Raw genomic sequence first — 115,343 nt, 5'->3', positions numbered from 1 at the left:
AGTTGGTGACGGTCACCGCCTGCGCGGCGGCGGTGTCGCCGACGACGGTGCCCGCGAAGGACAGGCCGCCCGGGTTGGCGTTGAGCACCGGGCCGGGCGCGGTGCCGGTGCCGGACAGGCTGACGGTGTTGGTGATGCCGCCGGCGTTGACGGTCAGGGTGCCGGTGCGCGAACCGGTCGCGGTCGGGCTGAACTTGACGCTGACCGTGCACGATCCGTTGGCGGCGATGGAGCTGCCGCAGGTGTTGGTCTGCGCGAAGTCACCGGTGGCGGCGATCGAGGAGACCGAGGCCGCCGTGCCGGTCGGGTTGGCGACGGTCACCGTCTGCGCCGCGCTGGTGGCGCCGGTGGCGACCGAACCGAAGGACAGCGCGCTGGGGTTGGCGGTCACACCGGAGGGCGGGTACGGCGGGAACACCGGGGTGGGCCACGGGCCGCAGACCGGGGTGCCGTCGATGCCGGAGTTGCCGCCGCCGTCGGTGACGGCGAAGTTGCCGCCCTCGCAGCTGTAGACCGGTGAGGGCGCGCCCACGCCGGTGGCGGTGACGTTGGTGAACTTCGCGGCGCCGCCGGTCTGCTCCTGGAGCGCGAAGGTGCCGGTGCCGGCGATGGTCACGTTGCTCAGGTTGACCCCGCTGACCGTGCCCTCGACCCACTGCACGGCCTCGTACGGGCTCTGCTCGATCAGGGCGTTGGAGACGTTGACCGGCCCGGTGATGGCGCCCTGGCTGCCGTCGAACCACAGCGCGCCCACCCCGAACTGCCAGTTCGGGTCGAGGCTGCCGTCGCGGATCATGGTGTTGTTGCTGATGGTGGTGGTGCCGACCGGCGTGGAGGTGAAGCGCTGCCCGACGTGGATGCCGCCGCCCTGGGCGAGGCCGGTGTCCTGGACCAGGTTGCCGGTGACGGTGTTGTCGTGGCCGCCGTAGATCGCGATGCCGTTGGCGAGGATCTGGTCCTGCACGGTGTTGTCGGAGATGGTGTCGTTGGCGTCGGCGCCGAGGGCGGAGTCCGCCCAGGTGGCGATGCCGTCGTCACCGGTGTTGCGGATGTCGCTGTTGGTGACGGTGGAGTTGGTCACGCCGCCGTGGAAGTTGATGCCGTCCGCGGTGGTGTCGCGGATGCGCATCCCGCTGAAGGTCAGCTTGTCCATCGGGCCGTCCATCCAGGCCCCGACCTTCATGTGGTCGATCCACAGGTTCGACACCGACGAGTTGCTCATCGCGCCGCCGATCCCGTTCACCTGCGCGCTGTCGTCGCGTTCCTGCACGTTGCCGAAGATCGCGAAGTTCTGCAGGTGGACGTTGCTGCTCGGCGAGGGCGCGGAGTTGCCGTAGAAGCCCGGCGCGGTACCGGTGACGGTGGAGTACCACATGCCCGCGCCCGCGACGGTGACGTTGTTGACCGCGATGTGCCCGGGGATGTTGTACGTGCCCGGCGGTATCCACACGGTGCCGCCCGAACCGGCCGCGCTGATCGCGGCGTTGAAGGCGGCGGTGGAGTCCGCCGCACCGCTGGAGTCGGCACCCTTGCTGGTCACCGAGACCGAGCCCGCCGGCTGCGGGAGCGCCGCGCCGACCTGCTCGAAGTCGGCGAAGTCGAGCGTGTAGGAGGAGGCGGTGTCACCCGAGTCCACCTGGAACTTGAAGGTGGTGCCGGCCGGGTAGGTGGTGCTGAAGAGCCGGTGCGCCTCGTCGTAGAAGTGGTGCGGGTTGCTGCCCGGCGAGTTGGTGAAGGGGTAGCTGCCGTAGTACCAGGAGTACGCGTTGGTGAGCGTGAAGTCGGGCTGCTTCGTGCCGTTGATGTACATCGACAGCGGAGCCGTGTACACCGAGCCGCCGGACGCGTCGGGGATGCTGTAGCGGAAGTCGATCGAGTTCGTCGCCACCGGCGTGGTGAAGGTGACGTACTTCCCGGAGCCGCTGAGGGTCACCGCCTTGCGGTACGACGCCTCGTCGGCGAGCTCGCCGGCCGCGTAACTCGGGCCGATCACGGTCCCGTTGGTGGCGGAGCTCTCCGCCTGCACCTCGACGTAGGGAAGGCTCGCACCGTTGCCGCCGGTGGCGGCCGCCGTCGCCGCGGACGCGGGCTGGAGGGTGAGGCCGAGCACACCGCCCGCGGCGAGCACCGCGGTGGTGCCTCCGACCGCGACCGCGCGTCTGAGACTTCGGAGGGATCTGAACACGTCTTGCTCCTTTCGACACGAACAGCCGGACCGGCACCGCGGCGCGCAGGACACGGCCGGGCGCGGGCCAAGGAGTAACGAACTGCGAGGGGAAGGGTGGTGGGGGAACGGGGGGACGCCGGTGCATCACCGGGACCCGGTGGCGACGCAGGGGGACCGTAACCCCTGCGACACATCACTGCAATATCTGAATCCGTTTTCGTTGAATCCTGACTTTTACTTGCAAGAGTGAGTGTGATCATTTGAGTGATCGCGCGCGGACGGCGGGGCGGGCGGGCATCCGAAGTCGCCCCGCCGGCAACCGGCCTGACGCGGCGTCGGCGCCACTGAGGCCCGCGGCATTTCCCCCGGCTTGCGCGCCGGTCACGTTCATGTGAAAACGGGCCGCCCCGGCCCCCTCGCGCCATTGACAGGCGGCTTTCTTGTGATTGTCATGGACACACATCGAGGCCGTCCCCCGGGCACCCCTCCCGCGCGGTCCCGGACGAGGAGGTCAGCCCGCACCGTGGCATACGAAGCCGCCGGCGCAGCCCCGGCCTACCCGCCGCACCCCTCCCCTCCCGTCACCGCCCGGACCGGACACCGGCCGCCGACCCCTCCGACCGGACGCGAGGCGCTGCTGGAGGAGGTCTGGCAACGCCTCTGGCAGGACGGCGGGTTGCTGGTGCACGGCCCGCGCGGTATCGGCAAGTCCGTGCTGCTCGGCGCGCTCACCGCGCGGGCCGTCGACGGCGGCGCGACCGTCCTGCGCTGCTCCCCCGCCGCCGACGACACCCCGCTGCCGTACGTGGGGGTGATCGACCTGTTCGCGCGGGTGCCCCAGGACGTGCTGGAGTCCCTGCCGTCCGGGCCGCGCACCGCCCTGCGGACGGCGCTCCTGCGCGGGCACGGACCGGTCGGGCCGTACGGCGGGCTCGCGGTGCGGGTGGCCGTGCTGGAGGCGCTGCGGCTGCTCGCCCGACGGGCGCCCGTCGTCCTGCTGGTGGACGGCGTCCAGTGGCTGGACGAGCCGAGCGCGCAGGTGCTGGCGTTCGCCGCGCGCCGGCTGGAGGGAGCCGACGTGCGGATCGCCGCGAGCGAGCGGGTGGCCGAGGGCGGCCGGCCCGCCCGTACGCACTGCTGCCCGCCGGGCACCGCCGAGGTGGCGGTGCCCCCGCTGGGCGACGACGACATGGCGCTGCTGCTGCTCGCGTCCGGGGTGACCCTGCCGCCGTCCGCGCTGCGCGCGGTGCTGCACGCCGCGGCCGGAAACCCGCTGTACGCCCTGGCGTTGGGACGCGAGGCGCTGCGCACCGGCCCGCCCTCGCTGTCCGACGGCTTCCTGCCCGTCCCCGGGGATCTGCGGGCGCTCGTCCTCGACCGGGTCCGCACGCTGCCCGAGCCCGTCCAGGACGTGCTGCTGATGGCCGCGGCCGCCACCCGCCCGACGCTCACCCTGCTGCGGTCGGCCGCCGGCACCGGACCCACCGCGACCGCGCTGGACGCGGCGGAGCGGCTCGGCGTGGTGGCCTGCGACGCGTCGGGCGCGGTGCGTTTCGGCCACCCGCTGCTGCCTGTCGCCCTGTGCGCGGACGCCTCCGGCCCGGCCCGCCGCCGCGCGCACGCGCTGCTGGCCGCCGCGGCCGGCGAACCCGTGGCAGCGGCACGGCACCTGGCGCTGGCCCACCCCCAGGAGGACGAGTCCGTCGCGCTCGCGGTCATGACGGCCGCGCACACGGCGCGCGAGCGCGGCGACGCGGCCACCGCCGCGGAACTCGCCGTACTCGCCGCGCTCCGCACCCCGGAGCGCACCGAGCCGCGCGACCAACGCCTGCTGTACGCGGCCGGGTTCGCCTGCGACGCGGGCCACCGCGAGGAGTCCGAGCGCATCGCGCAGCGCGTCCTGGACGGCTCCGCCTCCGCCTCCGGCCGGGTCGGTGCCCGGCTGGTGCTGCTGCGCAACGCCGGGCAGGCGCTGCGCGACAAGGCCGGCCTGATCACGGACGGCCTGCGCGAAGCGGCCGGCGACCGCGCGCTGGAGGCGAAGTTGTACGACTGGGCCGCCCTGCGCGGCCTGCTGTGCGGGGAGTTGCCGCAGGCCGCCGAGCACGCCCTGCTCGCCGCCGCCCGCGCCGCCGACGTCGGGGACACCGGCACCGAGGTCGACGCGCTGTCCACGCTCGCGCGGGTGCGCGCGCTGGCCGGTGAACCCGCCGCCGCCGAGGCCGCGTTGGACCGGGCGCTGACCCGGGCCGACCACGGGCCGCAGAGCTGGGGCATCCAGCGGATGCGGGCGATCCTCACGCTGGACTCCGACCGGGTCGGGCACGCCCGCGCCCAGGTGACCGCGCTGCTGGACGCCACCGGCGGCGCGGCCGACGTCGAGCAGGACGTGGCCTCGCTGGTGGCCCTCACCCGCGTCCAGGTGCGGGCGGGCGAGTGCCGGGAGGCGCTGCGCACCGCGGCCCACTGCACCCGCGTAGTGGCCGACGCCGGGCTGCGGTCCGCGCCGGCGCTCTACGCGGCGGCGCTGGCCGAGACGTTCGGCGGCAGCGCGGACGACGCCTGCCGGCTCGCCGTGGACGCGGTGGCCGCCTCGGAGGCCGACGGCGACCGGCTCTTCCTGCTGCGGGCGCTGGCGGTGCTCGGGCAGGCCGCGCTCTTCGCGGGCGACCGGCGGCGCGCCGCCCGGTCCGTCGAGTCGCTGCGCCGCGCCCTGGAGGTCGGCGACGCGATGGGCGCGGCCGATCCGCCGCTGCTGTGCTGGCACGCCGACCTCGCCGAGGCGCTGGTGACCGCGGGCGAGACGGACGCGGCGGCCGCAGTGCTGGTGCGCGCCCGCGCGCGCATGACCGGCCCGGTGCCCGGCAGCGTCCTGGCCGCGCTGGAACGGTCCGAGGGGCTGCGGGAGGCGGCGGCCGGGCGCGCGAAGGAGGGCGCGGTGCTGCTGCGTTCGTCGGTCCAGCGGCTGCGGGGGCTCGAACTTCCGGTGGAGCTGGTCCGCACGCTGACCGCGCTGGGCGCGGTGGAGCGCCGGGCCCGGCACCGTACCGCCGCGCGGACCGCCCTCACCGAGGCGCTGGACCTCGCGGAGCGGACCGGCGCCACGCCGCTGGCCGAGCGGGCCGCGGACGAACTCGCCCGGGTCGACGCGGTGGTGCGGGGTGCGACCAGCCCGGCGAGCCTGACGCCGGCCGAGGCGAGGGTGGCGGAACTCGTCCGGGGCGGCGCCACCAACCGGGAGGTGGCCGCGGAACTGTTCATCAGCGTCAAGACGGTCGAAGGGACGCTGTCGCGGCTGTACCGCAAGTTCGGTGTCCGGTCCCGGACCGAACTCGCGCACGTGATGGGCTCCGCGGCGCCCTGAGCCCGACTCTCGGGCGGGGCGCCCGCGCCGTCCGTCCTGAGCTCAGCCAAGGCGCCCGGCGCCGTACTGAGCCCGTCGTCGGCGGGGCCCACCCGCTCGTGCGCCCCCGGGTAGACCACGACCGGACACCGTGCCCGCACACCTGCTCCACCGAAGCGCCACACCCACCACGGGAAACACATCGTTCACAGTCGTCGCAAGGGTTCCCACGCTTATGTGCCGCCCCAGCCGTCCCTAGCGTGGACATCGTCCCGATCCGGGAACCATCCCCTCATGGAGGACCTTCGTGACGCTCCGTCTGAAACTGCTGGTCGCCGCCGCGACCCCGGCGCTGCTGGCCGCCGCCATCCCCGCCGCATCAGCCGCTTCCCCCCATTCAGACTCGGCCCGCACCTCCCTGTCCGGCGACGTGCTGCCGGGCCTCGCCTCTCACGCGGTCCGCACCGGCGATGTCGCGGCCGGACAGCGCATATCCGTCGCCGTGAGCCTCACCCCCCGGAACGAGAGCGGGCTCGACACCTTCATCGCCAAGGTCAGCGACCCCCACTCGACCAGCTACGGGCACTACCTGACGAAGGCCCAGTTCGCGGCGCAGTACGGCCGCAGCAGCGCCGACGTGAAGAAGGTCACCGACTACCTGCGCGGCCAGGGGCTCAAGGTCGGCGCCGCGCACTCCGGCAACCTGCTGGTCGACGCGAGCGGCACCGCGCCGCAGTTGGAGAAGGCGTTCGGCACCACGCTGGCGAACTGGAAGGACAGCGCCACCGGGCGCTCCTTCTACGCCAACACCGCCGCGCCGTCGGTGCCCGCGTCCATCGCGTCGATCGTCGGCAGCGTCTCCGGCCTCAACAACCAGGCGCTGCTGCGCCACCAGGCCCCCTCGTCGGTCACCCCGCACAACGGCCCCGGCGGCGGCTACACCCCGGCGCAGATCAAGGGCGGCTACAACGTCTCCGGCTCCACCGGCAGCGGCCAGAAGGTCGCCCTGCTGGAGTTCGACGGCTTCCAGCAGTCGAACATCACCGCGTACGACAGCCACTACGGCCTCAGCTCGACCGCGCCCACCGTCAGCAAGGTGGACGGCGGTTCGGGCTCGCTGGGCGACGGGCAGGTCGAGGTCGAGCTGGACATCGAGGTGCTCAACGCGGTCGCCCCCGCGGCGAAGATCACCGTCTTCGAGGGCCCCAACTCCGACGCGGGCGAGGTCGACACCTACCAGGCGATCGTGGACAGCGGCACCCCCGTCACGTCCATCAGCTGGGGAGCGGCCGAGAGCCAGCGCACCGCCGCCAACATCAACGCCGTCGACGCCGTCTTCAAGCAGGGCGCTGCCGAGGGCCTGGGCTTCTTCGCCGCCTCCGGTGACAGCGGCTCCGACGACGCGGGCAACGGCGGCAAGTCCGTCGACTACCCGGCCTCCGACCCGTACGTCACGGGCGTCGGCGGCACCACGCTGACCGTCACCTCGGCCAACGCCTGGAGCAAGGAGACCGCCTGGTCCGGCGGCGGCGGTGGCGCGTCCACGAAGTTCGCCGTCCCGAGCTGGCAGAGCTCCGTCGCCAAGAGCCAGGGCAACGGCAAGCGCCAGGTGCCGGATGTCTCGGCGCTGGCCAACCCGAGCCCGGGTGTGTCCATCTACTCGCAGGGCAGCTGGGGCCAGGTCGGCGGCACCAGCGCGGCGGCACCCGAGTGGGCGGCCTTCGCCGCCCTGTACAACCAGCAGGCCGCGGCGGCGGGCAAGGCCAACCTCGGCTTCGCCAACCCCGCGCTCTACACGGCGGCCGGCACCGGCTTCCACGACATCACCAGTGGCAGCAACGGCGCGTACTCCGCGGCCGCGGGCTGGGACTTCACCACGGGCTGGGGTTCGTACAACGCGGCGACCCTCTCCTCCACGCTGCTCAACCAGTAGGCAGGCAAGGCGGCGGCCGTCCGGCCGCAGTGAGCCCGCGGCCCGGGCGGGGGAATGCTCCCCGCCCGGGCCGCGGGCCCTTCACGCGCACGGGAGCGAGGTGGCTTCCGTGGGTGCCTTCGTTGCCGCCCGCAACGGCGTTACGAGCGCGGACCGTTGGGTCCCACGGTCTGCCCTTCCGGTGCGCGCGGGCGGCGAACGTGGGCGGGGCCCGCCGGCCGATCGGCGCCCGCATGCCCGGCATCATGCACAACGCCCCTTGCGCAGTGATCCGGTGCCCGCGCATAGTGAAGCCGTGATTCCTGCCGCGACGCCCGCCCGGCTCGCTCCGTCCGGCTCGCTCCCCCCGCGCGGCACAGGTGCGGCGGCAGCGGGGCGCGACTTCCCACACCGATCCGGAGACACCATGATCCCCACCGTCAACCCCCAGGTGCAGAAGACCGTGGAGGAACACCTCGCTCAGGTCAGGGGGGTACGCGGCGCCCTGGTGGTCGCGGCGGACGGGCTGCCGCTGTGCGGGTATGAACTCGACGACGAGCGGATCGAGCACTGGGCGGCGCTGGGCGCCACCCTCATGGGCGTGGCACGCCGGGCGGCCGAACGGGCCGAGGGCCGCGGCATCCGCACGCTGGTGGTGGACATGAACGACGGCCGGATCGTGCTCGCCGAGGCCGGCGGGGAGAGCGTCCTGCTGGTCATCGCCGCCCAGGACGCCGAGCTCGACCCCTCCGGCCCCGAACTGTCGGCACTCACCGACCAGTTGACCGCGATCCTCGGCTCGGGCCCGACCACCACCGATTAATCGGTTCCCGCGCCCAGCCCTGGCTGGGCCCCTCCGGGTGGCCGCTGCGGCGGGTTCGGCAGGGTGCCGGGCGGGCCTTCACCGGGACGGGGAGGTCGGGGCGGTGCGGTCGGGAGGCGCTGTCGAGGGGTCGGGCGGCGGGGCCTGGGCGGGGATACGGTCGGTCGGGCCGGGCAGACCCGCGAGGCGGGCGTACTGCCGGGGGCGGGCCGTGCGCAGCCAGAGGGCGTAGCCGGTGCCGGCCGTGGCCGCGGCGGCGAGCAGCCAGGGCAGGGACGTCACCAGCGGGGCCGATGTGCCGGTCAGGACAGGGAAGTTGGCCAGCACGAGCACGGTGGCGGCCACCAGCCCCGCGGCGCCCAGCGCAGGGGCGAGTGCGGTGCGCCACCAGTGGCGCGGGCGGCCGCGGTAGAAGCCGAGCACCGCGACGGACGCGAGGGCCTGCAGCGCGATGATGCCGAGCGTGCCGAGGCCGAGCAGGCTGGTGGACATGTTCAGGAACGGGTCGAGCCCGGCGGCGGCGAACACCGCGGCCACCAGCGTGCCGACGGCCGTCTGCACCACGCTGGCGCGGTGCGGGGCCCGGTGCCGCGGGTGGAGCGCGTCCATCCGGCCCGGCAGCAACCGGTCCCGGCCGAGCACGAGCAGGTAGCGGTTGGCGGCGTTGTGCAGGGCCAGCCAGCTCGCGAACAGGCTGGTGCACAGCAGGAGTTGCATCGCCGTCGAGGCCACGGCACCCAAGTAGCGGTCGCCCAGGCCGAAGTAGAGGTCGCCCAGGTGCGCGGCGGCGGTCGCCCTTACCCGGTCGGCGCCGACCGCCCCCACCGTGATCCAGCTGGTGAACGCGTAGAACGACGCGACCAGCAGGACCGCCACGAGGGTCGCCCGGGGGACGCTCCGCCCCGGGTCACGGGCCTCCTCGCCGTACAGCGCGGCCGACTCGAAGCCGATGAACGACGCGAACGCGAACATCACCGACACCCCGGCGCCCGGGGCGAGGGCCTGGTGCGGGGCGAACGACGCGGCGGGCAGGGCGCTCGCGCCGCGCTCGACCAGGACCGCCACGTCCAGTGCGAGCAGCACCGCGACCTCGCCGACCATGAACACCGCGAGCGCGCGGGCGCTCAACTCGACGTGCCGGTAGCCGAGTACGCCGACCGCCGCGAGGCCGAGCGCCGCCCACACCTCCCACGCCAGCCGCAGCCCGTGCGCGGCGGCCACGTCCCGGGCGAAGTAGGCGAACGCGCCCACCAGCGAGACGGCCACCGCGTTGTACGCCACGACTGCGACCATCCCGGCGCCGACCGCTACCGGCCGCCCCAGGCCGCGCGCGATGTACCCGTAGAAGCCGCCGCCCTGGCGGACCTCGCGGCTGATCGCGGCGTATCCGCAGGTGAAGCAGAGCAGGGTGAGCCCGGCGCAGAGGTAGAGCGCCGGGACGCCGGGGCCCGCCCCCAGCGCGAAGGACAGCGGCACCGTGAACACCATCGCCGCGAGCGGGGCCGCCGCGGCGACGACGATGAAGACGATCTTCGGCGTGGTCAGCGTCCGGCTGAACCGCCCTTGTTCGGAGGGAGGTTGACCCGGAGGACCGGCCACAGGAACGTCGGTGGGGACAGCGGCGGCATCGCCCGGCGGGAACGAGTGTGACATACCCGGATCTTCCCGGCCTCCTCCGCTCCCCCGCGGCCACTTCGCCCCGGCGTCCCACGACGGAGTGATCTTCGGGCGGCGCCGTACGCACCCCGCGTGACGTCGTACGCCCCCGCGGGCACGCACCGTACGCTCCCGCGGACGTCCTCGGACCTCTCAGGCGACCCAGTGCGGGCGGCGCTCGGCCGCGGTGGGCGGGAGACCGTCGGCGAGGGCCGCAGCCATCCGCTGCACCGCCTCGCGCAGCGCTTCGGGCGGCGCGGTGTACGGGATGCGCAGGCGCTGCTCGAAGACGCCAGGGTCGGTGGCGAAGTGGGCGCCTCCCTCGATCCGCACGCCGTAGTCGAGGACCCGCTCGGCCAGGGCCGAGGCGATCGGCTCGCCGAGGTCGACCCACAACGACAGCCCGCCGGGAGGCAGTTGCCAGGTCCAGCGCGGAAGGTGGGCGGCCAGCGCCACGGTGAGTGCGGCGCGCTGCCCGCGCAGCGCCGCGAGCCGGTCCGGCAGCAGGTCGTCCGCCCCGGCCAGCAGGTCCAGGGCGAGGAGCTGGTCGAGCACCGAGCCGCCCATGTCGGTGGCGACGCGCTGCGCGGCGAGTTCGGTGACCAGCCGGGACGGGGCGCGCAGCCAGCCGATGCGCAGACCGCCCCAGTGCGTCTTGCTCATCGAGCCCACCGTGATGACCTGGCCGGTCCCGCCGGGCGGCGCGTGCGCGGCGAACGGCGCGGGAGCCGCTACGTCCAGGGCGAGTTCGGCCAGCGCCTCGTCGATGATCAGCCAGGTGCCGGAGCGCTGCGCGGCGCGCAGGGTACGGGCCCGCTCGCCGTCGGGCATGAGGCAGCCGGTCGGGTTGTGGAAGTCGGGGATGAGGTAGGCGAGTTGGGGCATCGCCTGGCGCAGCGTGGACTCGACGGTCCCCTCGTCCCAGCCGGTGTCGGGCACCGGGACGGGAACGGTGCGCAGCCGGGCGCGGCGCATGGCCTCCAGCGCGTTCGGGTACGACGGGTTCTCCACCGCGATCCGGTCTCCGGGGGCGGACAGCAGGCCGAGCACCAGGGACAACGCGTGCTGGGCGCCCGAGGTCACCAGGATCTGGTCCGGCACGGTCGCCAGGCCCCGCCGGGTGAAGCGGTCGGCGACGGCCGCGCGCAGCTCCGGCAGTCCGTAGGGGTGGTAGCCGGGGGTGTGGACGTGCTCGGCCAGCCGCGGAGCGACCCGGGCGAGGGCGTCCGCGATCGCCCGCTCGGGCAGGCCCGGGGCGGCCCGGGCGAGGTCGATCGCGGTGTCGGGCAGCCCGAGCGCGCGGGTGACCCCGCTGGGGGTGCGGCCCTCGGGCAGCGCGGTCCAGGTCCCGGCGCCCTGGCGGCTGGTGGCGTGTCCGCTCGCGCGCAGCAGGTCGTACACGGCGGTGACGGTGGCGCGGCTGGTGCCGAGGGCCGCGGCCAGCTCGCGCTCGGCGGGGAGCCGGACATGCAGGGCGATCCGGCCGTCGAGGATCAGCGCGGCGATGGCGCGGGCGAGATGGCGGTAGGCGGGCCGGGCGCCGGCCAGGTCGGGCAGCATCGCGGCGAGTTGCCTGCTGCCCAGGGTGCGGCCGCCGCGGGGCGGGCCACCTCCGGGCGGGCCGCCGGGGCCGTCCGCGAAGGGGGCGGGCCGAGCGCTCGCCATACCATTCTCCTCCGATTGGCCGTGTCCTCCGGGCCAATCACTGTACAGACTCGCCGCCAGTGGCCCCGGCCGTGCACCGCGGCGCCCGGACACCGGAGTTACCCCGACCATCTGGAGGCGGCATGCAGAACCCCGACGGCACCCGGGCGGTGGCCACCCCGCCCGCGCCCACGCCCACGCGAGCATCCGAACCCGCGCGCAGAGCCGAGCCCGAGTCCGGGCCGAAGGACCGACCCCGGCCCGTACCCGAAGCGCCCCCGCCCGCCGCCCCGGCCCTGCGCCCCCTGCGCATCGCCCTCATGGACGCCGGGATCGGCCTGCTCGCCGCGGCGGCCGCGGTGCGCCGGCTGCGTCCGGACGCGGAACTCGTCCTCGCCTCGGACCCGGACGGCATGCCATGGGGACCGCGCGGCACGGACTACCTCACCGACCGGGTGATGGCCGTCGCCGAGGCCGCCGCCGCGCAGCGGCCCGACGCGCTGGTGGTGGCCTGCAACACCGCGACCGTGCACGCCCTGCCCATCCTGCGGGCAAGGTTCGAACCACTGCTGCCGGTGATCGGCACGGTCCCGGCGATCAAACCGGCCGCGGCGGGCGGCAGGCCGGTCGCGGTGTGGGCCACCCCCGCGACCACCGGCAGCCCCTACCAGCGCACGCTGATCGAGACGTACGCGGCGGGGGTGCGTGTCACCGAGGTGGCCTGCCCGGGGCTGTCCGACGCCGTGGAGCGCGCCGACCCGGCCGCCATCCGGGACGCGATCGACGCGGCAGCCGAGCACACCCCCACCGATGTAAGGGCCGTCGTCCTGGGCTGCACCCATTACGAACTCATCGCGGAACGGGTCCGCACCGCTCTCGGGCGGCCGGGCCGCGCACCGGTCGTCCTGCACACGACGGCCGCCGCCGTTGCCGCCCAGACGCTGCGCAGGATCGGGGCCCGCCCGTACCCGAAGGCACCCCGCCCCTCCCCCGGCGGTCTGCACGTCCTCCACAGCGGGCGCCACGCCGCGCTTCCGGCCGCCGCGCTCGCGTACGCCGAAGGCCGGTTGCTGCTCGCGGCCCCGGAACCCGCCCAGGGGTGCGCCCATGCGCGGTGACACCCCTGCGACCACCGCGGACAGCCCGCGCCTCCCCCTCGCGCCACCCGGCGAACCTGCACCCGCACCCACTCCCGGACCGGCGCCGCGCGCCCGCACCCCCCTCCCGCTCCTCGGCTATGTCCCCCTGCGCGCGCACCCGTACCGCCGCGTCCCCCAACTCCTCCTCGGCCTGGCAATGTACGGCTTCAGCCTGTCCGCCCTGGTCAGGGCCGCGCTCGGCGTCAACCCCTGGAGCGTGCTCTACGAGGGCGTCCAGCGGCACACCCCGTTGAGCTTCGGCACCGTCGGCGCGATCGTCGGCGTCCTCGTCCTGCTGCTGTGGATCCCCCTCCGACAGCGCCCGACCTTCGGCACGTTCGCGAACATCGCCGTGCTGGCCTGCTCCTCCGACCTCGGCCTCGCCCTGCTGCCCCCGCACCCGGGCCTGCCCGCCCGGGTCGGCCTGCTGGCCGGGGGCGTCGTCCTCAACGGGCTGTCCGTCGCGGTCTACGTGGGGGCGCGCCTCGGGCCGGGCCCACGGGACGGGCTGATGACGGGTACGGCCGCCGCGACCGGGTGGTCGATCCGCCGGGTCCGCACCCTGATGGAGGTCACCGTGCTCGTCGCGGGCGCGCTGCTCGGCGGCGGCGTCGGCCCCGGCACGGTGCTCTACGCGGTCGCGGTCGGCCCGATCACGCAGTTCCTGCTGCCGCGCTTCGCCCACCGCACGGCAGCGGAGCGGCTGCGCGAGGGGCGGTGACGGGGGCCGTGCCGGTCAGGTGCGGGTGGTGGCCTCGGCGCCCGCCGAGGTGCTGGGCTCGTCCGAGGTAGTGGATTCCGCCGGGGTGCTGGGCTCGGCCGGGGTGCTGGGCTCGGTCGACGTGCCCGGCTTCTCCGGGGACCCCGGCTCGGCGGGAGGCGCGGCGGCCGCGGCGGGAGCAGCGACTGCCGGAGCGGCCGCCTTCTTACGGCGCTCCTTGAACTCCTGGCGCAGCAGGATGTACCAGCCGACCGGGACCATGAGGGCGAAGAGCCACCACTGGATCGCGTACGGGAGGTGCACGCCCTGGCCGACGACCGCCATGTCGCTGGTGGACTGGCTGTCGCTGCCGGGCGCGGCGACCTGCTCGGCCGACTCGCCCTTCGCGAGGGCCGGGCTGGTCCTGACGAGTTCGAGGTAGCCGCTGAGCACCGGCTCGGAGAGCTTCTTCGCCTGCTGCGTGCTGTTGATCAGCATGAACTGGCGCGGCGGCAGGCCGCCCACATCGCGGATCCCGCTGATCCTGGTGGTCTCGTCCAGCTGGAGCCGGCCGGTGAGGGTGACCGTCCCGGTGGGCGTCCTCGGCACCGCGGGGAACGCGGCGGCGTCGTCGGCGGGAGCGATCCAGCCGCGGTTGACCAGGACCGCGTCCCCGTCGGTGGTGATCAGCGGGGTGACCAGGAAGAAGCCGAGGGTGCCGTCGGCGTTCGTCCGGCGCCGGACCACGAACTGGTGCGCGGGGTCGTAGTGCCCGGTGGCGGTCACCGGCCGGTACCGCTCGCCGCCGGGCAGGGTCGCGCCCGGGTGGGTCAGGGTGCCCATGGGGACCGGCTTCGCGTGCATCGCGAGCGAGATCCGGTGGTTGCTGTGCTTCGTCTGCTGGTAGCGGTGGTACTGCCACAACCCCAGCCGGCCCATGACCAGTATCAGCGCCACGAACAGCAGGGTCAGCAGGATCCAGCGGCGGGTGAGCAGGACGCGAAGCACGCAACGACGGTACCTCCCGCCCCGCCGCCCCCCGCACACGGGGTACTCCCCACGCGGGGCCCGGGGCCTGCGGCGGCTGGACCGCGCGCGGGCCGGGGCCACTGCCGGGCCCCGGCCCGGGCCGCCCCGGGACCGGCGGGCGGATCACCGGGGCCCGTCCGCCGCGCCCGCCGGCCGGTCCGCCCCGCTCAGGGCGTGCCGAAGGTGAGGGTGAGCTGGGGGCGGCTGGTGGTCGTCGGGGCGTTCCTGGACCAGAACCACGCCGAGTCGGTGCCGGTGGAGGTGAGGGCGAGGTCGTAGCTGCCGCCGAGGCGGGCGCTGAGCGGGGCCGGGGTGAGGGTCGAGGTGTAGTCGGTCTGGAGCGCCGACGGCGCGGTGATGACGCCGAGGGCGGTCGTGCCGAGGGTGGGGCGGTTCGCCCAGGTGACACCCGTCTCGGTCCAACTACCGGTCACCGGCATCACGTTGAGGGTGTCGGTCGATCCGGCCAGCGTGTCGGAGCTGGTGCGGACGGCCAGTTGGGCGCTCTTGAGCACCATGCCGCTGGGTGCGGCGGGCAGGTCGAAGCGCAGGTACGACGCGTAGGCGGAGCTGCCGCGTACCGCGATCTGCTGGTCGGAGCCGTAGTTCGCCGACGTGGCGGCGGCGTTGACGTAGGAGTCGGCCGTGGACTGGAGCGTGACCGTCGAGGAGGTCGGCGTGCCCGGGGTGGTGACGCTCACCGCCGCCGACCTGGCGCTGGTGTTCCCGGCCGGGTCGCCCGCGGTGACCTGGTAGGAGTACGTGGTGCCGGGCTGGGTGGAGAGGTCCTTGAAGGTCAGCGTCGGGCGCAGCCAGAACTTGGAGTCGCCGCCGATGGTGCCGATCTCCGCGCCGTCGCGGTAGATCCGGTAGGTGAGCGCCGAGTCGTCCAGGTCCAGGCTCGCCTGGAAGTTCACCTGCACGCCGCCGGTGATGCGCGCCGCGGTGACGTTCAGCGGCACGGACGGCGGCCGGGTGTCGGGGGTGCTCGGGAAGCGCACCAGGCCCTGCTGCGGGCGGTTGCCGTTGCTCGCGACGCGGGTGAACTCCCCGCCCACCCACATGTAGTCGACGCCGCCGCTGGACGCGACGGTGAGGGCCCGCGGGCCGATCTGCTCGGTGCCCGCGGGACCGTCGTCGGTGTCCGGGAACCAGCTGAGCAGCGGCTTCGGGTTGTCGACGGACTCGGCGAGCAAGTGCTGTCGGTCGTCGGTGAGTTGTGGGAACTGCCCCATGCTGGAGCAGTCGTGCGCGTGCGAGGCGCTGTAGAGGACGCCGTGGTAGACCGTCACGGACTGGGTGGCCCCCAGGCAGGTGTCGCGCCAACGCTGGGCCAGGTTGCTGAAGTTGACGGCGATCCGGCCGTCGAACACGCCGCCGCCGGTGCCCTCGTTGCCGGTGTAGAAGCCGTCCGCGTCCTCGGCGAGGCTCTGCACCGTCGAGGTGGCGGGGATGAAGCCGGGGTACGTCTTCACGTTGGCGCCGGTGGTGGCGTTGACAACGGCCAGCGCGTGCGAACTCGCACCGTTGACGGTGTCGAAGTCGCCGCCGAGCACCACCTCGGTGCCGTCCGGGCTGACCACCATCGCCTTGCCGGCCTTGTCGGCGTTGGCGGTGAACGGCTTGAGGGCGCCGGTGGTCGACACCGCCGCGAAGTGCTGCCGCGTCTGCCCGGCGACCGTGCTGAAGTTGCCCGCGAAGTAGACCGTGTCCGCGGTCACCGTGATGCCGCGCACCTGCGAGGACACCGACACCTTGAAGGTGGGTTCGACCGTGCAGGTGGCGATGTCGATCGCCACCAGGTTGCTGACCGGTGTGCCGTTCACCGAGCCGAAGGTGCCGCCCGCGTAGAGCGTCGACTGGTCGGGCGAGACGGCCAGCGCGCGGACCGTCGCGGTGCCGGACCCGACGGTGAAGGACAGCTTGCAGGAGGTGGGCGCACCCGAAGCGGCGTCGAACGCCTGGAAGTTGAGGGCCGACTGCTCGCTGGTGCCGGCGGCGGCGCCGGGCGGCCGCACGGTCGAGAAGGTGCCGCCGGCGTAGACGACGCCGTGTGCCTGGGCGAGCGCCCACACCACGCCGTTGGTCTGCCAGGTCGGCAGGTCGTCCGCCGTCATGGCGACCGGCGCCGTGAGGGCGTGCGACGGTTGCGCCGCGGTGAACCCGATCATCGACAGGGCGGCGAGTGACAGCGCCGCCGACAGTACCCCAGCTCTACGCATGAGCCCCCCTGGCTCGGACCGACCGGTGCGGCCGAAACGGCCTCAACGCAGGCAAGGCTAGCGTTTCCGGCGCTATCGGGTCGGTGTTCCCGCGCAGTCCGGCGCGATCGCGTCATCTCCCGTGCCACACGCTGCACTTGGCCGTGCCCGCGTCGCCCGTCTCACCGTGCTTCGCCCGCCCCGGCCTCCGCGCATCGGCCCTTCGGCACCCGTCGGCGCCTCACCGGCGGCCCGCCTCGACGAGGGCGGCGAGGTGCGCGAGCGACATCCGGGTGCCGGTCTCGTTGTCGGCCGGAGGCACGCTGTCGGGGACGCCCTCGTGGACGATCAGCACGTCGGTGCCGGGCGCCGCGGCCTCGTCCGCAGCGGCGTCGGTCAGCGTCGTCGTCACCGTCATCAGGCCGCCGAAGCGAGGGTCCTGCGTCTCGAACTCGATCTCCTCCACCACCTCCTCGCCGGGCACGAGCCGTACGAAGCGGCCGTGGTACGTGTCGGTGCGCGCCTCGGACTTGCCGACCCCCGTCGGCGCGTCGTAGGTCAGCGAGATCCGGAACGCGCCGCCCTCGCGGGGCTCGAAGACGTGCACCTGCGTGCTCATGCCCTCCGGGGCGCGCCACTTGGCGATCGCGTCGGCGTCGACCAGCGCCGCGTAGACCGCCGCACGCGGCGCGTTCACATGCCCGGTCACCCGCGTGGTGTACATGCCCTCACCCTACGATCGTCCGCGCCCGCTCGGCCGTATCCGCCCTACCCGCGCGGCGGGCGACGGTGATGATCTCCCGGCTCGACGCGGTGATCGGCCCGCGCTCCCAGTCGCCGTACTGCCCCTCGATCGTGAAACCCGCCGCCGCCAGCAACGCGTTGAGCGCCGGGACGTCCAGGAACCGTACGGTCTCGGTCAGCACCCGCAGCACCCGCCCGTCCGGCGCGGCCACGGTGCCGTGGAAGGCCACCACGTCCCCGTCGACGGAGTCGACCTCGTGCCAGTAACGCAGGTCGCGCCCGTTCCCGTCGCTGAACGCGACCTCGTCGGCGGGGTTGGTACGCGTCCACGTCTCCCAGGCGCGCGCCTGGGGATGCCGCGTCTCGAAGGCGAACCGGCCGCCGGGGCGCAGGGCCGCGTGGATCGCGGCGAGCGACCCGCGCACGTCCTCGTCGGTGACCAGGTCCTGGAAGGCGTGGCCGGTCATCGTGACCAGGTCGTGGCCGGCCCCGCGCTCGGCGTCGGCCGCGATGCCCTCCACCCACGTGACGTCCGCCCGGGCCCGGGCCCGTCGCAGCGCCGCCCGATCGGGATCCAGGCCGGTCAACCGGCCCCGGTGACCGCGTTCCCGGGCGACCCGCAGCATGGCGCCGGTGCCGCACCCGACGTCCAGGACCGACTCGGCGGCCATGATCAGCGGCAGGTAGAAGCCCTCCTCGCGCGGGCGCCCGGGCCCCCAGGGGTTGAGGATGTCGTACATGGCGGCGGCATCGTCGTCCGAGAACATCGGGCCAGCGTCGGTGAAAGGCTCCGCCCGGGCAACCGAATATGGCGGCGGCCACGCAGGGCCTCGATGCAGGAACTTCCTGGCGGACGGTGGCGGAACGCCTGGTCGCGGAGTCCGGGCGTTAGGGTGGGCCGGCAGGCTGACGAAGCTTCGATCCTTTCGCCCGGGGCTGCTGAAGACGGGATTCCCGTGCGGGCCCGTCACGGCCGGGCGTCGCCGGCGAGGAGACGGTGACCATGTCCATCACCGGGGAACTCGTCACCGAGACCTTCGCGTACGACGGCGGCCGGCGCGTCACGGCATACGTCCCGCCGGGTGCGCCCGAGGCAGTGGTGTTCGCGGGTGACGGCCAGCTGGTCCCGCAGTGGGCCGCGGTTCTGGAGGCGGCGGCCGACGTGCCGCCCACGATGGTCGTCGGGACGCATCGGGCGGCCGACGAGACGCTCCGGCTCCACGAGTACTCACCGGACTTCGACCCGGAACGGTTCGCGGCGCACGAGGAGTTCTTCGTCCACGATGTCCCCCGATGGGCGCGCTCGCGCTTCGGGCTCGCGCTCCCCGCCGAGCGCACCGCGGTGTTCGGTGTGTCCGCCGGTGGGGAACTGGCGCTCGCTGTCGCCCTCCGGCACCCGGACCTCTACGGTGCGGTCTTCTGCGCATCGCCGGGCGCCGGCTTCCGCCCCTCCGCTCCGCTGCCGACGACGCTCCCGCGCGCGTATCTCGTCGCGGGCACCTCGGAGCCGTTCTTCCGCGAGAACGCGACGCGCTGGGCGGTCGCACTGCACGACGCGGGCGGGGACGTCGTGATGACCGAGCGGTCCGGCTCGCACGGCGGTGCGTTCTGGAGCGAGGAGCTCCCGCTGATGGTGCGCTGGGCGTTCGGGCGTTGAGCCGGCGTGCCGGGCATCGGGAACCGTCGGCAGAGGGGGGTGCGTCCCTCGATGGGCAAGATCGTCGGTGGACGCGGGGAGTTGGGGATGACCGGTACGGCCACTCGTTACCTCTATCTGGTGCGGCACGGCGAAGCGGCGTCGGAGGAGGGCGGGTTGACGGAGGGCGGCCGTCGGCAGGCCGTGCTGCTCGGCCAACGCCTCCGGGGCGTTCCTCTCGCGAGCGTCCACCACGGACCGTTGCCAAGGGCAGCGGAGACCGCACGTCTGATCGGCGAGCAGCTGGAGGACGTTCCCCTGCACGTGTCGGACGTCGCCGGTGACTACGTTCCCTATATGCCGGTGAGGGACGAACTCCCCTCGGAGGCAGCGGACTTCTACCTCCGCTTTCTCGCCGACGCCTCGGAGGAGGAGCGGGAGCAGGGGCCGGCGCTGGCCCGCCGGGCATTGGACAGGTTCGGCGGGCCGGTGGACGGTGACACTGACCGGCACGAGCTGATCGTCACCCACAACTTCCTCGTCGCCTGGTTCGTCCGGGACGCCATGCACGCACCGATGTGGCGCTGGCTCGGCCTCAACCACGCCAACGCCGCGCTCACAGTGATCCGTTACGCGCCCGGCCGCCCGGCCACCGTTCTCGTCTCCAACGACATGCGGCATCTGCCCGCCGACCTGCGCTGGACGGGCTTCCCCCCAGAGGTCCACATCTGAACGGTGCCGGCCCGTTCACCTCGGCCCCGCCCTCCTGACTACCGTGTCGACCATGGCAACGGACGACTGGCTGACCGACACCCGAACCTCCTACGACACCGTCGCAGCCGGCTACGCCGACAAGGTGCGCGAGGCCATCGCGGGGGACCGCTACCTCTCCGGCGCGCTGGCGCTGTTCGCCGACGCCGTACGGGCCGCGGGAGGCGGGCCGGTCGCGGACGTCGGGTGCGGTCCGGGCCACGTCACGGCGCACCTGCACGCTCTCGGCGTCGACGCCTTCGGTATCGACCTCTCTCCGGGGATGATCGAGGTGGCGCGGCGCGATCATCCCGGACTGCGGTTCGCGGTGAGCTCGATGACGGAACTGGACCTGCCCGCCGCGTCGGTGGCCGGCCTGCTCGCCTGGCACTCGTTGATCCATCTCCCGGACGACGAGGTGCGGTCCGTGATCGAGCGGTTCCATCGGGCGGTGCGCCCGGGTGGACCGCTCCAGGTCATGTTCCACGTCGGCGACGGCGTCCGGCTGAAGACCGAAGGGTACGGCGGCCACCCGATGAAGGTGCGGGTCCACCGTCGCCGGCCGGAGCAGGTCGCCGGCTGGCTGGAGGCGGCGGGCTTCACGGTCGAGGCCCAGATGCTGCTGGAACCGGGAGAGGCGGCCTCGCAGGCGGTCCTGTTCGCACGGCGCGACTGATGGTGGACAACTGGCGTGTGAGGTAGGCGGGTTCGCCCGCCGTCTGACCGAGCCCCGCACGAACGCGCAGCTCAGTTCGTGCCGTTGGGTCCGACCGCGGCGCCGCGCCAGACCGCGAGGTCGCCTCCGGGCAGGGAGACGAAGCGCCATCCTCGTGGTCCCGCGATCTGCCATGCCTCGAACGACGGGTCGCTCGGGCACCTCAGGCGGGTGCCGTTGTCGAAGACCGCGCGCAGGCTGCCCGACTTGAAGGCGACCAGGGACAACACCGTTGCCCCGAACAGGGAAAGGGCGGCCGCCACGTCCTGGGACTCCGGCGCGAGCACCACCCCGGGATCAGCGCGGACCGACCCGGATGAGAGCCGGGTCGACCCTTCGAGCACGATTTCCCAGCCTGCGTCGAGGACCAGCGTCAGCCGGAAGTCGACTCTGATCCTGACGACGCCCAGCCCGCGCAGATCCAGCACCCACCGGTCCTCGTACTCGCGCGGATCGCCTCCGGTGCTCATCACCGCACCATGGTGCACGCTGACATCGTTCAGAGCCCGGGCCGAGGCAACTCGTCACGCGTGCCTGCGGCGTTGCCGTGATGGAGCACGGTCAACTCCCGCTGCGAAATGTGCCCTTGGCGGCCGGGTGTTCGGGCGCGCCGTCGCGCGTGAACACCCACACGGCGAGGCCGAGGACGCTGAATGCCGCACCCAAGGCGCACACCGCGCCCCAGCCGGCTACCGCGTAGAGGGAGGTCGCGGCGAGGGCGCCGGTGGCGCTGCCGATCGAGTAGAAGACCATGTATCCGCCGATCAGCCGGCTGCCCGCTTCCGGGTGCAGCGCGTAGATCAGGGTCTGGTTGGTGACGTGGACCGCCTGCACGGCGAGGTCGAGCAGGATCACCCCGGCCGCCAGGGCCCAGAGCGAGCTGCGGGTGAAGGCCAAGGGCAGCCACGAGGCGGCGAGGAGTGCCAGGGCGATTCCGGTGGTCCGCCGGGAGAGCCCCCGGTCGTTCAGGCGGCCCGCGGCGTTCGCGGCGAGGGCGCCGGCGACACCGATCAGCCCGAACGCCCCGATCTCGCTGTGGGACAGGAAGTACGGGGCCCCGCTCAGCGGTAGGGCCACGCTGCTCCACAGGGTGCTGAACGCGGCGAAGATCAGCAGACCGAGCAACGCCCGGATCCGCAGTAGCCGTTCACAGGTGAACAGGGCGATCGTGGAGCGCAGCAGCTGTCCGTAACGCAGGGCCGTCGGCGGAGCGTCACCGCGGCGCGGCAGCACGCGGTACAGGACCAGCGCGAGCAGCGCGGTGAGGGTCGCCGAGGCGAGGTAGACGGAGCGCCAGCCGGCGAGGTCGGCGAGGAGGCCGGATGCGGTGCGGGCGAGCAGGATTCCGACGACCACGCCGCTGGTGACCACACCGACGACCCGTCCGCGCCCGGCGGGAGGGGCGAGTGATGCCGCGAAGGCCACCAGCGTCTGCGTGACGACCGCCAGCATCCCCGTCGCGGCCATGCCCACGAGCAGGACCGCCGCGGTGCGGGCGGTGGCCACCACGGCCAGCGCCACCACCAGGAACAGCAGGTGAGCGACGATGAGCCGCCTGCGGTCGGCCACGTCGCCCAGCGGCACGAGGAAGAGGAGTCCGAGCCCGTATCCGACCTGCGTGAGGGTGACCACGCTGCCGACGAGCGCCGGGCCGATGGCGAGGTCGTGGCCGATGGTCACCAGGAGGGGCTGGGAGAAGTAGACGTTCGCCACCGCCGCCCCGCAGGCGACGGCGAAGAGGATGACGAGGCCACGGGACAGGCCGGGCGCGGCGGCCTCCCCGCGTCGGGCCCCGGTCGGCCCGGCCTCGGGGGGTACGGCCTCGGGGGGTACGGCCTCCGTGGGTACAGCTCCGGTCGGCCGTCTCACGGCCCTCCGCGTCACGCCCCCTCCCGTCACGCGCTCACCGTCTCCGTTCATCAGCATCCCTCCCGCAACCCGGTTGCATCTTGCTACCAGAGGCGACCGTAGCTCGTTCTGGTAGCATGTTGCAACCAGTGGGAGAGCGAGGCACGCCATGGTGAGCAGGACGCGGTTCGACGGCAGCGAATGTCCCGTCGCCCGGTCGGTCGACGCGATCGGGGACTGGTGGTCCCTGCTGATCGTGCGGGACGCCTTCGACGGGAGCCGCCGCTTCGGGGAGTTCCAGCGCAGCCTCGGCGTGGCGAAGAACATCCTCGCCGCGCGCCTGCGCGCCCTGATCGACGGGGGCGTCCTCGAATCCGTTCCCGCCTCGGACGGCAGCGCCTACCGCGAATACGCACTGACTCCGAAGGGCAAGGCGCTCTTCCCCGTCATCGTGGCGCTGCGGCAGTGGGGAGAGCAGAACTCCTTCGCCCCGGGCGAACCGCACTCGGAGCTGGTCGACCGCCAGCAGGGTCGGCACCTTCGCCCGCTGGAGGTGCTGGCGTCGGACGGGCGCCGGGTGGGCCCCGAGGACACGACCGTACGCAAGGTCTCCGCTCAGTGAGGAGAAGAGATCTCCACTCGGTGAGCAGAAACGCTGCGGCGAGACGGAGTTCGGGGCGCGGCGGGCCGGTCAGTCGCGGATGTGCACGCGGATCAGGAGGTCGCCCCGGTCGCCGCCGCTGAGGTGCCTGACGCCGAGCTTCCGCAGGCGGTAGAACTGTCCGTCGGGGACACCCGGCGGGATGACGAGATGCCTCGGACCGTCCAGCAGGGTCTCGAAGGGGAAGGTGCCTCCGTTCGACGCCTCCCACGGGCTCAGGAACAGCCGGCCGTAGAGGTCGTGGCCGATGCGCTGGAAGTCGTCGTGCGGGATCTCCTCGATCTCGACGTACAGGTCTCCCGCCGGTGCGTTGGGGCGACCGATCGCCCCCTTCCCCCTGAACCGGACGCGCGTGCCCTTCTCGACACCGGCGGGCACTTTGATGGTGAGGGTGCGCCGGCCGCGGGCGCGGCCCTGGTCGCCCTTGTAGCAGTGGGAGCAGGACAGGATCTCCCATCTCCCCCACCCGGAGCCCTTGCACTCCGGGCAGAGGATCCACGTGTCCACGTGGACGTCCTTCACCGTGCCCTGCGCCATCTCGACCAGATTCAGGGGCAGTTGGATCAGCTCGTCCCGCCCGAGGTAACCCGCGAGGAATTCCCCTGCCGCCGACGCCCCCGGGTTCGTCTCCTGCGGGGCGTAGTACGGGGGCAGTACGTCCGAGGGGAGCAGCGGGTCCGACGCAGGCGGTGGGTCCGACGGAAGCGGTGGAGCCTCCGCAGGGGGCACGGTCTGCCGCGCCCGCCGAGTCCTTCCCGCCCCCGCCGGTCCCGCCGCCCGGGCGATCATGACCTGGTACTCCAGGTCCGCCCACATCCGCGGTGACTGCTTCACCCCCGCGCGTTGCAGGGTCTCATACACGTAGTCGTACAGCTCGGTCACCGTGATGCGGCCGTCGCCGTCGCTGTCCGCCGCACCCGTGGACAGGCCCTCGATGATCGCCCCGGTGAAACGGGAGGGTACCGGTTCGCCGGTCTTCAACTGCCCGCCCTCCCACGCGTACTCGGTGCGGCTGGTCGCGGTCAGCACCGCCCTGCCGTGGCCGCCGAGATCGTCTTGTACGTGCACCCGGTCGTCGCCCTTCATGCCCGGCAGGAACGCCCCGCTGTAGCAGCAGTCCAGCAGCAGCACGATGCTGGCCCGGCAGCGGTCCATCCGTTCGCGCAGGAAGGACGCCGGGACGGCCGTGGACGCCAGCAGGTCCCTGTCGGTGTCGCGTGCCGCGAAGTAGAGGGAGCCGTCCTCGTCGTCCTTGATGCCGTGGCACGAGATGTGCAGCAGGAGCAGGTCGTTGCGACTGCGGTTCTGGAAGAACCCCTCGATCGCGCGCAACACCCGGTGCGCGGAGGCGTTGCTGACCCGCTGGGTGCGGAAGCCGCCGATGTTCCGGTCGGCGAGGACGGCGGCGAGCCGGGCGCTGTCCTGACCCGGGGAACGCAGCGCCTTGAAGGACCTGTTGTCGTAGCGGCCCGTCGCGATCAGCAGCGCCTCCCGACGCCCCGACCCCGGCGTGGAGTCCGTCATGCGCGCTGGTCCCGCGCCGGCGGTTCCTCGGAAGTGGCCGACGAGACGTCGGACGGCGCCCGGCCACCCTCCAGGAAGGCGGTCAGCAGCCGCTCCTGCTGCTCCGGGGTGGCCGCTCCGAGTTCGAGCGTACGGCCGTCCCACTCCACCGTGACCGTCCGGACCGGACGGCTTGTCATCCACGCCTCCACCAGCCGCAGCACGGGGCGGATCACCGCCGGCGCGAGCGTGACGGCGAGCACTCCGACACTCAAGAGCTCCCCCGGCTTCGCCCCGTCCGGCACGGGCCCATCGGAACGCGCCAACCGCACGTCGTCGACGTCGAGTTCGAGGAGGCGTCGCCTCAACTGCGCCGTGAGGGTTTCGAGTTCGTCGGTATCCACATCGGCCGCGCCTGCCACCACAAGTCGCACAGTCCCGCCCACGGCCATCCCGCCCCCGTCGCCACGCCCGCCGTTGACCACCCACTCTATCGGCGGGGCTCCGACAGCTGGAGGAACTTGCGCCCGCGCGCCCGGGCGAGGGCCGCACTCCTCGCTGGGGTGCGGCCCTCGGTGCATGGGGTTACGAGGTCCAGCCGCCGTACGGCACGGTGATGAGTTCCATGGCGTGGCCCGCCGGGTCCATGAAGTACACGCCGCGGCCACCATCGTTGTGGTTGATCATGCCGGGCTGCTTCCGGTGGGGGTCGGCGTAGTGCTCGATGCCGCGCTCCCTGATCCGCGCGTACGCCGCGTCGAACTCCTCCTCGGAGACCAGGAAGGCGTAGTGCTGGGGGGTGATGCTGTCCGCAGGGATCGTGGCGAAGTCCAGAGTGACGCCATTGCTCAGGTCGACCGCGATGAACGGGCCCCACTCGGCGGTGATCTCAAGACTGAGCAGGCTCGCGAAGAATTCTGCGGACTCCCGGTTGTCCCGGGCGTGGACGATCGTGTGGTTCAACTCGACTGACAAGGAATGCCTCCGAAGGCATGTCCCGACACCTCCATGCCTCACCCAGCCGGTGACCGGCACGCGATGTCGCCCCAGACCCTAGTCGCTGTCGTCCAAGTCCTGAGTCGGCGGTAGTTGATGAAGGCTGCGGCTGTACCGACGAAGGCAAGGAAGTGCTCGGCCTTACGTCCGTAGCGGTGGTGCAAGCGACGGCATCCGGCCGGCCAGGAAACTCTCCTCGCGGCGACCCAGCGAGGCGGCCCGATCCGGTGGACGACTCGATGCTCTTACGGGCGATGCGGTGGCGGATGCCCTTCTTTCGGAGCCATCTGCGGGGGGAAGCCGCAGACCGGCCCCTTCGCCGGGCCGGGCCTTTAATGCCGCGCGGGCGGACTCCGCGGCGGCTAGGGTCGTGCGCGTGTCGAGCCCACTGGTGAGCAGGGACGTGATCGTCGTCGGCGCCGGCATCCTCGGTGCGTCGGTGGCCTATCACGCTGCCCGTGCGGGGGCCGGGGTGACGTTGGTCGACGCCGGGCAGCCGGGCGGCGGGGTGACGGCGGACTCGTTCGCCTGGATCGGAGCGTCGGGCGTACGTCGCGGGCCGGCCGCCGCTCTGCGCTACACCGCGACGGCGGAGTACCGCCGGCTCGAAGCCGAGGTGCCGGGGCTCCCGGTGACCTGGTCCGGCTCGCTGAGCTGGCGAAGGGACGGCGGTGCACCGGACGCCGGGCCCGGGCAGACGATCGTGGACGCCGCCACCGCGGCAAGGCTGGAGCCCGCGCTCCAGGAGCCGCCGGAGTGGGCCGTCTGGGCGCCGGACGACGGCGCCGTCGACTCGGTGCGCGTGACCGAGCGACTGGCAGGGGCCGCCCGCACCCATGGAGCGCGGGTCCATCCGGATACACCGGTCACCGCGATCCGCCGGGACCGAGAAGGCCGGATCGCCGGGGTCGAAACGCCAGCAGGACTTCTCCCCGGCACAACAGTGGTGCTGGCGGCGGGAGTTGCCACGGCCGCGTTGGGCGCGCAGCTCGGCGTGCACGTACCGGTCGAAGCGTCGCCGTCGCCGCTGTTCCGGTTCTGCGCCCCGGCCGGACTGGTCCGTACCGTGGTCAACACCGAGGACTTCGATCTCCGGCAGGTCGCCGCGGACCGGTTGATCGCCGCCGCGGACTCGCGCGAATGCACCCTCGCCGCCGTCCGGTCCACCTTCCGCGGCGCCGAGAGCGTGGAGTTGCTCAGCACCCGTATCGGGCCGCGCCCCATGCCGGTCGACGGCGAGCCGATCATCGGCCCGGTCGCCGAGGTCCCCGGCCTCTACGTGGCCGTGACGCACGCGGCGGTCACCCTCGCCGCGGCCGTGGGGCGCCTGGTCGCACGGGAGTTGGTCGAGGGAACCGTGGAGTCGGCGCTGGCGGGTTGCCGCCTGGACCGGTTCTAGAACGGTCGGCGGTCACCCGGCAACGGTCTCGCTCCGTTCGTCCGGTGCCGTCCATTCGCCGATACGGGCGACGGCTGCCGCGATCAGTTCGGCCGGCGCATCGCTGGTCTCGATCGACGTACGAGCGATCGCGGCGAGTTGCGGGTCGGTGAGTCCCAGGGTCGCGCGCGCGATCTCGTACTCGTCCGTGAGCGAAGCCCCGAACATCAGCGGGTCGTCGGTCCCCAGGGAGCAGCGCAGTCCCGCGTCCAGCAGGCGGGGCAGCGGGTGTTGGGACAGGTCGGGGACAACTCCCAGGATCCGGTTGGACGTCAGGCAGACGTCCAGGGAGACGCAGCGCTCGACCAGGAACTCCAGGAGCGCGGGGTCCTCCGCGGCGCGGATGCCGTGCGCGATACGGGTGGCGCCGAGGTGGACGACGGCTGCGCGGACGCTCTCGGGACCGGACAGTTCGCCCGCATGCGGGGCGCACGTCAGCCCGGCGGCCCTGGCGATGATGAAGGCTTCGACGAAGTCCTCGGCTCCACGGGCCTGTTCGTGACCGGTCAGCCCCAAGGCGTGGACTCCCCGTCCGGCGTTTCGGGCGGCCAGACGCGCGAGGTGAACGGCGTCCTCGGGGCTTCCATGGCGGGAGACCGCGAGGGTGAGGCCGAACCCGACTCCGTGGACCGCACCGGCTTGCCGCCCGGCGTCGATCACCAGGTCCAGCACCTCCTCCGGCGCGCCGAAATGTGCGTACGAACGCGGGTCGAAGTGCGGCTGGACCCAGACCCCGCCGTCGGCGGCCACATCAGCCACCATCTAGCCCACCACGCGTGACAGGTTCGCCGGCTTCTCCGAGGTCGCCTCGAATGCGGCGGCGTAGACCTCCTGGAACTCGTCGAACGTACGGAAGCCACGCGGGTCGGGGGCCTCGCGTCCGGCGTCCGATGCCAACTCGGCCAACGTGGCCGGGCGCATCGCCGCCAGAAGGTGGAGGTGCAGTTCTCCCTTGGGCAGCAGCCGCACCTCGGGGATGACGCCCCGGACCGCCGTACTGTCCCCGCTGCCACCGCCGGATTCACCCATGTCCTGCCCCCTTCCGAGACGGAGACGGTAGAGCCGGAACGGACCGGAGAGCGAGCGGGTCCTCTCCGTACAGAAGCGAGTGCGGCCCGCCACACGGACGACCGGCGGACACGGCACGGACTCCTGACGCGGCACGGGGAAAGGCATTCGGAGACACCGCAGAAAGCCGTCGCGGACCTTTCCAGGCGCCACCCGAGCGGTGTTTTCCGGGCGCCGCGGACGGGCTCATGGCCGTCGCGGACTCGCCCGAACGCACCCTCACGCCGACCGGCCCGCCTGGACCGGTTCCGAACGGTCCTACGCCCCGAAACCCTCCGCCCACCCTCGTGAACGGGGTCACCGTGGCCTCATCCGGGACAGCGGCACGCAGCGTCACCACAGGTGCAGGAAGCTCCGCACATCGTCGTATCCGTCGAGAGCCCGACCGTCGACGTCCTCCGGGTCCGTGTCAGCCCGCGCTGCCAGTGACCGTGCCAGCGCCAGGGCCTCATCCCCGAGACGTCCGAAGCGCCGAGCAGTGTGCCCCAAACAGAGGCCGGCCAGCCCGAGCAGCGGACTACCCGGCACCGCCCGTGTCCCGACTTGCAGGCACCAATGCTCGACGAACTCCGCGTCGTCGTCGTTCAACGCGATCCCGACCAGGACTCCCGCCGCCTCGCCCTCCGCGGAACGGTCATGCAGAGCCCGCTCCAGCACCTCGGCCACCACCTCGTGGGGCAGCGGGGGAGGGTTGTCGAAGCTCAGATGCGCATGCATGCCGCGAGACTACGCGGACCGCATGCAACAGCCGGCTGGCCCCGTCCGTCCCGCCAAACGAGGCGTTGCTTGATACGGCACCAGGTCAGCGCCTGGGAGGCGGCGACGTCGACCACGTCGGCACCTGCGACGATCCGTGCATGACCTATGACCTGGCCGTATGGGACGGGGAGCAGCCACTCGACGAGGAGGCGGGAGCCCTCTTCGACGAGCTCTCCGAGCGTTACCTCGAATCGGACGACACACCCACGGAACCGTCACCGCGCATCGAGGCGTACGTCAACGCCCTTGTCGAACGCTATCCGGAGGACGCCCCCGGCAGCCCCTGGGCGTCGCCCCCCGTCATGGACGAGGCCGCGGGTCCGATCGTCTACCTGCTCATGTCCTACCGCAGGGCGGAGGAGGTCTCCGAGTATGCCGCTGCCCTGGCTCGCGAACATGGGCTGGTCTGCTACGACCCCCAGGGCGAGACCCTGAGGGACTGAGCGCGGTCCGACCACGGGTCAGGTCATCTCTTCGGCGTGAAGCACCGCTCGTCGGCTCGACCAGCCACCGGGCCACTGGGCATCCCCCGTCACCGCAGGGGCATCGCGGGAGCGTGCGGCCAGGAACCGTAGCGACTCCGCACACGTCTCCCGCACCGTGACCTCAGAGACCCCAGGGACCTCGGACGAGCAGAACGTGAACCCGCCTTCCACCAGGCCCACTTCGCCCTCCGCGGTGACCGTGGAATCGTCGGAGGGCAACCCCTACGACGTCTTCGCCGAGGGGTACACCGCCGAGAACGAGGCGAACCTCATCAACGGCTACTACCAGCGGCCCGCGATGCTGGCCCTCGCCGGAGACGTGTCAGGCCGCCGGATTCTGGACGCGGGCTGCGGCTCCGGCCCGCTGTTCGCCGCGCTTCGCGACCGCGGCGCGACGGTCAGCGGTTTCGACGCGAGCGCGGGGATGCTGGAGCTGGCTCGGCGTCGGCTCGGTGACGACGCGGACCTGCAACTGGCCCGGCTCGGGAGCCCGCTTCCGTACGCCGACGACACGTTCGACGATGTCGTGGCCGCCCTCGTACTGCACTACCTGGAGGACTGGGGCCCGGCACTGGCCGAGCTGCGGCGCGTCCTCAAGCCCGGCGGGAGGCTGATCGTCGCCGTGGAGCACCCCTTCGCCATCAACCTGATGCACCGCCAGGCGGGTCGCGAGAACGAGTACAAGTACTTCGACACCACCAACTGGGTCGAGGAGTGGACCTACGGCGACCAGAGCGCCCCGGTCAGCCTCTGGCACCGGCCGCTGCACGCGATGACCGACGCGTTCACGGCCGGCGGCTTCCGGATCAGGGTCATCAGTGAGCCGGAGCCCGATCCGGCAGCGCGCGAGGTGTTCCCCGACAGCGTCGCCGCCAGGTCCCGCTTCCTGTGTTTCCTGTTCTTCGTCCTGGAAGCCGACTGACCTCGGTCCTCCGCACGGATCAGGTGCGGTCGTGGAGGGTGACGTGGTAGCCGTCGGGGTCGGCGAAGGCGAAGGTCCGGCCGAAGGGGCCGTCGATCGGTGCGGAGACGATGGTCCGGCCGTCGGCGACGAGCGCGTCGTGGATGGCCTGGACGTCGGTGGCGTGGAGCCATATCGCCGCGCCGATGCCGGGCTGGGGCGCGGAGGCGAGATCGGTGCCGGGCACGACGTCGCGCAGCGCGAACGCGATCGGCTTCGTCTCGAAGACGACGGCGTGCGGCGGCCCGGCCGGCGAGCGGACGAGGCCGAGGTAGTGCTCGTAGAACGCCTGCGAAACGTCGAGGTCGCGGGCCTGGAGCGAGATGAAGTCGGGGCCGGTGACGGGCATGGTGATACTCCTTCTCTTCGTGTCAGTTTACTGACACGAACCACTGTATGTCAGAATGCTGACATGAGTCAAAGCGGTGACGGCGTCGACCTGGACAGCTCACTGGGCTACCTGCTGAAAGAGGCTTCGAGCGCCCTGCGCGCCGCCATGGAGGAGGTGCTGCGGCCACTCGGGATGACCGTGACGCACTACTCCTGCCTCGAGCTGCTGGCGCAACGGCCGGGCCTGTCGAACTCCGAGCTGGCGCGCGGCGCGTTCGTGACCCGGCAGTCGATGAACGTGCTGCTCCAGGCGTTGGAACGGGACGGCTACGTGAGCAGGCCCGCGGAGGCGGCCGTCGGGAAGGTCCTCCCGGCGCGGCTCACCCCCCGCGGCAGGCGGAGCCTGGAGAAGGCGACGGTGGCGGTCCGGTCCGTCGAGGTCAGAATGCTGGCGGGCATGAGCGAGGCCGAGCAGTCGGACGCGTTCCGCGCGCTGAAGAGCATGGTCCGCTCGCTGCGCGAGGGCAACGACGCGACGTAGCTCCGTCCTCGGCGCACGTGTGCCACGGCTTACTCTCGATTCATGCAGCTGCCGCAGGATCCGTCGAACGTCACCGGCGTCCTGGCAGCCGCGTTTCCGTCCCGCCCTGCGCGCGAGGTGCGAAGCGTCCTGGCGGTCATGCCGGGCACCACGTTCGCGCTGGTTCGACCGATCGAGGTCGAGGTCGAGGGTGAAACCGTTGCCATTCCCACGCGGATCCACCACGAGGAGCCGGAGGCCGACCGGGAGCAGTCGCTGTCCGGAACCCAACGGCTCCTCCTGTCGCAACGTACCCGGGGGCCGCGTTGACGGAAGCATTTCGGGCGGCCGCATCGGAACACACGGGCACCCGTTGGCCGCGCCAGACCCCGCCCCCGCAGGACCAATTCGCCGCCGGCAAGCTCTCATTCGTCTCCAGGGGCCGAGCATGACCTTCCCGACCGGAGGGGATTCCGGAGTCGCCGACGGGGACGAGTGGTCCTATGCACCGACAGTTGGCGTGGGACCGCTCCGGTTCGGTATGACCGTCGACGAAGTGGTCGAGGCGGCTCAGGTTCTCGGCCGAGCGAAGGTCAGTGATTGCGCTCGACACCACAAAGTCTTCTCGCCGACGTGGAAGATCGAAGTCCACCGTCAGGGGGCGGCTTCCTGTCCGCCGGCCGTCACGGCATACGTGAGTCAGGCGGTGAGGCTGTTCTGCGTCGCTGCAGATGCCGTGACCGGTCCTCAGGTCAAGTACGACGGCATCTCGCTCGTCGGGAGGGACCTGTCGGAGCTGGAGAGCGACATGATCGCGTACGCCGAGGCAATGGACGTGTACTTTCGCTACAACGTCGACGGTTGCGCAGGGCCGGATGATCCCGGGGTCGTCATGTGCGGGCAACCCGTCGGGCAGGTCCTGCGGTCGCGTCCGTTGTTCATGGTGACGCGCGACGGAGCGAACACCGAATGGGACTCGATGCCTTCTGAGGAGTTCCGCCATGGTCGGCCACAGAGCTGACGTGGTTTGACTCGTCACAGGGGCCCGGGTCATGTCCGGTGCGGCTATCTCGGGTCGTCGGTTTGCCAGGGGTAGCGGAACTGCTCGGGATGCAGGTGCCACGCTTCGAGGGTGGCGGCCAGGGCGGGTTCGTCCGGGGCGGTGGCTTCGTTGAGCAGGACGGCTCCGATGTCGTAGTCGAAGCCGAGGATGCGGCCGGCGTCGTACTCCCAGTGCGTCAGCCGGAATCCGCGCGTGGGATCGGTTCGCTGCCAGCCCTGGCGGCGGGCTTGGATGTCGGCGGGAACGGTGAACGGTGTGACGTCGACGAACGCCCGGCGATCGGGCCGGCCGGTCGGGACCTCGGCGACCAGGCGCCGGCCCAGGCGCAACGCGGCCAGCTTGTCGGCGGGCCACTCCTGCCCGCCCTCGGCTGAGGGGTTGGGCGTGCTCATACGATCTCCTCTCCCGTCCGCGCACTGAGTTCCGGTCGACCGTGTGCATCGAAGGGCGGTGCGCGAGGGAGCACGCAGGAGGCGGAGACCGTCAGCCGAATTCCCGGACTCAGCTCCGAACGACAATAACGCGGCAAGGGTCAGTCGGACCCGGCTTCCCAGGACGGGTGGTGGGGCTGGGCGTTGTGGACGATGAAGTCCGCGAGGGCGGTGGGGTGAGCCGTCGCCGCGTAGAGCTGCTGCGCCGGGATGTAGCGCTCGCGCCACGATCGCTCGATCTCGGATCCGGCCGGCGCTGTGCCCCGGGTGTGGGCTCGGGCCACCGTCTGCTCGAAGGGGGCGGACACGAAGATGCGCAGCTCCCAGCTGTCGACGAGTTCCGGGCGCAGGAGGAAGACGCCGTCGAAGAGGAGGACGGCGTCCGCGGAGGCGGTCACCGCCGGTGGCGACAGCGGGGTGTCCGTGGCCCCGTCGTGGATCGCGGCCTGGAACCTGCGGTGTCCGCCCGGCCCGAGCGGGTCGAGCAGGACCCGGCGCAGTGCGGCGTGGTCGTGGGCGTCGAAGTAGCAGCCCTCGGCGGTGTACCGGCCCCGCCGGTAGCGCTGGGCGCGGGGGACGAGGAAGTCGTCGATGGTCGCCCGGATCACCTCGCGGCCCTGCGCGCGCACGGCGACGGCGAGTTCGTCGGCGAGCGTGGTCTTGCCCGCGGCGGGCGGCCCGTCGACGGCGACCCGCACCGGGTGCGGGGTGCTGACGGCCCCGATCGCCTCGGCCAGCCGGTGGATGAGCTCACCGCGGGTACCGTGATCCATTGCTGCCTCTCTCACGACGTCGGTGTGCGGAGCAATCCAGGGTACGGTCGCCGACCGGCCTTCCACGAGGGCGCCTGGTTCCGGGCCGGTCCTACGGGAGGTCGAGCCGTTTCATGAAGCGGGCGTTCACCGCGCCGGCGGGGCGGCGGAAGGCCGGGAGCGGGACGTCCCGCAGCTCGCGGGTCTCCAAGTAGCTCTGCCGGTGCGCCGCGTCGTCGACCGTGCCCGCGGGCAGGGCCAGCACGCCCGGGAGTTCGTCGTGCCGCTTCGAGGTGATCTTGACGACCCGCACGGACTGCCCCCGCACCGCCAGCACCAGGCAGGGACGGTCCTTCGACCCGGCTCCGTCCTCGAAGGGGACGTCCGCCCACCACACCTCTCCCCTGCGCGGCACCCGCGCGCCGGTACGGCTCCCCGTCCCCGTCCCCGGCCGGGTCCGCGTCTTCGAACGCCGCGGTGGCCGCCGTGACCTGGCCCGACCGTCGATCAGCGCCGCGACCAGCGCCAGCGCCGCCACCGCCAGCACGGCGGCCCACATCCCACTGCTCATCGCTCACCCCTCCTCGCGCCGAGCGCGAACCCCTGCGCCGAACTCGAATCCGACACCGTACGAGTCTGCCCCGTCATCCCGACAGGGCCGTCCGGGCCGCCGCCAACGCCTGCTCCGCGTAGGAACGCCCGAACAGGACCGTATGCACGAGTAGCGGGAAGAGCTGGTGGAGCGCGACCCGGCGCTCCCAGCCGGGCGCGAGCGGTGCGGCACCCTGATAAGCGTCGAGCACCCGCTCCAGATGCGGGCAGCCGAAGAGCCGCAGCATCGCCAGATCCGTCTCGCGGTGCCCTCCGTGCGCGGCCGGGTCGATCAGCCACGCCTCGCCGTCCGCGCCCCACAGGACGTTCCCGCTCCAGAGGTCGCCGTGCAGGCGGGCCGGCGGCTCGGCGGGACCCGCGAGGCCGGGCAGCCGCTCGCAGACGCGCTCCACGAGGGCCGACTCCGTGGGGAGCAGCGTGCCCCGGTCGACGGCCGTGCGCAGGTACGGCAGCACGCGCTGCTCGGCGTACCAGCGCGGCCAGTCGGGCCCGATGGTGTTCCGCATCGGCGCCGTCCCGATGTACGCGTCCTGCGGGCCGCCGGGAGGCGGAGCGCCAAACGCAGGGGCGCCGGCGGCGTGCAGGGCCGCCAGCCCGCTGCCGAAGCGGGCCGCTGCCTCCGCCCTCGCCCGGCCGGCCGGCACCAGGCCGATCACCAGCCACGACGCATCGTCGCCGCGTACCTCCGGCACCCGGACCGTACCCGCGTCGGCCAGCCACCTCAGTCCGGCCGCCTCCGCGCGGATCGCACCCGGGCCGTCGCCGTGCTTGACCATGACCGTGGTTCCGTCGTCGAGCGCGACCTCGGTGAGCGCTCCGGAACGGCGGCGCGCGCCGGTGACCGAGCGGCCCGTCAGCCGCGCCGCCGCGGCCTGCGGGGCCCGTCCGTCGGGCGGGTCCGCGGTCACGGGTCGAGGTGCTCGCGCACCCATGCGAGCAGGCCCGGCGTCGACGCCTCGATCATCGCCAGCACCTCCTCGAAGCCGTCCGGACCGCCGTAGTACGGGTCGGGTACGTCGAGGTCGCCCAATCCGCCGGCCACCGCATCCGGGTCGAACGAGCGCAGCATCCGGACCCGCGACGGGTCGGGCACCAGCTTGCGCAACGCCTTCTCGTGGCCCCGGTCCATCGCCAGGAAGAGGTCCGCGTCGAGGTGCTCGGCGCCGACCTGCGCGGCGACGTGTTCCACGGGATAGCCGTGGCGCTCCAGCACCTCCCCGGCCCGCGGATCGATGGGATCGCCGACGTGCCAGGGCCCGATGCCCGCGCTGGTGCCCCGCACGCGGTCCGCCAGCCCGGCCCGGCGCAGTTCCTCGGCGACCACCAGTGCGGCGGACGGCGACCGGCAGATGTTCCCGCTGCAGACGAAGCACAGATGCACGCCACCACCCTACGACCCCGGCCCCGTGCCTCCCGGCGCCCTGGCCGTGGGCGCCTCCGCCCGCGCCACCGGCGCGCCGGGATTCGACGACCGGTTGGTCCGAACGTAGGACGGCTAGACATAACGGCGTTCGCGGATGGAGAAGGCGAGCAGGCCCGCGGCGAGCGATATCGCGGCGGCCACCACGAAGACGAGGTCGGTGGCGTGGATGAACACCCCGACGGCGGCGCGGTGCTGGGCGGGCGGGAGGTGGGCGAGCGCGGAGGTGTCCAGGTCGCCGTGGACGTTCGCGGCGCCGGCCGCACCGGTGAGGTGGGCGTCGAGGTAGCGGGCGACGAGGGTGCTGTAGAGGGCGAACCCGGCCGCGGTGCCCAGTTGCTGGCAGAAGCGGAGGGAGGAGGTCGCGACCCCGAGGTCGGAGGTGGCGACGGAACTCTGCATGAACTGCAGCCCCAGCCCGAGGGATTGACCGATCCCGATGCCGAGTACGAAGCAGCCGGCGCCGACCAGCCAGTAGCTGGTGTCCGGGCCCAGGCCGCCGAAGAGCGCGAGCACCGCCGCCTGGATGACACCGGCGGCGACCAGCAGGTACGTGAACCTGCCGAGCAGCGCGAAGATCGCCCGCGCCACCGGGATCGACGCCAGGATGCCGGCCGCCATGCACAGCACCAGCAGCCCGGACCGGCCGGTGCTCAGACCGCGCCCGATCTGGAGGTACCCGCTGACGTAGAGCAGGCCGCCCGCCACCCCGACTCCCGCGATGAGCGAGATCGGCATCATCGCCCGGAAGACCGGGTTGCGCATCAGCGCCAGCGACACCAGCGGCTCGGCGGCGGTCAGGCTGCGCCAGACGAAGCAGCCCGCGAGCAGTACGGCGCCGGTCGCGAGGGCCGCGATCGCGGACGACGCCCACGGGTAGCGGGTGCCACCCCACTCCGTGACCAGCAGCGCGCAGGCACCGAACCCGCCGAGCAGCGCCGCGCCCAGGAAGTCGACCCTGCGGCGTACGGGGTTGGCCGGCATGTTCAGCGCGGCGACGAAGACGACGAAGGCGCCCAGCGAGAAGGGGAGGTTGAGGAAGAAGACCCAGCGCCAGTCGAGGCTGTCCGCGATCAGGCCGCCCAGCGGCGGGCCGAGGGCGAGGCCGAGGCCGAACATCACGGAGGCGCCGATGCCGACGGCGCTCGACGGTTTGAGCGGGCGGTCCGCGCGTGGGGCACCCGCGCCGGCCGGCGCCTCTTCATCCGAACCGCCGCCGCCCGAACCGTCGTTGCCGAACCCGTCGTTGACCGCCCCCTCGTCGCCCGACCTGCCCTCCCGGTCGTTGAACAGGATGCCGGTCACCACCAGCGTGATCGCGGTCAACCCGCCCGCGCCCAGGCCCTGGACGGCGCGGAAGACGATCAGCTGGGTGAGGTTCTGCGCGATCCCGCAGAGCAGCGACCCGGCCGCGAAGATGCCGAGCGCGGTGACGAGCATCGGCTTTGCGCCGTACTCGTCGGCGAGCTTGCCGTACAGCGGCACGACCATGCAGTCGGCCAGCGCGTAGCAGGAGGTCAGCCAGGGCAGTTCGCCGATGCCGTGCACCGGGTCCAGGTCGGCGACCATCCTCCACGCCACCGCCGAGACGATGTTGACGTCGAGGAGGGCGAGCAGCAGGACGAGGATGCAGGCCGCCGAGACGGCCTGCACCTTGCGGGCGCTCATCAGGAGCGTGGGGCCGTCGTACACGGCGGCCCAGGTACTGGTACGGGACGTATGGGTGGTCGCGCTCATGCATACATACACTAGGTGTAACTTTACATGAAGACAATAGCTACACCGGCAGTAAATATCGGCTCCGTGAAAAACCGCTGGTAGAGTGAGTGGCTGTGGCGGACGAACCGGTGGTGGAGCAGACGGACGCGGGCTGGCCGGGCCTGCGGGAGCGCAAGAAGCTGCGGACGAGCGAGCTGATCTCGGACACCGCGGTCGAGCTGTTCATGGCCCGCGGCTTCGACAACGTCTCGGTGGCCGACGTGGCCGACGCCGCCGAGGTCTCCAAGAAGACGGTCTTCAACTACTTCCCGGCGAAGGAGGATCTCGTCCTCTCGCAGATCGGCGACCACGAGGACGAGGCCGCCCGGGTCGTGCGCGAGCGGGAGCCCGGCGAGTCACCGGTCGCGGCGCTCCGCCGGCACTTCCTGGCGCTGCTGCGGGCGTTCGACCCGATCGCCGGACTCACCGACATCGAGGAGGTGCTGGCCTTCCGGCGAATGGTGCTGTCCACGCCGAGCCTGAAGCTGCGGCTGCTGGAGCAGTGGAGCCGCGGAGAGGAGTCGCTCGCGCGGGCGCTGGCGGAAGCGCTGGACCGGCCCGCGGACGCGCTGCTGCCGGCCGCCCTCGCCGCGCAGGTGATCGCCGTGCAGCGCGTACTCAGCGGGCGCAACCTCGAACGGATGCTGGCGGGAGAGCGGCCTGCGGACGTGCTGGCGGAGTGCACCGCCGAGGCAGAGGCGGCGTTCGGGCTGCTGGAGGCGGGGGTCTAGGCCGTGTATCGGAAGTGAATCGTGCGCATAGGGTGTCGGCATGTCACTGGGCCGCATAGTCCTCTCGTCCGGTCGTTCGATCCGGCTCACCGAGCTACGGATGTCTTCGACCTACGACGGGATGCTGGAGGGCTACCCGTGCAAGTACATCAACGACCTGAAGGTCAGTTGGCTCCAGCGGCAGGCTGAAAGCGCGTTTCCCTCCACGCCGGTGCATCTCGTTCCGCCCTCCCGCGAGTACCCGGACGAGACCGCCGGCGCCTTCGGCCCCGTTGAGGTGCTGCCTTCCGTGGCTTGCATCGGCGTCTTCAACTCCACGGCGCTCGATCCGGCAATGGACGGCTCCACCCTCGTCGTCGCCTGGTTTCAGCCAGCACCGGAGGTACCGGAGGGTGAGGATGCTGACCTTGCGCTTCGCAGCATTCGCTGGGAGGAGCTGGCCCAGGATTACGAGGTGTAGCAACGTGTACTGATCACAACCACTCGTTGATGGCCGCGATGAGGACCGTGGCTTCAAAGCGGACCGCGAGCTTGTCGTAGCTGGTGGCTATCGCCCGGTGGCGTTTGAGGCGATTGATTCCGCACTCGACGGCGTGACGCTCGCGGTAGTCGACCGGGTCGAAATGTGATGGCCGGCCACCGTGGCGGCCTCGCTTCTGGCGGTTACGTGCCTGGTCGGCCTTGTCCGGGATGGTGCAGCGGATCCCGCGGCGGCGAAGGTAGGCGCGGTTCTTGCGGGAGGCGTACGCCTTGTCAGCGCGCACGCGATCGGGGCGGACGCGCGGGCGGCCTGGCCCGAGGCGGGGCACGCGGATCTTCTCCAGCACCGTTTGAACTGCGGCGAGTCGCCACGCTGCCCTGCCGTCACCACGATCGACATGGGCTTTTGGCCCTGCTCGACCGCTAGGCCGTGTCGTTCGGATCATCTGATCGTTGCTCCAGTTTGCCGTTAAGCGACGCGCAGTGGGCGCGGATCGAGCGGTTGTTGCGGGACCGGACGCCCAGCCGAGGCGGACGGTGGCGGGATCACCGTGGTGGGGCATTCTTTTGCGTTTGGTCGGCGCGGGCTTGGCCGGCTCGGCGAGAATCCGGGCGTGAACGCGGCATGGGTGGGCGTAGTCGGTACGGCCGTAGGTGGCGGCATCGCTGCCCTGGCGGCGGGGGTTACAGGCTGGTTCAACACGCAGCAGGCGGAACTCCAGCTCCAGGCGCAGGAGAAGGAGGCGAACCGCCAGCGGCGGTACGAGAGCCTGGTGGAGCGGCGTAGCAACCGGGCGAAGGCGTACGAGGACCTCATGACGGAAGCCCAGATGGTCAGCGACGCCATTGGGGCCAACATCGCGCAGGCCAAGCGATCAGGAAACCCGACGCAGATCCTGCCGACCGGCGCAGGAGCCACTCTGACGAAGAAGAACGCCTCGGTGGCTATCCAGGGGCCCTGGGGGGTCGCTCAAGCTGGGGACGCCGTCGTGATGGCGCTCATGCAGATGGTGTCCCTGACCTACGTGCCTGGGCAGGACGGCAATGAGGCGCGGGTGATGGACGTGTTCATGCTGCTGAGCCAGCGCATGACCAGATTCAGTGACGTCGCTCGGGCGGCTCTGGAAGACGACGGCCAGCCACCCGAGATCAACATCTAGGCACTCTCGTTTGGATCATCGGGCGGACCAGATGAAGGTGCCGGCGATGTGGAGTCCGGCGAGGTAGATGGTCGCGGACGATCAGACGACTGCTCGACCCGCGTGCCGTAGCGTGAGGGGGTGACCGACGACCCCACGGCCCCTCGACATATTCATATACATGAAGACGAGGTGGGTATGCGGTGCCTCTACCCGCTCGCCGCCGTAGGCGAAGTCGCGGATGACGTACGCGCCGCCGATACCGCGAACGAGGCCAACCGCGCTCCGGATGGTGTCGGCTGGACGGACGTGCACGTCATCGCATCACCTGAGCACGACTACGCCGAAGCTGGTCTGCGCTTGGACCAGGCGGATGCCGCTCTCTCGCCGATCTTGCCGCGGGTGCGCCGATTCGCCGCAACGGCGTCGGCGGGCTTCAGGCCCGATGCGCACGATCCATATGGCACCCACGAAGACGAGGCGCACTGCTACGGCCTCGACGCGACCTGCTTCCTCAAGCTGGAGGCCGGCGGCTCTCTGGTACGCCAGGTATGGTTCCACGTCGAAACGCTGGACGCCGAGCGCCTCGCTCAACTACGCGAAGCGATCGTCGCCCTCGATCAGCTCGTACCGTCGATCATCGCCGACTACTGGCTTAACTCCACCGGCGTCGTACGCGACGGTGACTTTCTCGACAGGTACCTGCGCGCCCTCTCCAACGGCGATTGAACACACGTCGGGCAGGCCGTGGGCAACGACGGCGACGGTCTCGCCCCGGTGCGCCTTCCGCGTTCTCCCCGGGCTGATCCACAAGTCCCGAGCGTTGCTCCCACCACCTTTGCCAGAGCGCTTGTCACCTATGCCCTCCGCGACGCAACAGGTTGATCCAAACGACAGGCCCTAGGTGCAGCTTGGTGCTGAACCCGCCCCGCGAGCGGCCCAGCCCGTGATCACCAGGCTCGGTGAGGACGCCGTTCCTTCTGAAGTCCAGCCCACTTGTCCCGCCACGGAACTCCGGCACGAACCCGGAACCGTCTGCCGTCGATCAACTGCCGGCGAGGCCACACAGGCGGCCACCCGCCTTCGTCCCCTTCGGCAACAATGGTTCCAGCACTAACCACTGCTCGTCCGTGAGATCTCCGCGCCCCATGAACCGTGATCATTCATCGATCAAGATCCACTTTCGATACACGGCCCTGCGGCGCGCGAGCAGTACCGTCCGGGGCGGGTTGCCACGCTCCTGCACCAGGCCGTCCCAGGTCCGGACCGCGGAACGCGACCGCTGCGCTGCTTCCCCCGGTGCGAGCCGCCGCCGAGCATGAACTTCCCCGCAGAACACGGTAGTTGTTCCCGGTGCGCATGGCATGATGCACCGCATGTTCGAGTTGTCGACGTCCCGCAGCTTCGACCGCGCACCGGGAGAGGGGTTCCGCACCACGCTGGAACTCCCGGGATGGGAAAACCAGAGTGCCTGGGGTTATGACGAGCCGATCGGCAGCTATTTCGCCCAGCTCTACCGGAACACGACCCCGGACGGAGAGCGACCGGACATCTGGTTGTCCGGTGCCGGATCGAACTACGCACGGCCGGGCAGCATCGCGCTGGAGGTCCTGAGGTCCACCGGACACGATCCGCTGACCATCGTCTCCGCCATGGGGATCCTGGACCCCACGCCGCGGCTGCGGGGAACCGCGGAGATCAACGAACAGATCACCGAGCTGACGCCCGAGGCCGAAGACCGCTACACAGCGGGGCAGATCGAGGCGCTTCGCTGGGTGCTGACCGGCGCCTGCCCCGGTCCGGGGTCCGAGCGGGAATGGCTGTCCGGGCCGCCCGGTGCGCAACACGTGGAAGCCGAGTACCACCTGGTCGTCGGCGGGCCCTACGAGCGGGGCGGGGATCAGATGAGCCTCAGCGGCGCCGACGAGGCACTGATGTGGGCGCTGGAGCGCATGTAGGAGCTTCTCCCAGGTAGGGAGCTTCTCTCCCGTTCCGGAGCGAGGCGAGCCGCCGGACCTTAATCGTGTTGACCTCCCCCGACAGGCAGTGCTGGAGTCGGCGGGTGAACAGCATCCCCTCCAACCGGCAGCTCTGGAACCGGATCAGCGGCTCCTACCAGCAGAAGCACGATGCGCAGATCGGCGCCGCACCCCGGCTGTGGGGCATGTACTCGATCCCCGACGCGCAGCTGCACGCCCTCGGCGACGTGACCGGCAAGCGCGTCCTCGAACTCGGCTGCGGCGCCGGCCAGTGGTCCAGGGCACTCGCCGCGGAGGGCGCCACCGTGGTCGGGCTCGACCTGTCCGAGGCCCAACTCGGCGCAGCGGCCGGCGCGACGGGAGCGGCCCGCTACTCGCTCGTGCAAGGCGCCGCCGAACACCTCCCCTTCGCCGACGGCAGCTTCGACCTGGTGTTCTGCGACTTCGGCGGGCTCAGCTGGGCGCCCCCGCACCTGGCCGTCCCGCAGGCCGCACGCATCCTGCGTCGAGGCGGGCGCCTGGTGTTCAACGTCGCAAGCCCATGGTTCGAAGCCTGCTACGACGAGGCCGCGAGCCGGGTGACCACGACGCTCCAGCAGGACTACTTCGGCCTGAACACCATCGCCGAGGGCGACGGCGCGACCAGCTACCAGCTCACCTACGGCGACTGGGTCAGGGTCCTGCGCGGCGCGGGCCTCGTCATCGACGACCTCATCGAGCCGCGGCCCGACCTCGGAACGCCCAACGGCTACAACGAAACGGACCCGGCCGACTGGGCCCACCGCTGGCCGGCGGAACTCCTCTGGGTCACCCACAAACCGTAGGTTCCGCCGCGCCGGGACGTGACGGCATCCCCTCACCGGGCAGGTCCAGGGCGTTCGTCGGAAGTCCCCCCGGGGGCGCCCCCGAGCTGGTGTTTCGCGAGGTGAGGTGCATCCTAGGGCGGTGTTCTCAAACGATCGCGCGGGCGCCGTGTTCTTCGACGTCGACGGCACCCTCGTCCCCGGCACGAGTTCGTCGGTCTTCCTGGCCGGCTTCCTCGGCCACAGGGACGCGTTGGCCAAGGCCGAGGACGCCTATGCCTCCGGTGACCTGGACAACCGGCAGGTCTCCGAGCTGGATGCCGCGGGCTGGGCAGGGGTTCCCGAGGACCAGGTCTCCGGCTGGCTCGACGGGCTCCCCTTGGTCGCGGGCATCGCGGAGACCGTGACCTGGTGCCGGCAGAACGGGTTGGTGCCCGTGCTGGCGACCCTCGCCTGGTCGCCGGTCGGCAGCTATCTGGCTGACCGTTTCGGCTTCCAAGGGTTCAGTGGCCCCCGGCTGGAGACCGCCGGCGGTCGGTTCACGGGGCGGGTCGCCCGTCACTTCGACGAGTACGGCAAGCGGGATTTCGCGCTCACGCGGGCGCGAGAACTGGAGCTGGCCCCCCGCTCGTGCGGGGCCGTCGGGGACAGCCGCTCCGATCTGCCGCTGTTCGCAGCCGTCGGGTTGAGCGTGGCGTTCAACGCCTCGGCAGGAGCGCGCGAGGCGGCGACCGTCACGGTGGACGGCGACGACCTGCGCGGCGTGCTTCCGGTCTTGAGCCGCCTGGTCACAGCGAGTCGTTGATGGCCGCGACAAGGTCGTTCGCCGCGGTCTCAGAACGAGTTGTGCTGCCTGGCTGCGGGTGGGGTGACCCTCTCCAGCAGATGCGGGGTGCGCAATGCGCGGGCTGCTTCCTGTATCAGGTGAACCTCTGTCCGTCCGACCGGGCTCAGGGACTCGTCGTCGTCAAGCAGGGCCCAGAAATCTGGGGCGGCCAGGTTCTCGCTGATCGAGCGGTACGCCTGATCATGGCAGCAGCGTGATGCCGGGTGATCGAAGTCGACGGGGCGGCGGTCAGGGCCGGCCGAGCCCAACTCGCCTACCGCATCGCCCAAGAGCCCACCCGCAAGCTCGGCGCCGTCCGCACTTGGCACAGCCTGGCGCCTTGGCGGTGTCGAAACCTATCTCCACTTACTCAAGGCAGCTCGCCGCGCGCTCCCCGGCTCACCGCCGGGGCGGCTGCGGAGTCTGGTCGGCGGCAGGGAGTGGGGTGCCCTCGTGGTCGAAGCGGCAAGCTCTCTTTGGTACTCCCCTTTGTCACCGACACGGAGTTCTACAAGCGGGGCGATCTGCCGACGGGCATGGAGGCGCACTCCCCGGAATACGTCGGCCGGGTCATCCTGCGCGCGCTACGCACCGGGGAGGAGCGCATCGAGATCCCGCGCGGCCCCGAGCAGCCGAATTTCCCCACTTCCGTCTGACGGGTCCAGCTTTCCCCGTCGCACTCGGCCGTCCCTCCGGTGGGTGAGCGGAGGTGGAGACGCCTGCAGCCGGCGAGCCCGGCGCGGCTTCCACCACCCGGCCCAGTCGCAGAGGTGATCCGCGCTCGATGTACGCCTTCCCGTGAATCGGCGTACATCGAGCGCGGCACCCTCCGGCAGGTGGGCCTGTCGAGATGGTTGGTGATCTCGCCTTCCAGAGCGGAGTTCGGCAGCCGCTTGGTCATCGCTGAAGCGGCCCGCCCTCACCGGTCAGATGCAGGCCCTCGGCTTGGGCCCGATCTACCAGCTCGTCGATCAACTGGTCGTCCACGGCCATTTCCGCGATCGGGAGTCGCACCGAACGTTTTACAGTCCGTCAGTCAGGCACCGTCGACCGAGTCATAGGCGAGCCGCCTGTCGGTAGTCGCGGGGGGTGATGCCGTATGCGGCACGGAAGGAACGAGTGAAGGTGGCGTGGTCCCTGAAGCCGCAGCGGGCGGCGATGGTGTGGATCGGCACGGCAGACGCGGAGGTATCGGCCAGGGCGCGGCGGACAGCTTCAAGGCGCTGGGTGCGGATGTAGGCGGCGACGGTCCCGCCTTCGGCGTGGAATAGGCGGTACAGATAGCTTCGGGATATGTGGTGTGTGGCGGCGACAGCACTGGGAGTCAGGTCCGCGTCCCACAGGTTGCGCCGGATGAAGGCTTTCACCTCCAGCGCAAGGTTTCGTGTTCGGGTTTCCGGGGGAACGTGCTCGTCGGCGTCAAGGGCACGCGCGAACAGCCCGGTGACGAGGTCGGTGAGCACCCCGCCCAGCCGTGGCGCCTCGGCCGGTGCGTAGCTGACGGCGTCTCGGGTCACCTGGGTGAGGAACTGCGCCAGCAGCGTGCCGATACCGTTCTCGGCTGACAGCCCCTGCCCGATCACCTGCCGTACTCGATCCCAGGGAAGGCCCAGTGACGACTTGGGCAGTTCGACGCCGATCATCTCGTGTTGCCCAGGGCGGCAGTGGATGAGGTAGGGCACCGAGGTGTGGTTGGTGTGGAAGTCATAGGGGCCGAGAACCCTCTCGGAACGGTCCCACTGCGCCACGCCGTCACCGCGGAGTACGAGCGTGAGGTGACAGCTCTCCGGATCGGACTGCCGCACGAGCCTGGGCGGCCGATGCCAGGTCAGGTGCGGGTAGGTGGCAGGCCACAACGTGATCTCTCCGAGGTTGAACTGGTGCAGCGTCGCATCGAAATTGTTGGCGAAGTCACTGCTCAGGTGTACCGGTGCGTGCGTCTGTCCCAAAAGCTCCTGCCAAGCGTCGAACCGGTCGGCCGCCGGTAGATCCACCGTGCGGAATACCTTCACGTCAAGCAACTGAATCCCCCCGCGATGTTGTGTCCAGAGACTCGCCCACCTCGAAGTAGGCGAATCTCCCCCCTGACAACTACACACCGCGACCGGAATGCCATACAAGAAGGGATTTCAGGCCACATCTCCGCCCAGGCAAAAGGGAGCGATGCGTAAGGCCCACCTCGCCGAATCACCCACGTTGGCCGAATAGCGCCCATCGGCAATATTGCAGTCGTTGCGGTTCCCGGGTTGCGGTCCACCGATGCCGACGACGAAGTGGGTGTCCGCGGCGATGACGATCTGGTGGCTGGTGGAGTACCCGTATATCTTCGCCTGCTCGGCGATGGTGTGGTCGCGATTGACGAGGGTGCCGTCCACAATGATCGCGGCGTCCTTGGGGAACCGCATGCGCCGCAAGGCCGGCCTCCGGCCAAAGAGATACTCGATGCCCGCCGCGAGGCGATGCTGCCCATCGCGGGCTGCCGTGGCATGCATCCAGCGGCCGGGGTCGTGAGGGTCCGCGGTCGCGGCGGGTAGCAGCTCCCGTCGCTCGACGTCGCCCCGACCCCCATCGCGGAGCGCCGAGTAGAACCAGTAATCCCCGATGGCGATGGTCAACGCTCCTCCGCAGGGCGGGCAGGGCACGTGTAGAAATCGTCGGTGAAGCCCTCCAGACCGCGCTCCAGTGGTACAGCCCGGCAAGCGCGAGCAGATCGCCGAAGTCCCGGCCGTGGTATGCGGGGCGGCTCCGAATCCGCTGGTCCACCGCCCCCGGACCCCGAGAACCAACCAGCAGAACACCCCTCAGGCCACGTGCAGGTGCAGGCGCAGGTGGACCGAGAGTCAAGGTGCTGGGCACTCATCGTCAAGGACACCGGTCACCGGTCCGGCCATGCTTTTCCCCGGGGGACAGCCCCGGATCCGCCGGCTGTACGAAAGGTCGAGCGGATTCTCGCGGAAGGATCAAGAGAGTAGGAGATATCTCGGACGGGCCTGGTGATGGGGCCTGTCCAGGGATAACCCGGTTCCGCCCACAAGCCGCACGGAACCGTTGCCGCGTAGCAGAGGAAGCGAATACACGCTCAGGCACCTGGTCCAAGGGTGCCTACTGGGGAGGGTCTATGTTTTTCGGTAAAACCATGGGGAAGGTCCTGGTGGGGGGAGCCGCTGTGCTGGCGCTGTCGGGCGCTGGACAGGCTTTCGCCGCCGGCGCTGGGGAGAGTCTCGACTCGACTGTCAACGGCGCGTACACCTGGAGCCACGGGACCAACGGCCAGGTCGCGGTCAAGGACACTCTGGGGGACGGCCACTCCGTCTACTCCCTGTACGACCGCCGGTACAACACGGGCCTTCGGCTCGACAACTCCGGGGGGCACGGCACCACCGCTTACAGCGGCTTGGACGAGACCAACTACGTCCGCAAGGTGACCGCCTGCGTCAACATCTCACTCGCGCCGGACCGATGCGGGCCGGACGACCGTCCCGGTGACGGCGTCTAAGGCGGCTGGGCGCTAGCAGCACGTTAATACGGTGGGGCGGTCTCGAACCGCCCCACCGCAACCGTATCCAGCTACACACAGCGCAGTGAGGACGGGACGAGTGGGTAGGCCACACCAAGCCGTGGCAGACGGCCAGGCGGTACTGGAAGTCGGGGCACTACGGCATGCGATCGGCGGGCGGGCTTTGTTCGACGGCCTCGCCCTGACACTGGGGATCGGCGAATCGATAGCCGTGACCGGTCCGAGCGGTTCCGGCAAGAGCACGCTGCTGTCCTGCATCCTCGGGCTGATCAAGCCGGATGCCGGGACGATCCGGGTAGTCGGCACCGAGATCACGACGCTGCGCACGTCGCGCATGGCCTCGCTGCGTGCTCAGAGAATCGGCATGGTCTTCCAGTTCGGCGAACTCTTGCCGGAACTCAGCCCCTTGGACAATGTCGTACTGGCAGCACTGCTGTCCCACAACGGCGTCGGCGCGCGACAGCGAGCACAAAGGCTCCTCGCCAACCTCGGCGTGCCAGAAGCCGTGACGAGCCAGGAGTTGTCCGGGGGCGAGCGCCAACGCACAGCGGTAGCCCGTGCGCTGATCAACGAACCGGCTCTCTTGCTCGCCGACGAGCCGACCGGGGCACTCGACAGCCACACCCGGGACCGCACCGCCGATCAGCTGTTCGACCTGCCCAGGCAGTACTCCTGCGGGCTGCTCGTTGTCACCCACGATCCGGGCGTCGCCGCACGTGCAGACCGCACTCTGCTGTTGTCCGGCGGAGCCCTTGAAGCTGCTTCCACCGGGGCGGGTAGCCGATGACTGCCGCTTCACGAGGTCTCACCGGCCGTCTCCTGGCCATCGGGCGCACCGCCGGCCGGCGAGCCGAGGCCGGAGGCATCCGGTTCTCCGCGCTAGCCCTGGTCACCGCGTTTTTGACCATTTCCTTGGGCAGCAGCATCGCGGTCCACGCCGTATATGCCGGCAAGGAAGAACGCCGCATCGCCAGAACCCCCGTGATCGCCGCCGACGACGTGCATCGTTCCGGCAACTCCACCACCTGGCTGGTGGGTTCTGACTCGCTCAGCGGTCAACGGCGCTTCAGTGTGGTCTATCTGGCACCGCACAAGGGCGATGCGCCGTTGCCTCCAGGGGTGGATGCCTGGCCGGCACCGGGCCAGGCAGTGCTGTCTCCGGCTCTGCGGAAAGCTGGCGCAGCGGAGGACATAGATCACCGCTACGGCCGGTTGGCGGGCACCATCAAGGCCGAGGGGCTGGACGAGCCGACCGAGTGGCTCGCCTACGTCCGCCCCCGTGGGGGTCTGGCCGCCAAAGAGCCGAGCGACCTCATCACCGGCTTCGGCCCCTCGGCGGGCAGCTCGATCGCCCCCGGGCTCGAACCTGGATCGGGACGTGACGACGACAAACCCGAGTGGATGTTTCAGGCCGCGATCCTCGGCATGCTCTGCCTGCCGAGCCTGGCACTCCTCCTCGTCGCGGCACGCACCGGCGCGCACGCCCGCGATCGCAGAACCGCGCTGGTGACCGCACTGGGTGGACGGCGCCGGGACCGCGCATTGGTCGCCATCGGCGAAGCCGCACTCCCAGTCCTTCTCGGCGCACTGCTCGGCGCGGCAGCTGTCGCTACGGCGCTGCGATATGACGTCCACGTCCCCTGCACCGGATACATCGTCTCTTCCGGGTTCTTACGCCAGTACTGCTGGTGGCTCGGCGTCGCACCCGTCGTGGCTCTGCTGGCTGTCCTGGCGGCGGTGGTCCTGGCGGATCTCGCCCAGCGTCAGGCCGCCACCGACGCGCGCCCCCGCAGCGCCGCCCGTATTGCCTGGATCTCCCGACTGGCGGCATTGTGCCCCCTGATGATCCTTCTCGCGGTACGCGGCCCAGGCCTCGCCGAGCCCGGGTCCGACTCCGTCGGGCGCATCCTCATCAGCTGGGCGGGCATCGCAGGGACTGTCCTCACCCTTCCTGCGGCCGTCGCGACCGTCGTTGCTGCGGCCGGCCGCGTACTGACCCGTTGGGGACAAAGGCGGGCACTGCCCGGAACCCTCGTGGCCGGTCGGCGCATCACCGCGCACCCGGGTGCCACTGCCCGGCTGGTCACCGGTATCACCGTCGCACTGATCGTTCTGATGCAGGCAGTCGCCTGGCAGGGACTCTTCGGCTCGCAGAGCGCCGAAGCACAGCGCACCCTCGACCGCATCGGCCGCAGCGCAGTCTCGGTCGGGACCAACGGCCGCGTCCCTCCCTCCGACATGAGCGCGTTCCTCAACCGTCTGCCCGAAACCGAAGCTCTCCTCCTCGTCCCCCCGGCCGACCCCGGCAACGCCGGTTCCCCCATGTCGCTGTACGGCAGCTGCGAGGCCCTCGCCACAGTCGGACTCGGGTGCCCCAAAACCGAGCAACGCATCAGCGGAGTACCTCAGGATCCCAGACTGCAGGAATTCATTCGGTGGACACCGCACGGCGCGCTCCTTCTGGACGTCCGCCGGACCGACACCGTTGAGCTTGCACATCGCGCAGCCTCCGCAGCAGAGGAGTCTCTCCTCGCCGTCCTGAGCAGAGACGGAAGAGACCTTTCCATCCCGTACCTCAAACGCCTGGCTTACGCAGTCTTTCCTCGTGGGGCGCACGTCGGCGCACCAGGAGAAGATCAGGTGACAGCGGGAATCCCCAACCGCGACCAGGGCCGTTGGAGCACACTGCTCGGCGTGATCGGCATATGCGTACTCACAGTTACCGCAGGTCTCAGCGCCATGGCCGAATTCCTGCGCCAGGGACGTGCACTCGCGCCTCTGACCGTTCTCACCGGCGGCCTGCGCCTATTCCGTAGCAGCTCGGCCTGGTCCGTGCTCGCCCCAATCGCCTTGGCCGGACTCGCCGGAAGCGTTGTCGCCGTCGGCCTTGCCGCCCCGGTCACCGCGGACGGAAAGTCCTACATCACCCCGGAACTGCTCTGGTCGACAACAGGGATCGTCCTGCTTGTCAGCGTGCTCATGTGGCTGTGGGCAACCATCGTCGCCGTCCGCCAAGCCCGAGCCTGGCGCCCGCGCGGCGACTGACGCCCCTTCACATCACCCTGGCGATCCGGGGGAAGATCGACCAGCAGGCGAACCGCAAGAAGACGGGCTCGGCCAGAGGACGGCAAGCCACCCATCACGCGCTGTTCTGGGCACGCGGACCGCGGGGCAGCGGCGGTTTGGTCGGACGGCTCCCCCTACCCGGCCGTCTTGGTGCGCTGAGTGGGCCGCCCGGGAAAGTCGCGGGCGCTCATCCAGATCGTGAGGTCGCGAGCGACCCGATCGATGCTGGTCGCGGTCGCGACGTCGTGTTCGCGGCGGGTGGTGTCGCGGCGGACGACCTCGTAGCCGCCGTCGTCCAGGACGGCGACCGACGTGAACCAGGCCGGATCGTCTTCGTCGGGCTGGATCACGACAAAGGTGTTGCCCGAGTCGTTGAGGTCCTCGATCAGCATGAACAGGGCGTCCTCGGACGGGTCATCGATATGGTCGCCGTTCTCGCTCTCGGCCCGGTATCGCGCAGCAGCCATCGCTTCTGACTCCCCGACCCGGGTCAGGCGAGGGGGAAGTCGCCCGCCTTGATGCCCGCGACGAACGAGGCGAACGCGTCGGCGGGGAGGGCCAGTGCTGGGCCGCTCGGGTCCTTGGAGTCACGGACCGGGACCAAGCCCTGTGCGGCAACGAGGTTGACGGCAACCTCGACGCAGGCCCCGCCGTTGCTGCTGTACGAAGACGTGAACCAACGCGGAGTTTGGGTCGTCACGGCGTGCCCTTTCGTAACGTGCTGATCATGGCGACGGTGTCCGCTTGGGACAGAGCTTCCACCTGTAGGTGATGGTAGGCCGTCAGCATGGGCAGTACGAACGTGCTTTCGCGCTCAAGATGTCCACGATGAGCAGACTCGGCGTAGGACACGAGGGAGCGATCCGGCAGGGTCAACAGGTAGACAGGCAGGTCAAACGCGCGCCGTGCACCAAGGCTGAACGGGGCGATCTGGAGAACCGTGGACGGCAGCTCGGCGAACTCAACGAGCCGATCCAACTGAGCTGCCATGACCCCCAACCCCCCGACCGGGCGCCGGATACAGCTCTCGTCAAGTACCGCGTAGACGAGAGGCGCCGGGGTTCGAATAAGAGACGCTTGCCGCTCCGCAAGGAGAGCCAGCCGTTGCTCTGCCTGCTGCTTGGTGATCGACCCCCGACTCACCGCGCTCCCGGTGATCGCCGCCGCGTACTCCGGTGTCTGGAGCAGACCGGGAACGAGTCCGACCTCGAACACCCTGATCTCAGCAGCGCGTACCTCCTGCCGGACGTACTCCGGGAAGCCCTCCAACAGCGCGGTGTTCTTCAGGGCGGAGACCATGCGTTGGAACTTGTCGCCAGTGCCAAAGGCCGTGTCAGCACTCAGCGCGAAATGACCAGTTGGAGGGCGACGACCAGTTTCGACGGCGGATATATGCGTCCCGGTGCACCTCATACGTGCGCCCAGTTCGTCCTGCGTCCATCCGCGCTCATCCCGTAATCTGCGCAGATGCTGGCCGAACGCCGCCTCCGGCGAACTATCGGGGTCCAGCTTCTTCCGGTTCACCATGCGAGAGCCCTAACTCTCCGAGCAAAACACTCAAGTTGAAGACTCCCAGACTCTAGGCCACCCTGACTCCTCCCGGTAGTGGACCCATTACGGAGAGGAGAACCGTATGTCCGGCAGCAGCGGCGGGAGCCGTACCCGGAAGGACCCGTTCGACTGGGAGTGGGTGTCCGCGCGGGAGGTGTACACGAGCGAACTGGCCTACCGTCGGCAGCAGTCCGGGCTGACCCTGGTGCAACTCGCGGCGCTCTGCATGTACGAGCAGAGCTACCTGCACCGGCTGGAGCGCGGCACGCGACTCGGCACGCTCGAAGCGGCCGCCGCGCTGGACAAGGTGTACGGGACCGGGACCCTGCTGGTGAAGCTGTGGCACCTGGCCCGACGCGAGGCGAAGGACCGCCCGTTCCTCGGGCTGGTCCCGTTGGAGGCGGACGCGGTGAGCGTCCAGGAGTACGCCGTCAGCGCGGTGCCCTACCTGCTCCAGACGAAGCAGTACGCCGAGGAACACCTCCGCTCCGCGCGGCCGCGCAGCGTCGAGCAGTTGGGCACCCAGGTCGCCGCCCGGCTCAAGCGGCAGGACCGCCTCACCGGACCGAACCCCGTGCACTACCGGGCGCTGATCGACGAGGCGGTACTGCGGCGCGGGGCGCGGGACCCGCAGGCGTGGACCGCCCAACTGGAGCACCTGATCGAGGTGGCGCAGCAGCCCGACATCTCGCTGCACGTCGTCCCGTTCGGCACCGGACCGCACCACATCCGCAGCTGCCTGGAACTGATCTTCTTCGAGGACGGCCACACCGTCGCCTACACGCAGAGCAGTTGGAGCGGCCACCTCGTCGAGGAACCCGAGGACGTCGAACCGCTGCGCCTCGCCTACGACCTGCTCCGGGACACCGCCCTCACGCCGGCGGCCTCACTGGCGTTCCTGCGCGCAGTACGGGAGGAGCACGTCGCGCAGGAACGCCCGGGCGACCCGGCTCAGCGCAGCGTCACGTTCAACGTCGCGCCGTAGGTGTGCCGGGTGGTGGCCTCGATCCGGGTCGCACCCTGGGCGCGGGTGACGCGGACACCGTCGTCGGCGGACACCACGCGCAGCCGCCGCCCGCGCAACGTCACGGTGACGGTGTCCCGCGCGGTCGTCGGGTCGGCCACCGAGACGGAGACCTCGCCGCCCCGCGGCTCGCGGACGATCACGGAGGCGGGGCCGTCGACCTCCAGCGCCCCGGTGCGATGCGATCCGGGGGTGAACGCGTTGGCCGCGGTGATCCCGAGCCCGGCGTGCCGGACGGCCTGGAACGCGGTGGAGTTGGCGAGCACCGACAGCGGCCCGCGGTGCCCGGGCGCCCCGGCCGTGCCGTACGACCGCAGCGCGCTCTCGGTCCCGCCCGGCACCAGCGCGTACGCGAACGACGCGGGCGCGTCGCCGGCCGGCTGGTCGTGGCCGAGGGAGAAGACCTGCTTGGTCACCGCGGTGTTCGGGTTGGAGGTGCGGATGGCCTGCCGGCTGCGGGTCACGGTCTCCAGGCCCACCCGGACCTGGGCGTGCGGGTCCTGGCCGGGACCGTCGAGCAGGACGTACCCGATCGCGGTGCCCTGGGCGGTGTCCGCATAGCGCAGCCACGCCAGCGGGGCGGTGCCGGGGCCGGTGAACGGGCTGCCGTCGCGCAGCGCGCCGGAGACCGTGACCGGGTCCGAGGCCGCGGCGATGCGGGTGTCGAACGTCGTGGTCACCGCGCGGCCCGCACCGTCGCCGACGCCTGCGGCGAGCACCACGATCTCGTCGTCGAACAGGTACCAGGACTTGGTGGCGCGCGCGTTGCGGTAGGCGACGAAGTCGGAGGGCAGCGTGCCGTTGTGGGCGGCGACGTAGGCGGCGTCGTCGGACAGCACCAGCCCGCAGGTGCCGTACGCGCCCGAACGCGCGCCGCCGGAATGGGCGTTGGTGGACAGCGGGAAGTACACGTAGGTGTTCTGGGACTCCGACGACGAGGTGAAGCCGGCCGCCGGGTTGTCGTACCAGGCCGTGCCGTACAGCTCCGGGACCGTCTTGCGCTCCTCGACCGGCGCGGTCACGCCGCCCAGGGCGTACGGCGAGACGGTGGTGAAGTAGTCGACGCCGAACGCCTGCGTCTGGTCCTGGCCGGAGAGGTAGAGGTAGTGCGCGCCGGCGCCCTGGAACCAGGGCATCAGGTTCTCGCCGCTCATGTACTCGTAGCCGCTGATCCGGGTGGAGCTGCGGGCCAGCGTGAAGGTCCAGCCGGGGCGGCGGTGGACGACGCGGTCCATGGCGTTGAACGCGGAGTGCTGCGCGGGGGCATTGAGGTCGGCGGCGGGCACGGAGGGGTCGGCGAGGATGTCGGCGTACCGGGCGACACTGACCGGGGAGACGAAGGACGCGGGGTTCACCGGCGTACGCGACTCCTGGTGGACGAACTTCGCGTACCCGGCCAGCGCCGCCGCGTCCGCGCCCGTGGTGTACGACGCCAGGTCCACCACGGACTCCACGACGGTGCCGACGTCGGCGTACCCGGTGCCGGTGCGGGAGACCGCCCGGCCCTTGACCGCCTCCATCATCCAGCCCTCGAAGATCAGCGGCGCGAAGCTGTTCGCGACCCAGCCGCGCGCGGGACCGACCAGGTCGGCTCCGCTCAAGTAGGCGGTGCCGTCAAGGAGTTTGACGGTCTGCACGATCCGGGTGAGCAGCCCGGTGCCGTAGGAGCCGGTGTAGGCCACGGACGCGTGCTGGAGGTACGACCCGTCGGCGTAGAAGCCGTCGGTGACGCCGTGCTGGAGCGCGTAGGGGTCGATGGTGGCGAGCACCGTCATCTGGTCCGCGACGGCCTTGGTGATCCTGGCGTCGTCGTCGAGGAGCGCGCCCTGCAGCATCCGGTCGGTGGTGATGTCGGCGAGATTGGCGCCGGTGTGGAAGCGGGAGTCGAGGTCGACGTCGCCGTCCTTGCCGTTGCGCAGGTAGCCGTCCATCGCGGCGACGTAGGACGTGGCGAGGTCGGGGCGGGAGGAGGCGGCGACGGCGTCCTTGAGCAGGATCAGCGTCTTGGTGGCGTACTGCGGGATCCCGATCTCCCAGTTGAACCAGTTGCCGTAGTAACCGCTTGCCTGGTCCCCGAAGTAGTGGTCGTACAGCCAGCCCATCCCGTCCACCACGCGCTGCTGCACGGCGGCGTCGGCCACCAGGTCTGCGGCGCCGCCCGGCACCCGGGTGGCCAGCGCGATCTCGTACAGATACTGGAAGGACGAGGTGAGGTTGGGGTCGCTGGTGCCGAGGACGAGGCCGCCGAACAGCTCGTCCCCGCCGGACGCGGCGTCCATGGCGGTCAGCCGGGTGCGGGCGGTCGCGGCCATCGCGGCGGTCTTGGCCGCGACGTCCGGCCGCGCGTTGGACTGGTCGGTGCCGGCGAACACGTCGACGGTGTTGGCCAGTACGGTCGCGCGGTCGGCCGGGCCGCCCGCCGCGCCGGCGCCGGCCGCCCACGCGCGGGACGGCTGCGTCACGGCCAGCAGGGCGGTCGCCGGAACCGCGGCGAGCAGGGCACGACGGGAGATCTGCACGGCGGAACCCTCCAGGGGGCGGGCGGTGGAAAGCGCTTGCCGCATTCAAGCAACACCCGACCTCGATGTCACTAGTCAGGCACGCGGAAAACGCTCACGGCACGCTCGGTGACGTTCCGTCAGACATGCGGGGTCTGCGCGACCGCGTGGGCCGCGGTCCAGCGGTCGACGCGTTCCCACTGGGCGAGCAGCCACTCGCTGCGGGCCTCCTGGCCGGGCGGGACGGCCGCGGCGGGTATGCGCCACCAGTGCGCCCGCACCGGACGCCGCAGGGGCAGCGCGGACCAAGCGGCGCGTGGGGAGTCGATGATGTCGAGCCCCGCGTGCGTGACGAAGACGACGTCCGCGGTCGGTGCGGCCGCGAGCGCGGCCAGCGCCCCGCCGTCGCGCGGCGGCAGGACGTAGTGCAGCCGGGAGGCGCGGTCGGCCCGCCGCCGCAGGCCGCGGCGGCGCAGCCCGGCGATCGCCCGGCGGTGGCGGCGCGGGGTGAAGTTGCCGCCCTCCGGGAAGAGGACGAGCGCGTCCCCGGCGCGCAGTCCCGCCGCGAGGGAGGCGATGCCGTCCGTGGCGGTGCCGGAAGCGGGCGGCAGGAAGCGGTGCGGTACGCGACCCAGCAGCACGTCGAGGCAGGGGTCCGCGCGCAGCATGCCCTTGAGCACGGTGTGCGGGAGCAGGCCCGCCTCGGTGAGCAGGACCTGGAGCAGCAGGAAGGAGTCGCCGAGGCCCGCGTGGCGGACCAGGACGAGCAGCGGCGTCCGATGCGGGCCGTCGCGCGGAGGGAGCGCGGGGGTGATCTCGACCCTGAGCCGGAAGACGCGTGCGGCGGTGCGGCGCAACAGGGCCAGCAGCCGGGCCAGCGCGGCGAACGCCGTCACCTGCCGCCTGCCGCGGGCGGCCGGGGTCGCGCACGGATCCCGGAGGAACAGCGCCGTCGCCAGGGCGAGTCCGGCCAGGTCCACGAGGAGGTACAGCAGCGCGAAACCGGTGAACCGGGTCTGCCGCCACGGCCCCCGCGTGAGCGAGGAGACGGGAGCGCCGAGGACGGTCACGGCCACCAGCACCGCGCCCGCGACCGGGATGAGGGCCAGCAGCAGCGCGACGGTGGCCGTCCGCCGCAGCAGCGCCACCACGGAGGAAGCGGCCGAGCCCGCGGAACGGTTCGCGCGGGGTGCGCGGTTGTATACGGCTTCCGCGGCGCTGTATACGGTTTCCACGGGCGCGGGCGCGCCTGCGGACCCGTCCTCCCCCGCACTCCCGCGCTGCCCCGGGGTGGCCGGCGCGGGATCGGCGGCCGTTCCGGGCGGGGGCACGACCGCTTCGGCGCCCGGCGGGGGTACCTGCTCGGGCACGCCCGGCTCCGCACCCGACGGCGGGGCCTGCCCGGGCGCCACCGACCGTGCAGCCGGCCCCTCACCGCTGCCGGCAGGGGGCGTTGCCCGCGGGTCGTCCGGCCGCGGGGACGGCGTCGTCATGCGGGGGCACCGCCTTCCGCACCCGAGGCACCGCCCTCCGAATCCGGCGCACCGCCTTCCGCACCCGAGGCACCGTCACCCGGCGCACCGTCATTCGGCGCACCGCCCTCCTCCCCCATCGCACCGTCGAGGTAGCGCGCGGACGCCGCGTAGGCGCGTTCGATGCGTGCGGCGGTCTGGTCGAAGGCGGCCCGGTGCCGCAGCCCCCGCAACGTGCCGCCGGTCTCCTCGCGGGTGGAGGCGCTGGGCAGCACGTGGACCGTGACGTGCGGCGGCAGGTCGGCCATGTCGCGGGCGAAGCGGTGCCTGCGCGCGATCTCGAAGGCGACCGTGGCCACTTCCCACGGCAACCGGGGCGGGGCGAGGGCGTGCTCGACCCGGCCGACCTGGAGGACGTAGATCTCGCGTGCGCCCAGCGCGACGGCCCGGCCGACCGGGATGCTGTTGACCAGCCCGCCGTCCACGAAGTGCGCGTCACCGAGCCGGACCGGCGGCAGCAGCCCCGGTACCGCGCAGGACGCGACCACCGCGTCGACCAGCGGCCCGCCGCCGAACCAGTGCTCGGCCGCGTCCTCGATCCGCGCCGCCACACACTGGAACGGCACGGCCAGGTCCTCGATGCGGGCGACCGGCAGGTGGGTGCCGAGCAGGGTGCGCAGCGGCGCGTCCGCGTACAGGTGGGTGCCGGTGCGCACGGCGGTGGACACCCGCCCCACCAGCGACCCGGTGAACACGCCGGCCCGCCCGAGGCCGGTCCACAACTCCTCCAGCCGCGCCACCGCGTCCTGCGACGGGTCGGCCGCGACGGCCGCCCCGTTGATCGCGCCCACGGACGTGCCCAGCACCAGGCCGGGCCGTACTCCGGCGGCGAACAGCGCCTTGAGCATCCCGACCTCGTGCGCTCCGAGCGCCCCTCCCCCACCCAGCACGAACGCCGGTCCGCGCACCGGTGCAGGACTGCTCTCCATGCCGCCCCGCGTGCCCCGTCCCGGCGCGACCATTCCGTCGCGATCGCCCGCGATCCCCCGGCGTCCGCCGAGCGGCCCCGCGGCGGAGCAACCGGCGCGGCCGATTCACCTGCTGATGACGCGTCAGAAGCCGCACCCCGGGGTACTCCTACCGAAGAGCCCTCCGCGAGGCTGCGCACCTCGGCCAACTGCTCGGCCGCTCATGAGCTTTGCCGACCTGAGACGTTTCAAAGGTGCATAGAATAACGGCGCCGAACGGCCTCCGCAATGGGGCGTACCGGCACGATTCGGAAACGATGCCGACCGCTCGGCCCCGGCCGCCCCGGCGCGCCCTCGGGGCGCAACCGTACACGCACCGGCCGGACCTCCGCCGACACCCGCCATGACCAGGGGCGTTGCCCGGAAGGGGGCCCCGCGGGGCAGCCGGGACCGGGCGGGCGGCCCGGCGGCGGGAACACCGCGTGGGCGCGAAGGGCGGCCGGGCGACCAGGGGTTCCGGGCCCGCCCGGCGGCCCGCCGGAGCCGCCTCGCCGACCAGCGGTCTTGACCGCGAGCGGATATTACGCGCCGGACCCTAGACGCGGAGTGACCGAGGCCATAGTGTCGCCTCCGTCAACTTTCGTGAAACGTTCCAATTTTTATCGGTGACCCGAACGTCCGGACCGAGGGCACGACGCGTCCGGACGGCGTTCCGAGGAGGGGGTGGACACAGATGTGGCGAGCCCGCCGCGGAGACGCACCACACCAAGACGAGGACCTGGCACGATGAACCATCCGGTAGGTAAAGAGCCGCTCCTGGTCCTGGAGAAGGCGGCCAAGCGCTTCGGCGCGGTGCGCGCGCTCGAGGACGGGTCGGTGACCCTTCATCCAGGGGAGGCGCACGCCCTGCTGGGCGAGAACGGCGCGGGCAAGTCCACGCTCGTGAAGATCCTCGCCGGCGTGCACCAGCCCGACAGCGGGCGGCTGGTGATCGGCGGCACCCCGGTCGTCCTGTCCGGCCCCGCGGCCTCCCGCGCCGCCGGGGTGTCGATCATCTACCAGGAACCCACCCTCTTCCCCGACCTCACCGTCGCGGAGAACATCTTCATGGGGCGCCAGCCGCGCCGGGCCGGCCGCCGGATCGACCGGACCGCGATGAACAAGGCGGCCGTGGCGGTCTTCGAGCGCCTCGGGGTGCAGTTGGACCCGCAGCGCCAGGCGCGCGGCCTGTCCGTCGCGGACCAGCAGATCGTCGAGATCGCCAAGGCGCTGTCCCTGGACGCCAAGGTGCTGGTGATGGACGAGCCGACCGCCGCGCTGACCTCGGTGGAGGTCGAGCGGCTCTTCGACGTGATGCGCACCCTGCGCGAGCAGGGCGCCGCGGTGCTGTTCATCTCGCACCGGATCGAGGAGGTGCTGGCCAGCTGCCAGCGCGTCACGATCATGCGGGACGGGCGGTTCGTGAGCACCGCCCCGATCGAGGAGGTGACCGCCGACTCCATCATCCGGTCGATGGTCGGCCGCGAACTGGGCGCCCTCTTCCCGAAGACGGAGACCGACCCGGGCGAGACCGTGCTGGAGGTCGACCACCTCACCCGCGAGGGCGTCTTCGAGGACATCAGCTTCAGCGTGCGGCGCGGCGAGATCGTCGCGCTGGCCGGGCTGGTCGGCGCGGGCCGCAGCGAGGTGGCCCGGGCGATCTTCGGCATCGACCGCCGGACGTCCGGCACGGTCCGGGTGAACGGCAGGTCGCTGCGCAACGGCGCGCCGGCCGCGGCGATGGCCGCCGGGGTGGCCCTGGTGCCGGAGGACCGGCGCCAGCAGGGCCTGGTGATGGACATGGGGATCGACCGGAACGTCGCGCTCGCCTCGCTCGGCCGGCTGGGCCGGTTCGGCCTGATCCGGCGCGGCTCGGAGCGGGATCTGGCCTCGACGTGGGCGGACCGCCTGCAGTTGAAGTTCGGCCGGATGAAGAACGAGGTCTCCACGCTGTCCGGCGGCAACCAGCAGAAGGTCGTGCTCGGCAAGTGGCTGGCCCGCGGCCCGTCCCTGCTGATCATCGACGAGCCCACCCGAGGGATCGACGTCGGGACCAAGGCCGAGGTGCACCGCATCCTCGACGGCCTGGTCTCCGACGGGATGGCGGTACTGATGATCTCGTCCGAACTGCCCGAAGTGCTCGGCATGGCCGACCGCGTCCTCGTCCTGCACGAGGGCCGGATCACCGCCGAGCTGAGCCGCGCCGAGGCCGACGAGGACTCGATCATGCGCGCCGCCACCGGTTACGCGGCGGTGGCGTCATGACCGCACAGCTCACCGCACCCGCCCCGGCGCCCGACACCGAGCGCTTCGCCCGCGGCGCCGCCCTGCTGCGGGCCCGCGAACTGGGCATCGGCGTCGCGATCGTGCTGGTCTTCGTGGCCACCACGATCAGCAACCACGCCTTCGCCAACGCGCACAGCATCCAGCAACTGCTCACCGGCGCCGCGCTGATCGCGCTGCTGGGCGTCGGCGAGACGATGGTCATCGTCACCCGCAACGTCGACCTGTCGGTCGGCTCGGTGGTGGGCCTGTCGGCCTACATCGTGGGCGACGTCTTCAAGCACCACTCCGGCTTCCCGGTGCTGCTGGGCTACGTGCTCGGCATCGTGATCGGCGCCGTGATCGGGTCGATCAACGGCCTGATCACGGTCGTCACCCGGGTGCCGAGCCTGGTGGTGACGCTGGCGATGCTCTACATCGTCCGCGGTGTGGACGGCGTGATCGTCAACGGCAAGACCATCGACCCGGCCGCGATCCCCAAGTCCTTCACCGAGGTGGGGTACCGGACCTTCCTCGGGGTGCCGTGGCTGGCCATCATCGTCGCGGTGGTGGTCGCGGTCGTCGGGTACGCGATGCGCTCCTTCCGGGCCAGCCGCGACCTGTACGCGATCGGCTCGAACCCGGAGGCGGCCTCGCTGGCCGGCATCCCCGCCGGGCGCAGGGTGTTCACCGCCTTCCTGATCAGCGGCGCGCTGGCCGGCTTCGCCGGCTCGCTGTTCCTCGCCCTGCACGCCCAGATCGACGTCACCGGCGGCAACGGCTACGAGCTGACCGTGGTCTCCGCGGTGGTCGTCGGCGGGGTCGCCATCTTCGGCGGCAGCGGCACCGTACTGGGCGCGGCCCTCGGGGCGCTGCTGCTGAACACGATCAACCAGGCGCTCGTCGCCGCCAAGATCTCGTCCTTCTGGAACGAGGCGATCGCCGGCGGGCTGCTGCTGGCGGCCATCGCCTTCGACCGCTGGCTGGGCCTGCGGGTGGCCCGCAGCCTCCAGTCCGCACAGGGAGCCCACCGTGACGCCTGACATCACCACCAAGCCGTCGGAGACCGTCTCCTACCGCGGCGCCGACGACGGCGGGCAGCCGCTGTGGCGCAAGCTGGTGCGCTGGGAGACCGCGCTGGTCTTCGTGCTGATCGCGGTGCTGATCTTCGGCTCCGCGAAGGAGTCGGGCTTCCTGGACGGCACCAACTTCTTCTACATCAGCCTGAACATGGGCGAGATCGCCATCATGGCGCTGCCCCTCACGCTGATCGTGATGACCGGCGAGATCGATCTGTCGGTCGCCTCCATGCTGGGCCTGTCCGGCACCGTGATGGGCTCGCTCTTCCACGACGGCTGGTCGGTGTGGGCCGCGATGGCGGCGGCACTGCTGGTCGGCGCGGCCGGCGGCGCGCTCAACGGGCTGCTGGTCGCGAAGATGGGGCTGCCGTCGATCGCGGTGACGATCGGCACGCTGACCCTCTTCCGCGGGCTGGCCGAGATCGTGCTGGCGCCGCGCACCATCACCGGCTTCCCGATCTCGCTGACCAAGATCGGCGTGGTGCCGGTGCAAGGGACGAAGATCGCCTGGTCGGCGCTGATCTTCCTGGTGCTGGCCATCATCTTCGGCGTGGTGCTGCACGCCACCGCGCTGGGCCGCTCCATCGTGGCGATCGGCCTGCAGCCGGAGGCGGCCCGCTTCTCCGGGGTGCGGGTCGACCGGATCAAGTTCGGGCTGTACGTGGTCTCCGGCGTCTTCTGCGCGCTGGCCGGCATCCTGTTCACCCTCAAGAACTCCTCGGTCAGCTACGACGCCGGCACCGGGCTCGAACTCAACGTGGTGGCCATCGTGCTGCTCGGCGGGGTGTCGATCTTCGGTGGCCGCGGCACCGTCATCGGTGTGGTGCTGGCCGTGGTCATCGTCGGCTGCCTGCAGCAGGCGCTGACGCAGATGGGCGTCCAGCCGGAGGTGCAGAACATCGTCACCGGCTCGCTCCTCCTGGTCAGCGTGCTGGTGCCGAACAGCGGCGAGCTGGTCCGCAGGATCAGGGCACGCCGGCGGCGCGGGCCCGTGCCCGCCGCCTGACGACCGTCCCGCCCGCCGCTCCCCTCATCACCGGCCGGTACCCGGCGGCGCCGGCCGTTCCCGTCCAACCCTCTGAAGAAAGACAGTCACGTGACCATTAGCAGAACGGCGCGCCGCAGGGCGACCGCGATCCTCTCCCTCTCCGTGGCCGGCGTCATGCTCGCCGCGTGCGGCTCCTCCTCCAACGCGGGTTCGGACCCGACCGGCAAGCCGACCGCTACCGGCGTGAAGAAGGGCCTGACGGTCTACTTCATCCCGAAGGACACCCAGAACCCCTACGAGGTGCTCGCCGACCAGGGCGGCAAGAAGGCGCTCGAGGAGCTCGGCGGCAAGGTCGTGGTCAGCAGTGGCACCGCCGACACCGCGGCCGCCCAGATCCCGTCGATCCAGACCGCGATCCAGAAGCACGCCGACGCGATCGTGATCGCCGGCAACGACCCGTCGGCGCTGTGCCCGTCGCTCAACCAGGCGTCGGCCGCCGGGATCAAGATCGTCTCCTTCGACTCCGACATCTCCTGCGGCACCAGCCCGAACCACCTCTTCATCAACCAGGCGGACACCGCGGACGTCGGCACCTCCGAGGTCGACCTGCTGGCCAAGCAGATCGGCAGCACCGGCCAGGTCGCGATCCTGTCGGCCGCGGCGAGCGCGACCAACCAGAACGCCTGGATCGGGTTCATGAAGAAGCAGCTCACCAAGTACCCGAACATGAAGCTGGTCAGCACGGTGTACGGCAACGACGACCCGGCCACGTCGCTGACCGTGCTGCAGGGCCTGCTGTCGGCGTACCCGAACCTCAAGGGCATCATCTCGCCGACCACGGTCGGGATCTCCACCGCGGCGCAGTACCTGTCCAACCACAAGGACGTCGCCAAGAAGGTCACCCTCACCGGGCTCGGCCTGCCGTCGCAGATGAAGTCCTACGTCAAGGACGGCACCGTCAAGTCCTTCGAGCTGTGGAACCCCAACCAGCTGGGCTACCTGGCCGGTTACGCCGCCGCGTCGCTCGCGTCCGGCAGCGCCAGCCTGCAGACCGGGTCCACCTTCAAGGCCGGCACCCTCGGCAGCTACAAGGTGCTCGCCCCGGCGAGCGGAGTCGGCCCGTCGGTCGTGCTCGGCCCGCCGACCGTCTTCGACGCCTCCAACGTCGACAAGTTCAACTTCTGATGTCGCGGGGCGCCCGGCCGGCCTCCCGCGGAGGCCGGCCGGCGCCGGCGGCACCCGGGACGCCCCCGGCGCCCGGAGAGCACGAGGGAACGACCACCGGATGAACCGCTACTGCTTCCTGCTACGGGTCAGGCCCGACCGGCTGGACGAGTACCGCGAGCGGCACGCGCAGGTATGGCCTGAGATGCTGCGCGCCCTGGACGCCACGGGCTGGCACAACTACTCGATCTTCGCCGCGGACGACGGGCTGATCGTCGGATACGTGGAGGCCGACGATCTGGCCGCCGCCCAGGCCGCGATGGCCCGTACCGAGGTGAACGCCCGCTGGCAGGCCGAGATGGCCCCGTATTTCACCGGACTGCACGGGCAGCCGCCGGACGAAGGATTCCAGCTGCTCCGGCAGATCTTCAACCTCGACGACCAACTGCGTGCAAGCGGAGAAGGGCCCGGCCGATGACCACGACTTTCGACTCCTCCCAGCCGTACGACCCCTCCTCCCCGCCCGGCCTGGAGCGGATCACCGCCCGCCGGACCAAGGTGGGGCTGGTGGCCGGCGGACTCGGCGCCTACTGGCCGCAGTTCCCGGACCTGCTGCCCCAACTCCAGCGTTCCTCGGCCCGGGTGGCCGAGCGGATGCGGGCCCTGGACTGCGAGGTGGTGGACGCCGGGTTCGTCTCGGACGCGGAGGACGGCGCCCGCGCCGCGGAGACGCTGCGGGTGGCGGGCTGCGACATCATCGTCGGCTTCCTCACCACCTACATGACCGCGTCGATGCTGGTGCCCATCGCGCAGCGCAGTGGCGCGCCGGTGCTGCTGATCAACCTCCAGCCCACCGAGGCGATGGACCACGCGACCTTCGACACCGGCCAGTGGCTGGCGTACTGCGGTGCCTGCCCGCTGCCGGAGATGGCCAACGCCTTCCTGCGCTGCGGCATCGACTTCCGCTCGGTGTCGGGGTACGTCGAGGACGAGCGGGCCTGGGCCCGGATCGGCCGCTGGATCAAGGCGGCCGGGGTCAGGGGCGCGCTGCGGCACGGCCGGCACGGCCTGATGGGCCACCTCTACCCCGGCATGCTCGACGTGTCGACCGATCTGACCCTGGTCCCGGCGAACTTCGGCGGGCACATGGAGGTGCTGGAGTTCGACGACCTGCGGGTGCGGGTCGCCGCGGTCACCGACGCTCAGGTCCGGGAGCGGATCGAGCTGGCCCGGGAGGTGTTCGACCTCGACCCGACCGTCCAGGAGGAGGACTTCCGGTGGGCGGCGAAGGTGTCGGTCGGACTGGACCGGCTGGTCGACGACTTCTCGCTGGACAGCCTCGCCTACTACCACCGCGGGCTGGAGGGCGAGCAGCACGAACGGCTCGGCGCGGGCATGATCCTGGGCGCGTCGCTGCTCACCGCGCGCGGGGTGCCCGCCACCGGCGAGTACGAGCTGCGCACCTCGCTGGCCATGCTGATCGTGGACCGGCTCGGCGGCGGCGGCTCGTTCACCGAGCTGCAGGCACTCAACTTCCGCGACAACGTGGTGGAGATGGGCCACGACGGCCCGGCGCACCTGGCGATCAGCCAGCGGCGCCCGCTGCTGCGCGGCCTGGGCGTCTACCACGGCAAGCGCGGCTGGGGGGTGTCGGTGGAGTTCGACGTGGCGCACGGCCCAGTGACCACCTTCGGTATCGCCCAGCAGCGCGACGGCGCCTTCCGGTTCGTCGCCTCGACCGGCGAGGTCGTGCCGGGACCGCTGCTGGAGATCGGCAACACCACCTCGCGGGTCGACTTCGGCTGCGACCCCGGCGAGTGGACGGACGCGTGGAGCGCGACCGGCATCTCGCACCACTGGGCGCTGGGCGTCGGCGACCTGATGCCGCAACTGCGCGCCACGGCTGATCTCCTCGGCGTCGAGCTGGTGGAGGTGGCGGTATGAGACCGGACCGCCCCACCGCGCCCGCACCTTCCCCCCACCCGGCGCAGCACGCGCCGGAACCGTCAGCACTGGAAAGCAGGTCCGCCCATGGCCGGTCGTGAGGCAGCCAAGAACGTCCTCCGCACGCAGCGGATCGAGTTGCCGTCGTGGGCGTTCGGCAACTCCGGCACCCGGTTCAAGGTGTTCGCCCAGCAGGGCGTGCCCCGCGACCCGTTCGAGAAGATCGCCGACGCCGCGCGGGTGCACGCCCACACCGGTGTCGCGCCGACCGTCGCCCTGCACATCCCGTGGGACGAGGTCGAGGACTACACGGTGCTGGCCCGAGCCGCGTCCGACGCGGGCATCGCGCTGGGGACGATCAACGCGAACGTGTTCCAGGACGACGACTACAAGCTCGGCAGCGTCACCAACCCCGACCCCGCCATCCGGCGCAAGGCGCTGGACCACCTGTTCGCCTGCGTCGACGTGATGGACAGGACCGGCTCGCGCGACCTGAAGCTGTGGTTCTCCGACGGCACCAACTACCCGGGCCAGGACGACATCCGGGCCCGGCAGGACCGGCTGGCGGAGGCGCTGGCCGCGGTGTACGAGCGGCTGTCGGCCGACCAGCGGCTGATCCTGGAGTACAAGCTCTTCGAGCCCGCCTTCTACACCACCGACGTGCCGGACTGGGGTACCTCCTACGCGCACTGCCTGCGGCTGGGCGAGCGGGCGAAGGTCTGCGTCGACACCGGCCACCACGCGCCGGGCACGAACATCGAGTTCATCGTGGCGTTCCTGCTGCGCGAGGGGAAGCTCGGCGCGTTCGACTTCAACTCCCGCTTCTACGCCGACGACGACCTCATCGTCGGCGCCGCCGACCCCTTCCAGCTCTTCCGGATCCTCTTCGAGGTCAAGCAGGCCGGCGGGCTGGACCAGGACTCCGGGATCGCGTTCATGCTCGACCAGTGCCACAACATCGAGCCCAAGATCCCCGGGCAGATCCGGTCGGTGATGAACGTCCAGGAGGCCACCGCCAAGGCGCTGCTGGTCGACACCGAGGCGCTCGCCGCCGCGCAGGCCGCCGGTGACGTCCTGGGCGCGAACGGCGTGCTGATGGACGCCTTCAACACCGACGTGCGCCCCCTTCTCGCCGAACTGCGCGAGGAGATGGGTCTGGACCCCGACCCGATGGCGGCGTACGCGCGGTCCGGCTACGCCGACGAGATCGTGGCCGGCCGGGTGGGCGGCAACCAGGCCGGCTGGGGCGCCTGACCGACCGCACCTCCACCGACGCCCGGGGGGCGGGTCCGGCAGCTGCCGGGCCCGCCCCCCGCGGTCGTTCAGTGGAAGGTGACGGTGGTGGGGGCGTGGACGCTGCGGGCCGGGAGGGTGACGGTCAGGCTGTGGTCGGCCGCACTCCACTTCCAGGCCGACCTGGGCAGCCGGGTGCCGGTGGCGGCCACCGCGGTGGGCTCGGAGACCCCGCGGACGGTGACGGTCCACTGGCGGCTGGCGACCTGGCCGTGGAAGGACCCGGACGCCGGTCCGATCGTCAGGGTGTGCTGTCCCTTCTTCTCGGTGTAGTGGATCGCGGTCGTCGAGGAGTGGGTCGCGGACGGCGCCGACGTGCCGTCGTCCTCGTAGAGCGAGAAGGAGCCCGAGGCGCCGCCGGCGACGGTGAGCGTCACCTTCGTCAGCGGGTTCTGCACGTCGTTGGTGACGTGGTCGGTGCGGGTCGGCACGATCGCGCCGGCCTTCACGAACACCGGCATGCTGTCCAGCCCGGTGGTGATGGTCTGGGTGGTGCCGCCGGGGTAGGTCTGGCCGGTGAAGTAGTCCGTCCAGGTGGTGCCCGGCGGCAGCCACACCGAGGTGGTGGCGGTGGTGCCGGGCGTGGTGACGGGCGCCACCAGCACGTCGGGACCGTACATGTACTCGCTGTCCGCGGTGGTGTAGGCGCTGTTCTCCTCCGGGTACTGCAGGTACATCGGCCGGACCACCGGGACGCCGGTGGTGTTCGCCTGCTGGGAGAGCGTGTAGGTGTACGGCAGCAGGTCCTCGCGGAGGTTGAGGAACTTGTCGGCCGAGGTGCGGGCGGCCGTGCCGTACTGCCAGGGCAGCCGGTCGCTGTGGTTGCCGTGCAGCCGGTCCACCGGCTGGAAGGTGCCGAGCTGCACCCAGCGCGCGTACAGGTCGTCGGGGAGCTTGGTGGTGGACTTCTGCGTCCCGCCGTCGTTGTACGTCTCCGAACCGGTCAGCCCGGTCGCGTCGTTGAACCCGCCGATGTCGTGGCTGACCGCCGACAGCCCGGTGGACGCGGACTCACCCGGGGTGTAGCCGACCTCGAACTTCAGGGTGCCCCAGGTGGAGGAGGTGTCCCCGGTGAAGTGGACGGTGCTGCGCTTGTCCGCCCACGGGCCGGTGGGCACCCCGGTCGGGCTGCTGTAGCCGCCGGACTGGAGCGAGCCGTAGGCGCGGGAGAGCACGAAGCCGCGCCCGACCGTCTTGTTCGCGTCGGTGGCGTACTGCTGGTTGATCCAGGCGTCGGGGGTGACACCGGCCAGCGTCGAGTCGGAGTTGTCGCAGCACCAGTCCAGCCACCAGAAGTCGGCGCCCTGCTGCTCCATCGTCTGGTGCAGGCCCATGTACGCCTTGAGCTGGTCCGGGTCGCCGAAGTCGAAGGTGTAGGTGCACACGCTTCCGCTGCAGCCGCTCTTGGTGAGCTTGTTCTTCGCGGTGGCCTCGGCCTGCGCGAACTGCGGGTCGTTGGAGACGATGCTCGGGTGGATGTTCAGGGTGTTGTGCAGGCCCTGGCCCGCCGCCCAGTCGAAGAACGCCTTGGGGTCGGGGAACTTGGCCGGATCCATCTCCCAGCCGTCCCAGGTGGCGGGCGACTTGAAGTCGGTGTCGGTGACCAGCGCGTCGAGCGGCACGCCCTCGGAGCGGAAGTCCGGCAGGATCGTGTTCTCGTAGTCGGCCGCACTGCGGTCCATGTACTCCGAGTACCAGACGCCGTAGGCCCATTCCGGCAGCAGCTCGGAGGGGCCGGTGAGGGTGGCCAGGTCGGACAGGCCCTGCTGGTAGTCGTGGCCGTAGCCGAACAGGTAGCCGTCCTGGTAGGCGGCACCGCCGTGGCCGGGCCGGGCGGTGGCCGTGCCGGTCGCGGTGGAGTACAGCGCCGAGGAAGTGTCGTTCAGCAGGTACCAGCCGTCCCGGTAGAGCAGGCCGGGCGTGGTGGCCGGGTCGCCGTTGTCGCCGTTGACCCCGTCCAGGCCGCGGCGGTAGCCGCCCAGCGCCAGGTGCGGCGGGGGCGCGGACGCGCTGCTCGCCGTGACGGACACGGTGTCGGCGTTGACGTGGCAGCTCGTCGCGTCCGGGCAGCCCAGGCTGATGTCGTCGGTGCCCGCGGTCAGCTTGACCGGGACCGACGCGGTGCCCCAGGTGTCCCAGTCGGTGGTGGCCGGCAGGTTGAGCGTCGTGGTGGCGCCGCCCGCGGTGACCGTCATGCTGCGGGTCTGGTGCAGCCCGTCGCCGCCGACGCCGTTGGCGTAGCGCAGCCGCAGCAGGTAGGTGCCGTCGGCGGGCACCCCGACGACCCGGTGCGCCAGTCCGGCGCCCTGGTTGAGCTCGGCCACGAACCCGGCCCCGGAGTAGCCCTGGTGGTCGGTGGCGACCTTCGCCGAGCCCGAGGCGCGGCCCGCCTCCGACTCGCAACTCGCCCCGAAGGCACAGTCGGTGATCGCGGTGGCGGAGACCCCCGGGTAGGAGGCGCCGGGCGTGACCACCGCGATGCTGTCGACGTTGACGTTGCCGGAGTCCGCGGCGGCGTGCTCCAGCGTCACGGTGTGGTGGCCCGCGGTCAGGTCCAGCGGCACCCGCGCGACACTCCAGGTGTTCCAGTCCGCGGTCACCGGCAGGCTCACCGTGCGGGCGGTGCCGCCGTCCACGGACAGCGACAGGGTGCGGGTGGTGTTCTGGTTGTCGCCGCCGAGCGCGTTGGCGTAGCGGGCGTCGAACTCGTAGCTCCCGGCCGAGGAGGCGTTCACGTCGGCGGTCACCGCGTCGCCGGCGGAGGTGAAGCCGGCCAGGAAGCCGGTGCCGGTGGCCCCGGTGTGGTCCGAGGCCGCGCTGACGCCGGCGGCGGAGAGGTCCTCCGCCTCGCACAGCGCGCCGACGTCGCAGGTCAGCCCGTTCCAGGGGGTGGCGGTCACCGGGTCGGACCCGGCGGTGAGGTTCACCGACAGGTTCTGCGCGGTGAACGCCCCCGAGTCCAGCTTGTACCGCAGGGTCACCTTGCTCGTCTTGAGGGTGAGCCAGCCGCCGGACGTGCTGGAGGTGTAGGGCGTGGAGGTGAAGGAGTCCCGGCCGATGGCGTTGAAGGTGGCGCTGTCGGTGAACGTGCCGTCGCCGGCGTACTCGGTGCGGATCAGCGTCGGCGACAGCACCTCGAAGCGGGCGTTGCCCTCGGTCACGGTCGGGATGTGCGGGTGGGCCGCACCACCACGTGCCAGGGCGGACTGCCCGGTGCCGGTGAGCACGGTCGCGGCGGCGGCCACCGCCGCGACGACGGCCACCCGCCGCCGTATCGTGCGCGTCCTCGCGCGCCTGGTCATGGTGCTCACCGTCCCAGGCTCAGGAGCGCGAAGACGCCGCCGACCACCGGGCGCGCCTGGAAGCCGTTCTGGTGGTCGTTCACGGTGTCGTACCAGTCGCTGAACGGCACCCGGGACGGGGTGGTGTGCACGAACTCGTAGAGCGAGTCGATCAGATAGCCGCTGACCGGATGGTCACGCAGCCACGCCGCGGTCCACATCTCCCAGTCTCCCTTGGTGTAGGCGTGCCGCACGTCCAGCGGGATGCCGAACGGATTGACCTGGGTGAGGTACCAGGCCGCCTCCTCGGCGGCGACGGAGTCCGGCACCAGGCCGAGTCCGAGCAGCGCGTCCGGGTAGCCGTTGTACTTCAGGCTCCAGGTGCCCGGCTGGTCGTAGGCGAGCTTGAGGTGGTCCGGTGTGGTGTCCTGCGCCTTGCCGACCCACTGCCCGATGTAGTCCTTGGCGACGCCCAGGTAGCGGGTGCGGTCGGCGGCGTTGCCCGCCGCCGCCGCGACCTGGCTCATCGCACCCAGCGCGAGGATGCCCTTCAGGGCGAGGTTGGCGCTGTGCCCGATGAAGCCGGTGAAGTCGTCGGTCTGGTTCTGGAAGCCCGGGTCGAGGGCGTTGTCGACCAGGTAGTCCGACCACTGCTTGAGGATCGCGTAGTGCGCGGTGGCGAACGCCTTGCGGGTCGCCGCGTCCACCCCGCGCAGGTAGGCCGCGGTCATCAGCAGCATGTTCGCGGACTCCTCGACGGGCATGTCCTCCTCGTTGCCGTCGTTGTGGCCGGCGGCGTTGGGGTAGGAGGAGCCGAGGTCGTGCGGGGCGAACTGCTTGGGCCAGCCGCCGTGTTCGGCGTACTCCAGCAGCGGCGCCAGCAGCAGCCCGAGGTAGGCCGGGTCGGCCCAGGCGAAGACCGGCGTCGCCGGGTAGGTGACGTCCACCGTGGAGACGTTGCCGTCGGAGGAGATCTCCTTCAGGAACGCCCAGGGCTCGCCGTCCCTGCTGACCAGTTCCGTGCCGCCGAACGCCTGCCGCAGCGCCAGCGCGCACAGCGCCGCGTACTTCGGACCGCCGGCCGCGGTCGCCTCGGTGCGCACCTTGCGGTCGAGGGCGGCGGTCCGGGTGGCGGCCGCGTCCGCGTCGGCGTGGAAGAAGGCCGCCATCTGCTGCCAGGCCGGCCAGTAGGACCTCCACAGCGGAGGCAGCGGAGTGCCGAGGTAGCTGACCGCGGGCTCGCGCACGTGGCCGAGGGACAGCACCGCCCGCTGCGCGGTGCGGCGGACGCTGCCGAGGTCGAAGTGGAAGGCGAAGACCGGCCAGTCGTCGTTGATGGCCCGCGGCTGGCGGGTGTCGGAGCTGTCGCCGAGCCTGCCGTCGGTCAGGGCGGCGGGCCGCACCGCGGTGTCGGCGCCGATCTGCCAGGTCAGCCCGGTGCGGCCGGTGGCGCTCCACACCACGGTGCCCCAGCTCGCCATGTCCCCGTTCTCGGCGAGCTCCTTGGGGGTGTCCGGGGTGAAGGACAGCGAGGTGACCGTGGCACTGCCGGCGCCGGGCACCTGCTCCTGCGCCCAGCGGATCTTGGTGCCGGTGTCGCCGTGCGCCCACTCGCCGGAGATGTCGAAGTACAGCTTCACGTCGTGCGCGGCGCCGTCGAGACTGCTGACCTCGGCGGTCAGGTACGACAGCGGCATCGACTGCCGGCGCAGGTCGCCCGGTTCGACCGGGGACAGGAAGGTCAGCGCCAACTCCACGCCGGCCGCCTCGAAACGGAACGCCGAGCGGGTCGCGGTGGTGGTCAGCGAGCGCTGCGCCATGCCGCGCAGCACCTGGCCGTCGATGTTGGGCGCGCCGAGGAAGAGGAAGGGCACGCCGTCGATCTGCGCGATCCCGGTCATCGCCACGGTGTGGCCGGTCCAGAACGTCGGCCAGGTCCCCGCGGTGGTGCTCGCCGGCAGCCACGCGCTCAGGTACGGCGAGCGCACCGCCAGCGGCACCGACGGCGGCCGGATCGGGTCGAAGACGGTGTCTCCGGCGGCGGGTGCGGCGCCGCCCTTGGCGGAGGTGCTCGCGGCGGAGGCGTCCGCCGTGTCCGCGCCGGCGGCCTGCGCGGTGCCCGCGAGCCCGGGCAGCAGCCCGGCGCCCGCGACGCCGAGCGCACCGGCCGCACCGGTCCACCGCATCAGGCCGCGCCGGGACAGCCCGCCCGGTTCCGGTCCGTCCGGGGCGCCCGGCAACCCGGTGTCGTCGGTTCTCTGTGTCATCGGTTTCCTCCAGGGACCGCTCCCTCGGGAGCGGATGGCAGGGGCGCGCGGTCCGGCTCGGAGCAGGGGCGGAGCGGGCCGGAGCCCGGCGGCGGCGGGTCCGTCGGAAGAGTTTCCTACAACGATGTAAAGCGAAGCAGGTCGATGACAGCACAGGCCCGATGCCATGTCCATCCCTCGTACCGGACGGATTCGCGCCGCCCGGCACCACGCGCGGACGCTCCGGAACGGCTACTCCGGGTAAAGGAAAACCCTTACCGATCAGCAGGTTTGAGGTCGACTCAGGTGGTGCGCGGGAATCCGGACCGCGGCCTCCGGCGGCGCCCGCGCCCCTCGACCGCGGGCCCGCACGCAGCTCGCGACGAGACCCGGAGCGACGCCATGGAGTGCGGATCGCCCCAGCAGGACGACGTCATCTCTCCATCGTTGTAAAGACGTCCCGGCCGGGACCCGACCGGGCGGCTCACCAGGCGGACGGCCTGCGGAAACCGTGCGGGAAAGCCCTGACGCGACCCTTGACCCCTTGCAGTGCGGCGGTGCAAGAATCCGTGAGCGCGTGGTTGGTTCTGTTCAAAGCTGGTCAGTTATGACGACTCTTCACGGGCCGTCGGGTGCATATCAACGAGAAGGGTCACGCCATGCCGGTCAACCGCAGGTCGTTGCTGATCGCCGGAGCGGCCGGAGCCGCGGTCCCCGCCCTGCCCGGCCTCGCCGGAACCGCGAGCGCCCAGCCGGACCCGGCCCACCCGGAGACGTCCGCGTCGGGCCTGCCCCGCACCGTCGACCTCGCCGACGGCTGGCGCTTCGTGCTGGTCAACCCGGCCGGGATCACCGATCCGACCGGCGCCTACGCGGACGCCGCCGACCCCGGCTTCGACGACTCCCGCTGGCGCGAGGTGCGCGTCCCGCACGACTGGAGCATCGAGCAGACCCCCACCACCGCGAACGGCACCGCCGGCGGCAGCGGCTATCTGCCCGGCGGACTCGGCTGGTACCGCCGGTCGTTCACCCTGCCCGCCGCCGCGCGGGGCCGCCGGATCAGCGTCGAGTTCGACGGCGTCTACATGGACAGCTACGTCTACTGCAACGGCACGCAGGTGGGCAACCACCCTTACGGCTACACCGGGTTCGCCTACGACCTCACCGACCTGCTGCACACCGACGGCCGCACGCCCAACGTCATCGCCGTGCAGGTCCGCAACCAACTGCCCAGCAGCCGCTGGTACTCCGGCAGCGGCATCTACCGCCACGCCCGGCTGGTCGTCACCGACCCGGTGCACGTCGCCCGGCACGGCACCTACGTCACCACGCCGGACCTGGCCGACACCCTCCACCCGGCGAAGGGCGCGGGATACGCCACCGTCCGCGCCCGGATCGGCGTCGTCAACGAGACCGCGGGCACCGTCGCCGCGACCGTCGTCACCACCGTGCGGGACCGCGCCGGCCACCAGGTCGCCCGGGGCTCGGCGCCGCTCGCGCTGGCGGTCGCCACCGGCGAGCAGCCGGTCACGGTCGAACTCCGGGTGGAGCGGCCGGACCTGTGGTCCCCCGCCACCCCGGACAACCGCTACTCGTTGCAGACCGAGGTCCAGGTCGGCGGCAGGACGGTGGACACCGTCAGCACCGTCTTCGGCGTGCGCCACCTCACCCTCGACCCCGACCACGGGCTGTCGGTCAACGGCGAGCCCACCAAGATCAAGGGCGTCGACCTCCACCACGACCAGGGCGCGCTCGGCTCCGCGATCCACTACGACGCGGTGCTGCGCCAGATGACCACCATGAAGTCCATGGGCGTCAACGCCTTCCGCACCTCCCACAACCCGCCCTCGCCGGAGATGATCCAGGTCTGCGAGGAACTGGGCATCGTGATGATGGTCGAGGCGTTCGACTGCTGGCACACCGGCAAGAACACCTACGACTACGGCCGCTTCTTCGACGCCAACAGCGCCGCCGACATCGCCGAGATGGTCGGCGCGGCCCGCAACTCGCCCGCGGTGATGATGTGGTCGATCGGCAACGAGATCCCCGACTCCACCAGCACCGCCGGACTGGCCATGGCCGACGGGCTGATCAGTGCGATCCGCGCGCTCGACGACAGCCGCCCGATCGTCATCGGCTCCGACAAGTACCGCGGGCTGCCCGCGGTCGGCTCGGCGGCCGACCTGATGCTCGCCAAGCTCGACGGCCTCGGCCTCAACTACAACACCGCGACCTCGGTGGACGCGCTGCACGCGCGCTACCCGCACCTGTTCCTCTTCGAGTCCGAGTCGTCCTCGGAGACCTCCAGCCGCGGCACCTACCAGGAGCCGCAGCACCTCAACACCGGCGAGAACTACACGCCCGGCCGGCGGGCCACCTCGTCGTACGACAACAACCTCGCGTCGTGGACCATGAGCGGCGAGTACGGCCTGAAGAAGGACCGCGACCGGGAGTTCTTCGTCGGCGAGTTCCTCTGGTCGGGCACCGACTACATCGGCGAGCCCACGCCGTACGGCGTCTTCCCGGTGAAGTCGTCCTTCTTCGGCGCGGTCGACACCGCCGGCTTCCCCAAGGACATGTACCACCTCTTCCGCAGCCAGTGGACCACCGAGCCCATGGTGCACCTGGTGCCGATGGACTGGACGGACCACGCCCCCGGCGAGACGGTCCAGGTGTGGGCGTACTCCAACGTCGACACCGTCGAACTCTTCCTCGCCGGCCGCTCGCTGGGCGTGCGGCGCTTCGACACCAAGAAGACCCTGGACGGGCGGACCTACCTGGAGACCACGGAGCCGACCGGCGACGACAAGACGGTCACCACGGGCGCCTACCCCGGCAGTTACACCAGCCCGAACGGCAGTGCGGGCAAGCTGCACCTGACCTGGGACGTGCCCTTCGCCGCGGGCGAGTTGAAGGCGGTCGCGCGCAGGAACGGCAAGGTGGTGGCCACCGACGTGCTGCGCACCGCCGGTGAGCCGCACGCCGTCCGGCTCACCCCGGACCGCGGTTCCGCGGTCGCCGACGGGGACTCCCTGGTCTTCGTCACCGCCGAGGTGATCGACTCCCGCGGCGTCGTGGTGCCCGGCGCCGACCACCTGCTCACCTTCGCGGTGACCGGCGGCTCGCTGGCCGGCCTCGACAACGGGCAGCAGGAGAGCGCCGAGCGGTACCAGGCCACCACCAGGACCGCCTTCCACGGCAAGGCACTCGCCATCGTCCGCACCGGCAGCACCGCCGGCCACCTCGACGTGACCGCGAGCGCGCCCGGCCTGCACTCCGCCACCGCCTCGGTCCGCACCACTCGCGCGCCCGGCGCGGCGGCCACCACTCCCCCGCTCCGGTTCGCGCCCGACCCCGGACCCGGCGCACCCCAGTACCCGCTGGCCGACGCGAGCTACTCCGGCTCCTCCACCTCGCTGCCGGCCGCGATGCTCGACGGCAACCCGGCCACCGGTTGGTCCAACGCTTTCAACAAGAGCGCCACCGCGCTGCTGCCCGCCTTCAACGGGGCCCGCCCGGCGGACTGGGTGTCGGTCACCTGGGCCGACGCCCGCGCCGTCGACACCGTCTCCGTCTCCTTCACCGTCGACGCGACGCACAGCCTGCCGGCCACCGTCACCGTGTCGTACTGGGACGGCGACCGCTGGAGCCCGGTGCCCGACCCCGCCGTCACCTGGGCGAGCGCGAGCGGCGCCCCGACGGTGATCGCCTTCACCGCCGTGCACACCGCGCGGCTGCGGCTGGACCTGACCAGCGCGACGCCCGGCACCGCGTCGGGCGCGCAACGCATCAGCGAACTCACGGCGACCGCCGGCTGACCGACCGTACGGGGAGCACCGGACGCCATACCGGAGACGCCGGTGCTCCACATACGATCACCCAATGGCTGACATGACCGACACCACGCCCGGCTGGCTGGCTCCCGAGGACCTGGAGCTGACGCGCGCCCGCATGCCGATCCTCTATGTCGATGCCGTACCGGTACGGGTCGACGACAACGGAGAGGTGACCCGGATCGGCCTGCTGCTGCGGATCGGACCGGACGGCGCGGTCAGCCGCAGCCTCGTCTCCGGCCGGGTGCTGCACCACGAGCGGGTGCGGGACGCGCTCGTCCGGCACCTGGAGAAGGACCTGGGACCGGTGGCGCTGCCCCGGGTCCCGGCCTCCCTCCAGCCCTTCACCGTCGCCGAGTTCTTCCCGACCCAGGACGTCGGGCCGTACCACGACCCGCGCCAGCACGCGGTGTCGCTCGCCTACGTCGTCCCGGTGGCGGGCGACTGCCGGCCGCGGCAGGACGCGCTGGACCTGGTCTGGTTCACGCCCGAGGAGGCGTCCTCACCGCAGCTCCAGGAGGAGATGCCAGGCGGCCGGGGCACCCTGCTCAAGCAGGCGCTGGCGCACGTCGGCCGCCTGGTCTGACCCCACCCCCGGCGCCGCTACCCGGTGTACGCGTCCCCGGTCACCGTGACCCGGCGGCCCTGCGCCGTGGTGGTGGAGGCGGTGCTCAGGCAGCTGCCGGAGGAGGGGTCGGTGACGACCGGCGGCGTACCGGTGAAGTCGCTGCCGCCTTCCGAGCCGACCGGCTCCCCGTAGGTCACGGTGACCTGCTGGGAGCATCCGGCGGTGAGGTAGGGCTCGATGAAGCCGGAGTCGGACGCCTTGAAGCGGCCGGCGTCCGACGGCAGGCTGAAGCTGCCGATGTGGGTCACGATCGCGCCGGTCGACTCGTCCACCACGTCGCCGGTCATCAGCTGGGTGTCGCCGGTGACGCTCGCGCGCTGCAGGACGAGCGCGTACATCGTGCCGCTGGTGTACGCGAACCGGGCCGCGCAGCTCACGCCGGCGCCGCCGTCGGCGCCGTACGAGCAGTTGGTGTCGGTGGTGGTGGCCGCGGCGTTGAACGAGCTGAACACCGCCTGGAGCGTGGGGCGGCCGTCCGCGTCGTCCTCCTTGGGCTGGAAGCCGGCGTACGGCCGGGTGCCGCTCTCCAGCGTCGTGTAGTACGCGAAGTACATGCCGCCGGCGGCGGGCGCGGACTCGAAGGACATCGGGAGGGTGAGCCGGCTGACCGGGGTCGGCGCCCCGGTGGTCCAGGTCGAGGTGGGTGTGGAGGCCCACGACTGCCCGGTCATCGCGAGGCCGAGCAGTGCCGCCGCGCCGGCGACCGTCGCCGAGCGCAGCAGCGCGCGGCGGGAGGCGGTACGGGACGGGGTGGCGGTACGGGAGGGGGTGGCGGGTCGCATGTCATCTCCGGTGGGGGTGGCGGGGCACGGCTGCGGACGTCAGGGCCGGCCGGGGGCGGTCTGGCCGTTGTCGAAGTAGGCGACGAGTTCCGGGTCGAGCGGCGGCACCTCGCGCGGGGTTCCGCCGTCCCGCAGGGACTCGGTGGCCCGGGCCCCGGCGGCCACCGCCATCCGCGCGGCGACCGGCGAGGTGTCGGTACGGCCGCCGACCCGGACGAAGCGCAGGAACTCGTCGATCAGCAGCGGGTCCGCACCGCCGTGGCCGCCCTCGTCCTGCTCCGGCACCGGGTACTCGGCGTCGGCGTCGGTGCGCTGCGCGGAGCGCCGGGAGTTCCACACCTTCACCACCGCGCCGGGACCGTCGCCGACGTTCTCCAGCCGCCCGGCGTCGCCGATGACGGTGTAGTTGCGCCAGTAGTCGGGGGTGAAGTGGCACTGCTGGTAGGCGGCCAGCACGCCGTTGTCGAGGCGCATGTTGACCAGGGAGACGTCCTCGACGTCGATGACCGGGTTGAGGCCGCGCTGGGTGGCGGGCGGCCAGTGCCCGTCGGTGGTGTACCAGTCGTCGTGCTTGGGCTCGCCCGGCGCGCGGCGGTGCGGGTTGTCGCCGTACACCATCAGGTCGCCCAGGGCCTGCACCGTGCGGGTGTAGCCGCCGGCGATCCAGTGCAGGACGTCGATGTCGTGCGCGGCCTTCTGCAGCAGCAGGCCGGTGGTGTTGCGGCGTTCGGCGTGCCAGTCCTTGAAGTACCAGTCGCCGCCGTACCCGACGAAGTGGCGGATCCACACGGTCCGGACCGTGCCGATCTCGCCGCGCGCGACGATGTCGCGCATCAGCCGCACCACCGGCATGTGCCGCATGTTGTGGCCCACGTACAGCGGGGTGCCGGTGCGGTGGGCGGTGCGCAGGATGGTGTCACACCCCTCGACCGTGATCTCCAGCGGCTTCTCCAGGAAGACCGGCGTGCCCGCGCGCAGAGCCTGGCAGGCGAGGTCGGCATGGGTGTGGTCGGGGGTCAGGATCAGCACGGCGTCGACGCCGCGGCCCTCGACGACCTCGCGGTGGTCGGTGACGGTGCGCACGCCCGGCAGGTCGCGGGCCGCCTTGGCCCGCGCGGCGGGGTCGGGGTCGGCGAGGACCGTGACGCGCGCGCCCGCGCCGGGCCGGTGCGCGGTGCGGGCCAGCGAGCCGCGCAGCCCGTAGCCGAGGACGCCGAGAGCCAGATCCGAGGTGGTCACGCCTGCATCAGTCCTTAGCCGGGGGGGCGGGGGCGACGGGGCCGGGTGGACCGGCCCCGCCGGTGGGTCAGGAGTGGACGCGCACCTCGGCCAGGCCGATCCGCCCGGTGCCGGTCGCGGTGATCCGCACGTAGCGGCCGCGGGCGCCCAGGTGGTCCAGCACGGTGGGGCGCAGCGCCTTGCCGGTGAGGTGCACGGTGGTGGCCCGTGCGAAGTCCGGCGAGTCGCTGATCGAGACGTCGGCGTCGGCGGTGGTCATGGCCGCGTCGTTCCAGATCTCGATCCGGTCGATCCGGTGGACCGCGCCGAGGTCGGTCTGCCACCAGGAGCCGGCCGCGGACAGGGTGAGCGCGTCGGTCGTGGTGTCGCCGTCGGCGGCGTTCGCGGCGGTGGCCGTGCCGTCGGTGGAGGACTGGGTGGCGGTGCCCTGACGGGCCAGATCAGCGCGCAGCGGCTCGACGTGCGGGCCGTCGGCGCCGGCCCGGGCGGCGATCGCCAGCGCCGGGGCGGGCAGGACGTCGAGCCGGGTGTGGTTGCCCACCGCGACCGATCCGGTCCCCGCCAGGGCGGGTGCGTCGGTGTCCGTCCAGTTGCCGGTGGCGGTGTTCTGCACACCGTAGTCCGCCCAGTTGGAGATCCACTTGTAGCCGAGCCGGGTGAGCACGTTGTTCTCGACGGTGATGTGCGAGGACTGCTCGTCCAGGTAGATCCCGTTGCCGTCGCGCTCGGTGTTGCCGTACGCGGACCGGTTGATGTAGTTGCCGGAGATGACCGTGCCGGGCTGGTCGCCCTGGGTGTAGACGGCGCCGCCGTCGTGCTGGCCGTCCTGGACCCTCATCACGTCGGTGATCCGGTTGGCGGTGATCCGGTTGTCGCGCAGCACCGAGGTCTGCGCCCCGGGCTGGTTCCAGCCCCAGCCGACGGAGACGCCGGAGTACGGCAGGTGCTCCAGCGTGTTGTGGTCGACGGTCAGGTCGGCCTCGTAGCCCGCCCAGATGCCGGCGGCGTCGGTGTACTCCACGCCGGCGTGGTCGATCGTGTCGTACGCCACCGTGTTGTCCCTGCCCGCGAGTTCGGGCGAGGGATGGGGATCGGTGTCGCCGACGTAGAGGGCGCCGGAGGACAGGTCGGTGAAGCGGGAGCGGGTGACCGAGGAGTGCTGGGTGCCGTCCTGGAGCACGGCGCCCGCGCCGCCGAGGTGGGTGAAGTCGGCGTTCTCGACGTGGACGTTCCGGCCGCCGTCGACGGTGAGCGCCGCGGACGGCTTGGTGTAGTAGCGGCCGGACTGGTCGGCCGGCCCGCTCGCACCGGTGAGGGTGAGCCCGGCCTGGGTGCCCGCGTAGCCGTCCGGGGTGCCGGGTTGCAGGTAGGCCGCGTAGGCGAAGCCGAGGCCGGTGAGGTCGAGGTCGTGGGCGTGGTCCACGACGACCAGGTGCTCGGTGGCGGGGGTGACCGCCTGGGCCTGCCGCATGTCCTGCCCGGCACGCGGCAGGTAGGTGACGGTGCGGGCCGCGGAGTTCCACACGAACTCGCCGGGGGTGTCGAGCAGTTCGGGGGCGTTCTGGAACCAGGCGACGCCGGTGTAGCGGGTGGAGTCCACCGTCGTGGTGTCCCAGGACGGCCCGGTGCGGCCGGTGCCGCTGGAGGAGTCGGCCCAGCACGGCTGGGCGAAGGTGAGCACGTCGCCGCTGACGCCGGTGACCCGGCACTGGTAGTTGCGCCAGCGGACCTTGATGACGGCGGTCACGTCGGCCGGCCGCGCCCAGCCGGCGATGCCGGTGGCGACGGCGCCGGTCAGGCCGTCCTTCGTGGCGTGGCAGACGCTCGCGGCGCAGGCCGCGCCGCGCGCGGGGATCGCGCGCTGCCCGTCGACGAAGAGCTGGCGGGGCGTCACCCCGGCCGGAACCGCGGCGGTCCAGGTGCCGTCGGGGTTCCTCGCCCAGCCGCCGAGGACGTCCCCGCCGGACAGCACGGGGTGGGCGCCGGGGGCGGCGGTCCAGGTGACGGTGTGGCCGTCCCGCCCGGAGTCGGCGGCGCCGAGGGTGAGCGGACCGGTCATCGGGTAGACGCCGCCGCGCAGTTCGACCCGCACGTCGCGGTCCATGCCGCCGGCGATGCCGGCCCGGACCTTGGCGCGTGCGCCGTCGAGGGAGCAGGGGTGCGCGCGGTCGCAGGCGTCCCCGGAGCCGGTGGGCGCGGCCTGGTACACCGTCGGCCCGGGGCTCGCCGCCGACGCGGGGCCGGCCGGCAGCAGGAAGGAGGCGGCGAGGGCGGCGAGGGCGAGGGCAGCGACGCGGACGCGGGTCGTCCCGGTGGTCCGGGCGCGGGTGGCCAGGGCGGCGCGGCGGGTCACGGCGGTCCCGGTGGTGCCGGTGGCGCCGGTGGTACCGGCTGCGCGGGTGTGCGGCGGTGTCATGCGGTCACGCTCCAGTCGGGGTGCCCGGGCATCGGCGGGTTGACCGCGCCGAACAGCCAGTCGCGCAGGAAGGGGTCGAGGGTGGTGTCGCCGGTGACCCGCACGGCGTGCCGGATGAAGTCCTCGCTCGACGCGGTGGAGTTCCTGTAGCGCTCCGGCCACAGCCGCATGATCCGATCGAACCGCGACTGCCCGGCGCGCATCCGCAGGGCGTACAGGACGAGCGCGCCGCCGTCGTAGATGTTGGTGCCGCCGAGCGCGTTCGGCAGTCCGGGCGGGCCGTCGGCGGCGCGCACCGCGTTCAGCGACCCGTAGGTCTTCTTCATCGTGTCCGCCATCACCGACCAGCCGCGCTCCTCGCTGTAGAGGGCGGCGTAGTAGGTCGCGGGGCCCTCGTTGAGCCATGCCTGCTGCCAGTCGCGCGGCGTGACCGAGTCGCCCCACCACTGGTGGGTCAGCTCGTGCACCATCGTGTTCTCCCACGTGGGGTTGCCGTCGGCGTTGGGCTTGAACCAGTTGGTGCCGAACAGGCTGAGGGTCTGGTTCTCCAGGGCATCGGTGTAGCCGCCGTAGATGTGCAGACCGTAGAGCGAGAACGGGTAGCGCCCGAACTTCGCCTCCAGCCAGGCCAGATGGTCCGCGGTGCGGGCCACGATCGGCGCGTAGGTGTCCTCCTCGCCCCGCGGGACGACGTGTCGCAGCGGCAGCCCGGTGTGGCTCGCGCCGTACAGGTAGGTGCCCTTGACGACGGCGATGCCGCACAGCTCGGTGGGCATCGGCTCGCGCAGCGCGAAGTGCCAGACGGTGGAGCCGTCGGCGCGCGGCGTCCTGCGCAGCAACTCGCCGTTGGCGGTGGCCACGTAGCCCTCGGGGGCGCTGATGTGGAAGGTCCACGCGGCCTTGTCCGAGGGCGTGTCGTTGCAGGGGAAGAAGGTGTCGGCGCGGGATGCCTGGGCGGCGCAGGCGAAGCCGCCGTCGGCGCCGAACACCCAGCCGCTGAGGCTGGAGCGGTGGTCCTTGCCGTTGCCGTGGTAGTGGACCTCGACGGTGAACGCGGCCCCGTCGTGCAGCGGCCGGGCGGGGGTGACGGTCAGCTCCTGGCCGCTCTGCCCGGGCGACAGGGACCACGCCGCGTCCCGCCCGTCCACGGTCACCCGGTCGATGGTGTGGCCGTCGGTGTCGAGGTTGAACGCCGACAGGTCCTGGGTGGCCAGGGCGCGCATCGCCACCACGCCGGTGAAGTCGTAGGAGACCGGGGTGAAGTCGAAGGTCAGGTCGTAGTGCGTGACCCGGTAGCCGCCGTTGCCAAGGGTCGGGAAGAGCGGGTCACCGACGCCGGGGGCACCCGGGGCGGGGTCGAAGCCCCTGGCGGCGGTCGCGGGGGCGGCGGAGGCCGTGCCCGCCGCGGCGGCTGTACCTGCCATGGCGACCGTGGTGGCACCGACCGCGCCGGCGCGCAGGAGGGTCCGGCGGCCTGGGGCGGAGGCCTGAACGGGGGCGGGTGCGGGGGCGGATGCGGATGCGGGACGGTCGTCAGCCGGCAGACTCACTTCTTCGTCCCCTTCTGCGCCGCCTCCTGGAACTCGGTCCTGGCCTTCTCGCCGCCCGCGGCGAGGTAGTTCTTCGTCAGCTCGCCGTACCAGGACATCGGCTTGCGCCCGGTGATCAGGTCCTTCACGCCGTCGCCCAGCAGCGTGGACAGGCTGCCGTACCCCTTGGAGTCCCAGGTCGGCGAGGAGTAGCCGAGGGTGGGGTCGGGCACCATCATCGGGATGAGCGTCGCGTACGCGTCGTGGCTGTAGCGCACGCCCTGCGTGGAGGTCGCGCTGAAGACGGCCGGTACCGCCGAGCCGAAGAACTTCCAGGGCACGGCGACGTCGGAGGTGCCCTTGGTGGTGAGCACGGGGTTGCCGTGCGCGTCCCGGGTGAAGTCGGTGCCCTCGACCCCGTAGTTGATGAGGGTGTACTCCACGCTGCCGAACGGGGAGGCGGCGAAGTCGGCGAAGGCGAGCAGCTGCCGCACCCGCTCGGCGGACGCCTTCTTCAGGTGCACGTTCTGCAACGCGACGTTGTCCATCCAGGACACCGCGGTCGAGCCGAAGGGCACCATCGGCCGCGGGTCGAAGCTCTTGTCGACGGCCTGCATGGCGTCGATGTAGCCGGTGCTGGGGGTGAGGTAGGCCGGCATGCCGTCGTAGACGTAGGCGGCCTTGCCGTTCATGAACATGTCGGTGTACTTGGCCTTCTGCGACCCCGACATCCCGATCGAACCGGGGTAGTAGCAGCCCGCCTTGTACAGCGTGCGCTGCACCTCGATCGCCGTACGGAACTCGTCGGTCTCCAACTGGTGCGTGAAAGCGCCGGTCTTGGCGTCCATCCGCCAGTCCTTGGGCGCGCCGGTGCTCATCGCGACCAGGTTGCTCGCGCCGGCCATGATGGCGTACTGGTCCTTGGAGGGGCGGGTCAGCTCCTTGCAGAGCTTCACGAACGCGTCCGTGTCCGCGATCTGCCGCGGGTCGGTCACCCCGACCTGCGCGAAGAGGTCGTGCCGGTAGAAGCCGGCGCCGCCGGTGCCCATCCGGGAGATGGGCACGCCGTAGAGCCGCCCGCCGAAGATGGCGCCCTGCCACGCGGCCTTGGGGATCGCCGCGAGGTTGGGGTAGGCGCTGACCTTGCCGCCGGCCAGGAACGGGGTGAGGTCGGCGCAGGTCGCCGCGAGGAAGGCGGCCTTGTCGTCCACCCCGCCGGTCTCCGGGTACTCGAAGATGTCGGGCAGGCTGCCGCCGGCCACCATGGTCGAGAACTTCGTCGGGTAGTCGTCGGTGGGCACCGCCGTGACGTCGACCTGCCCGCCGAGGAGTTTCTCGATCGCCTGCCAGGCCGCGTTCTTCCCCCGTCCGGGCGGGGGCGGCATGAACGTCTCCGTGGTGGCCCGCACCGTGTCCGCACCCGCCAGCGGCGTGCCCCTGGTGGCGCGCAGCGGGGTGGCCGGGTAGCGGTAGAAGCCCTGCGGGACGCCCGCGGCGGTGCCCGGCAGGTCGGGCTTCAGGCCGATGTCGCGGACGGTCGTGGCGGGCAGCAGGTCGGCCGCCTTCGCCGACGCCTTGGCGGTGGACCCGCCGTCACCGCAGGCGCTGAGCACCGGCGACGCGGCGAGACCCAGGCCGACGCCGACGGCGGAGCGCAGCAGCGCTCTGCGGCTGAGTGAGGAAGAACGGGATCGGGACATGTCTCTCCTTGCCAGGAGTGGGGCGGGCTGCTGGGGGTGGCGGGCGAGCGGGGCTCAGCCCTTGACGGCGCCGGTGAGCACGCCCTTGGTGAAGTAGCGCTGGAGGAAGGGGTAGACGAGCAGGATCGGCACCACCGCGATGACGAGCACCGCCATCTGCACGGCCTGCTGGGGCGCCACGGTCTCTCCGGCCGCGGCGCCGCTCAGGCTCTGGCCCTGGAGCACGTAGCTGCGCAGCACCATCGGCAGCGGCCACTTGTCGGAGTCGTCGAGGTAGAGCAGGGCGTTGAAGAACGCGTTCCAGTACGTCACCGCGTAGAAGAGGCTGACCACGGCGATGACGGCCTTGGACAGCGGCAGCACGACGCTGACCAGGATCCGCAGGTCGCCGGCGCCGTCGATGCGCGCCGCGTCGAGCAGTTCCGTCGGCAGGTTCATGAAGAAGGCGCGCAGCACCACGAGGTTGAAGGCGCTCATCAGCGTCGGCATGACCAGCGACGCGTACGTGTTGTACAGGCCGAGGTTCTTGACCAGCAGGAAGTTCGGGATGATGCCCGCGTTGAAGAGCATCGTGAACAGCGCCGTCATCAGGATGATCCGGGAGCCGGTCACCTCGCGCCGGGACAGGCCGTAGGCCATGCCGATCGTCATCAGCAGGCTGGCGAAGGTGCCGACGACGGTCACGCCGATGCTGACGAACAGGGCGCGCAGCACCACGCCGCCGGTGAAGACGGTGCGGTAGGCGGCGAGCGTGGGGTGCGCCGGCCACAGCACCAGGCCCGAGCTCTTGATGATGTCGGACTGCGAGGCGAAGCTCGTCGCGATGATGCCGATCATCGGGTAGGCGACGGCGGCCACCACCAGGACCAGGATCACGGCCTTGCCCCACCGCCCGGCCAGGCTCGGCCGCTCCATCCACGGCGGGCGCCCCTCGGACCCGCCGGCCCCGCGGGCCGCGCGCCGGGCCTTCGCCCCGCTCCCGGACGGATCGGCCCCCTCCCGAGCGGGCCGGGATCGGGTGACGTCGGTGGTATCAGCGGTCAGCACCGCGGTACACCCCCTCATGGCCCAGCCGGTGGGCGAACTTGTTGGCGCCGACCACCAGGACGGTGCCGACGACTGCCTTGACCAGGCCGACCGCGGCCGCGACGCCCCAGTCGTTGTCCTGGATGCCGTGGTAGTAGACGTAGGTGTCGAGCACCTCGCCCGCATCCGGTCCCACCGCGTCGCGCTGGAGCAGGATCTGCTCGAAGCCGACGGACAGCAGGTTGCCGAGGTTGAGGATGAGCAGCAGCACGATGACCGGTGAGATGCCGGGCAGCGTGACGTGCCACAGCCGCCGCCAGGGCCCGGCGCCGTCGATGGCCGCCGACTCGTAGAGGCCGCGGTCGATGCCGATCAGCGCGGCAAGGATGATGATCGTCCCCCAACCGGCGTCCTTCCAGATCGACTCCAGGGTGAGCAGCCAGGGGAAGGCGTGCGGGTCGGACATCATGTCGTAGCGCGGCAGGCCCACCTTGCCGAGCAGGTGGGGCAGCAACCCGGCGCCGCCGAGCACCTGCTGGAAGATCGAGACGATGATGATCCAGCCGATGAAGTGCGGGAGGTAGACGACGCTCTGCACGAAGCGGCGCACCCTCCCGCTCACCACGCTGTTGAGCAGCAGCGCGAGGGCGATGGGCACCGGGAAGAAGAACACCAGCTGGATGACGGCGATCTCCACGGTGTTGCGGGTCGCCGACCAGAACGCGGGCTGGGAGAACGCGGCGGAGAAGTTGCTCAGGCCGGTCCAGGTGCTGTGCATGTAGCCGAGGTAGGGCTCGTAGTGCTGGAAGGCCACCACGTAGCCCAGCAGCGGCACGTAGTGGAAGACCACGAAGTACAGCAGGCCCGGCAGGGTCAGCAGCAGCATCACCTTGTCGCGCTTGAGCCGTTGCCACAGGGACAGCCGGTGCACCTGCGGACCGGCGGGGTGGGCGGGCTCGCGCCGCCCGCTGCGCGGTGGACCTGTTGCGGTGTCAGCCATGCGACGCGGTTCCTGTTCGACGGGGTGGCGCAGGAGTTGCCCTGGGCGGCGCCGGAGTGTGATCGGGGCTCTTCTGGTGCGAGAAAGTAGTAAGCGATTACGTCGAGCGTCAATAGGCGTCGTGAAAAGTCTGCGTTTCGCGCGGCCGCCCCGGACGGGCGAACAGCGGAGAAAGCAGTGGTCAGAGGCCATCTTGCGGCGGAACCTGCAGAGTTGGGAGTCGGTGGCTTTCTTGACGGCCGCCTCGCCCAGTGCCTAGCGTGCCCTCGTCCGTAGTACACGTTTACTGTCCGGAGGCAGGGTGCGTAGCATCGACGAGGCGTCCACCGGTCCCGAGGTGGACGCCGACGATCCGCCGGGGCGGCCCCGCACGCTGTTGACGATGAGTCCCGGCATGGTCGACGCGGTCTTCCCGCCGGCCGTCCTGCGCCGCCTGGAGCAGGTCGCCGACCTGCGGCGCCCCTACGCGGTGGACGACTTCTCCACCCCCGCGGCCGCCGCCGAACTGGCCGGTGTCGAGGTGCTGGTCACCGGCTGGGGCTGCCCCCCGGTGGACGCGGCGGTGCTGGCGCGGGCGCCCCGGCTGCGCGCGGTGATCCACGCCGCCGGCACGGTGCGCACCTTCCTGTCGCCCACGGTCTTCGACCGCGGCATCGTCGTCTCCTCGGCCGCCGCCGCCAACGCCGTACCCGTCGCGGAGTTCACGCTGGCCGCGATCATCCTGGGGGCCAAGCGGGTCCTGCCGCTCGCCCGGATGTTCCAGCAGCGCCGCACCCACCGCACCGCCGCCGACCTGGGCGGCCAGCACTGGCTGGGCACCCGCGGGCTGACCGTCGGGGTGATCGGCGCCTCCCGCACCGGCCGGCGGGTGATCGAGCTGGTGCTGCGCACGCTGGAGGCCGACGTGCTGCTCTACGACCCGTACCTCGACGACGGCGAGGCCGAGCAGCTCGGCGCGCGTCGCACCGACCTGGACACCCTGGTGGCCACGAGCGATGTCGTCACCGTGCACGCGCCCCAGACGCCCGCGACCCGCCATCTCATCGACGCGCGGCGGCTGGACCTGATGCGGCCCGGCACGCTGCTGGTGAACACCGCGCGCGGCGCGCTGGTCGACATCGGCGCGCTGACCGAGCACCTGGTGAGCAACCGGCTGGACGCGGTGCTCGACGTCACCGAGCCCGAACCGCTGCCCCCGGAGCACCCGTTGTGGTCGCTGCCGAACGTCTTCCTGACCCCCCACCTGGCCGGAGCCCAGGGAAACGAGGCGGCCCGGCTGGGATCGCTGGCCGTCGACGAGCTGGACCGCTACGCGCGGCGGCAGCCGCTGCTGCACCAGGTGCGCCAGGCCAGCTGGGAACGCCTCGCATGACGGCGGCCGACCCGATCGGGCGGAGGTGGCATGAGGATCGCCGGCCAGACCATAGGCTCAGCGGGATCAGACAGCGGGCAGAGGGCGGCACCATGCGTCGGGCAGGAACATCCCAGGACGGGCGGCGGCGGGCGACCGTCACCGACGTGGCGCGGCACGCGGGCGTCTCCACGGCGACGGTCTCGCGGGTCATGAACCGCAACTACCCCGTGGCCGCGGCCACCCGGGAACGGGTGGAGGCGTCGATGCGCGAGCTGGGCTACGTCGTCAACGCCCACGCCCGCGCGCTCGCGGGGGTGTCGGCCCGCACCGTCGGCATCGTGGTCAACGAGGTGATCGACCCGTTCTACGCCTACATCGCGCGCGGCGTGGAGCGCGAGGCCGCCGCCGGCGACCGGCTGTGCCTGGTGTGCTGCACGCAGGGCGACCCGCAGCGCGAGCTGGCCTTCATCGAGCTGCTCCACCAGCGCCGCGCGGACGCGGTCATCCTGGTCGGCGGCAGCGTGCAGGACCGCGACTACGTGGCCGAACTGGGCCGCCGTGCCGAGGCGTTGCACGCCGACGGCAGCAGGCTGGTGCTGTGCGGGCGGCCCGGCCTCGGCGAGGGCGCGCCGACCGCGCGGGTGGAGTACGACAACGAGGGCGGCGCCTTCGCCGTCACCGACCACCTCCTCACCCAGGGCCACCGGCGGATCCTCTACCTCGGCGGCCCGCCGAAGCTGTCCACCAGTCGCGACCGGCTGGCCGGCCACCGCAGGGCGCTGAAGGCGCGCGGCGTGGCGGCGGACCCCGCGCTGGTCAGGCCGGGGCCGTTCAGCCGGTCGTCCGGCTACCACCGGATGGCCGAACTGATCGACGCGGGACCGGACTTCACCGCGGTCTTCGCCGCCAACGACATCGTCGCGGCGGGCGCGGCGCAGGCGCTGGAGGAGGCCGGGGTGCGGGTGCCCAGGGACGTCTCGCTGGTCGGGTACGACGACATCCCGGTCGCCCAGGAGCTGCGGCCGCGGCTCACCACCGTGCACGTCCCGCTGGAGGAGATGGGCCGGCAGGCGGTCCGGCTGGTGCTCGCGGACGGCGAGGAGGACGACTGGCGCGAGCAGCCGACCGGGGTGGTGCGGCTCGGCACGCACATCGTGGTGCGCGACTCCGTGGCGCCGCCCGGCAACGGGGTCCGGGCCCGCCGGAGTTGAGCGCGTACCGTCCGGCGCGGCCCTCTCACCAGGGCAGGCGCAGAAAAAACCCGGGCGCCCTTGCGTCCGCATAGCAATCGCTTACATGCTGGCGGCGGGCCGGCCTGCCGGCACGCCCCCGCCGGGCGCAGTACCGAGACGAGACGGGACCTCCGCATGACCGCACCCTTCCTTCCGCTCCCGCCGACCGACCGGGTGCTCTCGCCGCGCACCGGGTGGACCCGCGCGCACTGGGAGGCGCTCGCCGATCATCTGCTGGACTCGGTGGTGCCGTTCGCCACTCCCGGCTTCGCGCAGTACCGGTTGCCCGGGCGCAACTCCTGGTCGGGCGTGGTCTCCGACGGCCTCGAAGGCTTCGCCCGCACCTTCCTGCTGGCCGCCTTCCGGATCGCCGGAGCGGGCGGCGCGGTGGACGAGCGGCTCGTCGAGCGGTACGCGCGGGGGCTGGCCGCCGGCGTCGACCCGGCTTCCGGCGAGGCGTGGCCGGCCCTGACGAACTGCTCGCAGCAGATGGTCGAGGCCGCCTCGGTCGCCGTCGCCCTGCACGAGACCCGCCCCTGGATCTGGGACCGGCTGGACGGCGCCGTCCAGCAGCGGGTGGTGGACTGGTTCTCCGGCTTCGTCGGCGGCCGCACCTGGGACAACAACTGGCGGCTCTTCCAGGTCGTCGCCGAGCAGTTCCTCGCGTCGGTCGGCGCGCCGTTCAGCCAGGCCGACATCGACGGCGGGCTGGACCGCATCGAGGACTGGTACCTGGGCGGCGGTTGGTACACCGACGGCGACGGCCGCAACTTCGACTACTACGCCGGCTGGGCGATGCACCTCTACCCGCTGCTGTGGGCGCGGATCGCGGGCGAGCAGGACGGCGGGCGGGCGAAGCTCTACCGGGACCGGCTCGCGGAGTTCCTGGCGGACTACCCGCGGTTCTTCGGCGGGGACGGCGCGCCGGTCCACCAAGGACGCTCCCTCACCTACCGGTTCGCGGCGACCGCCCCGGTGTGGATGGGCGCGCTGGCGGACTGCTCCCCGCTGGCGCCCGGTCTCACCCGGCGCCTCGCCTCGGGCGCGGTACGGCACTTCGTGGAGCGCGGCGCGCCGGACGAGCGGGGCCTGCTGACCCTCGGCTGGTACCGCACCTTCCTGCCCGCCACCCAGTCCTACTCCGGTCCCGCCTCGCCGTACTGGGCGAGCAAGGGCTTCCTCGGGCTGCTGCTGCCCGCCGGGCACCCGGTGTGGACCGCGACGGAGGTCCCGCTGCCCGTCGAGGAGTCCGACCAGTACACGGCGCTGCCGGTCCCGGGCTGGCTGCTGCACGGCACCCGGCACGACGGCATCGTCCGGCTGGTCAACCACGGCAGCGACCACAACCCGCTGGAGGGCCCGGCCCAGGACGACCCGCACTACGCGAAGTTCGGCTACTCCACGGCCACCGCACCCGAGTCGGCGCCGCACGCGTGGGACCGCGCGGTGGACGGCCACCTGGCCCTGGTCGCGCCCGACGGCACGGCCTCGCGCCGCGTGCGCATCCACCCGCTGCACTGCGAGGGGCGGATCGCCGCCTCCCGGCACGACGCGCTGCCGCCCGGTCACGACACGCCGGTTCCGGTCGAGTCCACCAGCGTCCTGCACGGCCCGTGGGAGGTCCGGGTGCACCGTGTGGGCGGGCCGCACGGGACGACGGTGCGCGAGGGCGGCCACGCGGTGGCCGACGCGCGCCCGCCGCAGGTCGAGACGGGCCCGGGCTGGGCGCTCGCGCGTACCGGCTCCGGCCTGACCAGCGCGGTGATCGCCCTGCACGGCTGGGACGAGGAGGCGGCCGTCGCCCGCGAGGTCGCCGCCAACGCCTACGGCTCGCACTCGGCCACGCCGTACCTCGTGCGCGTCCCGCACGGAGAGGGGCTGGACCTCCCCACAGCGCAGGGCGCCCCGGACGGCGGCGAGGAGGTCCACGTCACCCTGGTCGTCCTCTCCCAGGACACCGTCGACCCGCGGGCGCTGCGCGAGGCGATCCGCTGCGAGGTGACCGCCGACCTGGTCCGTCTGCACTTCCCGGGCGCCGACCCGGTCGACGTCCCGCACTGGTCCTGACCCGGTGCGCGCCCGGCCGGGTCAGGTCGCGGACGGCGGGGCGAACAGCGGTGGGGGCGGGGTGAGCGCGGGGTCCTGGTGCGCGACCCACCGGACCAGGCCGGCCGCGTCGATGCCGTAGGGGGCGTCGCCGGCGTAGGGGGCGAGTCCCCGGGCGGCGCGGTCCAGCAGGGCCGCGGCGCCACGGGAGTTGCCGCGGGCGGCGTGGGTCAGGCCGACCGCGAGCTGGGCCATCGCCCGCCACAGGTCGCGCTCACCGGCCGGGCCGGTCTTCCATCGGTCCTCCAGCACCTCGTGGGCGTGGAAGGGCATACCGTCGTCGATAAGGCGCTGCGCCTCGGTGAGGGTCTGCTCCGCCGAGCGGCGCACCCCTTCGGGCTGGCGTGCCACGCCGGGCGCGCCGCGGGGCAGCGGGCGGCCGAGACCGTCGCGCGGGCGGTTGCTGCGCGCCCGGCCCTCGGCGTCCCGGTCGCGCGCGGGCCCGCGGCCCGCGGGCGGGGTCCCGTCGTGCGGCGCGTCGTTCATTCCCCCATTGTGCCGCGCGACGGGACCCGGGCGGATCAGTGGCCGGTCTTCACCAGGAAGAGCGGGTTGGTCAGCGCCGCCATCGGGCCGAACAGCAGCGCGTCGCCCATGGTGTTGCCCTGGCCGGGGGTGCCGTCGGCCATGGGGTGGCGGACCTCGGCGCGCACGTACGCGGCGAGCGAGGCGGTCGTCCGCCAGATCACCGTGCCGGTGCCCTCGGCGCTCACCGACTCCTGGTGCATCTGGCCCTCGTCGGTGATGAACCGGACCGTGCCGTGCGGCACGCCCTCGACGTCGAGCCGGATGTCCACGGGCGCGTCGGCGGGCACGGTCAGCTTCTCGCCGATGCCGGCCTGCTTGCCGTTGCCGCTGGCGGTGAAGGTGAGCTTCACCGCCGAGGACTCCGCGATCCAGCTGCGGCCGGCCCGGATCCCGTCCATGATCGCGTCGGTGGCCAGGTCGTCGGCGTAGACGACGTTGTGCGGCAGGCCGATGACGTTCGGGTCGCTGTGCGCGTCGCTGTTGCCCATGGCGGGGAGCCAGCTCTTGCCGGTGCGGACCGCCTCACCGAGCTTCTGGTCCCAGGTGCTGATCGCGTGCTCGTCGTCGTACGTCCACGGCCCGGTCCACACCTCGGTGGCGTCGGCGTCGTCGAAGCCGAACTTCCACTGGCTCGCGATGTAGGCGCAGTACATGTGCGCGGGCACCACGATGCCGCCGCCCCGGCGGACCTGGCGGGAGAAGCGGGAGAAGGCGTCGTCCCGCGAACGGTAGCGCCAGTCGATCCACTCGCCGGCCGGCAGGCCGAGGGCGAGCCAGTGGCCGTTGCGGGTGGTGACCTCCTCACCGGTGATGATCAGCAGGTCGGAGCCGGCGTACTCGCCCCACACGGCGTGCGAGGAGGAGGTGTTGTGGTCGGTGGAGACCATGAAGTCCAGCCCGGCGGCGCGCGCGCCGGTCGCGACGTCCACGGGCAGGTGCTTGCCGTCGGAGTAGACGGTGTGCAGGTGGCAGTCGCCGCGGTACCAGTCGCGGCCGCGGCCCTTGGCCCGCTGCGGCGGGTAGTTCTTGACGAAGGCGGGGCCGGGCTCGCCGTAGGTGAGGGTGATCTGGACCTGGTAGTTCAGGCCCTGCGGCGCCACCTGGTACGGGCCGAGGACGATGTTCCAGGTGCCGGCGTCGACCGGGCCGGGCAGGTAGCCGGGGGTGGCCTCGCTGTTGCTGATCTCGAACGAGGTGCGGAAGCCGCCGGACCAGCCGCGGAAACCGCTGCCGCCCAGCGCGATGCCGCGCTCGTCGAAGATGCCGATGTCGCAGGAGTTGGCCGGGACGCCCGACGGGACGGTCGGCCTGTCGTACGAGTAGGACACGGCGATCTTCTGCACGCCGCGCGGCACCTCGACCGGGAGGTACACGAAGTCGGCGGCGCCGGTCTCCAGGAACCCGGTGACGACCCGGGTCTCCTGGCTGCCGGCCGGCGGCTTCGCGGCGGACGAGCCGTCGGCCGCCTGGGCGAACGAGACCGGCGCGAGGGTGAGCGCGGCCGCTCCGGCGACCCCCGCGGTCAGCAGCCGCCGGCGGCCGAGCGCGCCGGCCGCGGCGCCGGCGCCCTCGCCGGAGTCGGTGGCGGCGCCCATGTCCAGGGGGTCGACTCGGTGTTCACACTGTCCGTCGCGGCACATGCGTCCTCATCACGTTCGGTGGTTGATGCTGGGGGGACCCCAGGACTCTCACTCGACTTCGTGAACGGCGGGTGTTTCGCGCGTGGCTGACACGGCAACGGCCCGTGGCGGTCGCCACCCCTTACCGGGCGGTCCGTCTGTTGAGGGCCTGGACCCGGGCGAGGAGCCCTGAGCAGGAGAAAGGGCTGTTCGGGCGGCTGTCGGCGCCGAGGCCGCGGTCCTTGCGGTGGTGCGTGAAGGAGTGGCTCATGCGCTCCACAGTGGCACCCGCCGGATAGTGGTGGCGTAAGAAGCGGGGGCGGAGTGAGGGCGGGAGGGCGGGACGGCCGGGGCGCGGGCGGGGCGGCCGGTCGTCCGGTCCGCCCCGCCCGCACCGGATCAGGAGTTCCGGACCTCGAACTCCGAGACCTGCCCGGCCGGCCAGCCGGTGTTGGCCGTGATGTTCACCCGGAAGTAGCGCTGGGTGGTGGCGGGGAACGTCAGGGTGACGGTGTTGCCGGTGGCCGGGTCGAAGACGTACGCGGCCGGTGCCTTCAGCGTGCTGAAGGTGGTGCCGTCGGTGCTCGCCAGCAGGGAGAGCGTCTGGGTGCGGGCGCCCCAGGACGCCGGGAGCCGCAGCACGACGCGGGACGCGCTCCGCGCCGAGCCGAGATCCACCTGGACCCACTGCGGGAACGCGTTGTTGGCGCTCTCCCAGTAGGTGTCCTGGTTGCCGTCCGTCACGTGGGACGAGGGGTACACGTCGGTGTGGCCGGACTCGCTGGTCGCCTTGCCCGCGGCCAGGTTCGTGCTGGTGCCGGCGGTCCCGGCGAAGGTGAGGTTGTCGAGGTTCCAGCCGCCGTTGTCCTGATCCACCGTCAGGACCTGCTTGCCCGCCGGCAGGGTGACCTGGGCGGTGGCGGTGCCCCATGCCTGGAAGTCACCGGTGGCGGGGACCGCGACGGCGCCGCTCAGGTTCGCCCCCGACGCGTCGGCGAGGTGCAGCGCGTCGCTCACCGCGCTGGGAGCGGCCGTCCGCAGGCTCACGGAGTAGGTGCCGGCCGACGCCACGTCGACGGTGTAGCGGAACCACTGCCCGGTGGCCGACCAGCCGAGGTCGTAGCCGCCCCCGGTGTCGGAGGTCGCCTCCAGGTTGACGCCGTCGGGCCGGTAGCCGTCGGCGGTGCCGTTGACCGAGGTGACGCCGTAGGCCAGGCCCGCCCCGCCGGTGTCGTAGTTCTCCGCCTCGACGGTGCCCGGAACCGCCGCCGGAGTGCCGCCGTAGGGCGCCTCGACCGGGCCGCTGCCGCTCTGCCAGCTGTTGCCGCTCGACGTCGCGGTGAAACCGGCGGAGTTGTTGGTGAACGCGGTCGCGCCGTTGGGCCGCAGCCCGGAGACGGTGTTGCCGGTGAGGGTCGCCGACCCGGTGGGCGCCGGGTAGAACGGCGGCGAGATCACGATGCCGTTGCGGCCGGGGTCGGTGACCGTGTTGTCCTGGAGCAGGGTGTTGGTGGAGGTGGAGAAGCCGATCCCGTCGTAGAGCGCGTCGGTGACGGTGTTGCCGGTCGCGGTGACGTGGTCGACGGTGCCGGTGTTCTGGCCGTCGCCGCCGTTGCCGATGTGCATCGCGGGCTGGCCCTGGCTGTAGGCGTTCCCGCCCGACCTGACCACCACGTTGCCGGTCACCGTCGCGGACAGCAGGTCGCTGCCGTTGACCCCGAACCGCCCCGCGCCCAGGCCGATGTAGCGCGCGGTGTCGCTGATGTAGTTGTCGCTGACCAGGTGGCCGCTGCCGCCGTAGATACCGATGCCCTTGCCGCCCCAGGGCGCGATCGCGGTGTTGCCGGTCAGGGTGATGTCGTTCATCGGGTGGTACGTGGTGGTGGTGCCGCCGTCGGTGTTGTAGGCGACCGAGTTGATCGCCATCGCGTCGTCACCCGTGCCGCGCACGAAGTTGCCGGTGGCGGTCAGGTCGTTCCCCGTGTCGGCGTTGAGCGAGACGTTGTTGAGGTTGATGCCGTCGGCCCAGATGGAGGTCAGCCGGCTGTTCTCCACCGTTCCGCCGGTGCCCGAGGCCCAGAAGCCGGACTCCGTGTGCTGGGACCAGATGCCGTCGGCGACCCAGTCGGTACCGGTGGTGTCCATCGCGCCGCCGTCGCCGCCGATCGTGCTCCGGCTGACCGCGTTGGCGTCGATGTGGAAGTCCTCCACCTTGCACGACGTCAGGGAGAACAGCGCTGCCAGCGGGGTGCTGTTGGGCACCGGCACGTCGCGGTAGACGGTGGAGTACCACAGGCCGGCCCCGGCGATGGTGATGCCCTTGGCCTGCAGGCCCGTGGTGCCCTTGACGTAGAAGGTGCCCTGCGGGATCCACAGGACCTTGCCCTGGGACTGCGCCTGGTCGATGCAGTTCTGGATGGCGGCGGTGCTGTCGACCGCCTGGCCGTCGGCGGACCCGTTGGTGGGATTCGGGTCGGACACCGCGCCGCAGCTGGTGAGGGAGAGCGAGCCGGCCGGCTGGGCGAGGGGGGCCGGCGGGTCCTCCACGTCGATGGCGTCGACGTCGTAGAAGGCTGCGGTATTCGCGGCGTCCTGGCGGAGGGAGAAGGTGCTGCCGGGCGCGATGGGGGCACCGGTGACGAAGGCGTGCGACTCGTCGAAGAAGACCCGGGGGGAGCCGTCGGCCGGGTTCTGGTCGTCGCTGGTGTTGTACTGCGTGCCTTCGTACACCCAGGTCTGCTTGGAGTTGAGGGCGACCGCCTGCCGGAACGTACCGTCGACGTACAGGTCCAGCGTGCCGGTGAGGCCGCCGCCGGTCGCGGAGTCGGGGATGCTGGCGCGAAGGTTGACGAAGCTGATCGGCTTGCCCGTGGTGTTCGTCCACTGCACCGACTGGCCGGTGCCGGCGAGGTGGACGTAGCCGTGGCCGGACGCTTCGAGGGCCGCGCTGGAGTACTGGCTGGTCGGCGCGGCGGTCAGCGACACCTTCCCGGCGCCGCCGCCGAGGGTGCCGGCCTCGGCTTCGTACGTGGTGAACGGGGTGGTGGCGCCCGCGGTCGTGGCGGTGGCCGACGCGAGGGCGCCGGTGGCGTGGGACCGAGCCTGGGCGCCGGCCGGTGGAGCGGCGGTGGAACCGGCGGCGGCGACGGCCGGGGGGACGGACACCCCCACCGCGGCGATGACGGCGACGGCCGCCACCGCCAGCCGCTGGACGAGCTTCTTGCCACGTAAGCGTCTCGGGTTCCCCATCATCGGATGCTCCTCCGGAAGGCTCGGATGAACGGCGCCCCGACCGTACAGAGCACGGCGGAGCCCCGCAAGGTTCCGATCGCGGAAAGAAACAACTCCACAGATCGTTGGAAGAGGGCACGCGCGAAGGCGGTGGCCGGCGGAGAGGTCCGATGACCGCCGCGCGGAGATCGGAGGGGGTACCGGGCCGGCGCGGGCGGAACGGCGGCCGGGATCCGCGGCCGGCTGCGGTCCTGGACGCGGTGCGGGACGCGGGCGTTCGGGGGCCGGATGCGGGCCGGGGACCTCCGTGGCCAGGGGCCGCACGCCTCGGCAGGCGCGACTTATCGCGGCCATAGACACCCGCGATGGCTCCGGCGAAATCTTCTCCCCGTGCGGCGCGCTCTTGTCGACCGTCATCGCGGATCCGCGGTGACCTCGGGCGACGGGCCGCACGCGCGTCCCCGAGTCGCACGCACCGATGAAGGACAGCTGATGACTTCCACTATCCAGGCCGGCAGCGTCGCACTCGTGACGGGGGCGACCAGCGGGATCGGCGCGGCCACCGCGGCACTGCTCGCGGAGCGCGGCGCCCACGTGCTGGTCGCCGGACGGGACCGGGACCGCGGCTCGGCCGTGGTCGACGCGATCCGGGCGCGCGGCGGCACGGCGGACTTCGTCGCCGCCGATCTCTCCGACGCGGCGTCCGCCCGCCGGCTCGCCCGGGAGGCGCGCGAACTGGGCGGCGGCCGCGTCGACATCCTCGTCAACAACGCCGGCGTCTTCCCGTTCGGGCCGACGCAGCACGCCAAGGACAGCGAGGTCGACGCCGTGTACGCGCTGAACGTGAAGGCGCCGTTCTACCTGGTGGCGGAGCTCGCGCCGGGGATGGCTGAACGGGGCCGGGGCGCGATCGTCAACGTCAGCACCATGGTCGCCGGCTACGGAGCGGCGGGGATGGCGCTGTACGGGTCGAGCAAGGCGGCGCTGAACCTGCTGACCAGGGCGTGGGCCGCGGAGTTCGGGCCGCAGGGGGTACGGGTGAACGCCGTGCAGCCCGGTCCCACCCGTACCGAGGGCACCGTCGGGATGGGCGACGCGCTCGACGCCCTGGCCTCGCAGGCGCCCGCCGGCCGGCCCGCCGCGGCGGAGGAGATCGCGGAGGCGATCGTGTACCTGGCGGGGGACGGGGCGAGCTTCGTGCAGGGCGCGGTGCTGCCCGTCGACGGGGGCCGGGTGGCCGTCTGAGGTCGCGCTGCCGTTGGCCCCGGGTGCCGTGGGAGTGCGGGGGGCACCGTCGGAGCGCGGGGCGCGGTGAGGACGCCGGGCGCCGTGACGGGCTTCCTCAGCGGGCGATCACCCGGTCGAGCGCGGCGACGAAGAGCCCCAGGTCACGCCGCCGGGACGCGGCCGGCCACACCGCCCAGGTGCGACGGACCAGCGGGTGGCCGGTCAGCGGCGACCAGACGACGTGCTCGGGCAGCGGCTGCCAGCCGGGCGGGGCCAGCGCGAAGGCGCGTCCCGCGCCGACCGCGGCGAGCTTCACGTCGGCGATCAGCAGCTGACCCTCGGGGGCGTCGGGGCCGAGGTCGAGGCCGTGGCTGCGCAGGATCGCGGTCAACTCGTCGTACCAGGCGGGACTGCCGGAGCGCGGGAAGCCCACCCACTCCAGCCCGGCGAGGGCCTCCAGCGCGATGCCGTCGGGCCCGGCGAGTTCCGCGGCCGGCCCGGCGGCCAGCAGGACGCCCAGCCGCTCCCGCACCACCAGCAACGCGTCGAAGTCGGGGCCCGGCGGGCGCTCCCGCAGCAGGCCGACGTCGAGCTCTCCGGCGTGCAGGGCGGCCAGCTGGTCCGCCGTGGACAGGTGGCGGGCCTGCACCCGGGTCCCGGGGGAGGCGGCGGCCAGTTCGGCAAGCGCGGAGTCGAGCAGCCCCGGCGGCAGTTCGAGCGGGATGCCGATGCGCAGCATTCCCCCGCCGTCCGCGGTGTGCGCGGCCATGGCCCGGACCGCCTGGTCGTGCCGGGCCAGCACCGCGCGGGCCTCGGACAGCAGGGTGGTCCCCGCGTCCGTGGCCCGTACGCCGGTGCTGCCGCGCACCAGCAGTTTCACCCCGAGCCGGCGCTCCAGGCCGCTGATCGTCTGGGACAGGGCCGGCTGGCTGATGTGCAGCCGCCGCGCGGCCGCGGACAGTCCGCCCTCCTCCAGCGCCGCGACGAACGCGCGCAGCTCCCGCAGCTCCATGCGCTCATGCCATCACGCGCTCGCGCCGCGTGTCACGCGGCGCGAGCGGGAGGGGCCGGACCGGCACCCGGGCGGTGCGAGGGCCGTACGGCGCGGCGGGGCCGGCAGGGCGACGGGCAGGGGCGCGGCGGGGCAGGGGGCGTGGCGGGGCAGGGGGCGTGGCGGGGCAGGGGCGCGGCGGGGCGCGGCGCCCGGGCGGCTCGGGCGGCGAGCCGGAGCACTGCTGTCCGGGCGGCCATAAGCGTGGCCTCTACCCGCTCCCCGGCGTGGGCCTGGGCTCGACCTGCCGGAGGGGCCGGTGCCGTGGTTGTGTGGAAGGGCGGCACGCCACGCGGGGCCGGCCGGCACGCACGGCCCCGACCGCCATCCGATCGCCACCGATCGTCCTGCGAGGAACCATGAGCGACACCCAGGGAAACCAGGAGAACAGCACCTACGACGTGGTCGTGCTCGGCGCCGGACCGGTCGGCCAGAACGTGGCCGACCACGCCCGCGCCGCCGGCCTCACCGTGGCGGTGGTCGAACGCGAACTGGTCGGCGGCGAGTGCTCGTACTGGGCCTGCGTCCCCAGCAAGGCGCTGCTGCGGCCGGTGCTCGCCGTCGCGGACGCCCGCCGCGTGGACGGCGCGCGCCAGGCCGTCACCGGTGCCATCGACTCCGGCGGCGTGTTCGCCCGCCGCAACCGCTACGTCACCGACTGGGACGACAGCGGGCAGGTCGACTTCCTGAAGTCCATCGGCGCCGAGCTGTTCCGCGGCCAGGGCCGCATCGACGGTCCCCGCCGGGTCACCGTCACCCGGGACGACGGCGCGCGGCTCGTCCTCACCGCGCGGCACGCCGTGGCCGTCGCGACCGGCAGCGGGCCGGTGCTGCCCGACATCCCGGGCCTGGACGAGGCCCGGCCCTGGACGAACCGGCAGGGCACCGACTCCAGTTCGGTGCCCGGCCGGCTGGCGATCGTCGGCGGCGGCGGGGTCGGCGTGGAGATGGCCACCCTCTGGCGGGGCCTCGGCTCCCACGTCACGCTGCTCGCCCGGCGCCCCCTGCTGCCCCGCCTGGAACCGTTCGCGGGCGAGCTGGTCACCGACGGGCTCGCGCGAGCCGGCGTGGACGTGCGGATCGGTGCGGAGGTCACCGCGCTGCGGCGCCCCGACCCCCAGGGCCCGGTCACCCTGACGCTGAACGACGGCGGCGTACTCCAGGTCGACGAGATCATGTTCGCCACCGGGCGCACCCCGCACACCTCCGACATCGGCCTGGAGACCGTCGGACTCACCCCCGGCTCCTGGCTGGACGTCGACACCACCTGCCTGGTCCGCGGCGTCGAGGGCGACTGGCTGTACGCGCTGGGCGACGTCAACCACCATGCCCTGCTCACCCATCAGGGCAAGTACCAGGGCCGGACCGCAGGCGACGTGATCGCGGCGCGCGCGGCCGGCCGCCCGGTCGACGACGCCCCCTGGGGCGACCACGCCACCACCGCGGACCAGCACGCCGTCCCCCAGGTCTTCTTCACCGACCCCGAGGCGGGCGCGGTCGGCCTGACCGCCGAGCAGGCGAGCGCGGCCGGGCACCGCGTCAGGACCGTCGACGTCGACTTCACCGCCGCCCAGGGCGCCAACCTCTACGCCGACGGCTACCGGGGCCACGCCCGCATGGTGGTCGACCTCGACCGCGAGGTCCTGCTCGGGGTCACCTTCGTCGGCCCCGGCGTCAGCGAGCTGCTCCACTCCGCCACCGTCGCGGTCGCCGGCGAGGTCCCGATGCGGCGGCTCCGGCACGCCGTCACCTGCTTCCCGACGATCAGCGAGGTCTGGCTCTTCCTCCTCACCGCCTACGAACGCGCCTGACCCGCCCCCGCGGCTGGCCGGGGTATGAACTCCGGTGCCCGCGGGGGGATTCGGGCGGGAACCGGTTGCGCGGGCGAACGGGGCGGGCATCATGGACCGATGACGTCCCAAGGGTTGAGCGGCACTCCGGTCATCGCGGTGATCAGCGGCAAGGGCGGCGTGGGGAAGACCAGCGTGTCGGTGGCGCTGGCCAGAGCCCTCCGCAACGCGGGGTACCGGATCGGCCTGCTGGACGCGGACCTGTCCGGGCCGGACATCCCGAGGATGCTCGGCCTGCGCCGGGACGCGCCGGCCAAGTCGGTGACCGTGGCCCGCTGGGTCCGCGGCCCGCAGGCGCAGATCGAGGCCATGGAGGTCGACGGCATCAAGGTGGCGTCCGTCGGTTTCCTCATGGGCGGGGACCAGATGTTCTCCGCCGGCGGCGACATCGACCAGCTGATGCTCGGCCGGTTGCTGGCGGAGACCGACTGGGGCCGGGTCGACGCGCTCGTGGTCGACATGCCGCCCGGCGCCGGCGACATCCACCGCGCGCTGCGCGGCCGGACCGGCGCGCTCGCGGCGATCGTGGTGGTCACGCCGGCCGAGGTGTCCCACCTAGACTCCTCCCGTGCACTCACCATGCTGGAAGTGGACCGGGTGCCCGTCCTCGGCGGCGTGGAGAACATGGCGTTCCTGGCCTGCCCCTGCTGCGGCGAGCAGAGCGCCCTCTACCCGGCGGCCCCGGAGGAGCGGACCGTCTGGGCGAAGGGCGTCCGCCGGCTGGTGAGCCTCCCCTTCCGCCCGGGCACCGGCCCCGTCGACGACGACCTGTCCGACGTGGTCAAGGCGGCAGCCGAGCACATCGGGCCTCCCGACCCCTCCTGACACCACGACGGAGGACGGCGCCCCAGGGGGCGCGGGCACCCGCGCGACCGGCCGGCCGGGACCGGTGCCGGGCGACGAACCGGCACCGCCACGGAGGGGCGCCGCAGCCCAACACCCGGGGCCCGCACACCCATGGGCGAGAACTCCTTGTGCCCGCAGCGCATCCTCCGGAAATGAATCGTTCAATTCGGCGCCCCACTCCCGCCCCGTCCCCGGCCCCACCCGCGACCCCTGGCGGGAACCTCGTGCGACCGTGACTTCGACGAACTGCTGCACGGGCGTTGACGCCCGCGCGCCCGCTGCCCTAGCGTCCGACGGGCCGCCCGATTGAATCAATTCATTCGGCGCGCCCGACGTCACGTCCGAGGGAGATCCGATGAGCGACCGCGTGTTCCCGCCGTCCGAGGGTGCGGCGCCCGGCGTCGACCCCCGCGCCGACCATGGTGGTTACCCGATCTCCCGCCGCCGCATCCTGCAACTCGCCGCGGCCGCCGCGGCCGCGGGCGGGACCGCCGGCTTCTGGCAGCCCGTGTACGCCGCCGAGCCGCACGCCGGCGGCGCCTTCTCCGCCGAGCGGTTCGCCCGGCCGGCCGCCGACAGCATGCCGTTGATCCTCTGGTTCTGGAACGGCACGGTGACCACCGACCTGGTCGACGCCACACTGGCCGACCTGCGCGACAAGGGCGTGACCGAGGTCCTGGTCTTCCCGTTCGACACCACCGCGCTGCAACCGGCCTTCTTCACCGAGGCGTGGTTCGCGATCGTGGAGCACACCCTGCGCGAGGCGGAGAGCCACGGCATGCGGGTGTGGCTGTTCAACGACGACTTCTTCCCCAGCGGCCGCGCGGGCGGGTTCGTGGTGAACGGCGGCACCGTCGGGGACCGTACCTACCAGCCGCGCCCCGACCTGCGCACCAAGGGCGTCACCCGCAGCAGCACGCAGGTCTCCGGCGGCACGACCGTCCCGCTGACCGGCGCGGCGCTGAGCGTCGCCGACGGGCGGCTGGTGGTGGACGCCGGCGCCTACGACGGCGTCCGCGTGCTCAAGGACGGCACCGGCTGGACCGACTACACCGTCACCGCGACCGTCCGGATCGAGTCCGGCACCGCGGGGCTGATGGTGCGCTGCGCGGACCCGCTGAACGGCTACCTCGCGGACCTGCGGGCCGACGGCGGCATCGACCTGTGGCGCCAGACCGGCGGCGCCTTCTCCCTCCTGCGCCAGGGCGCCGGCACACCCGGCTTCGACCCGGGCGCGGACCACACGTTCCAGGTCACGGTGAGCGGCGACCGGATCACGCCCTCGCTGGACGGCACCGCGCTGGCCCCGGTCACCGACGCCACCTTCGCCACCGGCACCGTCGGGGTGCGGGCCACCGCGACGCAGCGCTCGTCCTGGGACGCGATCACCGTGACCGGCGCGGACGGCGGGCAGTTGTTCACCGACACCTTCGACGCCCCCTCCTCCGTCGACGACTTCGCCACCCCCGGCAACCTCGGGGTGGCCTTCGCCGCCTCCGCCCGGCCGGCCGGCGCCACCGGCGGGACCGTGCCGCGGATGATCGACCTGACCGGCGCGGTGACCGGCGACGGGACCTGGACGGCGCCGGACGGCGACTGGCAGGTCGACGTCTTCACCTGGCACCTGCTGGCGGACTCCGGCGGCAGCCGGCGCAACTACCTCGACCTGCTGGACGACGAGGCGGTGAGCCTGTTCATGGACATCGTCCCCGGCGAGTACGTCCGCAGGTTCCCGTGGGCGGTCGGCCGGGTGCTGCTCGGCTTCGCCGACGACGAGCCCTTCATCGCGTCCGCGGACGCGGAATGGGACCAGGTGCCCTGGTCGCCGAGCCTGGCCGGGGAGATCGACCGGCTGGGCGGGAAACCGGGACTCGGCGTCGTGCTGTCCGCCGTGCACGACGATCTCGGCGAGCAGGGAAGCGAGTTGCGCGGCGTCTTCTGGCGCGCGGTGTCCAACCGCTTCTCCTCCGGCTACTACAAGGGCGTCGGCCAGTGGATGGGCCGGCACGGCCTCGACCTGATCTCCAACCCGCTGTGGGACGAGTACGGTCCCGCGGAGCAGGTCCGGAGCACCGGCAACCTCAACTCCGCGCACCAATGGGCCCAGGTGCCCGGCACCGACCTCATCAGCAACCAGTACCAGGTCGGTTACTACCGCACCCTGCCGCGCTGGCCGGCCAGTTCGGCCCACCAGATGGGGCGCGACCGGGTGTACCTGGAGGCGATGGGCGCCACCGGGTGGCAGGTGACGCCGGCCTTCACCCGGGAGGTCATCGGCGCGTTCGTCGTCCGCGGCATCAACAAGGTGCTGCTGCACGCCCGTTTCTCCGACGAGGGCGACATCATCTTCGCGCCGCCGTTCCAGCCGGTGAATCCGTGGTGGGACCTGTCCGTGCCGCTCAACGAGTGGATCGGGCGGCTGGTGGAGGCGGCGCGGGCCACCCCCGCGGCCCGTACCGCGCTGCTCCAGCCGCAGCGTGCGGCGGAGGCCTTCCAGGACTCGCCGCAGCAGACGGCGATCGACGACGCGTTCCTCGCGACGGTGCACGCCCTGGAGGACAGCCAGATCGACTTCGACCTCGTGGACGAGGGCGCGCTGACCGGCGATCCCGCGCTGCTCGCGCACGCCCGCCCGCACGGCGGCGAACTGGTCGTCGGGCAGCAGCGGTACGGCGTCGTGGTGGTCCCGCAGGCGCCACTGCTCTCGCTCGGCGCGGTGACAACGCTCGGCTCCTTCGTGGACGGCGGCGGGAGCCTGGTGGTGGTGGGCGACCTGCCCGCGCAGGAGGCCGCCGGGCGCGACGCGGCACTGGCGCGCGCGACGGCCGGGCTGTTCACCGGGGCCCGCGCCTCCCATGCCCACCGGGCGGACGACCCGGTGTCGGCCGCCGCGCTGGTGGTGGCGGCCGGCGGCGCTGCGGCGACGGTGTCGCCGCCGACCCCCGAACTGCGGGTGCTGCGGCTGGACCGCGACGGCGAGCAGTCCTTCCTGCTCAACAACGAGCACGCCGGCGCGGTCGAGGTCACCGCGACCTTCCCCGCGCTCGGCGTGCCCCAGCTGTGCGACCCCGACACCGGGGACGTCGCGGCGGCCGGTGTGTGGCGCGCGGCGCCGTTCCCCGGCCGGCCGGGCGGCGGCACGGCGGTGTCCCTGCGGCTGGAGGCGAAGGCGGCGGTGCTGGTGGTCTTCCGCGACGCGGGCCCCGCACTCCCGGCGCACGCGGTCGAGTCCACCGCGCCCGTCGAGCGGTTGACGGTCAAGGGGAACGCCGCCACCGCCACCGTGCGGGTGTCCGCGCCGGGCACCGTGCGAGTCGTCGCGCAGGACGGCGGCAGGCGGTTCGCGGGCAGCCTCGCCGTCACCGACCCGCTGACCGGCCTGCCGCTCGACGGCGACTGGAGCTTCCGCTTCGACACCGACGGCGCGCAGCCGTCGAGCGGACCGCTCGGCTCCTGGACCGGGGCGAACGCCTCCTACTCCGGCTCAGCGGTCTACGAGCGGCACGTCACCCTGGACGCCGCGACCCTCGCCGGGCGGGTGTGGACCCTGGACCTGGGCGAGGTGCGCGACGTCGCCGAGATCACCGTGAACGGCACCGGCCTGCCGCCCCGGCTGTGGGCGCCCTACCGGGTCGACGTCACCGACGCCCTGCGTGCGGGCGACAACGTGGTGCGGGTGCGGGTCACCAACACCGGCGCGAACGCGCACGGCGACCCGGAGCCGTCCGGCCTGCTCGGCCCGGTCCTGCTGCGCCCCGAACGCCTGGCGGAGGTGAGGCTCCCCGCGAGCAAGTCGTAGGCGCGGACGGCCGCGCGTCGCGGGAGGGCCGAACCCACCACCGGCAAGCCGGACTTCGGGCCCCCGCGACGGGCAGGGCGGCCCGGACCCCGGCCAACAGCCCCACTCCCGCGGCCGCTTCGCGCGCCAGACCCGGCACTCCACCGCCGAGGGCGCCATCACGCCACAGAGCCGTCGCACGCCCCTCGGCCCGCGGGTTCGACGGCCCGTCGGCAACTCCCGCGAGCAAGTCGTAGGCGCGGAGGGCCGCGCGTCGCGGGAGGGCCGAACCCACCACCGGCAAGCCGGACTTCGGTCCCCCGCGACGGGCAGGGCGGCCCGGACCCCGGCCAACAGCCCCACTCCCGCGGCCGCTTCGTGCGCCAGGCCCGGCGCTCCACCGCCGAGGGCGCCATCACGCCACAGGGCCGTCGCACGCCCCTCGGCCCGCGGGTTCGACGGCCCGTCGGCAACTCCCGCGGGCGACCGTACACTCGGCGGCATGGTGCGGTGCGGCGTGTGCGGGTCGGAGCGGCTGGGGCCGCTGGGCGAGCTGATGACGGACAGCCGGGTCGGCGACCAGCGCCACCTGTCCCTGCGCTTTCCGCGGCCCGGCCTGCTCAGGCCACGCCCCGAGTACTGGGCACGCCAGGGCCGGGCCTGCCTGTCGTGCGGCGCCGTGACCGCCTTCCTCTCCCCCGCGGAACTGCGCCGCCACCGGGCCGACGCGGATCAGCTCGTCGAGCCGGAGCAGCCGCCCGACTGAGGTGCCCCGGCCGCCGCGGCGGCTACGCCGACTCGCGCAGCAGCAGGCTCCGGTGGACCGTGCGCTGCGCCGCTTCCCCGGAGCGCGGCAGCGTGCCCGCGAGCATGGCAACGGCGAGGTCCAGCGCGTGCCCGGCGACCTGGTCGAGGTCGACCGCGAGGGTCGTGAGGGTCGGCGTGACGAGCGTGCCGACGTCCAGGCCGTCGACCCCGGTGACGCGGACGTCGCCGGGCACGTCGAGGCCGGCGCGGCGGCAGGCCGACAGGACGCCCAGCGCCATCACGTCGTTGAAGACCAGGATCGCGTCGGGGCGGCGGCGGCCGCCGAGGAGCTTTTCCGCCTCGGCGGTGCCGCACCGATGGCTCGCCTCCGCGCCGTGCACGATGAGGGGCGCGTAGCCGCGGCGCTCCAGTGCACGGAGCATCAGGGCGCCGCGGTGGCTCGGTTCACCGGGTGCCGACGCGTCCAGCACGACCGGGTGGCGGACGCCCCTCGCCGCCAGGTGCTCGGTCAACTCCTCGACGGCATCGGTGAGATCGATGCGGACAGCGCCGCTGGCGACCTCGCCGGCCGGGTCGAGCTCGACCACGGGGACCGCGCCGAGCTTGGCGATCCACTCCGGTCCGCGGCCGCCGAGATAGCCCACGACGGCGTCGGTCTGCGCGCCGAGCGCCTGGACCATGCGGTCGGCGTCGCCCGCGAGGCCGATGTCCGCCAGCATGACGTTCCAGCCCCTCGCGGCGGCCGACCGCACCACGGCGGCGGCGAGTTCCGGGGAGTAGGGGTTGCGCAGGTCGTTGAGGACGAGGCCGAGCTGGCGGTCGCCGCCGGTGGCCAGGCCGCGCCCGAAGCGGGACGGCCGGTAGGACAGCGCGGTGGCGGCGGCGAGCACCCGTTCCCGCGTGGCCTGGCTGATCTCGGGCATGTCGTTCATCGCGCGGGTCACGGTCTGGCGCGAGACTCCCGCGGCGGCGGCGACATCGAGGATCGTCGCGCGCCGTGCCGGCGCCGGCCGACCGCCGGTCCCGGCACGGCCCGCCGCCGCGTCGCCGCCGCTCGGCTCGCTCAGTCGCGAAGGTCCAGCCATGCCACCTGTTCCGGAGCGAGGTCGACGGAGAGTCCCGTCATGGACGAGCGGGTCTCCTCGATCGTACGGGGTCCGAAGAGCGGGAACGTCGGGAACGGCTGCGCGAGCACGTAGGCCAGGGCTATCGCGGTCGCCGGCACGCCGAGTTCGGCGCCGAGCTGCCCGGCCCTGCGCAGCCGCTCGAAGTTGCCGTCGCTGTAGTAGCAGCGGACCAGTTCGGCGTCGCTCCGGTCGTCCGGGTGGGCCCGCCCGGTGAAGAAGCCGCGGGCCTGCGAGGACCACGGCAGCAGGGGTACCTGCCGCTCGGCCAGCCAGCGCTTGGAGGCGGGGTCGGTGACGTGCCGGCAGCCGTCCCAGGGCACGTCGTACGCCTCGGCCAGGCCGAAGTGGTTGCTCAGGACGGAGAACTCCTGGCGGCCGTGCGCCCGGGCGTACGCGTTCGCCTCGTCGATCCGCTCGGGGCTCCAGTTCGACCCGCCGTAGACCCGGACCCGCCCGGCGCGGTGGTGCTCGTCGAGGACGTCCACGAACTCCCCCACCGGGACGTCGGGGTTGTCACGGTGCATCAGGTAGATGTCGGCGTACCCGGTGCCCTGGCGTTCGAGGCTTTCCAGCAACTGGCGGCTGAGGGAGTCCGGGTCGCAGTGCGGGGTGTGCGCGCCCTTCGTGATCACGACCACCTCCTCCCGCACCCCGCGGTTGGCCATCCACCGGCCGAGCCGCTGTTCGAGCGCGCCGCCGCCGTAGATGTAGGCGGTGTCGAAGGCGTTCCCGCCGCGGCTGAAGAAGTGGTCGAACAGGGCCGAGGCGTGCGCCAGGTCGGGCTGGTTGTCGACCCCCATGACGAGCCGCGACACGGGCTTGCCGACGCCCGGGATCTCGCCGTACCGCATCGGGTGGTCCGCCTCGACCGCGAGCGGGCGCCCGGAGACGGTCGGGACGGCGGCGTCCTCGGCCTCGAACGGGTAGCGCAGGCCGATCGCGGCCCGCCACCGGTCCAGGGTGCGGGCGGTGGCGAGCGTCTCGTCCAGCGTCATCCCCGCGGCCTCGACCGCACCCGCCGCGGCGGCGGCCGTGGTGGCGTCGGCCTCCAGGGCGTACGGCCGGGCGCCGGCGAAGGACAGGGTGCGGCGCTCGCCCTCGGCGGTGGCGATCTCGATCGTCGGGTCGTCGCCCAGGGTCCACGGGTCGGTGAGCCGGATCAGCCCGCAGGATCCGTACACCGTCAGGGCGTTGTCGTCCTGGACGCGCACGCCGGTGCGGACGGTCGCGGTGATGCCGCCGCGGTAGGCGAGCGTGGCGACCGCCCACTCGTCGACCCCGGTGGGGCCGAGCGAGCCGCGCGCGGAGAGTGCGACCGGTTCGACCGCCTGCGCCCCGGTGGCGGCGCCGACGACCGCCGCCGCCATCGTCACGGGGTAGCCGCCGACGTCGAGGATGCCGCCACCGGCGGTGCCGGGGTCGAACAGCCGCCCCTGCCGCTCGCCGGCCCGGAAGGAGAAGGACGCGTCGATGTGTGCGACGTCGCCGATCGCGCCCTCGCGGACGAGTTCCAGCAGGGCCGCGGTCTGCGGGTGGAAGCGGTACATGTACGCCTCGACGAGCGGCACGCCCGCGGTGCGCGCCGCGTCGGCCAGCACCATCGCGGTGCCGTGGTTGGCGGCGAGCGGCTTCTCGCACAGCACCGCCTTGCCGGCCGCGATCGCGGACAGCACGAGCCGCGCGTGCCCGGTGTGCACGGTGGCGACGTAGACCGCGTCCACCCGCGGGTCGGCCAGCACCTCGTCGTAGCCACCGGCGAGCACGTCGCCGAACCCGTGCCCGGCGGCCTCGGCCGCGAACTCCGCCGCCCGCCCGGGGTCCGAACTGCCCACGGCGACAAGGCGCCCGGCGCTCGCCGGGAGCTGGGACAGGAAGCGCCGGGCGATCCGTCCCGGGCCGAGCACGGCCCAGCCCGCGCCGGCGCCGCTGCGGTCCGTTGCCACGGCGGCGGACTCGGTTGGTGCAGTCATGGGGAGCCTTCCCTCGATCCGGCCGTGAACGTTCACGGGATGCTCGGACGACGCTACCCCCGCGCCCCCGCGGCATCAATGGCCCACGGCCGGCAAGGGCCGGGCGGACACCGGGCCGGCGTCCGCCGGCGCCTCACTCCTCGGTCGGCCCCAGGTCGGCGGTGTCGCGCAGATCCACCGACCGCCGGGCCGTGGCGTGCAGTTCGAGCACGACGATCTCGTTGTCGCCCGCCCGCAGCACCGGCCCCGGGACGTACAGCCGCCGTTGCGGGCCACGCGACCAGTAGCGGCCCAGGTGGAAGCCGTTGACCCACGCGTTGCCCTTGGTCCAGCCGGTCAGGTCCAGGTAGGTGTCCGCGGCCTCCTCCAGCGCGACGGTGCCGCGGTGGAAGGTGGGCCCCACCGGCGGGACGTCCGTCGGGCGGAAGGGCAGGTCCAGGCCGGCGAGTGCGATCGGGCGGCTGGTCCAGCCCCGGGCGCGCCGCCCGTTCAGCCGCACCTCGCCGAGGATGCCCTTGCGGTCGTGGATGCCCGGGCCGTAGTTGACCCGGCCCTGGTTCTCCACCAGCAGGTCCAGCCGCGCGCCGGGCGCCGGCGAGACGAAGGCCAGCGCCCGGTGGTGGGACTCCCGTTCCAGCACTCCGACCGGCTGGCCGTCGACGAAGACCTGGGCCCGGTCGGCGACGCCCTCCACGTCCAGCTCCACCGGTCCCGCGGCGGGCAGTTCGGTGGTGCAGAGCACGAACCCGAAGTCCTGGCCGAGTTCCTCCATGGTCCTGGGCCGTTCCGCGTCCACCGCGGTGCCGAGCAGGTCGGCCGCCGCCAGCAGGGACACGCTCCGCGGCAGGCGCACGTCGAGGACGTTGAGCTTCTTCGAGGGCGCGGGCGCGGGGAGGTCGGGCACCGGGGCGTGCCGGGCGATGACCTCCCGGAAGGCGGTGTACTTCGCGGTCGGGTCGCCCGCCTCGTCCAGCGGGGCGTCGTAGTCGTAGGAGGTGACGGTGGGCCGGTAGGTGTGCTTGTCGTTGGCCCCGCTGGTAAAGCCGAAGTTGGTGCCGCCGTGGAACATGTAGAGGCTGACGCTGGCCCCGGCCGCCAGCGTGGTGTCGAGTTCGGCGGCGGCCTCGGCGGCGGACCGGGTGGTGTGCACCCCGCCCCAGCGGTCGAACCAGCCGTTCCAGAACTCGGTGACCATCAGCGGCCCTTCGGGCTGCCGCGCGCGCAGCAGCGCCAGGTTCCGCTCGGCGCCGCTGCCGAAGTTGGCGGTCGCGAGCACACCGGGAACGCTGCCCCGGGCGAGGTCGCCCGGCTGGTCGCAGGTGAACAGCGGGACGTCGACGCCGTGCCGTCGCAGCAGGTCGACCAGGTGGTCGATGTAGGCGGCGTCGTCACCGTAGGCGCCGTACTCGTTCTCGACCTGGACCGCGATCACCGGCCCGCCGCGGGTGGACAGGTACGGCGCCAGGCGCGGCAGCAGCCTGCCGAAGTAGGCGTCGACGGCCGCCAGGTAGCGCGGGTCGGTGGTGCGCAGCCGTATCCCGGGCTCGGCCAGCAGCCAGGACGGCAGCCCGCCGCCCTCCCACTCGGCGCAGATGTACGGGCCCGGCCGCAGCAGGACGTGCAGGCCCTCGGCCGCGGCGAGGTCCAGGAAGCGCGGCAGGTCGATGCCGCCGTCCCACTCCACAGTGCCGCGGCGGCGTTCGTGCAGGTTCCATGGGATATAGGTGTCGACGGTGTTCAGGCCCATCGCGCGCGCCTTGCGCAACCGGTCGGTCCACTGGTCCGGGTGGACGCGGAAGTAGTGCAGGGCACCGGACAGGATGCGGAAGGGCGCACCGTCCAGGAGGAAGCCGTCGGCGCCGGTCTGCAATTCGGGCATGGTGGTCCGCCTCATCTGCCAAGGGGGGCGGCCCGCCGCTGGGGGCCGCAGGGGAAGGGGGAGCCGGCGCCGGGCCGGGAGGAACGGCGGCGCGCGGCGCTGTCAGGAGGCCGCGGCGGGAGGTGCGGTGCTCGCCCGCACCACCAGCCGGGTGGGCACCAGCGTGGTGCCGGTCTCCTCCTGGTTGTTGCGGATCTGCCGCAGCACCCCGGCCACGCACAGCCGCCCGACCTCCGAGAAGTCCTGGTGCACCGTGGTCAGCGGCGGCAGGAAGGAGGCCGCTTCGGGGATGTCGTCGAAGCCGACCACGCTGATGTCCTCCGGCACCCGCCGGCCGCGCTCGTGCAGGGCGCGCAGCACGCCCAGCGCCATCTGGTCGTTGGCGACGAACACGGCGGTGCACTCCGGCTCCTCGGCCAGCCGCAGCCCGGCCCGGTAGCCGGACTCCGCCGACCAGTCGCCGCGCAGCGGTTCCGGCACCTTCCGCCCGCTCTCCTCCAGCACCGTGCGCCAGGTGGCCACCCGGCGCTCGGCGGAGAAGGAGTCCGCGGGCCCGGCCAGGTGCCAGACCGTGCGGTGCCCGATGGCGAGCAGATGCTCCACCGCCGCCCGGGCGCCGCCGACCTGGTCGGTGTCGACCACGCAGTAGCGGTCCCCGGCGTTGGAGTCGGCGACCACCACGTGGGCGTTGGGCGGCAGTGCCACCGTGGCCGCGTCCAGCAGGTGGACCTCCATGAGGATGACGATGCCGTCGACCGCCAGCTCGCCGAGCCGGGTGAACGCTCCGCGCACGCTGTCCTGGGTGGGGACGGCGACCGGCAGCAGCGTGGTGGCGTACCCGTCGACCGCCGCCGAGGTCGCGATCGCCTCGATGGTGCGGGTGTTGCCGGTGGTGGAGAGGTTGAACGTGATGACGCCGATGGTGTGGAACTGCCCGCTCTTCAGGGCCCGCGCGGCGCTGTTGGGCCGGTAGCCGAGCTCCTTCATCGCGGCGATCACCTGCTGGCGGGTGCTCTCCACCACGCCGGCGTACCCGTTGGAGACGCGGGAGACGGTCTGCGCGGACACGCCGGCCAGCCGGGCGACGTCCGCCATCGACGCACCGCGCCTGCGGCGGGCCGCCTGGGGGCCGTCGTCTCCGGTGCTGGGTGTACCGCTGCTGTCCACTTGCTGCTCACAGTTCGTACGTGGTTCGGCCGGGGATGCCGTGAACCGAAATTGTAGGTTGCGGGGAGTACGGTCCCGCGCTCCCCGCAACCCTGGGGGGCGGCGGCATCAGCCGACGCTGAAGCCCTGCTGCTTGCCGTAGCTGACGGACTTGTCCTGCCAGGTACTCAGCCCGTCGGACAGCGGCGTGCCCGAGACGTACGCCTTGCCGACGGTGTCGTTGAAGATCGAGTTGGCGTAGACCTGGTAGGGCAGGTACGACCAGCCGGGCAGCACGTTCTTGGCGGACTGGGAGAAGATCTTGTTCGCCTGCTGCCCGCCGAAGTACGGGAACGAGGTGTTCAGGAACGCCTGGGAGTCCAGGTCGGCGGTGGTCGCCGGGAAGGCGCCGCCCTTGATCCGGGCCTGCACCCCGGCGCCCTGGTTGGCGTACTGGAGGAAGGCGTAGGCGAGTTCCTTGTTGCTGCTCGCCTTCATCACCGCGAGCGAGCTGCCGCCGTTCTCGGCGCTGGCACTGGCGCCCGCCTGCCACTGCGGCAGCGGCGCGACCCGCCAGTCACCGGCCGCGGCCTTCACCCCGGAGGAGAAGTTCGCCGGCATCCAGGCACCGGTGGCCAGGGTGGCGATGGTGCCGTCCCCCAGGCCCTTGTACCACTGGTCGCTCCACGGGATGACCGGGGAGAGCAGGTGCCCGGAGATCAGCTGCTGCCACACCTTGGTGTACGTGGCGGTGCCGGAGTCGTGCGCGAAGTCCACCGAGACCTTGGTGCCGTCGACCTGGTACGGCTTGCCGCCGGCCTGCCAGATGAGGCTGGTGGTCATGCCCGCGTCGCCGGTGTCGCTGGTGATGTACGCCTTCGGGTCCGCCTGGTGCAGCTTGCGGGCGTCGTCGAGGTACTGGTCCCAGGTGGTGGGCACCGGGAGCTTGTACGTGTCGAAGACCTTCTTGTTGTAGAACAGCGCCATCGGGCCGGAGTCCATCGGCAGGCCGTAGATGCCGCCGTCGATGTTCACGGAGTTCCACGGACCGGGCGAGTAGGTCTTCGACAGGCTCTTGGCGCCATAGGCGCTGAGGTCGGTGACCGACTTGCCGAGCGCGAACTGGCTCAGCGCGAAGTACTCGATCTGGGCGACGTCGGGCACGCCCTTCCCGGCCTGGACGGCGTTCTGCAGGGCGGTGTACTGGTCCTTGCCGGTACCGGCGTTGACCAGCTTCACGTGCACCTTGGGGTACTTCTGCTGGAAGTCGGTGACCACCTGCTTGAGGGTCGGCTCCCAGGCCCACACCGTGATCGTCCCGCCCTTGGCGAGCGCGGACTTCACCGCGGCGGCACCGCCGGCGCCGCTGTCCTTGCCCGAGCCGGACCCCCCGGACCCGCAGGCGGTCAGCGCCAGGGCGGCCGTGGCCACCAGGGCGATCCCGGGCGCCCAGCGGCGCAGTACCTTGTTCGTCATCTCATTCCACTCCGTTGTGCGTGATGGTCGGTGGACAGGGGCGTCGCCTCGCGCGCGGGCGCGGGCGGGCGGGCGGTGAGGCAGGCGGGGCGCGGCGGGCGGGGCGACCCGCGGGGTCACTCCTTGACGCTTCCGGCGGCCAGGCCGGACTGCCAGTACCGCTGGAGCAGGAGGAAGGCCGCGATCAGCGGGACGATGGTGAGCAGCGAGCCGGTGATCACGAGGTTGAACACGGGCTGGCCGCCGGCGGTCGCCGCCTGCTGGTTCCAGGAGTTGAGGCCCAGCGTGAGCGGGTACCAGTGCGGGTTCCGGATCATGATCAGCGGCAGGAAGTAGTTGTTCCAGGTCGCCACCGTGGTGAACAGCAGCACCGTGACGATGCCGGGCGCCAGCAGCGGAAGGCTGATCCGGAAGAAGGTGCGCAGCTCCCCGGAGCCGTCCATCCGGGCGGCCTCCAGCAGCTCGTCCGGCACCGCCTCCGCGGCGAACACCCACATCAGGTACAGGCCGAACGGCGAGATCAGCGACGGGACGATGACCGCCCACGGGGTGTCGGTCAGCCCGATCTTGCTGAACATCAGGAAGGTCGGCACCGCCAGCGCGGCCCCGGGCACGGCGACCGCGCCGATGACGACCGCGAACACCGCCCGCCTGCCGGCGAAGTCGAACTTCGCCAGCCCGTAGCCGCCCAGCACCGCCAGGAACGTCGCGCCGCCCGCGCCGACCACCACGTACAGCAGCGTGTTGAGCAGCCAGCGCACGAAGATGTGGTCGTCATAGGTGAACGTCTCGCGGATGTTGTCCCACAGCGCGAACCGCCCGCTGAACCACAGCCCGAACGAGTCCAGCAGGCGCGGCTGGGTCTTGGTGGCGTTGATCAGCAGCCAGCCCAGCGGCAGCAGCGAGTAGAGGGTCACGACCGCGGTCAGACCGGTCAGCAGGACACTGCGTCGAGGGCGCCCCGCCGTACGGCGCCGGGTCCGGCGCAGGGTTCGGGCGGTCCGCGAACCGTCCGGGCGGAGGGCGGTGACAGGAGTACGCGCGCCCGGCGCGTGGCTGGTCGTGCTCATGCCGGTCACACCTCCTTCCGCATACCGCGCAACTGCACGGTGTAGGCGACGATCATGGTGACCAGCCCCATGACGATGGCGACCGTGGCGGCGTAGTTGTGCTGCTGCCCGGCGAAGGAGAGCGAGTAGGTGTAGAGGTTCGGGGTGAAGTAGGTGGTGATGGCGTTGGGGGCCAGGCTCTTGAGAATGCTCGGCTCGTTGAACAGCTGGAAGCTGCCGATGATGGAGAAGACCGTCGCGATCACCAACGCGCCCCGGATCGCCGGGAGTTTGATGGCGGCGATGACCCGCCACTGCCCGGCGCCGTCGATCTCCGCGGCCTCGTAGAGGGATTCGGGGATGACCCGCAGCGCCGCGTAGAAGATCAGCATGTTGTAGCCGACGAACTCCCAGGTGACGATGTTGCCGATGCTCGCCAGCGCCCAGTGCGGGGCGAGCGGGTCGGGGATCGACGTGTGCAGGTGCTGGTTGACGCTCGCGACGAGCCCGAACTGCTTGCCGTACATGAAGCCCCACATCAGGGTGGCGACCACGGCGGGCACCGCGTACGGCAGGAAGATCGAGATCCGGAAGAAGTTCCGGCCGTAGAGCCGGCCGCTGTCCAGCGCCAGCGCCACCAGCAGCGCGACGCCGAGCATGACCGGCACCTGGACCAGCAGGAACAGCCCCACCCGGCCCAGGCCGGACCAGAACTGGTGGTCGGTGAACGCCTGGTGGTAGTTGTCCAGGCCGACGAAGTGGTTCCCGCCGATGAGCTGGTCGCGGTACAGGCTCAGGTAGACCGAGTAACCGATCGGCGCCAGGAAGACCAGGGCGAAGACGATCAGGAAGGGGCTCACAAAGCCCCACCCGGCCCACCGCGAGCGGCGTGCCGAGCGTGCCGGACGGGCGGAACCGCGGGCTCTCCCGCTGCCCGTCCCGGGCGGTGAAATGACGGTCATGGCTGATTCCCTGACGTCGTGTCGAAGGCGTTCACCCGCGTCCCGCGGGGCGGATATTTGCGCAAACATTTCTCGCCGCGCGGGCTGACGTTTACGTAAACATCGGTGCGGCGATGCTGGCACCCACCCGGGCGGACGTCAAGGCTCGGACCGGGGGCGCTCCGCAGGCCCTGCACCGCCCCGCGCGGCGGCCGACCGGGCCGCGCGCGGCCCGGAATCCCCGGGAATTCCGGGCCGGGAGCACTCCGCGAGCCCTGGAAGGAGCCCCGGTGGGCGGGGCCGTCGGGGGCGGCGGGTGATGGTTACGCAATCATGCCGTGATGTTCACGTAACCCTCGCGGTCGGCGGGGCCGCGTCAGGAGCAACGGCACGCGCCCGCCGTCCGGGCCCGGGGCGTGGGCCAGGGCGGGGACGGCGGGCGCGGGCGGGTTGGCCCTCGGTCAGCCGGACGCGCCGGCGTTGCCGCCGTCGTCGCCGCCGGTCGTCACACCACTGACGGTGCCGCCACCGGTCGTACCGACCGATCCACCGCCATCCCCGCCGGTCGTCACACCGACCGTCCCACCGTCATCCGCCC

Annotated in this window: 93 protein-coding genes and 3 pseudogenes (1 of these 96 running past the window's edge); 44 read left to right on the top strand and 52 right to left on the bottom strand. The window is 72.2% G+C overall.

Translation table 11 applies throughout. The annotated features are described in order from the left end of the window. A protein-coding gene (locus tag C4U44_RS43275) for a choice-of-anchor D domain-containing protein (RefSeq protein ID WP_103887883.1) crosses the window boundary here: on the bottom strand, positions 1 to 2,185 show its 5' portion. The gene continues 1,382 nt to the left of window position 1, outside the view; 2,185 of the gene's 3,567 nt are visible here — the first part of the coding sequence; its start codon is at positions 2,183 to 2,185; its stop codon lies off the left edge, out of view. A 505-nt stretch (positions 2,186 to 2,690) separates the two neighbouring features. Between C4U44_RS43275 and C4U44_RS23090 the strand changes: the two genes are divergently transcribed. From C4U44_RS23090 to C4U44_RS23080, 3 genes are all read left to right on the top strand, one after another. Beyond that, entirely contained in the window at positions 2,691 to 5,531 is a 2,841-nt protein-coding gene (locus C4U44_RS23090) for a helix-turn-helix transcriptional regulator (RefSeq protein ID WP_235032283.1), read from the top strand. Between the two features lie 286 nt (positions 5,532 to 5,817). Next, the gene (locus tag C4U44_RS23085) at positions 5,818 to 7,443 is read left to right on the top strand and encodes a S53 family peptidase (protein ID WP_103887881.1); all 1,626 of its coding nucleotides are present in this window, start codon (positions 5,818 to 5,820) and stop codon (positions 7,441 to 7,443) included. 406 nt (positions 7,444 to 7,849) lie between these two features. Beyond that, complete coding sequence (locus tag C4U44_RS23080; RefSeq protein WP_103887880.1) at positions 7,850 to 8,245, top strand: roadblock/LC7 domain-containing protein; 396 nt, start codon at positions 7,850 to 7,852, stop codon at positions 8,243 to 8,245. Positions 8,246 to 8,323: 78 nt separating this feature from the next. Here the strand turns inward: C4U44_RS23080 and C4U44_RS23075 are convergent, their stop codons facing one another. Together C4U44_RS23075 and yczR are read right to left on the bottom strand one after the other, a co-directional pair. Then, entirely contained in the window at positions 8,324 to 9,898 is a 1,575-nt protein-coding gene (locus C4U44_RS23075) for an APC family permease (protein WP_103887879.1), read from the bottom strand. Between the two features lie 156 nt (positions 9,899 to 10,054). Next, on the bottom strand, positions 10,055 to 11,566 hold the full coding sequence (gene yczR / locus C4U44_RS23070) for a MocR-like transcription factor YczR (RefSeq protein WP_103887878.1): 1,512 nt from the start codon (positions 11,564 to 11,566) through the stop codon (positions 10,055 to 10,057). Between the two features lie 284 nt (positions 11,567 to 11,850). Between yczR and C4U44_RS23065 the strand changes: the two genes are divergently transcribed. Continuing rightward, positions 11,851 to 12,663, top strand: coding sequence for a glutamate racemase (locus tag C4U44_RS23065; protein ID WP_103888055.1), 813 nt, complete (start codon positions 11,851 to 11,853; stop codon positions 12,661 to 12,663). Then, positions 12,653 to 13,405 (top strand): membrane protein YczE, encoded by a 753-nt coding sequence (yczE, locus tag C4U44_RS23060; RefSeq protein ID WP_235032282.1) that lies wholly within the window; start codon positions 12,653 to 12,655, stop codon positions 13,403 to 13,405. Before C4U44_RS23065 ends, yczE begins: the two co-directional genes overlap by 11 nt. Before the next feature lie 15 nt (positions 13,406 to 13,420). Here yczE and C4U44_RS23055 read toward each other — a convergent pair whose 3' ends face one another. The 4 genes from C4U44_RS23055 to C4U44_RS23040 form a co-directional block, all read right to left on the bottom strand. After that, a complete protein-coding gene (locus tag C4U44_RS23055) occupies positions 13,421 to 14,392 on the bottom strand; it encodes an SURF1 family cytochrome oxidase biogenesis protein (RefSeq protein WP_103887877.1) in 972 nt (323 codons plus the stop codon). 188 nt (positions 14,393 to 14,580) lie between these two features. Continuing rightward, positions 14,581 to 16,635, bottom strand: a complete 2,055-nt coding sequence (locus C4U44_RS23050; protein ID WP_103887876.1) for a CBM96 family carbohydrate-binding protein — start codon at positions 16,633 to 16,635, stop codon at positions 14,581 to 14,583. A gap of 220 nt (positions 16,636 to 16,855) precedes the next feature. Then, positions 16,856 to 17,338 (bottom strand): SRPBCC domain-containing protein, encoded by a 483-nt coding sequence (locus tag C4U44_RS23045; RefSeq protein WP_103887875.1) that lies wholly within the window; start codon positions 17,336 to 17,338, stop codon positions 16,856 to 16,858. A gap of 4 nt (positions 17,339 to 17,342) precedes the next feature. Next, the gene (locus C4U44_RS23040) at positions 17,343 to 18,125 is read right to left on the bottom strand and encodes a class I SAM-dependent methyltransferase (protein ID WP_103887874.1); all 783 of its coding nucleotides are present in this window, start codon (positions 18,123 to 18,125) and stop codon (positions 17,343 to 17,345) included. Between the two features lie 236 nt (positions 18,126 to 18,361). Between C4U44_RS23040 and C4U44_RS23035 the strand changes: the two genes are divergently transcribed. The 3 genes from C4U44_RS23035 (at position 18,362) to C4U44_RS23025 (ending at position 20,420) form a co-directional block, all read left to right on the top strand. Next, positions 18,362 to 19,015 carry an alpha/beta hydrolase gene (locus C4U44_RS23035; protein WP_103887873.1) on the top strand — a complete coding sequence of 218 codons (654 nt, stop codon included), beginning with the start codon at positions 18,362 to 18,364 and terminating at the stop codon, positions 19,013 to 19,015. 87 nt (positions 19,016 to 19,102) lie between these two features. Further along, positions 19,103 to 19,726 (top strand): histidine phosphatase family protein, encoded by a 624-nt coding sequence (locus tag C4U44_RS23030; RefSeq protein ID WP_103888053.1) that lies wholly within the window; start codon positions 19,103 to 19,105, stop codon positions 19,724 to 19,726. 52 nt (positions 19,727 to 19,778) lie between these two features. After that, positions 19,779 to 20,420: a class I SAM-dependent methyltransferase gene (locus tag C4U44_RS23025; protein ID WP_103887872.1), complete on the top strand. Its 642-nt coding sequence runs from the start codon at positions 19,779 to 19,781 to the stop codon at positions 20,418 to 20,420. A gap of 71 nt (positions 20,421 to 20,491) precedes the next feature. On the opposite strand, the gene C4U44_RS23020 is transcribed toward C4U44_RS23025, so the two are convergent. Together C4U44_RS23020 and C4U44_RS23015 are read right to left on the bottom strand one after the other, a co-directional pair. Beyond that, entirely contained in the window at positions 20,492 to 20,929 is a 438-nt protein-coding gene (locus tag C4U44_RS23020) for a DUF6188 family protein (protein ID WP_103887871.1), read from the bottom strand. A 91-nt stretch (positions 20,930 to 21,020) separates the two neighbouring features. Beyond that, positions 21,021 to 22,220 carry an MFS transporter gene (locus tag C4U44_RS23015; protein WP_235032303.1) on the bottom strand — a complete coding sequence of 400 codons (1,200 nt, stop codon included), beginning with the start codon at positions 22,218 to 22,220 and terminating at the stop codon, positions 21,021 to 21,023. Between the two features lie 256 nt (positions 22,221 to 22,476). Between C4U44_RS23015 and C4U44_RS23010 the strand changes: the two genes are divergently transcribed. Continuing rightward, entirely contained in the window at positions 22,477 to 22,929 is a 453-nt protein-coding gene (locus tag C4U44_RS23010; protein WP_103887870.1) for a winged helix-turn-helix transcriptional regulator, read from the top strand. Between the two features lie 69 nt (positions 22,930 to 22,998). On the opposite strand, the gene C4U44_RS23005 is transcribed toward C4U44_RS23010, so the two are convergent. The 3 genes from C4U44_RS23005 to C4U44_RS22995 all read right to left on the bottom strand — a co-directional run bounded on the left by C4U44_RS23005 (position 22,999) and on the right by C4U44_RS22995 (position 25,446). After that, entirely contained in the window at positions 22,999 to 24,492 is a 1,494-nt protein-coding gene (locus tag C4U44_RS23005; protein WP_103887869.1) for a caspase, EACC1-associated type, read from the bottom strand. Continuing rightward, a complete protein-coding gene (locus C4U44_RS23000) occupies positions 24,489 to 24,875 on the bottom strand; it encodes a hypothetical protein (RefSeq protein WP_235032281.1) in 387 nt (128 codons plus the stop codon). Before C4U44_RS23000 ends, C4U44_RS23005 begins: the two co-directional genes overlap by 4 nt. Positions 24,876 to 25,056: 181 nt before the next feature. Further along, on the bottom strand, positions 25,057 to 25,446 hold the full coding sequence (locus C4U44_RS22995; protein ID WP_103887868.1) for a VOC family protein: 390 nt from the start codon (positions 25,444 to 25,446) through the stop codon (positions 25,057 to 25,059). A 397-nt stretch (positions 25,447 to 25,843) separates the two neighbouring features. Here C4U44_RS22995 and C4U44_RS22990 point away from each other — a divergent pair, with 397 nt between their 5' ends. Then, the gene (locus tag C4U44_RS22990; protein ID WP_160145086.1) at positions 25,844 to 26,866 is read left to right on the top strand and encodes an NAD(P)/FAD-dependent oxidoreductase; all 1,023 of its coding nucleotides are present in this window, start codon (positions 25,844 to 25,846) and stop codon (positions 26,864 to 26,866) included. 12 nt (positions 26,867 to 26,878) lie between these two features. Here C4U44_RS22990 and C4U44_RS22985 read toward each other — a convergent pair whose 3' ends face one another. The 3 genes from C4U44_RS22985 to C4U44_RS22980 all read right to left on the bottom strand — a co-directional run bounded on the left by C4U44_RS22985 (position 26,879) and on the right by C4U44_RS22980 (position 28,690). Next, positions 26,879 to 27,667, bottom strand: a complete 789-nt coding sequence (locus C4U44_RS22985; protein ID WP_235032280.1) for an adenosine deaminase family protein — start codon at positions 27,665 to 27,667, stop codon at positions 26,879 to 26,881. Beyond that, positions 27,668 to 27,934, bottom strand: a complete 267-nt coding sequence (locus C4U44_RS42630; RefSeq protein WP_235032279.1) for a hypothetical protein — start codon at positions 27,932 to 27,934, stop codon at positions 27,668 to 27,670. Positions 27,935 to 28,306: 372 nt separating this feature from the next. After that, complete coding sequence (locus tag C4U44_RS22980; protein WP_103887866.1) at positions 28,307 to 28,690, bottom strand: hypothetical protein; 384 nt, start codon at positions 28,688 to 28,690, stop codon at positions 28,307 to 28,309. A gap of 140 nt (positions 28,691 to 28,830) precedes the next feature. Here C4U44_RS22980 and C4U44_RS22975 point away from each other — a divergent pair, with 140 nt between their 5' ends. Both C4U44_RS22975 and C4U44_RS22970 read left to right on the top strand, forming a co-directional pair. Further along, positions 28,831 to 29,175 (top strand): hypothetical protein, encoded by a 345-nt coding sequence (locus tag C4U44_RS22975; protein ID WP_103887865.1) that lies wholly within the window; start codon positions 28,831 to 28,833, stop codon positions 29,173 to 29,175. 235 nt (positions 29,176 to 29,410) lie between these two features. Next, the gene (locus C4U44_RS22970; RefSeq protein WP_407642876.1) at positions 29,411 to 30,139 is read left to right on the top strand and encodes a class I SAM-dependent methyltransferase; all 729 of its coding nucleotides are present in this window, start codon (positions 29,411 to 29,413) and stop codon (positions 30,137 to 30,139) included. A 19-nt stretch (positions 30,140 to 30,158) separates the two neighbouring features. On the opposite strand, the gene C4U44_RS22965 is transcribed toward C4U44_RS22970, so the two are convergent. Further along, positions 30,159 to 30,527, bottom strand: a complete 369-nt coding sequence (locus tag C4U44_RS22965) for a VOC family protein (RefSeq protein WP_103887863.1) — start codon at positions 30,525 to 30,527, stop codon at positions 30,159 to 30,161. 63 nt (positions 30,528 to 30,590) lie between these two features. On the opposite strand from C4U44_RS22965, the gene C4U44_RS22960 reads away from it, so the two are divergent. The 3 genes from C4U44_RS22960 to C4U44_RS22950 all read left to right on the top strand — a co-directional run bounded on the left by C4U44_RS22960 (position 30,591) and on the right by C4U44_RS22950 (position 32,049). Then, on the top strand, positions 30,591 to 31,049 hold the full coding sequence (locus tag C4U44_RS22960) for a MarR family winged helix-turn-helix transcriptional regulator (RefSeq protein ID WP_103887862.1): 459 nt from the start codon (positions 30,591 to 30,593) through the stop codon (positions 31,047 to 31,049). Between the two features lie 42 nt (positions 31,050 to 31,091). After that, positions 31,092 to 31,358 carry a hypothetical protein gene (locus C4U44_RS22955; protein ID WP_103887861.1) on the top strand — a complete coding sequence of 89 codons (267 nt, stop codon included), beginning with the start codon at positions 31,092 to 31,094 and terminating at the stop codon, positions 31,356 to 31,358. Between the two features lie 118 nt (positions 31,359 to 31,476). Continuing rightward, positions 31,477 to 32,049 carry a hypothetical protein gene (locus tag C4U44_RS22950; protein ID WP_146088320.1) on the top strand — a complete coding sequence of 191 codons (573 nt, stop codon included), beginning with the start codon at positions 31,477 to 31,479 and terminating at the stop codon, positions 32,047 to 32,049. A gap of 44 nt (positions 32,050 to 32,093) precedes the next feature. On the opposite strand, the gene C4U44_RS22945 is transcribed toward C4U44_RS22950, so the two are convergent. The 6 genes from C4U44_RS22945 to C4U44_RS22920 form a co-directional block, all read right to left on the bottom strand. Then, positions 32,094 to 32,483 carry a hypothetical protein gene (locus C4U44_RS22945; protein WP_235032277.1) on the bottom strand — a complete coding sequence of 130 codons (390 nt, stop codon included), beginning with the start codon at positions 32,481 to 32,483 and terminating at the stop codon, positions 32,094 to 32,096. Positions 32,484 to 32,623: 140 nt separating this feature from the next. Further along, on the bottom strand, positions 32,624 to 33,295 hold the full coding sequence (locus tag C4U44_RS22940; protein ID WP_103887859.1) for a cytidylate kinase family protein: 672 nt from the start codon (positions 33,293 to 33,295) through the stop codon (positions 32,624 to 32,626). A 91-nt stretch (positions 33,296 to 33,386) separates the two neighbouring features. Then, complete coding sequence (locus tag C4U44_RS22935) at positions 33,387 to 33,845, bottom strand: type II toxin-antitoxin system PemK/MazF family toxin (RefSeq protein ID WP_103887858.1); 459 nt, start codon at positions 33,843 to 33,845, stop codon at positions 33,387 to 33,389. A gap of 73 nt (positions 33,846 to 33,918) precedes the next feature. Continuing rightward, positions 33,919 to 34,818, bottom strand: a complete 900-nt coding sequence (locus C4U44_RS22930) for a fructosamine kinase family protein (RefSeq protein ID WP_103887857.1) — start codon at positions 34,816 to 34,818, stop codon at positions 33,919 to 33,921. Beyond that, on the bottom strand, positions 34,791 to 35,267 hold the full coding sequence (locus C4U44_RS22925) for a low molecular weight protein-tyrosine-phosphatase (protein WP_103887856.1): 477 nt from the start codon (positions 35,265 to 35,267) through the stop codon (positions 34,791 to 34,793). Before C4U44_RS22925 ends, C4U44_RS22930 begins: the two co-directional genes overlap by 28 nt. Before the next feature lie 114 nt (positions 35,268 to 35,381). Next, the gene (locus tag C4U44_RS22920; RefSeq protein WP_103887855.1) at positions 35,382 to 37,043 is read right to left on the bottom strand and encodes an MFS transporter; all 1,662 of its coding nucleotides are present in this window, start codon (positions 37,041 to 37,043) and stop codon (positions 35,382 to 35,384) included. 95 nt (positions 37,044 to 37,138) lie between these two features. Between C4U44_RS22920 and C4U44_RS22915 the strand changes: the two genes are divergently transcribed. Beyond that, positions 37,139 to 37,795 (top strand): TetR/AcrR family transcriptional regulator, encoded by a 657-nt coding sequence (locus C4U44_RS22915; protein WP_235032275.1) that lies wholly within the window; start codon positions 37,139 to 37,141, stop codon positions 37,793 to 37,795. 40 nt (positions 37,796 to 37,835) lie between these two features. Next, positions 37,836 to 38,255 (top strand): hypothetical protein, encoded by a 420-nt coding sequence (locus tag C4U44_RS22910; RefSeq protein WP_103887854.1) that lies wholly within the window; start codon positions 37,836 to 37,838, stop codon positions 38,253 to 38,255. 13 nt (positions 38,256 to 38,268) lie between these two features. Here the strand turns inward: C4U44_RS22910 and C4U44_RS22905 are convergent. After that, positions 38,269 to 38,702 (bottom strand): annotated as a pseudogene (locus C4U44_RS22905) (transposase); the annotation flags it as partial. A gap of 187 nt (positions 38,703 to 38,889) precedes the next feature. Here C4U44_RS22905 and C4U44_RS22900 point away from each other — a divergent pair. The 6 genes from C4U44_RS22900 (at position 38,890) to C4U44_RS41980 (ending at position 43,678) form a co-directional block, all read left to right on the top strand. Continuing rightward, positions 38,890 to 39,435 (top strand): hypothetical protein, encoded by a 546-nt coding sequence (locus C4U44_RS22900; protein WP_146088319.1) that lies wholly within the window; start codon positions 38,890 to 38,892, stop codon positions 39,433 to 39,435. 120 nt (positions 39,436 to 39,555) lie between these two features. Further along, entirely contained in the window at positions 39,556 to 40,143 is a 588-nt protein-coding gene (locus tag C4U44_RS22895) for a hypothetical protein (RefSeq protein WP_146088318.1), read from the top strand. 647 nt (positions 40,144 to 40,790) lie between these two features. Then, positions 40,791 to 41,372: a hypothetical protein gene (locus C4U44_RS22885; protein WP_146088317.1), complete on the top strand. Its 582-nt coding sequence runs from the start codon at positions 40,791 to 40,793 to the stop codon at positions 41,370 to 41,372. Positions 41,373 to 41,476: 104 nt separating this feature from the next. Next, entirely contained in the window at positions 41,477 to 42,217 is a 741-nt protein-coding gene (locus C4U44_RS22880) for a class I SAM-dependent methyltransferase (RefSeq protein WP_103887850.1), read from the top strand. Between the two features lie 121 nt (positions 42,218 to 42,338). Beyond that, positions 42,339 to 43,001 (top strand): HAD family hydrolase, encoded by a 663-nt coding sequence (locus tag C4U44_RS22875; RefSeq protein WP_103887849.1) that lies wholly within the window; start codon positions 42,339 to 42,341, stop codon positions 42,999 to 43,001. A gap of 497 nt (positions 43,002 to 43,498) precedes the next feature. Continuing rightward, positions 43,499 to 43,678, top strand: a complete 180-nt coding sequence (locus C4U44_RS41980) for a hypothetical protein (protein WP_200823361.1) — start codon at positions 43,499 to 43,501, stop codon at positions 43,676 to 43,678. Positions 43,679 to 43,868: 190 nt separating this feature from the next. On the opposite strand, the pseudogene C4U44_RS43770 reads toward C4U44_RS41980, so the two are convergent. From C4U44_RS43770 to C4U44_RS42625, 3 genes and pseudogenes are all read right to left on the bottom strand, one after another. Further along, positions 43,869 to 44,015: pseudogene (locus C4U44_RS43770) on the bottom strand (IS256 family transposase); the annotation flags it as partial. 62 nt (positions 44,016 to 44,077) lie between these two features. After that, the gene (locus C4U44_RS22860) at positions 44,078 to 45,034 is read right to left on the bottom strand and encodes an AraC family transcriptional regulator (protein WP_235032273.1); all 957 of its coding nucleotides are present in this window, start codon (positions 45,032 to 45,034) and stop codon (positions 44,078 to 44,080) included. 216 nt (positions 45,035 to 45,250) lie between these two features. Next, positions 45,251 to 45,430: pseudogene (locus tag C4U44_RS42625) on the bottom strand (IS5/IS1182 family transposase); the annotation flags it as partial. A 710-nt stretch (positions 45,431 to 46,140) separates the two neighbouring features. Between C4U44_RS42625 and C4U44_RS22850 the strand changes: the two are divergent. The 3 genes from C4U44_RS22850 (at position 46,141) to C4U44_RS22840 (ending at position 49,584) form a co-directional block, all read left to right on the top strand. Beyond that, positions 46,141 to 46,518: a hypothetical protein gene (locus C4U44_RS22850; protein ID WP_146088316.1), complete on the top strand. Its 378-nt coding sequence runs from the start codon at positions 46,141 to 46,143 to the stop codon at positions 46,516 to 46,518. 121 nt (positions 46,519 to 46,639) lie between these two features. Then, the gene (locus tag C4U44_RS22845; protein ID WP_235032272.1) at positions 46,640 to 47,326 is read left to right on the top strand and encodes an ABC transporter ATP-binding protein; all 687 of its coding nucleotides are present in this window, start codon (positions 46,640 to 46,642) and stop codon (positions 47,324 to 47,326) included. Positions 47,327 to 47,451: 125 nt separating this feature from the next. Further along, positions 47,452 to 49,584 carry an ABC transporter permease gene (locus tag C4U44_RS22840; RefSeq protein ID WP_160145085.1) on the top strand — a complete coding sequence of 711 codons (2,133 nt, stop codon included), beginning with the start codon at positions 47,452 to 47,454 and terminating at the stop codon, positions 49,582 to 49,584. 155 nt (positions 49,585 to 49,739) lie between these two features. Here the strand turns inward: C4U44_RS22840 and C4U44_RS22835 are convergent, their stop codons facing one another. The 3 genes from C4U44_RS22835 to C4U44_RS22825 are packed head-to-tail and all read right to left on the bottom strand — an operon-like array spanning position 49,740 to position 51,132. Beyond that, entirely contained in the window at positions 49,740 to 50,072 is a 333-nt protein-coding gene (locus C4U44_RS22835; RefSeq protein WP_103887844.1) for a hypothetical protein, read from the bottom strand. A 23-nt stretch (positions 50,073 to 50,095) separates the two neighbouring features. Continuing rightward, positions 50,096 to 50,305 (bottom strand): DUF397 domain-containing protein, encoded by a 210-nt coding sequence (locus C4U44_RS22830; RefSeq protein WP_103887843.1) that lies wholly within the window; start codon positions 50,303 to 50,305, stop codon positions 50,096 to 50,098. Continuing rightward, a complete protein-coding gene (locus C4U44_RS22825) occupies positions 50,302 to 51,132 on the bottom strand; it encodes a helix-turn-helix domain-containing protein (RefSeq protein ID WP_103887842.1) in 831 nt (276 codons plus the stop codon). The genes C4U44_RS22830 and C4U44_RS22825 overlap by 4 nt, the downstream gene beginning before the upstream one ends. Before the next feature lie 106 nt (positions 51,133 to 51,238). Between C4U44_RS22825 and C4U44_RS22820 the strand changes: the two genes are divergently transcribed. Further along, positions 51,239 to 52,141 (top strand): helix-turn-helix domain-containing protein, encoded by a 903-nt coding sequence (locus C4U44_RS22820; RefSeq protein WP_103887841.1) that lies wholly within the window; start codon positions 51,239 to 51,241, stop codon positions 52,139 to 52,141. Here the strand turns inward: C4U44_RS22820 and C4U44_RS22815 are convergent. The 3 genes from C4U44_RS22815 to C4U44_RS22805 form a co-directional block, all read right to left on the bottom strand. Beyond that, complete coding sequence (locus C4U44_RS22815; RefSeq protein ID WP_103887840.1) at positions 52,108 to 54,699, bottom strand: polysaccharide lyase family 8 super-sandwich domain-containing protein; 2,592 nt, start codon at positions 54,697 to 54,699, stop codon at positions 52,108 to 52,110. The genes C4U44_RS22820 and C4U44_RS22815 overlap by 34 nt on opposite strands. Positions 54,700 to 54,818: 119 nt before the next feature. Continuing rightward, positions 54,819 to 56,048, bottom strand: coding sequence for a lysophospholipid acyltransferase family protein (locus C4U44_RS22810; RefSeq protein WP_235032271.1), 1,230 nt, complete (start codon positions 56,046 to 56,048; stop codon positions 54,819 to 54,821). 119 nt (positions 56,049 to 56,167) lie between these two features. Continuing rightward, entirely contained in the window at positions 56,168 to 57,139 is a 972-nt protein-coding gene (locus C4U44_RS22805) for a patatin-like phospholipase family protein (protein WP_103887838.1), read from the bottom strand. A gap of 765 nt (positions 57,140 to 57,904) precedes the next feature. Here C4U44_RS22805 and C4U44_RS22800 point away from each other — a divergent pair. The 7 genes from C4U44_RS22800 to rhaI all read left to right on the top strand — a co-directional run bounded on the left by C4U44_RS22800 (position 57,905) and on the right by rhaI (position 65,848). After that, positions 57,905 to 59,422 (top strand): sugar ABC transporter ATP-binding protein, encoded by a 1,518-nt coding sequence (locus C4U44_RS22800; protein WP_103887837.1) that lies wholly within the window; start codon positions 57,905 to 57,907, stop codon positions 59,420 to 59,422. Next, complete coding sequence (locus tag C4U44_RS22795; RefSeq protein ID WP_103887836.1) at positions 59,419 to 60,462, top strand: ABC transporter permease; 1,044 nt, start codon at positions 59,419 to 59,421, stop codon at positions 60,460 to 60,462. The genes C4U44_RS22800 and C4U44_RS22795 overlap by 4 nt, the downstream gene beginning before the upstream one ends. Next, positions 60,452 to 61,504 carry an ABC transporter permease gene (locus C4U44_RS22790; RefSeq protein ID WP_200823359.1) on the top strand — a complete coding sequence of 351 codons (1,053 nt, stop codon included), beginning with the start codon at positions 60,452 to 60,454 and terminating at the stop codon, positions 61,502 to 61,504. The genes C4U44_RS22795 and C4U44_RS22790 overlap by 11 nt, the downstream gene beginning before the upstream one ends. A 96-nt stretch (positions 61,505 to 61,600) precedes the next feature. After that, a complete protein-coding gene (locus tag C4U44_RS22785) occupies positions 61,601 to 62,671 on the top strand; it encodes a substrate-binding domain-containing protein (protein WP_103888047.1) in 1,071 nt (356 codons plus the stop codon). A gap of 100 nt (positions 62,672 to 62,771) precedes the next feature. Next, positions 62,772 to 63,128 carry an L-rhamnose mutarotase gene (locus C4U44_RS22780; RefSeq protein WP_103887835.1) on the top strand — a complete coding sequence of 119 codons (357 nt, stop codon included), beginning with the start codon at positions 62,772 to 62,774 and terminating at the stop codon, positions 63,126 to 63,128. Beyond that, on the top strand, positions 63,125 to 64,594 hold the full coding sequence (locus C4U44_RS22775; protein ID WP_103887834.1) for an L-fucose/L-arabinose isomerase family protein: 1,470 nt from the start codon (positions 63,125 to 63,127) through the stop codon (positions 64,592 to 64,594). The genes C4U44_RS22780 and C4U44_RS22775 overlap by 4 nt, the downstream gene beginning before the upstream one ends. 87 nt (positions 64,595 to 64,681) lie before the next feature. Beyond that, positions 64,682 to 65,848: an L-rhamnose isomerase gene (gene rhaI / locus C4U44_RS22770; protein WP_103887833.1), complete on the top strand. Its 1,167-nt coding sequence runs from the start codon at positions 64,682 to 64,684 to the stop codon at positions 65,846 to 65,848. A gap of 68 nt (positions 65,849 to 65,916) precedes the next feature. On the opposite strand, the gene C4U44_RS22765 is transcribed toward rhaI, so the two are convergent. Together C4U44_RS22765 and C4U44_RS22760 are read right to left on the bottom strand one after the other, a co-directional pair. Then, positions 65,917 to 69,189 (bottom strand): TIM-barrel domain-containing protein, encoded by a 3,273-nt coding sequence (locus C4U44_RS22765; protein WP_103888046.1) that lies wholly within the window; start codon positions 69,187 to 69,189, stop codon positions 65,917 to 65,919. A 5-nt stretch (positions 69,190 to 69,194) separates the two neighbouring features. Further along, a complete protein-coding gene (locus C4U44_RS22760) occupies positions 69,195 to 71,435 on the bottom strand; it encodes a glutaminase family protein (RefSeq protein ID WP_103887832.1) in 2,241 nt (746 codons plus the stop codon). Between the two features lie 638 nt (positions 71,436 to 72,073). On the opposite strand from C4U44_RS22760, the gene C4U44_RS22755 reads away from it, so the two are divergent. Together C4U44_RS22755 and C4U44_RS22750 are read left to right on the top strand one after the other, a co-directional pair. Next, positions 72,074 to 75,232 (top strand): glycoside hydrolase family 2 TIM barrel-domain containing protein, encoded by a 3,159-nt coding sequence (locus tag C4U44_RS22755; RefSeq protein ID WP_103887831.1) that lies wholly within the window; start codon positions 72,074 to 72,076, stop codon positions 75,230 to 75,232. Positions 75,233 to 75,305: 73 nt separating this feature from the next. Continuing rightward, positions 75,306 to 75,833, top strand: coding sequence for an NUDIX hydrolase family protein (locus tag C4U44_RS22750; protein ID WP_103888045.1), 528 nt, complete (start codon positions 75,306 to 75,308; stop codon positions 75,831 to 75,833). Between the two features lie 17 nt (positions 75,834 to 75,850). Here C4U44_RS22750 and C4U44_RS22745 read toward each other — a convergent pair whose 3' ends face one another. From C4U44_RS22745 to C4U44_RS22715, 7 genes are all read right to left on the bottom strand, one after another. After that, the gene (locus C4U44_RS22745) at positions 75,851 to 76,657 is read right to left on the bottom strand and encodes a hypothetical protein (protein ID WP_103887830.1); all 807 of its coding nucleotides are present in this window, start codon (positions 76,655 to 76,657) and stop codon (positions 75,851 to 75,853) included. Between the two features lie 39 nt (positions 76,658 to 76,696). Beyond that, a complete protein-coding gene (locus tag C4U44_RS22740; protein ID WP_103887829.1) occupies positions 76,697 to 77,896 on the bottom strand; it encodes a Gfo/Idh/MocA family protein in 1,200 nt (399 codons plus the stop codon). Between the two features lie 67 nt (positions 77,897 to 77,963). Beyond that, positions 77,964 to 80,312 carry a right-handed parallel beta-helix repeat-containing protein gene (locus C4U44_RS22735; RefSeq protein WP_103887828.1) on the bottom strand — a complete coding sequence of 783 codons (2,349 nt, stop codon included), beginning with the start codon at positions 80,310 to 80,312 and terminating at the stop codon, positions 77,964 to 77,966. Further along, positions 80,309 to 81,736, bottom strand: a complete 1,428-nt coding sequence (locus tag C4U44_RS22730) for a M1 family metallopeptidase (RefSeq protein ID WP_103888044.1) — start codon at positions 81,734 to 81,736, stop codon at positions 80,309 to 80,311. The genes C4U44_RS22735 and C4U44_RS22730 overlap by 4 nt, the downstream gene beginning before the upstream one ends. Positions 81,737 to 81,858: 122 nt before the next feature. Further along, positions 81,859 to 83,541 (bottom strand): extracellular solute-binding protein, encoded by a 1,683-nt coding sequence (locus tag C4U44_RS22725; RefSeq protein WP_103887827.1) that lies wholly within the window; start codon positions 83,539 to 83,541, stop codon positions 81,859 to 81,861. Positions 83,542 to 83,595: 54 nt separating this feature from the next. Continuing rightward, complete coding sequence (locus tag C4U44_RS22720) at positions 83,596 to 84,456, bottom strand: carbohydrate ABC transporter permease (RefSeq protein WP_103888042.1); 861 nt, start codon at positions 84,454 to 84,456, stop codon at positions 83,596 to 83,598. A gap of 118 nt (positions 84,457 to 84,574) precedes the next feature. Beyond that, positions 84,575 to 85,567 (bottom strand): ABC transporter permease, encoded by a 993-nt coding sequence (locus tag C4U44_RS22715; RefSeq protein ID WP_235032270.1) that lies wholly within the window; start codon positions 85,565 to 85,567, stop codon positions 84,575 to 84,577. A gap of 382 nt (positions 85,568 to 85,949) precedes the next feature. Between C4U44_RS22715 and C4U44_RS22710 the strand changes: the two genes are divergently transcribed. The 3 genes from C4U44_RS22710 (at position 85,950) to C4U44_RS22700 (ending at position 90,220) form a co-directional block, all read left to right on the top strand. Further along, the gene (locus C4U44_RS22710; RefSeq protein ID WP_103888041.1) at positions 85,950 to 86,939 is read left to right on the top strand and encodes a hydroxyacid dehydrogenase; all 990 of its coding nucleotides are present in this window, start codon (positions 85,950 to 85,952) and stop codon (positions 86,937 to 86,939) included. Positions 86,940 to 87,031: 92 nt separating this feature from the next. Further along, a complete protein-coding gene (locus C4U44_RS22705; protein ID WP_103887826.1) occupies positions 87,032 to 88,132 on the top strand; it encodes a LacI family DNA-binding transcriptional regulator in 1,101 nt (366 codons plus the stop codon). A gap of 156 nt (positions 88,133 to 88,288) precedes the next feature. Then, positions 88,289 to 90,220, top strand: coding sequence for a DUF2264 domain-containing protein (locus C4U44_RS22700; RefSeq protein WP_103887825.1), 1,932 nt, complete (start codon positions 88,289 to 88,291; stop codon positions 90,218 to 90,220). A gap of 21 nt (positions 90,221 to 90,241) precedes the next feature. Here the strand turns inward: C4U44_RS22700 and C4U44_RS22695 are convergent, their stop codons facing one another. From C4U44_RS22695 to C4U44_RS22685, 3 genes are all read right to left on the bottom strand, one after another. Beyond that, complete coding sequence (locus tag C4U44_RS22695) at positions 90,242 to 90,745, bottom strand: DUF309 domain-containing protein (RefSeq protein ID WP_103887824.1); 504 nt, start codon at positions 90,743 to 90,745, stop codon at positions 90,242 to 90,244. 35 nt (positions 90,746 to 90,780) lie between these two features. After that, positions 90,781 to 92,382, bottom strand: coding sequence for a CehA/McbA family metallohydrolase (locus C4U44_RS22690; RefSeq protein ID WP_103887823.1), 1,602 nt, complete (start codon positions 92,380 to 92,382; stop codon positions 90,781 to 90,783). 423 nt (positions 92,383 to 92,805) lie between these two features. Beyond that, the gene (locus C4U44_RS22685; protein ID WP_103888040.1) at positions 92,806 to 95,655 is read right to left on the bottom strand and encodes a discoidin domain-containing protein; all 2,850 of its coding nucleotides are present in this window, start codon (positions 95,653 to 95,655) and stop codon (positions 92,806 to 92,808) included. A 474-nt stretch (positions 95,656 to 96,129) separates the two neighbouring features. Between C4U44_RS22685 and C4U44_RS22680 the strand changes: the two genes are divergently transcribed. Continuing rightward, the gene (locus C4U44_RS22680) at positions 96,130 to 96,882 is read left to right on the top strand and encodes an SDR family NAD(P)-dependent oxidoreductase (RefSeq protein ID WP_103887822.1); all 753 of its coding nucleotides are present in this window, start codon (positions 96,130 to 96,132) and stop codon (positions 96,880 to 96,882) included. Positions 96,883 to 96,979: 97 nt separating this feature from the next. Here the strand turns inward: C4U44_RS22680 and C4U44_RS22675 are convergent, their stop codons facing one another. Then, positions 96,980 to 97,876: a LysR family transcriptional regulator gene (locus C4U44_RS22675; protein ID WP_103887821.1), complete on the bottom strand. Its 897-nt coding sequence runs from the start codon at positions 97,874 to 97,876 to the stop codon at positions 96,980 to 96,982. Between the two features lie 398 nt (positions 97,877 to 98,274). Between C4U44_RS22675 and C4U44_RS22670 the strand changes: the two genes are divergently transcribed. The 4 genes from C4U44_RS22670 (at position 98,275) to C4U44_RS22655 (ending at position 105,155) form a co-directional block, all read left to right on the top strand. Beyond that, entirely contained in the window at positions 98,275 to 99,726 is a 1,452-nt protein-coding gene (locus C4U44_RS22670) for a dihydrolipoyl dehydrogenase family protein (RefSeq protein ID WP_103887820.1), read from the top strand. Between the two features lie 99 nt (positions 99,727 to 99,825). Beyond that, complete coding sequence (locus C4U44_RS22665; protein ID WP_160145084.1) at positions 99,826 to 100,590, top strand: Mrp/NBP35 family ATP-binding protein; 765 nt, start codon at positions 99,826 to 99,828, stop codon at positions 100,588 to 100,590. Between the two features lie 376 nt (positions 100,591 to 100,966). Beyond that, the gene (locus C4U44_RS22660; protein ID WP_103887818.1) at positions 100,967 to 104,410 is read left to right on the top strand and encodes a glycosylhydrolase-like jelly roll fold domain-containing protein; all 3,444 of its coding nucleotides are present in this window, start codon (positions 100,967 to 100,969) and stop codon (positions 104,408 to 104,410) included. Between the two features lie 481 nt (positions 104,411 to 104,891). Further along, a complete protein-coding gene (locus tag C4U44_RS22655) occupies positions 104,892 to 105,155 on the top strand; it encodes a hypothetical protein (RefSeq protein WP_103887817.1) in 264 nt (87 codons plus the stop codon). Positions 105,156 to 105,177: 22 nt separating this feature from the next. Here the strand turns inward: C4U44_RS22655 and C4U44_RS22650 are convergent, their stop codons facing one another. The 7 genes from C4U44_RS22650 to C4U44_RS22620 form a co-directional block, all read right to left on the bottom strand. Continuing rightward, entirely contained in the window at positions 105,178 to 106,242 is a 1,065-nt protein-coding gene (locus C4U44_RS22650; protein WP_103887816.1) for a LacI family DNA-binding transcriptional regulator, read from the bottom strand. Then, positions 106,221 to 108,254 (bottom strand): aldo/keto reductase, encoded by a 2,034-nt coding sequence (locus C4U44_RS22645; protein WP_103887815.1) that lies wholly within the window; start codon positions 108,252 to 108,254, stop codon positions 106,221 to 106,223. The genes C4U44_RS22650 and C4U44_RS22645 overlap by 22 nt, the downstream gene beginning before the upstream one ends. A gap of 133 nt (positions 108,255 to 108,387) precedes the next feature. Continuing rightward, a complete protein-coding gene (locus C4U44_RS22640; protein ID WP_103887814.1) occupies positions 108,388 to 110,133 on the bottom strand; it encodes a glycoside hydrolase family 35 protein in 1,746 nt (581 codons plus the stop codon). 102 nt (positions 110,134 to 110,235) lie between these two features. Then, positions 110,236 to 111,228: a LacI family DNA-binding transcriptional regulator gene (locus C4U44_RS22635; protein ID WP_103887813.1), complete on the bottom strand. Its 993-nt coding sequence runs from the start codon at positions 111,226 to 111,228 to the stop codon at positions 110,236 to 110,238. Between the two features lie 180 nt (positions 111,229 to 111,408). Beyond that, entirely contained in the window at positions 111,409 to 112,755 is a 1,347-nt protein-coding gene (locus tag C4U44_RS22630) for an ABC transporter substrate-binding protein (protein ID WP_103887812.1), read from the bottom strand. Positions 112,756 to 112,871: 116 nt separating this feature from the next. Continuing rightward, positions 112,872 to 113,825 (bottom strand): carbohydrate ABC transporter permease, encoded by a 954-nt coding sequence (locus C4U44_RS22625; protein ID WP_103888039.1) that lies wholly within the window; start codon positions 113,823 to 113,825, stop codon positions 112,872 to 112,874. Between the two features lie 5 nt (positions 113,826 to 113,830). Next, on the bottom strand, positions 113,831 to 114,766 hold the full coding sequence (locus C4U44_RS22620; RefSeq protein WP_103887811.1) for a carbohydrate ABC transporter permease: 936 nt from the start codon (positions 114,764 to 114,766) through the stop codon (positions 113,831 to 113,833). Positions 114,767 to 115,343: the final 577 nt, after the last annotated feature.

It is taken from the genome of Actinacidiphila yanglinensis (assembly GCF_900107965.1).
In the GTDB taxonomy this organism is placed as follows: domain Bacteria; phylum Actinomycetota; class Actinomycetes; order Streptomycetales; family Streptomycetaceae; genus Actinacidiphila; species Actinacidiphila yanglinensis.
This window is presented reverse-complemented; position numbering and strand designations above follow the sequence as displayed.

Coding starts and splice junctions, on each gene's coding strand:
- C4U44_RS22640 (WP_103887814.1), bottom strand. CDS start 110,133: ATGCCCGAATTGCAGACCGGCGCCGACGGCTTCCTCCTGGACGGTGCG.
- C4U44_RS22620 (WP_103887811.1), bottom strand. CDS start 114,766: ATGACCGTCATTTCACCGCCCGGGACGGGCAGCGGGAGAGCCCGCGGT.
- C4U44_RS22660 (WP_103887818.1), top strand. CDS start 100,967: ATGAGCGACCGCGTGTTCCCGCCGTCCGAGGGTGCGGCGCCCGGCGTC.
- C4U44_RS22730 (WP_103888044.1), bottom strand. CDS start 81,736: ATGGCAGGTACAGCCGCCGCGGCGGGCACGGCCTCCGCCGCCCCCGCG.
- C4U44_RS23045 (WP_103887875.1), bottom strand. CDS start 17,338: ATGTACACCACGCGGGTGACCGGGCATGTGAACGCGCCGCGTGCGGCG.
- C4U44_RS22690 (WP_103887823.1), bottom strand. CDS start 92,382: ATGGGCGCCGCCACCGACTCCGGCGAGGGCGCCGGCGCCGCGGCCGGC.
- C4U44_RS22700 (WP_103887825.1), top strand. CDS start 88,289: ATGACCGCACCCTTCCTTCCGCTCCCGCCGACCGACCGGGTGCTCTCG.
- C4U44_RS22805 (WP_103887838.1), bottom strand. CDS start 57,139: ATGGAGAGCAGTCCTGCACCGGTGCGCGGACCGGCGTTCGTGCTGGGT.
- C4U44_RS22780 (WP_103887835.1), top strand. CDS start 62,772: ATGAACCGCTACTGCTTCCTGCTACGGGTCAGGCCCGACCGGCTGGAC.
- C4U44_RS42630 (WP_235032279.1), bottom strand. CDS start 27,934: ATGGGTGAATCCGGCGGTGGCAGCGGGGACAGTACGGCGGTCCGGGGC.
- C4U44_RS22720 (WP_103888042.1), bottom strand. CDS start 84,456: ATGGAGCGGCCGAGCCTGGCCGGGCGGTGGGGCAAGGCCGTGATCCTG.
- C4U44_RS22975 (WP_103887865.1), top strand. CDS start 28,831: ATGACCTATGACCTGGCCGTATGGGACGGGGAGCAGCCACTCGACGAG.
- C4U44_RS22635 (WP_103887813.1), bottom strand. CDS start 111,228: ATGGCGGACGTCGCCCGGCTGGCCGGCGTGTCCGCGCAGACCGTCTCC.
- C4U44_RS22800 (WP_103887837.1), top strand. CDS start 57,905: ATGAACCATCCGGTAGGTAAAGAGCCGCTCCTGGTCCTGGAGAAGGCG.
- C4U44_RS22850 (WP_146088316.1), top strand. CDS start 46,141: ATGTTTTTCGGTAAAACCATGGGGAAGGTCCTGGTGGGGGGAGCCGCT.
- C4U44_RS22625 (WP_103888039.1), bottom strand. CDS start 113,825: ATGAGCACGACCAGCCACGCGCCGGGCGCGCGTACTCCTGTCACCGCC.
- C4U44_RS22835 (WP_103887844.1), bottom strand. CDS start 50,072: ATGGCTGCTGCGCGATACCGGGCCGAGAGCGAGAACGGCGACCATATC.
- C4U44_RS22645 (WP_103887815.1), bottom strand. CDS start 108,254: ATGACTGCACCAACCGAGTCCGCCGCCGTGGCAACGGACCGCAGCGGC.
- C4U44_RS22775 (WP_103887834.1), top strand. CDS start 63,125: ATGACCACGACTTTCGACTCCTCCCAGCCGTACGACCCCTCCTCCCCG.
- C4U44_RS22795 (WP_103887836.1), top strand. CDS start 59,419: ATGACCGCACAGCTCACCGCACCCGCCCCGGCGCCCGACACCGAGCGC.
- C4U44_RS22725 (WP_103887827.1), bottom strand. CDS start 83,541: ATGTCCCGATCCCGTTCTTCCTCACTCAGCCGCAGAGCGCTGCTGCGC.
- C4U44_RS22630 (WP_103887812.1), bottom strand. CDS start 112,755: ATGACGAACAAGGTACTGCGCCGCTGGGCGCCCGGGATCGCCCTGGTG.
- C4U44_RS22950 (WP_146088320.1), top strand. CDS start 31,477: ATGACCTTCCCGACCGGAGGGGATTCCGGAGTCGCCGACGGGGACGAG.
- C4U44_RS22755 (WP_103887831.1), top strand. CDS start 72,074: ATGCCGGTCAACCGCAGGTCGTTGCTGATCGCCGGAGCGGCCGGAGCC.
- C4U44_RS22955 (WP_103887861.1), top strand. CDS start 31,092: ATGCAGCTGCCGCAGGATCCGTCGAACGTCACCGGCGTCCTGGCAGCC.
- C4U44_RS23050 (WP_103887876.1), bottom strand. CDS start 16,635: ATGCGTAGAGCTGGGGTACTGTCGGCGGCGCTGTCACTCGCCGCCCTG.
- C4U44_RS23020 (WP_103887871.1), bottom strand. CDS start 20,929: ATGAGCACCGGAGGCGATCCGCGCGAGTACGAGGACCGGTGGGTGCTG.
- C4U44_RS22760 (WP_103887832.1), bottom strand. CDS start 71,435: ATGACACAGAGAACCGACGACACCGGGTTGCCGGGCGCCCCGGACGGA.
- C4U44_RS22965 (WP_103887863.1), bottom strand. CDS start 30,527: ATGCCCGTCACCGGCCCCGACTTCATCTCGCTCCAGGCCCGCGACCTC.
- C4U44_RS22820 (WP_103887841.1), top strand. CDS start 51,239: ATGTCCGGCAGCAGCGGCGGGAGCCGTACCCGGAAGGACCCGTTCGAC.
- C4U44_RS22710 (WP_103888041.1), top strand. CDS start 85,950: ATGAGTCCCGGCATGGTCGACGCGGTCTTCCCGCCGGCCGTCCTGCGC.
- C4U44_RS23025 (WP_103887872.1), top strand. CDS start 19,779: ATGGCAACGGACGACTGGCTGACCGACACCCGAACCTCCTACGACACC.
- C4U44_RS22650 (WP_103887816.1), bottom strand. CDS start 106,242: ATGGCTGGACCTTCGCGACTGAGCGAGCCGAGCGGCGGCGACGCGGCG.
- yczE (WP_235032282.1), top strand. CDS start 12,653: ATGCGCGGTGACACCCCTGCGACCACCGCGGACAGCCCGCGCCTCCCC.
- yczR (WP_103887878.1), bottom strand. CDS start 11,566: ATGGCGAGCGCTCGGCCCGCCCCCTTCGCGGACGGCCCCGGCGGCCCG.
- C4U44_RS22695 (WP_103887824.1), bottom strand. CDS start 90,745: ATGAACGACGCGCCGCACGACGGGACCCCGCCCGCGGGCCGCGGGCCC.
- C4U44_RS23010 (WP_103887870.1), top strand. CDS start 22,477: ATGGTGAGCAGGACGCGGTTCGACGGCAGCGAATGTCCCGTCGCCCGG.
- C4U44_RS22685 (WP_103888040.1), bottom strand. CDS start 95,655: ATGGGGAACCCGAGACGCTTACGTGGCAAGAAGCTCGTCCAGCGGCTG.
- rhaI (WP_103887833.1), top strand. CDS start 64,682: ATGGCCGGTCGTGAGGCAGCCAAGAACGTCCTCCGCACGCAGCGGATC.
- C4U44_RS23080 (WP_103887880.1), top strand. CDS start 7,850: ATGATCCCCACCGTCAACCCCCAGGTGCAGAAGACCGTGGAGGAACAC.
- C4U44_RS22745 (WP_103887830.1), bottom strand. CDS start 76,657: ATGCGACCCGCCACCCCCTCCCGTACCGCCACCCCGTCCCGTACCGCC.
- C4U44_RS22910 (WP_103887854.1), top strand. CDS start 37,836: ATGTCACTGGGCCGCATAGTCCTCTCGTCCGGTCGTTCGATCCGGCTC.
- C4U44_RS22940 (WP_103887859.1), bottom strand. CDS start 33,295: ATGGATCACGGTACCCGCGGTGAGCTCATCCACCGGCTGGCCGAGGCG.
- C4U44_RS22705 (WP_103887826.1), top strand. CDS start 87,032: ATGCGTCGGGCAGGAACATCCCAGGACGGGCGGCGGCGGGCGACCGTC.
- C4U44_RS22750 (WP_103888045.1), top strand. CDS start 75,306: ATGACCGACACCACGCCCGGCTGGCTGGCTCCCGAGGACCTGGAGCTG.
- C4U44_RS22825 (WP_103887842.1), bottom strand. CDS start 51,132: ATGGTGAACCGGAAGAAGCTGGACCCCGATAGTTCGCCGGAGGCGGCG.
- C4U44_RS22680 (WP_103887822.1), top strand. CDS start 96,130: ATGACTTCCACTATCCAGGCCGGCAGCGTCGCACTCGTGACGGGGGCG.
- C4U44_RS23030 (WP_103888053.1), top strand. CDS start 19,103: ATGACCGGTACGGCCACTCGTTACCTCTATCTGGTGCGGCACGGCGAA.
- C4U44_RS23075 (WP_103887879.1), bottom strand. CDS start 9,898: ATGTCACACTCGTTCCCGCCGGGCGATGCCGCCGCTGTCCCCACCGAC.
- C4U44_RS23040 (WP_103887874.1), bottom strand. CDS start 18,125: ATGTTCTCGGACGACGATGCCGCCGCCATGTACGACATCCTCAACCCC.
- C4U44_RS22655 (WP_103887817.1), top strand. CDS start 104,892: ATGGTGCGGTGCGGCGTGTGCGGGTCGGAGCGGCTGGGGCCGCTGGGC.
- C4U44_RS22935 (WP_103887858.1), bottom strand. CDS start 33,845: ATGAGCAGTGGGATGTGGGCCGCCGTGCTGGCGGTGGCGGCGCTGGCG.
- C4U44_RS22920 (WP_103887855.1), bottom strand. CDS start 37,043: ATGAGCGCGACCACCCATACGTCCCGTACCAGTACCTGGGCCGCCGTG.
- C4U44_RS22665 (WP_160145084.1), top strand. CDS start 99,826: ATGACGTCCCAAGGGTTGAGCGGCACTCCGGTCATCGCGGTGATCAGC.
- C4U44_RS22670 (WP_103887820.1), top strand. CDS start 98,275: ATGAGCGACACCCAGGGAAACCAGGAGAACAGCACCTACGACGTGGTC.
- C4U44_RS22765 (WP_103888046.1), bottom strand. CDS start 69,189: ATGACCAGGCGCGCGAGGACGCGCACGATACGGCGGCGGGTGGCCGTC.
- C4U44_RS22980 (WP_103887866.1), bottom strand. CDS start 28,690: ATGCATGCGCATCTGAGCTTCGACAACCCTCCCCCGCTGCCCCACGAG.
- C4U44_RS23005 (WP_103887869.1), bottom strand. CDS start 24,492: ATGACGGACTCCACGCCGGGGTCGGGGCGTCGGGAGGCGCTGCTGATC.
- C4U44_RS22930 (WP_103887857.1), bottom strand. CDS start 34,818: ATGGGTGCGCGAGCACCTCGACCCGTGACCGCGGACCCGCCCGACGGA.
- C4U44_RS22715 (WP_235032270.1), bottom strand. CDS start 85,567: ATGGCTGACACCGCAACAGGTCCACCGCGCAGCGGGCGGCGCGAGCCC.
- C4U44_RS23035 (WP_103887873.1), top strand. CDS start 18,362: ATGTCCATCACCGGGGAACTCGTCACCGAGACCTTCGCGTACGACGGC.
- C4U44_RS22945 (WP_235032277.1), bottom strand. CDS start 32,483: ATGAGCACGCCCAACCCCTCAGCCGAGGGCGGGCAGGAGTGGCCCGCC.
- C4U44_RS22735 (WP_103887828.1), bottom strand. CDS start 80,312: ATGACACCGCCGCACACCCGCGCAGCCGGTACCACCGGCGCCACCGGC.
- C4U44_RS22675 (WP_103887821.1), bottom strand. CDS start 97,876: ATGGAGCTGCGGGAGCTGCGCGCGTTCGTCGCGGCGCTGGAGGAGGGC.
- C4U44_RS22885 (WP_146088317.1), top strand. CDS start 40,791: ATGTTCGAGTTGTCGACGTCCCGCAGCTTCGACCGCGCACCGGGAGAG.
- C4U44_RS22960 (WP_103887862.1), top strand. CDS start 30,591: ATGAGTCAAAGCGGTGACGGCGTCGACCTGGACAGCTCACTGGGCTAC.
- C4U44_RS22985 (WP_235032280.1), bottom strand. CDS start 27,667: ATGGTGGCTGATGTGGCCGCCGACGGCGGGGTCTGGGTCCAGCCGCAC.